The organism is Streptomyces sp. NBC_00250, from assembly GCF_036192275.1.
Classification (GTDB): domain Bacteria; phylum Actinomycetota; class Actinomycetes; order Streptomycetales; family Streptomycetaceae; genus Streptomyces.
This window is the reverse complement of record NZ_CP108088.1, coordinates 2282318-2397127: the sequence shown is the minus strand read 5'-3', so window position 1 is coordinate 2397127 and position 114810 is coordinate 2282318. Positions and strand designations below refer to the sequence as shown.

The window sequence follows — 114810 nt, the reverse complement described above, 5'->3', positions numbered from 1 at the left end:
GAACCCGGCAGCGGCCGCAAGGCCACCGCGCTCGCCCTCCTCGACGAGCTGACCGGCGGCAAGGTCTTCCGCCTCGACCCGCGCCACGGCGTCGACGAGATCACCGAGGAGGTCCTCCAGGAGAGCGGCGGCCACCTCCTCGAACTGCTCACCGAGGACGTACGCGCCGAGAGCGAACCGCGCGCCTCCCGCTCCGGCCGGGGCGACCACACCACCGTCACCCGCCGTTCCGTCACGCGCCTCTCCGAGCTGCACCTGGACCGCTTCGGCGATCTGCTGCGCGGGCGGGACGCGTACGGGGTCGTCCTCGTCGAGAACGGAGAACTCGCCGACCGGCTGCTGCGCGGCCGGTACGGGATGTACTGCCCCCCGCCCCCCGCCGACGAGGTCCTCCACCGCCACCTCTGGAACCAGCTGCGCACCGAGTCCGACGACGCCCTCGGCGATGCGCGGGCGCGCGGCGCACGGCGGGACGTCGTCGACGCCCTCGGCCTGGAGGAGCTGCGGCCGCGCGAGGCGGCCCGGCTCGCCGACCATCTGGCCCGGCACTGGCGCGGCGAGGTGACGGACGAGCAACTCCTCAGCGAATGTGCCTCGTTCGTACGCTCCCAGGCCCGCGAGTGGTTCGCGGGCGCCGACCGTCCGGGCGCGCTCCCCGAGGCGCTCCCGGCCCTGAACGCCGGGGCGTTCCGTATCGCGGTCGCCGTCTTCAACGGCTCCGCGTACAGCCTCGCCGCCGAGGCCGCCGAACTCCTCGCCTGGGAACTCGCGGTCACCCTCGACCCCGAACACGCCCCGGGCCGACGCCTGTTCGGGACGCACGCCGAGCACCGGCCGGTGCAGGCCCGGGCCGTCCTGGAGGACGGCGAGCTGGACCTCGGTCCGGCCAAGGTGCCGGTGCGCGCCGTCCGCTTCCAGGGCGAGGCCCTCGCCGGAGCCGTCCTCGGCGAGATCTGGCACGGCTACCACAACGTCCGCGGCCCGGTGGCCCGTTGGCTGCGCTCCCTGTGTGACGACCCGCGCTCCGAGGTGTGGGTGCGGGCCTCCGTCGCGGCCGGCGTGCTCTGCTCCTGGGACTGGATCCACGGCTTCCGCGAGCTGGTGGTGCCGCTCGCCGCGACGGACGATCCGGTCGCCCGGATGGCCGCCGCCACCGCGCTCGCCGAGTCCGCGCGCGACCCGCGCGTCCGGCCCGCCGTCGCCGACGTGCTCAAGAACTGGGCCGGGTCCGACGACGACATGCTCGTCAGGACCGCCCTGCTCACCCACGGCTACGTGCTGGCCGCCGGGAGCGTCTCCGGTTCCCTCGACGCGCTCGCCCGGGTCGTCAGGACCCGCGAGGCGACCGACATCGGGGTCCTCGTGCCCGCCTCCTTCAGTGTGGCGCGGCTGCTCGCCTCCGGCGAACCCGTGCCCGTGCTCCGGCGGCTCCGGCAGTGGCTGGAGGACGGTCGGCTCAACCTCGCCAACCTGGTCCACCTCGCCGTCATCCGGGCCCTGAGCACCCGCACCACCCATCTGTGGGGGCTGCGGGAGGTCCCCGAACTCGACGGGCACGCGGCCCGCCCGCTGCTGATCGCCCTGCTGGCGACCCGGCCCGAGCTCGCCGCCGAACTGGCGGTGCTGCTGCGGCAGACGCTCGCCACGGCCCGCTCGGGGGAGGCCGCCCTGGAGGCGCTCGGCGGGATGCTCCGGCGGGCCGCGAAGGATCCGGAGTCGCTCGGGCACGTCTGCGCCTTCCTGCCGCGGCTCGCGGTGGACCGCCGTGACCGGGACCGGCTCAGGGGCCTGCTGAACGAACTGGTCCGGGACCGTGACCGGCCCCTGGACAGAGGCGCGGCGCGCCGGATGTGGGACGCCGTGACGGAAGGAGCGAACCGATGACCGGGCCCGAGCAGAACAGGAACGGGCGGCCTGACGAGCGGACGCGCTGGATCGACCGGGACCGCGACGACCGCGGCGGCCAGGGCGGGGGACGGGACGAACGTGCCCGTGACGGGCGGCCGCAGGACGAGCGGGCACGAGCCGGCCGTGACCGGGACGCCCGGGAGCGGCAGCGGTACACGGGCCAGCCGGTCGACGGTCAGCCGGTCGACGGTCAGCCGGGCGGCGGACAGCGGGGCGACGGTCAGCGGGGCGGCGGACAGCGGTACGGCGGGCAGCGGTACGACGGACAGAACGGCGGTGGCCGGCACGCCGGTGGCCGCGACGACGACGAGGACCTGGACATGGACCCGGACGAGGACCTGGACCGAGAGCAGGAACAGGGGCAGGGGAACGCGCGCGCAGGGGGACAGGGCGGGCGGTGGGGCGGGGAGGCGGGCCGCGGTGCCGGGTCGGGGTCCGGCGCGGGCACGCGCCCGCGCGGTCCGCTGATCGCCGAGTACGCGCCCCCGTACCGCCACCGGAGCGGCCGGGTCGCAGCCGTGCTCCTCTACCGCAACGGTGGCCACCGGGTGGTCTGGCCGGACCGTAGGGAGGACGTGAACAAGCCCATGTTCGGCTCCCCTTACACCGTCTTCGAGGTGCAACTCGGGCGCAACAGCACCGAGTTCAGGCTCCAGTTGCCGGCCGCCGGGGACGGCGTCTTCTTCGATGCCGTCGTCACGGTCCACTGGGAGGTGACCGACCCGCACCTCGTCGTGCAGGAACAGGTCGAGGACGTCGCCGCGTTGCTGCACGACGAGCTCCTCGACCGACTGCGCAGGCTCTCCCGGCGGTTCCGGATCACCGAGGCGCAGCGCGCCGACGAGGCCGTCCGGGAGGAGCTGAGCGCCGGACGCCTCAGGTTCGGCGAGGACGTCGGGCTGCGGACCCGGGTCTACGTCTTCATCGACCTCGACGACTCCGTCAAGGCCGAGGTCTCGCGCCGGGACAAGATCGGCGTCACCATGGAGGCCGACGCGCGCGTCGCCGAGGCGGAACGGCGCAGGGACGCCGCCGACCGGGCCCTGGTCGCCGACCGCGCCCGCGAGATGGAGACCCTCTTCCGGCGCGGCGACCTCGCCCAGATCGCCCACCACATGGCGATGAACCCCGACAAGCAGTGGGAGATCCGCACCCAGCTCCAGCGGGAGCGGCGCGAGGGCCAGGAGGACTACCTGGCCGTCTTCAACCGGCTCCTCGACACCGGAGTCCTCGAACGGCACGACATCGGCGAGCAGATGTACCAGGTGCTCATGTACCTGCGGACCCAGACCGGCACCGTCATCGACGGCATCACCGACCGGGTCCTCAACCCCTCGGGCGGCACCCCGCCGGCCCGCCTCGCCCTGGAGAACGGGGTGCCGGAGCCGAGCCGGCCCGAGTGGTACGAGGAAGCGGAACCCCAGGACGCTCCCGACGACCCCCGGGTCTACGAGCCGACCCGCGTCGAGTCCGGCTCCGAGCGGGAACGCGAGCGGGGGAGGGCGCGCGAGCGGGGCCGCGACGGCGACGACCGGAACCGGGGCCGCTCGCGGGGCCGTCACGACGACGGCTTCGACGACGGGCCCGACCGGTACGAGGACGCGGACGGGTACGGGCGGAACGACGCGTACGGCCGGAACGACGCGTACGAGCGGAACGAACGGTACGACCGGTACGACCGCGAGGACCCCTACGACAGTGACGAACGGCCCGACCGGCCCCGGCGGTCCTCCCGCCCCGCCCGCCCGGCCAGGCCCAGCTCCGAATTCGACGACTGGGACGACGCATGACCACCGCCCCGGGGCCCGCGCCGGACTCCGGTCCGCCTTCCGGTCCGGACCGGTCCCGCACCACCGCGCCCGCGCAGGCATCCGCGCCCGCACCCACTCCCGTACCCGCCGAAGAGCTCAGGTTCATGGCCGAGCGGCTGCTCGCCACCGTCCGCGAGGACATCGGCCGGGCCGACACCAAGGCCGCGATCCTGCTCTCCGGCGCCCTCGCCTTCCTCGCAGTCGTCTTCTCCGGGGACCGGGCCCCGTGGCCCGACTCCGGAGCCGGGCTCGTCCTCCTGCTCGTCGCCGGAGCGCTCTGGACGGCCGGCGTCCTGATGCTCGTCTCGGTGGTGCTGCCCCGCACGCGGATAGGAGCCGACCGCACGTTCCTGCGCGAGCTGACGGCCGGGCCGTCGGAGACGGCGCTGCGTGAGCGGCTCGCCGCCCCCGGCGCGGACGCCACCGGCTGGCTCCTCGAACAGGCCAGCGTGCACGGCCTCGTGCTCGCGGCGAAGTACCGGTGGCTGCGCCTGGGCGTCTCCGCGCTCGCGCTCGGCGCCCTCCTGGCCCTCTTCAGCGAACTGTGGTGAGAGAGAACATGCAGTGGACCAACAAGGGGGGCGTCCTGCTCCTCGCCGGGGCGCTCCTCGCGCTCTCCGGCCCGCTCGCGGCGACCGCCGCCGCGGGCGCCCCCGGCGCGCCCGGCGGTCCCGGGGCGAACGCCGTCCCCCGTACCGCCGCCACGCAGGCCGACCCGCCCGAAGGACCCGACCCGATCGACTTCGCCGTCGTCGTCGACCAGTCGGCGAGCCTCGCCGACAAGGACCTGGCACGCGAGACCGAAGCGGCGGCGCTGCTCGTCCAGGGCGAGATATCGGAGCGCTCCCGGGCCGCCGTCATCGGCTTCGGCAGCTCGGAGAAGCGCGGCCAGTCGCCCGTACGCGAGGTCTGCCCGCTCACCGTCGCCGACGCGGCGGGCCGTGAGCGACTCAGCGACTGCGTCCAGGAGCTGGGGCGGCGCGACGAGGCCCGGATGGGTCCCGGCACCGACTTCCCGGCGGCCGTACGCCAGGCCGTCACCCGCCTCACCGGAGCCGGACCCGGACCCGGAAAGGGCACCGGCACCGGCGGGACCAAGGCGCCCGCCGCCCCCAAGGTCGTCTTCCTGCTCACCGACGGCAAGCTCGACGTCGCCGACAGCCCCGAGTACGGCACCGACCGCGAGAACCGCCAGTCCAACGGAGCGCTGCGCCTCACCGAGGAACTCGCCCGCGCCCGCGCGGCCGGCGTACAGATCTGGCCCCTCGGCTTCGGCAGCGAGATCGACCGCGCCGCCCTCACCGCCATGGCCCAGGGCGGCTACCGCGGCGCCTGCTCCGAGATCCCCGACTCCGAGCCGCGCATGCGGGTCGTCGACACCTCCGCCGAGATCGACAAGGCGCTCCAGGAGACCTTCGCCGCCGCCCGCTGCGCCCGGATCGCGCACGGAACCGTCGGCAAGCCGCCCGCCGACCTGACCGTCACCATCCCGCCCATCGCCACCGACGGCTCCCTCACTGTCGCCAAGCACGACCCGAAGGTGCAGGTCACCTACTTCGACCCGGCGGGCCGCAAGGTGCCCCTCCGGGACGAGTTCGACGGCTCCACCTTCGAGGTGAGCGGACAGAACGGCCCGGTCGAGGCGCTGCGGGTGAAGAACCCGCTGCCCGGTGCCTGGCGGGTGCACATCGAGGCGCCGGAGGGCCACCGCGACCGTGAGGTCGCCGTCCGGGCGATCTGGCAGGGCCGGCTGCAGTCCGCCGTCGTCCTCGACCCGGCGTCCCCGCGCGCGGGGGAGCAGGTGAAGGTCGAGGTGCAGATGCAGACCCGGCGCGGGGTCGTCATCACCGACCCGCGTCAGCTCGCCGGTCTCTCGGTCGCGGCCGACCTGAGCGGGGAGGGCTTCCGGCCCGTCAGCTTCAAGCTCGCCGATGACGGGAAGGCCCCCGACGCCAAGGCCGGCGACGTCCGGTTCACCGGCACGCTCACCATCCCCGCGAGCGCCACCGGCGACCTGGAGCTCGTCACCCGGATGGAGGCGCCCGGGATCACCTCCGACCGGCGCCCGCTGCGCACCCGTCTCGCCGAGGACGCGCCGCTGGTGACCGCGGCCGTCACCGTCGACGGGGCCACCGTGCACCCCGGAGCCACCGTCCGCGGCACCCTGGACGTCACCAACAACGACTCCGCGCCGCGCACCCTGCGGCTCGCCCTGGACAACCAGACCCCGGGAGCCGAGCTCGCCGTCTCCCCGGCGACCGTCACGGCCCCGCCGAACAGCAGCACCCAGATCCCCTTCACCGTCACCCTCGGGAAGGGCACACCCTTCGGCGCACTCGCCGGACAGGTCACCGTCGTGGACACCGCGGACAGCGACCGCCCCCTGCGCGGCGCCTTCCTGAACGTCCGGGTGGTGGAGCCGCCGACCTGGTGGGAGCGCTGGTGGAAGGCCGTGGCCGGCGGCGCCGCCCTCGCCCTCGTCATCGGCATCTTCGTCGTCATCCGGGTCCTGGCCAGGCGCCGCCGCCGCGACCTCACCGGCGTCACGATCGAACTCTGCCAGGGCGAACGGTCGCTCGACTCGCTGACCGTCCGCCGGGGGCAGAGCCCGGGCGGCGTCTTCGCCTTCGCCGTCGACGAACCGTACGGCACGCCACCCACCCTCCGCCGGATCCCCGGCGGCGGCTCCTCCACCGCCCATGTGCTGCGCCGCAACGGCTCGGGCGAGATGGCGCTGCGCACCCGGGGCGGCGGGCAGGTCCCCGTGCGGACCGGTGAGCCGGTCGGGATCGGTGACCACGAGCTGGTCGTACGGGGCGGCCGCCCGGCGCCGGCCCGCGGCCGGGGCACACCGTGGCTCCATCGCCCCCGCCGCACCGGCCCCGGTGCCGGAAGCGGAGGCGGAGGCGGCAGTACGGGTGCGGGTTCCGGTTCCCTCTCCGGAGCGGGCACGGACGGCTCGCCCGGAGCGCCCGACTACGACATCAATTTCTGAACGGGTCTCCGAGGAGAACGACATGAAGATCTATCAGCCCATGCTCTTCGTCGGACTCGGCGGCACCGGCGGAAAGATCGGCACCGAGCTCGAACGCAGTCTGCGCCGGGAGCTGTGCGGACCCGACGGCACCGACCTGTTGGACGGCGGGCGCCGCCTGCCCTTCCAGCTGCCCGACTGTCTCCAGTTCGTCTACGCCGACTTCAGCGAGGCCGAGCTGCTGAACTACCCGCAGTTCAAGGCGAAGGGAGCCGAGGGCGCCGCCTTCGCCCGCACCTCCCGGATCGTCCGCGACCTGCTGCCCACCGACTTCGACTCCTCGCCCGAGGTGACGCGCATGCTGCGCGTCACCGTCCCCGACGAGACCCGGCTGTGGCTGCCGCCGCAGGCCCGCCAGCCGCGCGTCGCCCCGCTCAACAGCGGCGCCGGGCAGCTGCCGACCGTCGGACGCTCCGCGCTCTTCGCGACCCTCCGCTCCGGTCTCGAACCCGTCCTGCGCCAGCTCCGCGAGGCGATCGGGGCCATCGGCCAGTCCGCGGGCGACCTGCGGAGGGTCGGTGGCGGCCCGATCCGGGGCTGCGACGTGTTCGTCGCCTTCTCCGTCGCGGGCGGTACCGGGGCCGGCATCTTCTACGACTTCATCCACCTCATCGGGCACGAGTTCCGCAACGCCCGAGTGCCCGGGGTGAAGATCTACCCGCTCGTCGTCATGCCCTCCGCCTTCCCGCCCGAGGCCGGCGGCGGACGCGAGGCCGAACTCAACTCCGCTCGCGCCCTCGTGGACCTCTCGCGGCTCGTCGACGACCAGAACGTGCCCGACGCCCTCGACCAGGTCGGCGACGTCGAGGACCGCGGGCGGCTCAGCGTCACGTACCCCGGCGACGGCGTCGTCGCGCTGCGGCCCGCCACCATGCAGACCGCCTTCCTCTTCTCCAAGCCCTCCGTCATCGGCAGCGAGGACCTGCGGCGCTCCATCGCCGCCATGGTGATGTCGCTGATCGGCACCGACCTCGGCCAGGACACCGGCTCGGCGACCCGCGCCGAGGACGACTACCAGTCCTTCGCCGCCAGCTTCATCAACAAGAGCGTGGAACGCTCCACCCCGGCCCGTACCGGCATCGGCTACCGCGGCATGTCCACCAGCCTCGCCGCCTCCCTCACCGTGCCCGTCGACGACCTCGCCGAGATCGTCGCCGCACGGCTGCTCGCCCAGGCCGTCCGCGGCATGACCGAGCGCGCCAGGCGCCCCGACCGGGAGGGACAGGACCACGTCAGGGAGCTGTTCAACCGCTCCGCCATCGGCCGCCTCTGGACCCGGGACGCCCCGAACGTCCCCCTGCCCGAGCAGATCCCCCGGGGCAAGTCGAGGATCACCCAGGAACTGCGCAACCGGCTGGGGGACATGGAGGAGGCCCTGCGCCGCCTCGACGCCGGTCTCGCCCGGGAGATCCCACGCCTCACCGAGGACTTCAGGCCGAGTACCGGGGTCCGCGAACTCCTCGGCTCCATGGACCCGTTCCAGGTCGAAGTCATCCTGACGGGCCTGCCCGGTCACCCCGACCGGGTGGCGAGGGAAGGCTTCACCGGCATGATCGACAACCGGCGCAACGAACCCGAACGACCGCCGAACGTCCACACCGCCGCCCCCAACATCCCCCCGATCAAGGGCGCGGTCGGCGGGGTCGTACCGGCCCGGTGGAACGACCCCGACGTCCAGGACGCAGTCGCCGCCCAGCAGGCCTGGTACCAGTGGCGGGCCCGGACCCTCTGGCACCGCGGCTGGCAGGCCGGTGAATCCCAGTGGCGGCCCGCCCTGCACAAGGCCGGCTCCGAGGTCGCCGAACTCACCAAGGCGCTCCGCGCCCACGAGCAGGACGAGCCCAAGGCCTTCGCCGACAGCCGCCGCGACCTCTACCGCGACGACCGCGCCGGCATCGCCTACCTCCTGCCCCCGCAGAACACCCTGCGCGCCTTCTACGACGACGTCGTCGACCGGCTCGCCCAGAGCGAGGGCCTGCCCGAGGCGGCCGACGCCGCGACCCTGCTCGGTCGGCTCGTCGGCCCCGAGGACTGGCGGCGGGCCCTCGACGCGGTCCGCCGACAGCCCGGCGCGGCGGTGAAGGAGATCAAGCAGGTCGTCGAACGGCGGGTCAAGCGGCTCTTCGGCGAGGCCAACGAGGACGCCTTCGCCCGCCCCCTGCTGCCCTCCATGGAACTGCTGCTCCGGGCCGCCGCGGGCGACGAGACCGCCGAGGCGAAGATCGACCCGCGCTGGCTCGACCAGTTCCGTTCGCGTCTCGCCGGCCTCATCCCGGTGGGCTTCGTCCCGGACGGCAGCGGCCCCCTCAAGATCCTCATCGTGCACCCGGCGAGCGAGTCCGACGGCCGGGCCCGCGACTACCTGGAGCAGGCGCTCAACCTGCCCGGACGGGTGACCCCGGAGAGCCGGGCCGGCGACACCGACGCCATCACCGTCGTCTTCTTCCGCAGCGGCATGAACCTCACCGACATCTCCGAGGTCCGCAACATCCTCAGCCTCTGGTCCGAGGCCCGCGACTCGGCCGGCGAGGACGACTTCCTGCACTGGCGCCAGCGCCTCGGCTACCAGGACGACTGGCTGGTCTCCACCGAACACGACCGGCAGCGCATCCTGCACCGGCTTCTCTGCGCCATGTGGAACGGGCACATCGACACCGAGGGCCCGATCGGCTCGCCCCACCGCGTCCGCATCCGGCTCCAGGACGGCGAGTCCGCGACCATGACCCTGCGTCTGGAGGACTTCGACGGCTCGCTCACCAGCTGGGCGGGGCTGCTGCGCGCGTACGAGCGGTGGGCGCTGCTCGACGAGGGGCAGATCATCGAGCAGTTCTGCGAACGCCTCATGCAGGCCCTGCCCAAGGGCCTCGCGCAGGTCCCGGTGCCGCCGTCGCCGCTCTTCACCCACTTCGTGGAGCAGGTCGCGCCGCGGCAGCTCGGCCTGATCGCCCGACTCGTCGCCGAGTACGGCGAGTACGGCGAAACCGACACCGAATGGCTCGCCCCGATCCGCCACTTCTGGGAAGTCACCTTCCCCGGCGCCCTCGACATGCGCTTCCCGAGGGCGGCCCGCGCGACCCGGGCGAGCCTGCGTGCCCTGTACGAACGGCACGCGTCGCGCGCCGGGGTGACGCAGGGCCAGGGCCAGAGCCAGAGCCAGGGGCCGGGCCAGGGGAGGCCGCCGGGGCAGCGCCAGGGCCACGGGCAGGGCCAGGCCCAAGGCCACGGGTACGGGCAGGGCCAGGGTCACGGTCGCCGGCCCGCGCAGGACTTCGGCCCGCAGGGAGCGCACAGGCGTGAGGGGTACGAGTACGGCCCCGGCCCCGTGAGCGAGAACGGGGTTCACCCCGAGTGGGAGAACGGCCCCCGTCCGGGGAGCGAGAACGGCGCGCGCCCCGAGTGGGAGAACGGCCCCCGTCCGGGGAGCGAGAACGGAGCCCGGCCCGAGTGGGACAACCGCCCCGGTCCGGGGAGCGAGAACGGTGCGCGCCCCGAGTGGGACAACCGCCCCGGTCCGGGGAGCGAGAACGGCGCCCGGCCCGCGTACGGGAACGGCACCGTGCCCGATCCCCGCACCGCCTACGGGAACGGAGACACCCCCGGCACCGGTCCCCGTGCCTCCGCGGGGTCGCCCCAGCAGGCCGGTTCCTCCGCCTTCGAGGAGGACTGGGAGCAGGAACCCGAGCCCGATTTCGGACCCGAGTACGACGACGGGGCCTCCTACCGCGACCGGGCCGGGGAGGCGGAGTGAGCGCGCGCGTCCTGCCCGAACGGCCCCTGCCCGGCCACGCCGTCTGCCTCGACCTGCGGACGGCGGGGGCGTACGACCTCGACGCCGTCGTCCGTGCGGCCCTGGACGCCCCGCAGCCCGGTGGCGAGCGGCGCTTCCTCGTCCTCGACGAGGCCGACCGGCTCGTCGCCCACCAGCTGCTCTACGAGCGGCTCTCCTCCTACGGGCCCGCCCACATCGTCTGCCTGGCGGTCGGCGTCCGGGGCGAGCGGACGCTGAGCCGCACCCTCACCCTGCGGCCGCCCGCCGCCGGGGTCCTGTGGGTGTTCGACACTGCGGAGGACGGTGTCCCGGGTGAGGCCGTCCTGCGTCCGCTCGTCGACGTCCTGTCCACCCCCGAGGTCTTCGACGCGGTGCTGCGCGCGCTCGGCGAGGTGGTGCACGGCGTCGCCGTGCCCGCCGTGCGCGTCCTGGAGCACGACCTCACCGACGAGGCGCGGGCGCGGGCCTGGCGGCAGTCGGTGGAGGGGCTCACCGGGCCGGACGTCCCGGCCGGTACCGTCTCCGCCGAGCAGGTGCCGGGGCCGCTCGCGCTGCTGCTCGACGAGGGCGTTCCGCGTTCCCTCTCCGACCACCGCTGGCTGCCGGCCCAGGGCAGGGCGGGGCTCCGGCTCGCCGCCTGCGACGAAGCGGTCGGGGACGCCGTCGACGGCTACCAGCGGATCCGGGGCGCGGCGGGGCTCCTCACCGGGGTCGGCCGCACGGTCGATCTGCCGGGTGACATCGAGCGGGTGACGGGGGAGCTGGAGCGGTTCCGCGCCACCGTCGCGGACGCCTTCGCCGCCGCGGGCGGCAGCCGGCTCACGGTCGAGCACCGGGGGGTGCTCCGGGACCGTGGCATCGAACTGCCCGAGATGCCGAGGGAGATCTCGCGCACCGGGATCGTCCCGGCCCTGCGCGACCACACCCACGAACTGATCGGCAAGGGCCTGCCGTTGCGCTCGGTGGCCGCCCGGCTCGCGGCGCTCTCCGCGCGCACCGCGCCCGTCGGCAGTGCCGCCCGGCTCGCCCGGCTCGACGCGATCTGCGGGCCGGAGCGGCTGCGGCGGCTCGGCGGCCGGTACCCGTTCACGGCGGGCGGTTCGCGCCCGGTGGCCTTCGCGGTGACCGGGGCCCTGGCGCTGCTCGCCGGGGTCTGGCCGGTGCTCGGCTGGGTGCTCGGCCCGGCCGCCGGAGTGCTCGCCGCCGTGCTCGCCCATCTGATGCTCAGGCGTCGGCCCAACCGTTCACCGGACGGGCGGATCGACGGCGGCGGTGCCACGGGTGCGGCGCCCCGGCTCATCGGGGGTGTGCTCGGCGGTCTCGTCGGGGCGGGCCTCGGACAGTTCCTCGGCCTTCCGCTGTGGGCGGGGGCCGTCGCGCTCACCGTGTCCCTGATGGCGATCGTCCTCCTCGCGCTGCGCGACTGGAGCCGGGCCGTGGACGATTGGTGGGCGCGGGCGGACCCGGAGGAGGCCTGGCGGATCCTGCGCGAGGTCCAGAACCTGGTGGTCACGACCGCCGTTCACGACTGGCTCTTCGCCGAGGTGCGGCACCACTGCTCGGCCGGCGCGGGCGCGGTGGCCCGGCTGCTCCGCGGCCTCGCGGACACGGCCGAGGCGCACGGGCAGAGGGCTTCGTACCTGCCGCCGGACGGGCCGTCGGAGGAGGGGTTCCGGACGGAGTCCGCCGTACCGCCGGACCCGGACGGCGCCGGGCCGTCCTGGAGCTGGGACGAGTGGGAGGGCGAGGACGACCTCTGGCCCGACATGGACGAGGAACCCGCGCCTCCCGGGCGGCAACCCGCTCCGCCCCCTTCCGGATCCCCGTACGCGTCCGGCCGGTCCGGCCCGTTCGAGCGGGACCCCGCCGTCTCCCTCGGCGGGGTGTCGGCCGTGTCGGGACCCGTTCCCGCGCCCGCGTGGCTGGAGCGGCGGTACGGCGACGGCGGCCCCCTCCTCGTCGACACCCTCGTCGGCGACCTGGTCGCCGGTACCCTCCTGATCCTCGACCGGTGCTGGGCGGGCGTCGAACGCGACCCCGGAGCGATGGCGCCAGGGGTCCACGAGCAGCGGATCGTGGAGCTCCTGGACGACACCCGCCTCCGGCTGGAGCGCGATGTGGCCGCCTCTCCGCCGCCCCGGAACGAGGGTCTCCGCGAGCCGGACGCGCTCTCCGGTCTGGTCGCCCTCACCGACCGTTCCGACCGGCCCGACGCCGCCCGGCTCACCGGGGTCGCCCCCGACGCCGTGGCCCGGCTGCTCCTGGCCGACGACGACCCCGGCCGTACGGTCGCGCTCTGCGGCCCGGAACACCTGCGGCTGCTCTCCCATGACCCGATCGCCGCCCGGCAGGTCCGCTTCGTGCCCGAGGCGATGCGGCGCGGGGCCGCCGGGGACGACGTCTGGCGGGGCACCGCCGAGGACGTCGTGTGGACCGGTGCGGGACGCCACGCCGGAATCCTCCGCCTCGTACCACTGCGCGCGGACGTCGTGCACACCGTCCGCGCCGAGGAGGCGGGAGAACCGTGACCGACCCGAACCATCCGAACGATCAGAGCGACCCGAGCCATCCGAACGACCGGAGCGACCCGAACCGACCGGGCCGTCCGGCCGACCCGAGCCACCCCATCGGGCCGGACCACCCCGACCACCTGGCCGAATCGAGCCCGCCGCCCCATCCGTACTACCAGGAGCTGGAGTTCCTCAACCCCCGGGAGGCGCAGAGCCGCTTCGTCGTGCGGTACGGCGACGACCGCACTCCCGCCGGCCGCCCCGGATTCCTCGCGCGCCGGGCGTTCCTGGGGACGGCGTCCGTGCCGGTCGTGCAGTACAGGCTGGTCTCGTCCGGGCAGGGCGACCCCCGGGCGTACGGACTCCTGGAACGGGAGGTGGCGGCCGCCGTCGCCCTCGAACGGCGGTACGGCTCCGAGAAGTTCGGTGCCGTGCTCACCCGGATCGTCGGCTTCGACCTGACCGCCGCCGAACCTTTCGTGCTCTACCGGCCGCCGATCGGGCACCCGCTCTCCGACTGGTCGGGGCGGCTCGGAGCCGAGGACCAGGAGCGGATCACCGGCCAACTCGCCATGGCCGTACGCCTCCTCGGCGAACTCGATCTCGTCCACCGGGCGATCACGCCCGAGACCGTACGGTGGGACGGCACCCGGATCCGGCTCTGCGAACCGTACGCGGCGCTGCGCACCGGGGAGGCGCGCGAATCCTTCGGTACGGCTCCCTGGTCCTCACCCGAACAGCGCGCGGGGCGCGGCGCCGCCGACCCTCGCGACGACCTGTGGTCCGTCGCCGAACTCGCCTACTACCTGCTCTCCGGCCGCCCCGACCGCGGCGAAGGGCCTCCCGCGGATCTCGCCGACTACCGCCGCCTCGCCGCCCTCCAGCACAGCGGTCTCTTCTCCCCGCGGGCGGCGGAACGCCCCGACGCGACCGAGCTGTTGAGGCTCCTGAACGTGCCGGACCCCGTCGCCGTGGAAGCCGATCGGCTCGACCGGTGGCGGGCCGAGTACGACCTCCAGATCGCCCGGAAGGCCGCACTGTCCGGGGGAGGCCCGGCGGGCGTCGGGCGGGCCGGGGCGGAGGGTGCGGAGCCCCCCTTCCCCGCCCCGCCTCCCTCCCGTCCCACCTGGCGCGAGCGGGTCTTGGGCAACCGCGGGGGGACCGCCCGCCCCGGCCCGTCCGTGCCGCCCGCCGAACCCGTCCCGGCGCCGCCGTCGCGGGGCCGGATGTGCCCGCACTGTCTGCTCCCCGTCGAGTACGACGAACGGCTGCTCGTCACCATCGACGCCAAGGGCAACCGCATCCCGCTGGACCTCGCCACCGAACGCCGGCCCGACTACAAGGCGGACGCCCTGCGCAAGGCGTACCACCTGTGCCCGCACACCGTGGACGGTGAGGAGGGGCACGAACTCCCCGTGCCCTACCTCAAGAACGGGGAGCCGCTCTCCATCGCCCTCGTCGGCAGCTCCTCCGTCGGCAAGACCCACCTGCTCGCCGCGATGCTCGGCGAGGTCGAGCTCGGCGGCCTCGAACCGTACGGACTGAAATGCCTGCCGCTCAACCACGAGGCGCACCGCACCTATCTGCGTGAACGCGTCCAAAGTCTGCAACAGGGGCGGCAGTTGGGACGCACCGGACAGCAGACCTTCGCCCGGTTCGCCGACGGGCTGCTCGTCTCTGCGGGCGGCGCCACACCCCGGCCCGTCGTCTTCTTCGACCTCGCGGGCGAGGACCTCGCCCAGGACAGCGAGGTCGGCCGCTTCCTCATGGGCGTCGACGCCTTCATCTTCGTCCTCGACCCGCTGCGCGCGCTCCGGCTCCCCGCCCTCGACCCGGTGCGGGAGGAGAGCGGACTGCGGCGGCGCGACCTCGGCGACGAGGCCTTCGCCACGGTGCTCAACCGGATCCCCCGGCAGCGCGGCGGACTCGTCGCGGCCCCGGCCGCGCTCGCCGTCAACAAGAGCGACCTGGTGCGCTTCGAACCGGTCGTCGACCGCTGGCTCGGCCGGGCCCTGCCCGCCCGCCACGACCCCGCCGCGCTGCGGGCCGAGAGCCGGGACGCGTACGCCTTCCTCGCCCACTCGGCCAGCCCCGCCTGGCTCAAGCCGTTCGACGACTGCGCCGACTGCTCCCTGCACTTCGTCGCCGCGACCGGCGGACAGGCACGCGGAGACCGATTTCCGCACGGGGCCCGGCCGCGCCGGGTCCTCGCACCACTGCTGTCGCTCTTCGCCATGTGCGGGCTGCTGCCCGGGACGGAACCCGCGGGACCCAGGGAGAGGATCGTCCGATGACACGGTCGGAGAACGAGGTCGACCAGATCGTCTTCCGCTGGGACAGCGAGAACCTCACCGGCAGCACCGGCTTCGGACCGGTGGCCTGGTCCGGGCCCCGCGACGAGGCCGAGAACCTCTTCCGGACCTTCGGGACCGTGCTGCGCGCGAGCGGCGAGGAGACCCGGCCGGCCCTGGTCCGGCTCGAAGGCCGTTCGACGGTGATGCTGGTCCGCCGTAGCCCCTTCACGGACGCCGGCGGCGGGACCTCCGCGCTCTGCCACGCCCTCGTCGGCTCGACCGAACTCCTCCAACCCGCCATCTGTCTCGGGCTCCACGCCTGGAACTGGGAGGGCGCGGACGTGAACGCCGCGCGGGTGCGCGGGCCGCTGCCGGTGATCCAGGAGGAGGTCCTCGTCCCCGCGACCGGCCGGGGGCAGGGGGAACTCGACGGCGCGCTGGAGTACGCGTCCGAGGAACTCACCGGGACGGTCGCGGAGTTTCTGCGCCACCCGGACGAACGATTCACCGTCCTGGACGAACGGGGCGACACCGCGGCCCCCGTGCTCTGGGGGCTGCACAGCATGTTCGGCGGGCTCACCAGCCGCCGGTGGACCTTCGCCACCCACGACACCGTCGAACTCACCACGCTCCGCTTCGTGTTCGTCGGCCGCTGGTCCGGTGCGGCGAGCCGCAACACCGGGCGTCGCCGCATCGACCCGCGCGAACGGATCGGCGACCCGGCGGAACAGGTCGCGGCCCGGCTCGTCCGGCACCACCTGCGGGGGATCGAGGAGGGCGGCGGTGGCGAGTACGCGATCGGCAGAGCCCTCCACGAGGTCTCGTCCGGGTCGGCCGCGCGTCGCACCCCCCTTCTGGAGACGGCCACGCGCGCGCTGGACGCCCTCGACCGCCGCCGCGCCGCCGGCCCGACGGCCGGCCCCACCCCCCGGCCCCGTTCCGAGCCCCCCACCGGGCAACCCCCCACCCCGCAACCCCCGACCCCGCAGCCTCCGCCCACCGACCCGCCCCAGAGCACTGCGGGAAGGTTGTGGGCGTGGGCCTCGGGCGGCCGCGCAGCCGAGGACGACCCACCGCCGGAGACCGGGCCCACGGCCGGTCGTGGCGGGACTCCCAGGGCCGGCGAAGCACCCGCGGCCCCGGCGGGACCCGCCCCGGGAGAGCTCCGGGCCTTCGACCGCCCCGGCCCGTCGGACCGCCCGGACTACTGGTTCCGCGAGGATCCACCGGAGAAGCCCCGAGAGGAGAACCGGCGGCCATCGTCCCCGCAGTCCGACCCGTACGACCACCGGCCGCGTTCACCGGAACTCGCGGACCCGCGGTCCCGCCCTTCCCGGGCCCCACGTCAGGAGCCCCCGGCTCCAGGTCTTCCGGACGACCGGGAGGCCTACGCGGACCACCGCCCCACCTCGGACGCTCCGCACCGTGCCGACCTCTCGAAGCGTCCCTCCGAGGCCGGCGACGGCCGGTCGGCCTCGCCGGGGGACGACGACCCGGGGAGCCGTACCGAGCCGCACCTCCCCGAGGGCCCCGGTCGCCCGGCGGCCCAGGCGCGGTCGCACCACCGCCCGCCCCAGGGACCGGGAGCCGACCCGTACCCGCGCCCCGTCCTTCCCCGGGCCGAGCCCGTGTGGACCGGGCCCGCCGCGGTGCGAGGGCGGCCCTGGGCCAAGGTGCGGGGCCGAGGGCGGGAGCGGGAGGTCGAGACCGGCCTCGTGCACAAGCTGTCCGTCGCCGACACCGTGGAAGAGGCACGCCGGCTGGTCGCGGGGGGCGGCAACCGCGAGCTGCTCGACGCGCTGCGCCGCCCGCAGGCGTACCTCTTCCTCACCCTCCTCCTTCGCGAGACCGCCCGGCGCCTGCCGTCCTGGGAGCACGCGCTGCGCCGGGAACTGTGCGAGGTGGCCATCGGAAGGGAGTTCTGGGCCGTCGCGCCGCCGGGCGCCGAGGCCGACACCTCCGACCCGCCGGAGGAGCAGCGTGCGGCCAACGCCGCCGAGCTGTACCGCTGGGCGGTCCGCCCGCTCCTCGCACGCGGCGACGCCCCGGTCGGCACGCTCGCGGAGCTGCTCGCCCGGCTCCGTACGGGCCCGGCGCCGTCCGCCCGCGAGGCCTTCTGGCTGATCGTCGACGGCGAGCGGCCGGGCCTGCCGGAGGCGGTCTGGCTCACCCTCCTCAAGGAGGCGTACGGGGTGCCCCGCACGGCGCCGCGCCCGGGAGCGCCCACCCCCGGAGCCGCCGCAGGGCACCCGGACGATCCCGGCAACGCCTACACCCGCCGCTTCCTGGGGGGCGCCGGAGCGCTGATCGGATTCCTGGTGGTCGCGATCCTCGTGATCGCCGTACGGGGGTGGTTCACCTGACAGGGGCGACGGGGGGCGGCCGCCCGGCGCGCCCCGCCCCTGCCTGTCCCGAAACGCAGGCCGCGGCCGCCCGGCTCCGTCAGGATGGACGCATGGGATTCCATGTCGATTCCGAGACCGGGCGGCTGCGCCGCGTCATCCTGCACCGGCCCGATCTGGAGCTGAAGCGGCTCACCCCGTCCAACAAGGACGCCCTGCTCTTCGACGACGTGCTCTGGGTGCGCCGGGCCCGGCAGGAGCACGACGGCTTCGCGGACGTGCTGCGCGACCGGGGCGTGGAGGTGCATCTCTTCGGGGACCTGCTGAGCGAGTCCCTGGAAGTGCCGACGGCCCGCGCGCTCGTGCTCGACCGGGTCTTCGACGAGAAGGAGTACGGGCCGCTCGCAGCCGACCATCTCCGGGCCGCGTTCGACTCGCTGGACCCCGGCGCGCTGGCCGAGGCGCTGGTCGGCGGGATGACGAAGCGGGAGTTCCTGGCGGCGCACCGGGAGCCGACCTCGGTCCGTTTCCACGCCATGGACCTGGACGACTTCGTCCTCGGCCCGCTGCCGAACCATCTCTTCACCCGGGACACCTCGGCCTGGATCTACGACGGCGTCTCGATCAACGCGATGCGCTGGCCCGCCCGGCAGCGCGAGACCGTCCACTTCGAGGCGATCTACAAGCACCACCCCCTCTTCACCGGCGCCGAGGCGGGCGCCTTCCATCACTGGTCGGAGGGGCAGACCGACTACCCGTCGACGATCGAGGGCGGGGACGTCCTGGTCATCGGCAACGGCGCCGTGCTCATCGGGATGAGCGAGCGGACGACGCCGCAGGCGGTGGAGATGCTGGCCCGGGGCATGTTCGCGGCGGGTTCGGCGCGCACGATCATCGCGCTCGACATGCCGAAGCGGCGGGCGTTCATGCACCTGGACACGGTGATGACGATGGTCGACCAGGACACGTTCACGCAGTACGCGGGGCTCGGGATGCTCCGTTCCTACACGATCGAGCCGGGGGACGCGGGCCAGTCCCTGCGGGTGACCGACCATCCGCCGGAGCAGATGCACAGCGCGATCGCCGCGGCGCTCGGGCTGCAGGACATCCGGGTCCTCACGGCGACGCAGGACGTGCACGCGGCCGAGCGCGAGCAGTGGGACGACGGGTGCAACGTGCTCGCGGTGGAGCCGGGGGTGGTCGTCGCGTACGAGCGGAACGTCACCACCAACACCCATCTGCGCAAGCAGGGCATCGAGGTGATCGAGATCCCGGGCAGCGAGCTGGGCCGGGGGAGGGGCGGCCCGCGCTGTATGAGCTGCCCGGTGGAGCGGGACGCGGCCTGAGGCGCGCGACGCCGGCCCTGGGCCCGCGACGCGACCCCGAGGGTCGCGTCGCCCGACGGCCGGTCTGCCGGTGTCGGCCGGGACCCCGGAGGGGGCTGTATATAAATGTTGAAGTGCGTATAGACTTCCAGGGTCCCCGATCGCCGATCCCTCGATCGCCGTCCCCTCGACACGTACCCCCAGGAGCGCGTCCCATGGCCACAGACCTCATCGGCCGCCACTTCCTCAAGGAGCTGGACTTCACCGCCGAGGAGTTCCGCGGCCTGATCGAGCTCGCCGCCGAGCTCAAGGCGGCCAAGAAGGCCGGCACCGAGGTTCAGCGGCTGCGTGGCAGGAACATCGCGCTGATCTTCGAGAAGACCTCGACCCGCACCCGCTGCGCCTTCGAGGTCGCCGCCGCCGACCAGGGCGCCTCCACAACCTACCTGGACCCCTCCGGCTCCCAGATGGGCCACAAGGAGTCGGTCAAGGACACCGCCCGCGTCCTCGGTCGGATGTTCGACGGCATCGAGTACCGGGGCGACGGCCAGACCGTGGTCGAGGAACTCGCCGCCTTCGCGGGCGTCCCCGTCTTCAACGGGCTCACCGACGACTGGCACCCCACCCAGATGCTCGCCGACGTCCTCACCATGACCGAGCACACGGACAAGCCGCTCGACGCGATCACCTTCGCCTACCTCGGCGACGCCCGCTTCAACATGGGCAACTCCTACCTGGTCACCGGCGCCCTCCTCGGCATGGACGTACGGATCGTCGCCCCGCGGGCGTACTGGCCGGCCGAGGGCGTCGTCGCCGCCGCCCGTGAGCTCGCCGAGACCAGCGGGGCCACCGTCACCCTCGTCGAGGACGTGGCGGAGGGGGTCCGGGGCGCCGACTTCGTGGCCACCGACGTCTGGGTCTCCATGGGGGAGCCCAAGGAGGTCTGGGACGAGCGGATCGCCGCCCTCGCCCCGTACTCCGTGACCATGGACGTGCTGCGCGCCACCGGGAACCCCGACGTCAAGTTCCTGCACTGCCTGCCGGCCTTCCACGACCTGGGTACGGCCGTCGGGCGGGACATCCACGCCCGGCACGGCCTGACCGAGCTGGAGGTCTCCGACGAGGTCTTCGAGTCGGCGCACTCGGTCGTCTTCGACGAGGCGGAGAACCGGATGCACACGATCAAGGCGGTCCTGGTCGCCACGATGGCCCCGGTGCATTGATCACGAACGGGTCCGCTGCGCCGGTATCCCCGGGAGCGTGAACCAGACCGCCTTGCCCTGCGCGGTGGGGCGGTGCCCGCAGTCGCTGCTGAGCGCCCGGATGAGGAGCAGGCCCCGGCCGTGCTCCTGCCAGGGGTCGACCTCGGCGCCCGGGTCGGGGCAGACGAGCTCACCGGGGCGCGCGGGCTCGGAGTCGTGGACCTCGATCTGGCAGCCGCCGGGCGTGGCGAGCAGTTCGACGACCAGCTCGATGGGCCCGCGGCCCGCGGTGTGCTCGACGGCGTTGGCGACCAGCTCGGCGGTGAGCAGTTCCGCCGTGTCGCGGTCGGGGCGGTCGGCGGCCTCGGGGGCGAGGTCGAGGTCGGTGAGGGCGGTACGGATCAGGGCGCGGGCGATCGGCACCGCGGCGGTCGTGTGAGGCAGCTGGACCCGCCAGGCGGCGGCGGGCGGTCCGTTCGCTGCGGGTCCGGTGGCATCGGGCATGGGGCAGGCTCCCTTCACCGGGTGGGGGTGGGCGAGTGGGGTGGAGGCATCCCGAGACGTCCTGGTTTCAACCTTACGAGGTGCAAATTTTTTCGTCAGAGGCACCCCTCCCTGACGGGTAGGGACCTCGGTCACCGACTGCCGGGACTTTGGGCGGTCCATCCCCACACCTCCTTTATCGCGCACTCGTGACGACGGTCACAACTGAGTGATACCCTCCGAATGGAGGAAGGAGGCCGTTCCGGATGAGCCCCTTTACCGGCTCCACGCCCCGCACGCCACGCTGGCAGCACCTGCGCCTCGACATCGACCGGGGCGTCGCCACCGTCACGCTGGCCCGCCCCGCGAAACTCAACGCCCTCACCTTCGGCGCCTACGCCGATCTGCGCGACCTCCTCGCCGAGCTCTCCCGCGAGCGGTCCGTCCGCGCGCTGGTCCTCGACGGCGAGGGCCGCGGGTTCTGCTCCGGCGGCGACGTCGACGAGATCATCGGCGCCACCCTCTCCCTCGACACCGCCCAGCTCCTCGACTTCAACCGGATGACGGGCCAGGTCGTCCGGGCCCTCCGCGAGTGCCCCTTCCCGGTCGTCGCCGCCCTCCACGGCGTCGCCGCGGGCGCCGGGGCCGTCCTGGCGCTCGCCGCCGACTTCCGGATCGCCGACCCCACCACCCGCTTCGCGTTCCTCTTCACCCGGGTCGGACTCTCCGGCGGCGACATGGGCGCGGCCTATCTGCTGCCCCGGGTCGTCGGCCTCGGCCACGCCACCCGGCTCCTCATGCTGGGCGAGCCCGTCCTTGCCCCCGAGGCCGAGCGCATCGGCCTGCTCTCCGAGCTCACCGAGGAGGGCCGTGCGGGGGAGCGGGCCGCCGAGCTGGCCCGCCGCCTCGCCGACGGCCCGGCCCTCGCCCTCGCCCAGACCAAGGCGCTGCTCACCTCGGAGCTCGACATGCCGCTCGCCGCCTCCATCGAACTGGACGCGGCCACCCAGGCCCTCCTCATGAACGGCGCGGACTACGCCGAGTTCCACGCCGCCTTCACGGAGAAGCGGCCCCCGAAATGGCGGGGGTGCTGACGATGCCGGGCCCCGGCCGGGGTGTCGGCACGGGTCAGGGCGTCGGCCCCGCCCTCTCCCGTATCGCCGTGGTCGGCGGCGGTCCCGGCGGGCTCTACGCCGCCGCCCTCCTCAAGCGCCTCGACCCCGCCCGCGAGGTCACCGTCTACGAGCGGAACGCGCCCTCCGACACCTTCGGCTTCGGCGTCGTCCTCTCCGACGAGACCCTCGGCGGCATCCGGGACGCCGACCCCGTCGTCTACGAGGCACTCGGCCGCGACATGGTCCGCTGGGACGACATCGACGTCGTCCACCGGGGCCACCGCACCACCTCCACCGGCCACGGCTTCGCCGCCCTCGGCCGCCGTCGGCTCCTGGAGATCCTGCACGCCCGCTGCACCGACCTGGGCGTACGGCTCCGCTTCCGCACCGAGGCCCCGCCCGCCGACGTCCTCGCCGCCGGCCACGACCTGGTCGTCGCCGCCGACGGCGTCCACAGCCGCACCCGCGAGGCCCACGCCGGGCACTTTCGCCCCCGGATCACCACCCACCGCTGCCGCTACATCTGGCTCGCCGCGGACTTCGCCTTCGACGCCTTCCGCTTCGAGACCGCCGAGACCGAGTACGGCGTGATGCAGCTGCACGCCTATCCCTACGAGGCCGGCGCCTCCACCGCCATCGTCGAGATGCGCGAGGAGGTCTGGCGGGCGGCCGGGTTCGACGAACTCGACGAGGCCGAGTCCACCGTCCGCTGCGCCAAGCTCTTCACCGAGGCGCTGGGCGGCCGGGAACTGCGCTCCCACCACTCCGCCTGGACCGCGTTCCGCACGGTCGTCAACGAGCGCTGGTCGTACGGCAACACCGTGCTCATCGGCGACGCCGCCCACACCGCGCACTTCTCCATCGGGTCCGGCACCAAACTGGCCGTCGAGGACGCCCTGGCCCTGGCCCACAGCCTCCGCGACCACCCCGCCCCCGACGAGGCCCTCGCCGCCTACGAGGCCGAGCGCCGCCCCGTCGTCGAGTCCACCCAGCGCGCGGCCACCGCCAGCCTCCAGTGGTTCGAGGAGCTCGCGGGCCATGCCGACCGGCCGCCCCGCCGGTTCGCCTTCGACCTGCTCACCCGCAGCCGCCGCGTCACCCACGCCAACCTGCGGCTTCGCGACCCGGCGTTCACCGCCACCGTCGAACGCGACTTCGGCTGCCCGCCCGGCACCCCGCCCATGTTCACCCCCTTCCGGCTCAGGGGACTGACCCTGCGCAACCGGATCGTCGTCTCACCCATGGACATGTACGTCGCCGAGGACGGCGTCCCCGGCGACTTCCACCTCGTCCACCTGGGGTCCAGGGCCCTCGGCGGCCCCGGACTCGTGATGACCGAGATGGTCTGCGTGAGCCCCGAGGGCCGCATCACCCCCGGCTGCACCGGCCTGTGGACCGACGAACAGGCCGCCGCCTGGGCCCGTATCGCCTCCTTCGTCCACGCGCAGGCACCCGGTACCGCGCTCGGCGTCCAGCTCGGCCACTCCGGCCGCAAGGGCTCCACCCGGCGCATGTGGGAGGGCATCGACCAGCCCCTGTCCGAGGGCAACTGGCCCCTCGTCGCCGCCTCACCCCTCCCGTACCGGCCCGGCGTCAACCAGACCCCGCGCGCCCTCGACCGCGCCGGACTCGCCGCCGTGCGCGAGGAGTTCACGGCCGCCGCCCGGCGTGCGGCCCGATCCGGCTTCGACCTCCTCGAACTGCACTGCGCCCACGGCTACCTGCTCTCCGGCTTCCTCTCCCCGCTCACCAACCACCGCACCGACGCGTACGGGGGAGACCTCGACGGCCGGCTGCGCTTCCCGCTCGAAGTCTTCGACGCGGTACGGGAGGTGTGGCCAGGGGACCGTCCCATGACCGTCCGCATCTCGGCCACCGACTGGTCCGGGGGCGGTACGAGCGACGAGGACGCCGTCGCGATCGCCCGGGCCTTCGCGGACCACGGAGCCGACGCGATCGACGTCTCCACCGGCCAGGTCGTCCCCGACGAGGCCCCCGCCTACGGCCGCTCCTACCAGACCCCGTACGCCGACCGGATCCGCAACGAGGCCGGGGTCCCCGTCGTCGCCGTCGGCGCGATCTCCTCGTGGGACGACGTCAACTCCCTGCTCCTGGCGGGCCGCGCGGACCTGTGCGCCCTGGCCCGCCCGCACCTCTACGACCCCCACTGGACCCTGCACGCGGCCGCCGAACAGGGCTACGAGGGCCCCGCCGCACCCTGGCCGGCGCCGTACCGCGCGGGCAACAGGCCACCCCCGACCGGCCGCCGGGGCTGAGGGCGCCCCGGGGTCCGTGGACGCCCGCGTATGCGGGGGCGACGCACAAGCATGGTCCGCGGCACCGCCCCTGCTCTTGAATGGGGACATGACACAGCAGCGGGGTGGGAAGGGTGCCGGGGCGGTCCTCGGCGCGGCGACGGCGGCGACCGGACTGGTCGCGGGGGTGTGGTTCGCGTACGTCTGCTCGGTGATGCCGGCGCTGGCGCGCAGCGACGACCGGGTCTACGTCGAAGTGATGCGGAACATCAACGACGTGATCCAGAACCCGCTGTTCTTCAGCGTGTTCTTCGGGGCGACGATCCTCACGGCGGTGGCGGCCTGGCAGTACCGCGCCACCCGGGCGCGGGTCTGGATGTTCGCCGGGCTGGCCCTCTCGGTGGCCGTCTTCCTGGTCACCTCGGCGGTGAACGTGCCCCTCAACGACGCCCTCGCGGCCGCCGAGGACCCGTCGGCCGCCCGCGCCGCCTTCGAGGGCCCCTGGGTGACGTGGAACATCGTCCGCGCGGTCCTCAGCACGGTGGGCCTCGCCTGCCTCCTCCGGGCCCTGTCGGTGCGGACCCGGTCCGGGGACTAGTCCCCGGACCCGGACAGGAACGGGCGGACGAACTCCGCGCCCCGGTCCCACAGCAGTTCGTGCAGGGCCGCGAAGACCTCCGCCGAGCGCCGGCCCGGCCAGTCGTCGGGCAGGAGCTCGGCCGGGAGCACCGGGTCCGCGTACGGCAGGCGCCGCCAGGAGTCCAGGGCGAGCAGATAGTCCCGGTAGGCGTCCTCGGGGGCCGCCGGGGCCGTCCGCCAGGCCCGGAGCACCGGCTCGTGGGCGGCGAGGAACTCCTCGTGGAGCGCGGCGATGGCCGGCAGGTCCCACCAGCGGGCCACCGCCCCGGCCGTCGCCGCATAGCCCAGGTGGTCGCCCCGGAAGAGGTCCACGTACGGGGAGAGCTCCAGGCGCTCCAGGGCGTTCCGGGTCTCCTCGTACAGCCGTGCGGGTGCGATCCAGACGCCGGGCGCCGCCGTGCCGAAGCCGAGGCGGGCGAGCCGGGAGCGCAGCAGGTGCCGCTTGTGCCGCTCGGCCTCGGGGACCGAGAAGACGGCGAGGACCCAGCCCTCGGCGAGCTTGGGCTCGGTACGGGCGTAGATGCGGCGGTCACCGTCGTCCAGGAGCCTGCGGGCGTCGTCGGAGAGCGCGTACCCGGCCGCCCCGTCGGCCGTCCGGCCCGGCAGCAGCAGTCCGCGCCGCTTGAGCCGCGACACCGAGGAGCGCACCGAGGGCGCGTCCACCCCGAGGACCGCGAGCAGCCGGATGAGCGCGGCCACCGGCATCGGCGCCCCGTCGGGCGCACGGCCGTACGCGCCGTAGAGGGAGACGATCAGGGATCGGGGAGTGTGCTGCTCGGCCACGTGATCACTTTAGAGGGTGGTGCCGCGGTCACGCCCGGTCGTGCCGGATGGTGCCCCGCTCACGCCGGGTCGCGCAGCCGGAAGCGCTGGAGTTTGCCGGTGGGCGTGCGCGGCAGCGCGTCGAGGAAGACGATCTCGCGGGGCGACTTGTACGGGGCGAGGCGGGCGCGGACGAAGGCCCGCAGCGCGGCGGCCGTGCCGGAGTCGCGCGGCACCCCCTCCCGCACGACCGCGTAGGCCACGACGACCTGTCCGCGCAGCTCGTCGGGGCGGCCGATCACCGCCGTCTCCACCACGTCGGGGTGGTCGAGGAGGACCTCCTCGACCTGCGGTCCCGCGATGTTGTACCCGGCCGAGATGATCATGTCGTCGGCCCGTGAGACATAGCGGAAGTAGCCGTCCGGCTCGCGGACGTACGTGTCTCCCGTGACGTTCCAGCCCTCGCGTACGTACTCCGACTGGCGGGGATCGGCCAGATAGCGGCAGCCGACCGGGCCGCGTACCGCGAGCAGCCCCTCCTCGCCGTCCGGGACGCCCTTGCCGTCGTGGTCGACGATCCTGGCCTGCCAGCCGGGGACCGGGCGGCCGGTGGTGCCGGGGCGTATGTCGCCGTCGGCGGCGGAGATGAAGATGTGCAGGAGCTCGGTGGCGCCGATGCCGTTGATCAGGCGCAGCCCGGTGCGGGCGTACCAGGCCTTCCAGGTGGCCTCCGGCAGGTTCTCGCCGGCCGAGACGCAGCGGCGCAGCGAGCCGAGGTCCGGGGCGGTGCCCTGGGTCAGCTCGTCGAGCATGACCCGGTAGGCCGTGGGGGCGGTGAAGACCACCGAGACCCGGTGCCGCTCGATCGCGGCGAGCAGCTGCTTCGGTCCGGCCTGTTCGAGGAGGACCGCGCTCGCCCCGGCCCGCAGGGGGAAGACGACGAGGCCGCCGAGGCCGAAGGTGAAGGCGAGCGGCGGCGAACCGGCGAAGACGTCGTCGGGCAGTGGGCGCAGGACGTGCGCGGAGAAGGTGTCGGCGACGGCCAGGACGTCCCGGTGGAAGTGGACGCAGCCCTTGGGCCGCCCGGTCGTGCCGGAGGTGAAGGCGATGAGGGCCACGTCGTCGGCGGCCGTCTCCACGGCGGTGTACGGGCCGGGGCGGCGGGCGGCGAGGGCGAGGAGGTCGTCGGGTCCCTCCCCGCCGAAGGTGGTGATGCGGAGCCCCGGGATCCGGGCGTTGTGGAGTTCGTCGACGGTGTGGACGTCGCAGAGGGCGTGGCTGCAGCGGGCCGCGTCGGCCATCACGGCCAGCTCGGGGGCGCGCTGCTGGGCCAGGACGGTGACGGCGACCGCGCCCGCCTTCATCACGGCGAGCCAGCAGGCGGCGAGCCAGGGGGTGGTGGGGCCGCGGAGGAGGACCCGGTTGCCGGGCCGGACCCGCAGGTCGGAGGTGAGGACGTGGGCGATGCGGTCGACCCGGTCCTGGAGGTCTCCGTAGGTCCAGACGCCGCCCTCGCCGTCGTGGAAGGCGGGTCGGTCGGCGCCGAATCGTTCCGTCGTACGGTCGAGGAGTTCCGCGCCGCAGTTGAGCCGGTCGGGGTACGCCAGCTCCGGGAGGTCGAAGAGGAGACGCGGCCACCGGTCCGGCGGGGGCAGCCGGTCGCGGGCGAACGTGTCGAGATGGGCCGAGGGTGTCAGCTCCATGAGTCCGTCCCCCTGTCGTGGTGGGGTCGTCCGTCGCCCCACGAGCGTATCGTGTTGGTGACGACAGTCAACGGTTCGCGACAAAGGTGCTTGCTGGCACCCCGCCGGAGGCGCCGGACGGCACGGTGACGCCGGACGGCACAGGGACGAAGACGCCCGAGGGCGTCAGAGAGGGCCCACATGCCCGCATTCTCGCTCGATCCGGAACAGACCACCTGGTGTGCGGAGCTCCGCACCCTCGCCGCCGAACGCCTGAAGCCCCTCGCCGACAAGGGCGAACCAGGCCGGGTCAACCGCCCCCTCGTCGCCGCGCTCGGCGAGCTCGGCCTCCTCGCCCGGCTCTTCGACGCCGGCGCCCTCGAACTCTGCCTCCTGCGCGAATCCCTCGCCCGGACCTGCACCGAGGCCGAGACCGCCCTCGCCCTCCAGGGCCTCGGCACCCACCCCGTCGCCGCCTTCGGCACCCCCGCGCAGCGCGCCCGCTGGCTCCCCGAGGCCACCGCGGGACGGGCGGTCGCCGCCTTCGCGCTCTCCGAGCCCGACGCGGGCTCCGACGCCGCCGCACTCGCCCTTGAGGCCCGTCCCGACGGCGCGGGGGGCTGGCGCCTCCACGGAGAGAAGCGCTGGATCTCCAACGCCCCCGAAGCCGACTTCGCCACCGTCTTCGCCCGCACCACCCCGGGCGCCGGAGCCCGCGGCGTCACCGCCTTCCTCGTCCCCGCCGACCGGCCCGGACTCGGCGGCGAGGCCCTCGACATGCTCGCCCCGCACGCCCTCGGCACCCTCACCTTCGACGGCGTCCCCGTCGGCCCCGAGGACCTGCTCGGCGAACCCGACCGGGGCTTCCGGGTCGCCATGCACACCCTCAACCTCTTCCGGCCCAGCGTCGGGGCCTTCGCCGTCGGGATGGCCCAGGCCGCCCTGGACGCCGCCCTCGCCCACACCGCCGGCCGCCCCGCCTTCGGCGGACACCTCGCCGACCTCCAGGCCGTCGCGCACAGGATCGCCGAGATGGCCACCCGTACCGAGGCCGCCCGCCTCCTCGTGTACGCGGCGGCCACCGCGTACGACGAGGGGGATCCCGACGTGCCCCGGCGCTCCGCCATGGCCAAGCTCCTCGCCACCGAGACAGCCCAGTACGTCGTCGACGCCGCCGTCCAGCTCCACGGCGCCCGAGCCCTGCAGCGCGGCCATCTCCTCGAACACCTCTACCGCGAGGTCCGCGCACCCCGGATCTACGAGGGCGCCACCGAGGTCCAGCGCACGATCATCGCCAAGGAGCTGTACGCGTCCCACCGCCGTACCGTCAACGGGAGCCAGGAGGAGCCGTCGTCATGAGCCTGCACCGGCACAACCCCGCCGAACTCGCCCCGCCCACCGGCTTCTCCCACGCCGTGACCGCCACCGGCACCCGGCTCGTCTTCCTCGCCGGCCAGACCGCGCTCGACAGCGAGGGCGCCGTCGTGGGGGACACCCTCGCCGAGCAGTTCACCACCGCGCTCGGCAATCTGCTCACCGCCCTGCGCCACGCCGGCGGCACCCCGGCCGACCTCGCCCGCGTCACCGTCTACACCACCGACGTCGAGGACTACCGCACCCACGCGTCCGAACTCGGCCGCATCTGGCGCCGGTTGGCAGGCCGTGACTACCCGGCGATGGCCGTGATCGGAGTCGTGCGCCTCTGGGACGAGCAGGCCCTGGTGGAGCTGGACGGCTTCGCGGTCCTGGACGAGCCCGCGCATGCTTGATCAATTGGTCACCCACGCAGGCCGGGCTTAGTGTCGAAAGGTGGACTGACCGGCCCACGGCGCCTCAAGTGAGGGCGTGATGCGCCATGAATAGCCATGAGTAGCACACCCGAGCCGAAGACACCGACGGCGACCGTCCCCCGCAAGAGCGGCGGAGACGGCAAGGGCATCGCCCTGTTCGTGATCGCCTCGTGTCAGCTGATGGTGGTCCTCGACATCACCATCGTGAACATCGCGCTCCCCCACATCCAGACCGCGCTGGACTTCTCCACCACCAGCCTGTCCTGGGTGGTCAACGCCTACACCCTGACCTTCGGCGGTCTGCTCCTCCTGGGCGGACGCGCCGGCGACATCCTGGGCAGGCGCCGCGTGTTCATCTTCGGCGTGCTGCTCTTCGGGCTCGCGTCGCTCTTCTGCGGACTCGCGCAGAGCGAGTGGCAACTCCTCGCGGCGCGCGCCCTCCAGGGCGTCGGCGGCGCGATCGCCTCACCGACCTCGCTCTCCCTCATCACCACGACGTTCGACGAAGGCCCGGAGCGCAACCGGGCCTTCGGCGTCTTCGCGGGAGTCTCGGCCGGCGGCGGCGCGATCGGCCTGGTCGCGGGCGGCATGCTCGTCCAATGGCTCGACTGGCGCTGGATCTTCTTCGTCAACGTGCCGATCGCCCTGATCATCGCCTTCCTCACCCCGCGACACGTCAAGGAGTCCGAGCGCCACCCCGGCCACTTCGACCTGGCCGGCGCGCTCACCTCCACGCTCGGCATGGTGGCTCTGGTGTACGGGTTCATCCGGGCCGCCCAGGAGGGCTGGAGCGATCCGTACACGATCGGCTCGTTCGTCGCGGCGGTCGTCCTCCTGGCCACGTTCATCCTGATCGAGCGGCGCTCCCAGCAACCCATCACACCCCTGCACATGTTCGCCGACCGCAACCGCTCGGGCACCTACGTGATCATGCTCTGCCTGGCGGCGGCCATCTTCGGGATGTTCTTCTTCCTCACCCTGTTCGTCCAGCAGGTGCTGGGCTTCAGCCCCCTGGCGACAGGGCTCGCGTTCCTGCCGGTCAGCGCGATCATCGGGGTCGGCGCCGGCCTCACGTCCAACCTGCTGCCCCGGTACGGCCCCAAGCCCTTCATGGTGACGGGCTCGGTGCTCGCCGCGGCGGGACTGTCCTGGCTGACCCTGACCGACGTCAACTCCACCTATCTCGGCAGCATCCTCGGCCCGATCCTCGTCTTCGGTCTCGGCATGGGCCTGATGTTCGTCTCCCTGACCATCATGGCGCTGTCGAACGTCGAACCCCAGGAGTCGGGCGCCGCGTCCGGCCTGCTCAACGCCATGCAGCAGGTGGGCGGTTCACTGGGCCTGTCGATCCTGGTGACGGTCTTCGGCACGGCCAGCCGCAACGAGGCGGACGAACAGGTCGCCGCCTTCCTCTCCCAGGCCGGCCCGCTGGAGAAGGCCCAGTTCGCCAAGACCGGCCAACTGCCCGCCCCTTGGAGCGACCAGGTGCTGACCTCCGGCGTCTCCGCGGGCTTCGTCACGGCGGCCATCTTCGCCGTGGTCGGCGCACTGGTCGCCCTCTTCGTGATCCAGGTCCGCCCCTCGGACATCGAACGTCTCAAGGGCGGGATTCCGGGCCCGGGCGGCTGAACCGCCTCGGTCGGATCTTCCCGGCCGCACCCCGGACCCCGCCGCGCACGAACGCCCGACCGAAAGGTCGGGCGTTCGTGCGCGGCGGGGTCCGCCTCACGTCGTCGAATAGTCATTTGTCGGCCTTGGGCGAACGGGAATAGACCCATGTGCAGCGATTGTTCCGCAGCACTCCGCATTGCCGTTGCGGCAGGTACATACCTCTTTGCTCGCCGCGAAAAATCCGCCTGACACGTCCCGCTCTGTGATCACGCACCACCGATGAGGTGCAGTGCCACAAGATGTCCAGCTTCGGCATCGCCGCAGGTAACGGGCTGGTCAACACCCCTTAGCCGCACGTCTGTTCGCGTAGTCTGCGGAGGTCCCTCCGATGCCGGAACCGGCACGGGGAATGAATAGCTGAGGAGAAGTGAGTGCAAGGCATACGTAGATGGGGGCCGGTAGCGGCTGCGCTGACGCTACTGGCGGGGGCTTTTCAGGGAATTCAGGCCTCCCCGGCGGCCGCAGCCGGCTGCTGGCGCGCCTCTTGTGAGGGCAAGGACCCCATTCAGATGGGATGTGATGCCGATGCCCAGATTCTGCAGCAGATCACCGAGTCGGACGGCTCGGTCGCGATCCGGCTGATGTGGTCACCGCAATGTCAGGGGGTATGGGCGAAGGTCTCACGCGATCTCGACACGTCGCCCGACTACGTGTACCTGACGCTGTGGGCGACGCGTGATCCCGACGGCGGCATCCAGGTCTACGACACGTCGGGTCTGCTCGGTGACGGTGTGGCAGGTGCCTACACCAAGATGCAGAACTGGAAGGGCACGACGGCGAAGGCGTGTTGGAACGACGTCGACGGCCGGTTCGACCCGGCCCCGATGAAGTACGTCATCAACGACCCCACCGTCACCTATGACAAGCCGGTCGACTTGAGCCTCCCGATCCAGCACGGCCGCTGCACGGACTGGATGTAAGGAAGAAGATGATGCGCAAAACACGTCTCAGAAAATACTTCGCCATGAACCCGCTGCTGGTCATGAGCGTGGTGGCGGCCTCCGCCGCCCTGGTTCCGCTGGCTTCCGCGGGCAGCACGGTGGCGCCCGCCGCCGCGGACACCACGACGCCCCGCCTGTTCTCCACGCCCGGCAAGGACCTGGGGTCGGAGTACGCCTCCTCGTCGGACGCGATCGTGCAGGCCACCGGCGACGCCGAGGGGCTGCACATCCTCTCGGCGAAGGAGAGCGACGGGTTCTCCTTCTACGAGATCGCCCGCCTCAACCGCAAGGAACTGTCCGACGTCGGCCCCTGGACGGGCTACGTCTGCACCACGGGTTCGGGTAACTACGCGGCGGCCGTCTACGCCCCGTCGGCCTGGTCCAACGAGCCCGGCGCGTACTGGAACGGCGCGTTCGCCGCGGTGATCCGTCTCTCCGACGGCAAGGTCACCGAGGTTCCCGACCGGGTGCAGCTGGCGTACTTCTCGCCGGGCTGTGGAACGGGCGACGAGGTGGCGTTCACCTCCAGCTCGGCCACCGACACCTCCGTCGGCTCGACGACGGTGATCTCGGTCGACGCGGCCACGGGATCGGTCTCCTCCCGCCGCACGGTCGAGGGCTTCCTGACGCACGTCACGCCCACGAAGGACAGCACCGTCGGTGTGCTCGCCGGCAACCTCGTCGACCTGAAGGGCAACGGCAAGAAGCTGTCCGCCCGCAAGCTCTCCAAGGTGCCCGGCCCGATGTTCGCGCTGACCGCCTCGAAGAACGGCGCCGTGGACATCGGCACGGTCCAGGGCGAGAACAGCGTCATCTCCCGCTTCAACGGCAAGGGCTTCACCGAACTGGGCCGCGCCCCCAAGGGGAAGGTCAAGCTCCTCCCCGTGGCCGACGGCGCCGCTGTCGTCGGTGACGTGAAGGGGATCGACACCAGCAAGGCCCCGGGGCTCGCCAAGCACGCCGTGGAAGGCCGGGTGGCCGGTATCTCCCGCCACGGTCACCTGGTGACCAACTCGCTGTTCTCCGAGCAGATGAAGGGCATCACCAAGCGCATCGGCTCGCCGTCGACCGAGGGCGCCGGAACCCTGAACGTCGAGGCCACCGCAGTCAAGACCGGTGCGAAGGCCACCAAGCTCGTGGACTCGGACCGCAAGCGGCCGCAGTCGGACTCCTCGCTGCCGATGGACCCGGCCGCGTTCATCACGGCCGATGACGACGATCCGCCCAACTGCGGTGAGGGCGGCCCGGAGACGAAGTGCATGTCCGGGTACGGTGCGCCCGTCTGGGGCAAGGTCGGGACGATGGAGACCCCCTGCATCGTCAAGCGCAACGACCCCAAGCGCCAGGCGCTCCAGGCCAGCGCGAACCAGGTCGAGTGGGCGGTCGACCAGGCCGTTCACGGCCAGCTGAACATCTCGCGCCCCGCGAACTGGCACGACACCGGTCTTCCCGCGTACACCCCGCAGGGCCTGTTCCCCAAGCCGGGACTGACCGGCGGAGGCGACATCCCCGCGCAGGTCATGCTGGGCATCCTGGCCCAGGAGTCCAACTTCAAGCAGGCCTCCTGGCACTCCATGAACGGTGACTCGGGCAACGTCACCCGGTCCGACTGGCTCGGCAACGAGAACGGCACCCACGGGTACCCCAACCGGGGCAAGGCCGACTGCGGCTACGGCATCGCCCAGGTGACGACCGGCATGTCCGAGCTGCACGACACGCAGCTCGATCCCACCCGCGCCGGCGCCGTCACCACGGACTACGCGGCGAACATCGCCGCCGGTCTGGGCATCCTGGCCGAGAAGTGGAACCAGCTCAAGGCCCTGGGCATGAAGGCCAACAACGGCAGCCCGGCCTACATCGAGAACTGGTACATGGCGCTGTGGGGCTACAACTCCGGCGTCTACACCACCGGCAAGGTCGGCGTCGGCTTCTTCAACAACCCGATCAACCCGGAATACCCCGCCGACCGGCAGCCGTTCCTGCGCTACAGCTACAACGACGCCTCCCGCCCCGGCGAGTGGAACTACTCGGAGAAGATCCTCGGCTGGGCGGAAGTCCCGCAGATGACCTGGAACGGCGAAGAGTCGTACTCCGAGCCGAACATGCCGATGGGCGTCATCAAGGTGGCCCCGAAGAACCTGTTCTGCACCCCGGCCATCAACGCGTGCAACCCGTCCGCGGCCGACCCGTGCCCGACCTGGGACGACCAGTGCCGCTGGAGCGGCAGCGCGGACTGGATGGGCCCGCAGAGCACCAGCAACTCCAGCACCGAGAAGCTCAGTTACTCGCTCGGTTCGGGGGAGCCCGCCCTCCAGAGCAAGTACGGTCACGGCCCCTGCTTCGGCCACCCGGGCCCCTACACCGGCGCGATCATCGTCGATGACCTCGGACAGCACGAGGACACCTACGACTGCGGGGACTTCGAGGGAGCCGACGACGGCAAGTTCACCCTCCAGTCCGGTGACAACATCACCACGCTGAGGAGCGACGGCACCTACCGCGCGACCCCCTACATCGCGAACATCGACCTCCACCAGCTGGGCGCCGGGTACGACCACCACGTCTACTTCACGCACAGCTACGACTACACCGAGCCCTTCCACCGGGTCACCGGCCGCTGGCAGGTCAACCAGAAGAAGCTGCCCTCCGGGGACCAGCCCGGCCAGCGCTACAAGGTCTACCTCCACCTGCCCAGTCACGCCGCGGAAGCGGTCGTCCGGTACGACTTCATCCCGGGCGAGAACACGGCGGGCGCCAAGGCGGACTTCTGCAACGTCAACCAGGCGACCCGCAGCGCGGGCAAGGACACCTGGTTCGAGATGGGCACCTTCACCTTCTGGAAGGGTGGCCGGATCGAGATGGACAACATCCAGAAGGGCGCTACCGGGGACGACAACGTCGTGTTCGACGCGATGGCGTTCGTTCCGTACAACTACAAGGAGCCGGGCCCGTGCTCGCTCGTCGACGGTGGCCTGTGATCCGCGCTGCCGTCCGTGTTCCCGTCGTGCTGATGGCTGTCGTCATCGGCACGGCGGGAGCCGTCTCCTGCAGCCGGGACAACAGCCCCGGCACCGCGGCGTCCCGGAGTCCGAAGGCCGCGGCGGCCCGTCCCGAGCCGGCCAAGACCACGGCGCGGACCGCGCCGCGTGCCGCCGATCTGCCGAAGCACGCGGTGGCCAGCGACGAGCGGCCCACCTTCGGCGCGGCGGACACGATGGCCACCGGATACACCGGGAAGGATTTCCTCGCCGGGCTTTCGAAGGACTGGAAGCTGAAGCTCGACAAGCCCGTCGAGCAGGAGATGCCCGACGGAAAGAAGAGGACCTACGTCAACGGGCGCGGTGGAAGCGGGGCGACGGTTTCGGCCGGATACGCCGATCACGAGGACATGTCGTCCCTTGTGTGCAGAACCGGCCCGAAGCAATCCGACGGCCTTGACTTCCTCACCGCCTGCACCGGTTTGGACGTGACGGGAGTCGACCACGCCAAGGCGTCCTCGTGGCTCCGGCAGGCGAAGAAGGAGACCGATTCCCTGTACGGGAAGAAGGTCGCCGAGACCGGTAACAAGAAGGAGTACGTCGTCAGCGCGGTGTTCACCTCGGGGCCCGTGGCAATGGTCCTGCACCGGGCGTACGACAAGTACTCGCTGAGGATCCTCGGCGGCGCGGTGGCGCAGGACAAGTAGCCGGGCTTCCGTACGCGAAGGCCCCTGCCGGCAACGGCAGGGGCCTTCGTCGCGCATCCGCCAAACAGAGGTCAGCAGATGAGTGCGGTCTTCGCCTTGTAGTCCTGCATCTCGCCCGCCTCCCAGCCGGCTTCCTTCAGGCCCTCCATCAGAGCTGCCGTGTCGCCGCACAGGCGGGGACGCTGCTTGTCCAGGTAGGACTTGACGCCTTCGGCGCTCAGCTCCTCCCAGGTCTCTTTCATGTCCTGGTTCTTCTCGTGCGCGTAGGAGAACTCGACCCATTCCTTTTCCTGGTCGTTCAGGCTGGATGTGTCGACAGATCCGCTACTTCCTCCGCACGCGGCGACCATGAGAGTGCATGCCACCACGAGACATATGCGCGCTTTCTTCACGATGCTCTCTTCCGAGTAGATCCAGGAGGCGCAATTGTATGCACCCCGCCGAATCTGCGGGAATGCGGATCGGGCGGGGTGCGGGGGGAGTTGTCCTGCGTATTCTCAGATATCCCGGAAGATCTCGATCTGGGCGCCGATCGAGTTGAGGCGCTCCGCGAGGTCCTCGTAACCGCGGTTGATGACGTACACGTTCCGCAGGACCGAGGTGCCCTCGGCCGCCATCATCGCGAGGAGGACGACCACCGCGGGGCGCAGGGCCGGCGGGCACATCATCTCGGCGGCGCGCCAGCGGGTGGGGCCCTCCACCAGGACGCGGTGGGGGTCGAGGAGTTGGAGGCGGCCGCCGAGGCGGTTGAGGTCCGTGAGGTAGATGGCCCGGTTGTCGTAGACCCAGTCGTGGATCAGGGTCTTGCCCTGGGCGGTGGCCGCGATCGCCGCGAAGAAGGGCACGTTGTCGATGTTCAGGCCGGGGAACGGCATCGGGTGGATCTTGTCGATCGGCGCCTCCAGCTTGGAGGGGCGGACCGTCAGGTCGACCAGGCGCGTCCGGCCGTTGTCGGCCGGGTACTCGGCCGAGCGGTCGTGGTCGAGGCCCATCTCCTCCAGGACCGCGAGCTCGATCTCCATGAACTCGATCGGGACGCGGCGGATCGTCAGCTCCGACTCGGTGACCACGGCGGCGGCGAGCAGGCTCATCGCCTCGACCGGGTCCTCGGAGGGGGAGTAGTCGACGTCCACGTCGATCTGCGGCACGCCGTGCACGGTGAGGGTGGTGGTGCCGATGCCGTCGACCCGTACGCCGAGGGCCTCCAGGAAGAAGCACAGGTCCTGGACCATGTAGTTGGAGGAGGCGTTGCGGATGACGGTCACGCCGTCGTGCCGGGCGGCGGCGAGCAGCGCGTTCTCGGTGACGGTGTCCCCGCGCTCGGTCAGCACGATGGGGCGGTCGGGTGAGACGGAGCGCTCGACCTGGGCGTGGTAGATGCCCTCGGTCGCGGTGATGTCGAGGCCGAAGCGGCGCAGCGCGATCATGTGCGGCTCGATCGTGCGCGTACCGAGGTCGCAGCCGCCGGCGTACGGCAGCTTGAAGCGGTCCATGCGGTGCAGCAGCGGGCCGAAGAACATGATGATCGAGCGGGTGCGGATCGCGGCCTCGGCGTCGATGGACTCCATGTCCAGCTCGGCGGGCGGCGCGATCTCCAGGTCGACGCCGTCGTTGATCCAGCGGGTACGGACCCCGATGGAGTTGAGGACCTCCAGGAGCCGGAAGACCTCCTCGATGCGGGCGACCCGGCGCAGGACCGTGCGGCCCTTGTTGAGGAGGGAGGCGCAGAGGAGCGCGACACAGGCGTTCTTGCTCGTCTTGACGTCGATGGAGCCCGAGAGCCGGCGGCGGCCGACGACCCTGAGGTGCATCGGTCCCGCGTAACCCAGGGACACGATCTCGCTGTCGAGGGCTTCGCCGATCCGGGCGATCATCTCAAGGCTGATGTTCTGGTTGCCGCGCTCGATCCGGTTGACGGCGCTCTGGCTCGTGGCCAGTGCTTCGGCGAGCTGCGTCTGTGTCCAGCCGCGGTGCTGCCGGGCGTCACGGATGAGCTTGCCGATGCGTACGAGGTAGTCGTCTGCCATGGCGTCACGTTATCTCAGATATGAGATGCCACTCGCCGTTGGGGTGGGCCGTCAGGGTGACAGGTCGAGCGCGGTCGGGTGACGCGGTTCGTACAGGGGGAGTTCGGTCCCGCTCGGCAGCCGCACGGCGGCGAGCAGACCCCAGCCCTGATCGGTGATGGCGCGTGAGATCTCCGCGCCCTTGTCCTCCAGCTCCGTCAGGGTCGCGGTGAGGTCGTCGCACATGAGGTAGAGCTCGTGCTTCGGCTCCTCCGTCGTCGGGTGGACGGCGACCTCGGCGGGCGGCAGCTTGAAGATGAGCCAGCCGCGCCCGGCGTCCACGTGCGGGAAGCCGGCGACGTCCTTGAGGAAGGCCCGGTCGGCCTCCGCGTCCCGCGTGTAGAGGATCACATGCGCGCCACTGAACATGCTCCGATCCTCGACCGCCCGTCCGGCCGCGGCAATTCGTCCGCGGCCGTACGGGCGGGCAGGTGTACGGGGACGGGGCTGAGGGTCAGTGTGCCGCGCAGCCGCACGCCCGGTGCCGGCCGCCGTGCACGGCCGCGTACGCCGAGGGCCGGGGCGCGGACACCGCGCGGGCCAGACCCGCGGAGGCCGTACGGCCCGAGGCCGACTCGGCGTCGTGGACCACCCGGCCGCCGACCAGCGTGAGCCGCACCGTGGTGTCGCTGATGTCGGCTACCGGACATTCCATTACATCTCGGTCGAGCAACAGGAGATCGGCGGCCCGTCCCGCCCGGATCGTCCCCGTCTCCCCGTCCATGCGGAGCTGCCGTGCCGTGCCGTAGGTGTGCATCCGCAGCGCCGAGGTGCGGCTCAGGCCCTCCAGCTCCCGGTACAGCGGGCCCTCGCCGTACGCCCCCTGCCGGTCGATCGCCGTCCGGATCTGGTTCCACACCTGGAGCGCGTCCACCGGCCAGTCCGAGCCGGCCGAGAGCAGGGCGCCGTGCCGCTCCAGCGAGCGCGCCGGGTACATCCACCGGTGCCGCTCGGGTCCGATGTACGGCAGGAGCGCCTCCATCGTCCAGGTGTCCCGGGCCGCCCACTGCAGCTGCATGCAGGCCGCCACGCCCAGTTCGGCGAAGCGCCGCAGATCGGCCGGGTCCACCACCTGGAGATGGGCGACGGCGTTGCGGGCGTCGCGCAGGCCGGTGGCGCGGCGGGCGTACGCGTACCCGTCGAGCGCCGTCCGGACGGCCCGGTCGCCCAGGCCGTGGGCGTGCATCTGCCAGCCGGCCCGGTTGAAGGCGGCCGACAGTCGTCCGTAGTCCTGGGCGGAGACGTACAGTTCGCCCCGGTTGGTGGTGGGTCGTCCCTCGCCGTCCAGATACGGCTCGAGGAGCGCCGCCGTCTGCGCCGGGTACTCGATCACCCCGTCCAGGAACACCTTGATCATCCCGAAGCGCAGCCCCCGGACGTCACCGAACTCCCGGCGCAGCCCCCGGGCGTACGCGAGCGCTGCCGCCGGGTCCTTCGCCTGGTCCGAGTCGAGCCGGATCGCCGGGACGATCCGCTGCGGCAGCTTCCCGGCCGCCGAGAGGGCCCGGTACGTGCTCAGCTCACCGCGTCCGACCAGGGCGTCCATCATCGTGGTGACGCCCGAGGCCGCCGCCTGACCGAGCACCCGTGCGCACGCCGCGACCAGCTCGGCCTCGCTCGGCTCCGGGATGTGCCGGGTCACCAGCGGCTGGGCGTCGTCCTTGAGCACCCCCGTCGGCCTGCCGTCCGCCCCCTTCACGATCTTCCCGCCCACCGGGTCCGGAGTGGCGGCCGTGATGCCGGCGATCTCCAGGGCGCGGGCGTTGACCCAGATGTTGTGACCGTCGCCGCCGACCAGGGCGACCGGGCGGCGGGTGGGCAGGGCGTCGAGCAGCGAGTGGTGGGGGAGGGAGCCCTGCGGCAGCAGCCCGACCGGGTTCCAGTCCTCGACCACCAGCCAGCCGTCCGGCTCCTGTCCCGGGCTGTCCTTGAGGAAGCCGGTCAGGATCGCGAGGAGTTCGTCCCGCGTCGTCTCCGCGCCTTCGAGGGAGGGCCGCAGCGAGCGACTGCCCGCGCCCAGCGGGTGGACGTGCCCGTCGTGGATGCCGCTCATCACGGTCGCCCCGCGGGCGTCGACGACCTCGGTGTCCCGGCCGACGAGGCGCCGCAGCTCGTTGCCCCGCCCGGTCGCCAGGATCCGGCCGTCGCGCCCGACGGCCACGGCCTCGACGGGGCGGGCGCCGGACAGGCCGGTGAACACCCGCGCGTTGTGCACGACCAGGGCGGCCGACCGGGGGCGCGAGCCCGCCGCCGCGGGGCTCCCGGCGGCCCCGACGAGACCCGCCGCACCGGCGGCGGCGAGAACGGTGCGCCGGCTCAGGGAAGAAGTCATGACCACTCCAAACATTGGCTGTGGCCGGACGCTCGCTGATTAACGTCGTAACCAGTACCCTCCCCGGACCGCGAAATCCGTACGATGGCGCGCATGCCAGGGCCCACCCTCACCGACATCGCCCGCGCCGCGGAGGTGTCCACCGCCACGGTGTCCCACGCCCTCAACGGCACGGGCCGGCTCGGTGAGTCCACCCGGCGCAGGGTCCGCGAGGTGGCGGCGGCCCTCGGCTACGGCTCGCGCCGGACGCCCCTGACCCGGACCAGGACGCTCGGCCTCGCCGTCACCACCTACGCGGGCACCCCCTGGAACTTCCTCGCGGTCCCCTACTTCTCGCGTCTGCTCACCGCCGCCGCGGTCACGGCGCACGCCCACGGCTACGCGCTCACGGTCCTCCCCGCGGCCCGAGGCGGCGAGACCCTGTGGCACACCCTGACCGTCGACGGAATGCTCCTGCTCGACAGCCCCGAGGACGACCGGGTCCTGCGCGCCCTGCGGGCCCGGGGGATCCCCGTGGTCTTCGACGGCCGCCCCGTGGACCCGCGTCCCGACGACATCTGGGTCGACAACGACCACGCCACGACCACCCGCGAGGTCCTCGACCACCTGGCGGCCGCCGGTGCGCACCGGATCGCGTTGCACGCCGGGTTCGGCCGGGAGTACTACACCGGCGCCGTGACCCGGGCCTATGAACAGTGGTGCCGGGAGCACGGCCAGGTGCCGTCGGTGATCGCCTTCGACCCGGACGACGCGCCCGGCCACGCCTTCGACCGGGCCTTCTCCGACCGTGCCTGCGACGCCGTCCACTCGGTCTACGACCCCGGCGGCCGGCAGGTCCGGGCGGCGGCGGCCCGCCACGGCCTGCGGATACCCGACGACCTGCTGCTCGTCTGCACCAGCGAGGATCCGGCCTACGCCGATACCGACCCGTCCGTGACCACGGTGACATTGCGGCCGGAGACGATCGCGGAGACGGCCGTCACGACCCTGGTCGCCCGGCTCGACCCCGCGCTGCCCAGTCCCGCGCCGGGCGGCCTGATGATTCCGGCCCGACTCCACCCGCGCGCCTCGACCCGCCCCAGGGGCGAGTGAGGGCCGTGTTCGTGGCACGGCGCGGCGGCCCGGCCGGCCGGACGGTCCTCAGGATGACGGCCGTCACAGCCATGCCGGGCATGACCGGGCGGCGGGGATGCACTAGAGTTATCTCGACATCGAGATAACTGCTTACGGCGCACCGTGGCCGCCCACCCGGTAAGGGTTACCTAACTAAGCCTTACCTTAGCGGATCGGCGAGGAGTCGTGGCGGCAGCATGGCGGTAATACGCGCACATTGATGAAGGAGACTGTCGTGTCGGCGAACAGCTTCGACGCCCGCAGCACGCTGCGCGTGGGCGACGAGTCGTACGAGATCTTCAAGCTGGACAAGGTCGAGGGCTCCGCGCGCCTCCCTTACAGCCTGAAGGTCCTCCTGGAGAACCTGCTCCGCACCGAGGACGGCGCGAACATCACCGCCGACCACATCCGGGCCCTCGGTGGCTGGGACTCGCAGGCCCAGCCGAGCCAGGAGATCCAGTTCACGCCGGCCCGCGTGATCATGCAGGACTTCACCGGCGTTCCCTGCGTCGTCGACCTCGCCACCATGCGTGAGGCCGTCGCGGCACTCGGCGGCGACCCGGCGAAGATCAACCCGCTCTCCCCGGCCGAGATGGTCATCGACCACTCCGTCATCGCCGACAAGTTCGGCACGAACTCCGCCTTCGCGGAGAACGTCGAGCTGGAGTACGGCCGCAACAAGGAGCGCTACCAGTTCCTGCGCTGGGGCCAGACCGCCTTCGACGACTTCAAGGTCGTCCCCCCGGGCACCGGCATCGTCCACCAGGTGAACATCGAGCACCTGGCCCGTACCGTCATGGTCCGCAACGGCCAGGCGTACCCCGACACCCTCGTCGGCACCGACTCCCACACCACCATGGTCAACGGCCTCGGTGTGCTGGGCTGGGGCGTCGGCGGCATCGAGGCCGAGGCCGCGATGCTCGGCCAGCCGGTCTCCATGCTGATCCCGCGCGTCGTCGGCTTCAAGCTGACCGGCGAGCTCCCGGCCGGCACCACCGCCACCGACCTGGTCCTCACGATCACCGAGATGCTGCGCAAGCACGGCGTCGTCGGCAAGTTCGTCGAGTTCTACGGTGAGGGCGTCGCCGCCACCTCCCTCGCGAACCGCGCCACCATCGGCAACATGTCGCCGGAGTTCGGCTCCACCGCCGCCGTCTTCCCGATCGACGGCGAGACCCTGAACTACCTCAAGCTGACCGGCCGCTCCGCTCAGCAGGTCGCGCTCGTCGAGGCGTACGCCAAGGAGCAGGGCCTCTGGCTCGACCCGGCCGCCGAGCCCGACTTCTCCGAGAAGCTGGAGCTCGACCTCTCCACGGTCGTCCCCTCGATCGCCGGCCCCAAGCGCCCGCAGGACCGCATCGTCCTCGCGAACGCCGCCGCGCAGTTCGCCCAGGACGTCCGCAACTACGTGGACGAGGTCGACGAGGCGGGCAAGGAGTCCTTCCCGGCCTCCGACGCCCCGGCGAACCACCCCAACGGCGCCCCGTCGAAGCCGGTCACCGTGACCGCCCCCGACGGCTCGACCTACGAGATCGACCACGGCGCCGTCACCGTCGCCGCGATCACCTCCTGCACCAACACGTCGAACCCGTACGTGATGGTCGCCGCCGCGCTCGTCGCGAAGAAGGCCACCGAGAAGGGCCTGACCCGCAAGCCGTGGGTCAAGACCACCCTCGCCCCGGGCTCGAAGGTCGTCACCGACTACTTCGACAAGGCGGGTCTCACCCCGTACCTCGACAAGGTCGGCTTCAACCTCGTCGGCTACGGCTGCACCACCTGCATCGGCAACTCCGGCCCGCTGCCGGAAGAGGTCTCCAAGGCCGTCAACGAGCACGACCTGGCCGTGACCTCGGTGCTCTCGGGCAACCGCAACTTCGAGGGTCGCATCAACCCCGACGTCAAGATGAACTACCTGGCGTCCCCGCCGCTGGTCGTCGCGTACGCCCTCGCGGGTTCCATGAAGGTGGACATCACCAAGGACGCCCTCGGCGTCGACCAGGACGGCAAGCCCGTCTACCTGGCCGACATCTGGCCGACGGAGGCCGAGGTCAACGACGTCGTCGCCAACGCCATCGGCGAGGACATGTTCAACAAGTCCTACCAGGACGTCTTCGCGGGCGACGCCCAGTGGCAGGCGCTGTCGATCCCGACCGGCAACACCTTCGAGTGGGACAACGAGTCCACCTACGTCCGCAAGCCCCCGTACTTCGAGGGCATGACGATGGAGACCACCCCGGTCACCGACATCGTCGGCGCCCGCGTGCTGGCCAAGCTGGGCGACTCGGTCACCACCGACCACATCTCCCCGGCCGGCGCCATCAAGGCCGACACCCCGGCCGGCAAGTACCTCACCGAGCACGGTGTGGAGCGTCGTGACTTCAACTCCTACGGCTCGCGCCGTGGCAACCACGAGGTCATGATCCGCGGCACCTTCGCCAACATCCGCCTGCGCAACCAGATCGCGCCGGGCACCGAGGGCGGCTTCACCCGCGACTTCACCGTCGAGGGCGCGCCCGTGTCGTTCATCTACGACGCCTCGCAGAACTACCAGGCCGCCGGCACCCCGCTGGTCATCCTGGGCGGCAAGGAGTACGGCTCCGGCTCGTCCCGCGACTGGGCCGCCAAGGGCACCGCGCTCCTCGGCGTCAAGGCCGTCATCACCGAGTCGTACGAGCGCATCCACCGCTCGAACCTCATCGGCATGGGCGTCCTGCCGCTCCAGTTCCCGGCCGGCCAGTCGGCCGACTCGCTCGGTCTGACCGGCGAGGAGACCTTCTCCATCGCGGGCGTCACGGAGCTGAACGAGGGCACCACGCCGAGCACGGTCAAGGTCACCACCGACACCGGTGTCGAGTTCGACGCGGTCGTCCGCATCGACACCCCCGGTGAGGCGGACTACTACCGCAACGGCGGCATCATGCAGTACGTGCTCCGCAACCTCATCCGTGGCTGAGCACAGCCGCGGCTGACACCGGCGCGGATCCGGTAACGGGAAGGGCCCCGCTCCTCGGAAGAGGAGCGGGGCCCTTTCGCTGCGCCTGGAGGCTGCGGATCGGCGGATCAGAAGATCTCGCGGAAGCCGTTCCAGCCGGAGGTGCCGATCTTCACGCGACCGGTGTACGGGCTCGACGGGTTGCCCGTGCCCTTGTACAGCCACAGCGCGCCGGCGCTGTCGCGGGCGACCAGGTCGGCCCGGCTGTCGAAGTTCAGGTCACCCGAGGAGGCGATGAGGTTGTAGCCGTTCCAGCCGCTGCCGATGCGGGTGCGGGTGGTGAAGGGCGACTTGTAGTTGCCGGTGCCCTTGTACAGCCACAGCACGCCGGAACGGTCGCGGGCGACGAGGTCGGCCCGGCCGTCACCGGAGACGTCGCCCTTGCCGGCGATCTGGGTGTAGGCGTTCCAGCCGCTGCCGACCCGGTAGCGCTGGGTCAGGCCACCGTTGCCGTAGCCCAGGTAGTGCCAGAGCACACCGGAGCTGTCGCGGGCGAGCAGGTCGTCCGCCACGCCGCCGCCGGTGTTGGAGGCGGAGATGATCTTGTTGTAGGCGCCCCAGCCGCCACCGAGGTCGCGCGGAGCACCGACCTCGGCGTAGTTCAGACGGCCGTTGCGGACGGCGTAGAAGCCGTCGGAGCCGCCGTCGCCGTCCATGTCGGCCTGGCTGAAGTGCTTGTGGCTGTTCCAGCCCGTGCCGGAGTTGTCCGCGAGGCGCTGGATGGTGCCCCCGCCGACCGGCTGGTAGCCCCAGATGGTGCCCGCGCTGTTGACGCCGTAGAGGAAGTTCCGCGGCGTCGCGGCGGCGGTGGAGGCGGCCGAGAAGGCGCTCGCGTTCGAGGCCTTCTGCTCGGCGCCGAAGGAGGCGCTGGGCGCGTCCGCCGCGACCGCGGCGGTGGTGGTGCTCACGAGGGCGGCGGTTATCGCCGCGACCGTCACGCGGGACAGGACGCGCGAGCGGTTCAGGCCAGAAGAGTTGGCCACGTAGTACTCCAGAGTGAGAGGAAACGAAGGTTCCACCGTTCGTCCGTACACGAGGACGGAGACGGCCGGACCCCCATGATCCCGGATCGTCCTTACAGGAACTTCACCAGGAGGGGGGTCTGTGACACAACTGTTTCGATCCCGGCCGAATGCCCTATTTGCACCCCTCGTGTCGGGGTGTCGACGCCCTTACCCGCGCTGTGACCCTCCAGTACGGGTAGTCCTGAGGCACTGTCAAGGGCATTCGCGGACGGATGGTTGGACGAAACGCCGCAGATCGCGCGTGCTTATCCCGGAGGTCTCAACTCGGGAAAGATGGCCGTGAAAACCTGCTTTCGATCTTGCTCAGGCGAAGGGAAGTGGACTATACCTGTCGGCGTCCAGCCAGTCGTATCCATCACACGACGGCCCGACGCCTGCACGACCCGGCTGCAAATGACCGCGGTGGCGGGGCCCTTCGCCTGTGGCGAGAGTACGGGCGACCGGTACACCGCCTGAGTCCTGAATGAAGGCGAGGACTTGAGCATGGGATCCACCTCCGCTCAGACCAATGAGGGCCTTGGCCGTCGCGATCTGATCAAGCGTTCCGCCGCGATCGGCCTGATTTCCGTGCCGACCATGGGCTTCCTCTCCGCCTGTGCGAGCAGCAGCGGCGATGGCAACGAAAAGGTCGAGAAGGGACAGAAGACCGACAAGAACCCGCTCGGGGTGAACGAGTCGGCCCCGCTCGATTTCGTTCTCTTCGACGGCGGATTCGGACAGCAGTACGCCAAGGACGCGATCAAGGTCTACGAGACGAATTACCCCAAGGCCAAGGTCAAGTTCACGCCCACCCAGAAGATCACCACCGAGCTCCAGCCGCGCTTCAACGGTGGCAACCCGCCGGACCTCATCGACAACTCCGGTGCCGAGCAGATGGACATGGGCGTCCTCGTCGGACAGAAGCAGCTGGCCGACCTCACCGCCCTCCTGGACTCGGCCTCCGTCGACGACCCGAGCAAGAAGGTCCGCGACACCCTGCGGCCCGGCATCGTCGAGATGGGCCAGTTCGACGGCGACCCGGTCTGGATCCTCTACTACGCCTACACCGTCTACGGCGTCTGGTACTCGCAGAAGCTGCTCGACTCGCTCGACGCGAAGTACCCCGAGACCTGGGACGAGATGCTGGCCGTCTGCGAGAAGGCCAAGAAGAAGGGCATCGCGGGCTGGACGTACGCGGGCAAGCACCCGTACTACCTCCCCTTCTCGCTCTACCCGATGATCGGCAAGGTCGGCGGCCGCGAGGTCCTGGACGCCATCGACAACCTGGAGCCCAAGGCCTGGGAGCACCCCGCGGTCAAGGCCTGCTTCGAGGCCTACTACGAGCTCGTCCAGAAGGGCTACATCCTCAAGGGCACCCCCGGCCTCGACCACATCCAGTCGCAGACCGCCTGGACCGAGGGCAAGGCGCTGTTCATCCCGAACGGCTCCTGGGTCGAGAACGAGGCGGCCAAGACCATGCCGGCCGACTTCAACCTGGCCGTCTCCGCCCCGAGCGGCCTCGACGCCTCCGACAAGATGCCCTTCGGCACGATGTGGGCGTCCGGCGGCGAGCCGTTCATCGTCCCGGCCAAGGCGGCGAACCCCGAGGGCGGCATGGAGCAGCTGCGCATCATGCTCAGCGAGGCCTCGTCCAAGAACTTCACGCAGTCCGTGAAGTCCCTCTCCGCGTACAACGGCGGCACCGACGGCATCGAGCTGACGCCGGGCCTCAAGTCCGGTGTCGCGGCTCTGGAGAAGGCCGGCCAGAACGTCGTCAACCCGCGCCTCCAGGACTGGTACGTCGCCCTCCAGAAGGAGAAGATCGGCGTCGCGGGCATCGGCGAGATGATGGCCGGCCGTGCGACCCCGGCCGAGACGATCAAGAAGATCCAGAAGTTCGCCGACGAAGCGGCCAAGGACTCCTCGATCAAGCACTACAAGCACCAGTGAGCAGTGCCGGGGCCCCTTCCCGCCGACCGGGAGCGGGCCCCGGCCCCTTGGCGCGCGGCACCCGCGGCGCGCCTCCGCGGGAAGATCGGGGTCGGTAGGAATGCAGCACGGCAAGTACCGTTTCATCGTGGGGTTCCTGGCGGCGCCCCTCGCGCTCTACGCGCTCTTCGTCATCTGGCCGTTCATCCAGTCCATCTACTACTCGCTCACGGACTGGACAGGGCTGAGCCCCGAATTCGGCTTCGTCGGATTCGACAACTACAGCAGAATGCTGGACGACGAGATCTTCTGGAAATCGCTCCAGCACAGTCTGACCCTCGCGGTGGTGCTGCCGCTGGTGACCGTCGGACTCGCGCTGTTCTTCGCGTTCATGCTCAATGTCGGTGGTCGGCGCCGTCGTGGAGCGGCCATCGCCGGCGTGCGCGGATCAGCCTTCTACAAGATTGTGTACTTCTTCCCGCAGGTGCTGTCGATCGCCATCGTCGCGCTGCTCTTCCAGTTCGCCTACAACCCGAATAGCGGAGCCATCAATTCCGCTCTGCAGCTCGTGGGTCTCGGCAGTATTCAGCCGGACTGGCTGGGCGATCCGGACCTCGCCCTCCTCTGTGTGATGGCGGTTCTCGTCTGGTCCACGGTCGGCTTCTTCGTCGTCCTCTTCTCGGCCGGCATGGCGTCCATTCCGAGGGACTTCTACGAGGCCGCCCTGCTCGACGGCGCCAACCGCTTCACGACCTTCTTCAAGATCACCCTGCCGCTGCTCTGGGACACCGTGCAGTCCGGCTGGATCTACATGGGCATCCTGGCGCTCGGCGCGGAGTCCTTCGCCGTCGTCCAGATCATGACCGTCGGCCCCAACGGCGGCGGGCCCGACTACTCCACCGTCGTCCTTCCGCTGTACGTGTACCAGAAGGCGTTCCGGGACGGTCAGGCCGCCTACGCAACGACCATCGGTGTCGCGCTCCTCCTCGTCACGCTGGCCTTCGCGGCCATCGTGATGAAGCTGGGCCGGCGCGAGCGGCTGGAGTTCTGATGAAGACGACCGACACTGCCACCCCCGGCGTCGAGAGCCCCGGCTCCCCGGGCGGCTCGGGTCCCACGGTCATCAAGACGGTGGCGCCCGCGGCCCGCAAGGAGTCCAAGAGCGAGGGCGCGGTCCTCAACGTCTTCTCGCACGGCGTCCTGATCATCTGGGCGATCATGGTCGTCATGCCGCTGCTCTGGGCGGTCATGACCTCGTTCAAGACCGACCGGGCGATCTTCACCTCCCCGTGGTCACTGCCCGACGGACTGCACTTCGAGAACTGGTCGCGCGCCTGGTCCCAGGCACACATGAGCGACTACTTCCTGAACACGATCGTGGTCGTCGGCGGTTCCCTCATCGGCACGCTGCTCTTCGGCTCGATGGCCGCCTACGTGCTGGCCCGCTTCGACTTCCCCGGGAACCGCTTCATCTACTTCCTCTTCATCGGAGGGATGAGCTTCCCGATCATCCTGGCGCTCGTGCCGCTCTTCTACGTGATGCAGAACCTGGCCCTGCTCAACACCCCGCACGGCCTGATCCTCGTCTACATCGCGTACTCGCTGCCCTTCACCGTCTTCTTCCTCACGGCCTTCTTCCGCACACTGCCGACCTCGGTGGCGGAAGCGGCCTTCGTGGACGGCGCCTCGCACACCAGGACCTTCTTCCAGGTGATGCTGCCGATGGCCAAGCCGGGCCTCATCAGCGTCGGCATCTTCAACTTCCTCGGCCAGTGGAACCAGTACCTGCTGCCCACCGTGCTCAACACCGAGCAGGACCAGAAGGTGCTCTCCCAGGGCCTGGTCCAGCTCGCCACGAGCCAGGGCTACAAGGGCGACTGGTCGGGTCTCTTCGCCGGTCTGGTGATGGCGATGCTCCCGGTGCTCGCCGCGTACATCATCTTCCAGCGGCAGGTGGTGGCCGGTCTGACCGCCGGCGCCGTGAAGTAACCCGTTCCCGCAGCCTCCAGGGCCCCCGGCGCACCCGCGCCGGGGGCCCTGCGCGTCGTGTGACACAGACCCTCCGCCACTCAAGGTCTTGACGGGGAGCAAGCCGAAAGCGTCCCCTTAGAGTTCACATGTTGGAGAAAACGGTGGGAGTGAGTGAGTCGATGGAGACTCCGGGGTCGCAGACGTCTCTGCACAGGGCCAATCTCGAACGGGTCGTCCGGGCGGTGCGCATGGCCGGCTCGCTCACCCAGGCGGAGATCGCCCGGGCGACGGGCCTGTCCGCCGCGACGGTCTCCAACATCGTCAGGGAGCTGAAGGACGGCGGTACCGTCGACGTCACGCCGACCTCCGCGGGCGGCCGCCGGGCCCGCAGCGTCTCCCTCTCCGGGGACGCCGGCATCGTGATCGGCGTCGATTTCGGCCACACCCATCTGCGGGTCGCCGTCGGCAACCTCGCCCACCAGGTGCTCGCCGAGGAGGCCGAGCCGCTCGACGTGGACGCCTCCGCCGCCGAGGGCTTCGACCGGGCGGAACAGCTGGTCAACCGGCTGATCGAGGCCACCGGGATCGGCCGGGACAAGGTGATCGGCGTCGGGCTCGGCGTACCCGGCCCGATCGACGTCTCCTCCGGGACCCTCGGCTCGACCTCGATCCTGCCGGGCTGGAGCGGGATCAACCCCGCCGAGGAGCTCTCCGGGCGCCTCGGAGTCCCCGTGCACGTCGACAACGACGCCAACCTCGGCGCGCTCGGCGAACTGGTCTGGGGCAGCGGGCGGGGCGTCAAGGACCTGGCGTACATCAAGGTGGCGAGCGGCGTCGGCGCCGGCCTCGTCATCGACGGGCGGGTCTACCGGGGCCCCGGCGGTACCGCGGGCGAGATCGGGCACATCACCCTCGACGAGTCGGGCCCGGTCTGCCGCTGCGGCAACCGCGGCTGCCTGGAGACCTTCACGGCCGCCCGGTACGTGCTGCCGCTGCTGCAGCCCAGCCACGGCCCCGATCTGACCATGGAGCGGGTCGTCCAGCTGGCCCGGGAGGGCGACCCGGGCTGCCGCCGGGTGATCGCCGACGTCGGGCGGCACATCGGCAGCGGCATCGCCAACCTCTGCAACCTTCTGAACCCGAGCCGGGTGGTGCTCGGCGGCGACCTCGCGGAGGCCGGGGAGCTGGTCCTGGCGCCCATCAGGGACTCCGTCTCGCGGTACGCGATCCCCAGTGCCGCCCGGCAGCTCTCGCTGGCCCAGGGGGCCCTGGGAGGCCGCGCCGAGGTGCTCGGCGCCCTCGCTCTCGTACTGAGTGAAATGGGCGATTCGACCCTGTTGGAGAGTGCGCTGCCCACGGCCGCTCCGGTCTCCCGGCTTGCCTTCACTTAGATAACGAACACCACCGTTGTCATCTCGTTAAGAATTTACTTCTTGACGGCAACGTTGCGGCCGAGTTGACTTCGGGACACCTCGGCCGCAACGTCGCGGCCTCGTCAGGGAGGCAACCCCACATGAACGCAGTGACGCGTCGTGCCGTCATAGCAACGGCCGCGGTTTCGATGGCCCTCTCGCTCGCCGCCTGCGGCCAGGCCGGCGGCGACAAGGAAGACAAGGGCAGCTCGACCAAGATCGGTCTGCTCCTTCCCGAGAACAAGACCTCGCGCTACGAGGCCCTCGACAAGCCCCAGTTCGAGAAGGCCGTCAAGGCCGCGTGCGGCGACTGCGAGGTCGTGTACAACAACGCGGTCTCCGACGTCGTCAAGCAGAAGCAGCAGTTCGACCAGCTGATCGCCGACGGCATCAAGGTCATCGCGCTCGACCCGGTGGACGCGACCAAGGCCGAGGGCTGGGTCGCGGAGGCCAAGGCCAAGGGCGTCAAGGTCGTCGCGTACGACCGTGCCGTCAAGGGCGCCGACGCCTACGTCAGCCACGACAACAACAAGGTCGGCGAGCTCCAGGGCCAGGCCCTGCTGGCCGCCCTCGGCACCAAGGCCGCCGCCGCCCAGGTCGTCATGATCAACGGTGACGAGAAGGACCCGAACGCCGCGCTGTTCAAGAAGGGCGCCCACGCCGCCCTCGACGGCAAGGTCGGCAAGATCGCCTACGAGGCGTCCGGCGAGTGGGACCCGAAGGTCGCCGGCGAGAAGATGTCCGCCGCGATCTCCTCGGTCGGCAAGGACAAGATCGGCGCCGTCTACTCCGCCAACGACGGCATGGCGGGCGGCATCATCACCTCCCTCGAGAACGCCGGCATCAAGAGCATCCCGGTCGGCGGTCAGGACGCCGAGGTCGCGGGCATCCAGCGCATCATCGCCGGTTCGCAGACCTTCACGATCTACAAGTCGCCGCTCCAGCTGGCCCCCGAGGCCGCCAAGTTCGCGGTGAACCTGCTCCAGGGCAAGGAGCTCGGCGCCCAGGGTGCGACCGACGGCGTGCCGTCGACGCTGTTCCCGCCGGTCGTCGTCGACAAGACCAACATCCAGACCACGGTGATCAAGGACGGCATCTACAAGGCCGCCGACCTCTGCACCTCGGACCTGGCCGCCAAGTGCACGGCCCTGGGCGTCAAGTAACCCCCTGAGCCGAGCCCGCCGGGCCCCCCGAGGGCCCGGCACCACGGATCCCGCCAACCGGCCCGTGTACAGAGGGTGAAGACCCCACCGGAGTGTGACCCCCGAGACGGAGGGTCACCCCGACGGAGCGTTCGCCCCCCGTACGACCCCGGCCCACCACCGCCGGATCCGCCCCCCTGCCCGTCCGGCCCCCGGCCGACCCAGACCCCGCTGTCGGTCCGGGGGCCGGACGAGCTCAGCCCCCCCTCGAACTTTGGCGCTGCCCGGCGGCGCGACATGCCGCCGCCCGCGCGCGGCGAAGGAGTTGGTTCACGTGTCCCAGACGCCCGTGCTGGCGTTGCGTGGGATCTTCAAGCGATTCGGAGCGGTTCAGGTCCTCTCCGGTGTCGATCTCGAAGTCCACGCAGGAGAGGTCGTCGCGCTCGTCGGCGACAACGGAGCGGGAAAGTCCACGCTGGTCAAGACGATCGCCGGTGTGCACCCCATCGACGAGGGCGTCATCGAGTGGGAGGGCGAGCAGGTCGAGATCCAGCGCCCGCACGACTCCCAGAACCTCGGTGTCGCGACCGTCTACCAGGACCTCGCGCTCTGCGACAACCTCGACGTCGTCGCCAACCTGTTCCTCGGCCGCGAGATCAAGAAGGGCGGCGTCCTCGACGAGGTCGCCATGGAGAAGCGGGCCAAGGACCTGCTCTCCACCCTCTCCATCCGCATCCCCAGCGTCCGCATCCCCGTCGCCGCCCTCTCCGGCGGCCAGCGACAGGTCGTCGCCATCGCGCGCGCCCTGGTCGGCGACCCCAAGATCGTGATCCTGGACGAGCCGACCGCCGCCCTCGGCGTCGAGCAGACCGCCCAGGTCCTCGACCTGGTCGAGCGGCTGCGCGAGCAGGGCCTCGGCGTCATCCTCATCAGCCACAACATGGCCGATGTGAAGGCCGTCGCCGACACCGTGGCCGTGCTCCGTCTGGGCCGCAACAACGGCACCTTCCCGGTGGCCACCACCACGCACGAAGAGATCATCGCCGCGATCACCGGTGCCACGGACAACGCCGTGACCCGCCGTCAGGCCCGCAACGCGGAGGTAGCGAAGTGAGCAACACCCCTCCCACCGCGAGCGAAGAGGCAGCGGTGCCCGAGCCCCGTACCACCGAGGAGACGACCCCGGTGAGCGAGGCCCCGGCCGCCGCCGCGATCCCCGCCGTCGACCCCCGCCTCCTCGTGCGCGAGCAGGGCTTCAAGGGTTACGTCGAGGAGTTCAAGCGCAAGATCCGCTCCGGTGAGATCGGCTCGCTGCCCGTCGTCGTCGGCCTGATCGTCATCGGCATCGTCTTCCAGGCCCTCACCGGCAACTTCATCACCTCGTACAACCTCGACCAGATCACGCTGTACGCGGTCGGCCCCGGCATCATGGCCGTCGGCATCGTCTTCGTGCTGCTGCTCGGCGAGATCGACCTCGCCGTCGGTTCCGTGGCGGGTCTGGCCGGCTCGGTCTGGGGCGTCCTCGGCACCGACATGCCCGACGGCCTCGCCATCATCCTCGGCATCCTGTCCGGCACCCTGCTCGGCGCCTTCCACGGCCTGGTCTTCGCCAAGATCGGCGTGCCCGCCTTCGTCGTCACCCTGGCCGGCTTCCTCGGCTGGGCCGGCCTCCAGACCTGGGTGATGGGGGACAAGTCCACCATCCCCACCCCGATCGGCAGCTTCGTCGCCGACCTCACGAAGTACTACTTCGCCGACGTCGCCGCCGCCTACGGCCTCGCCGTGGTCGTCGTCGCCGCCTTCTACCTCGCCCAGCTGCGCGACTCCCGCCGCCGCAAGGCCGCCGAGCTGCCGCACCGCCCGCAGAGCGAGATCATCCTGCGCACCGCGGTCCTCGCGGTCCTGGTCCTGGTCGCCGCCTACGGCTTCAACCAGGAGCAGGGCCTGCCGCTCTCGCTGGTGATCTTCCTGGTGATCCTGCTCGTCACCGACTTCGTGCTCCGCCGCACCACGTACGGCCGTCAGGTCTTCGCCGTCGGCGGTGGCATCGAGGCCGCCCGCCGCGCCGGCATCAACGTCTCGTGGATCCGGATCTCGGTCTTCATGATCTCCGGCACGATGGGCGCGATCGGCGGTCTGTTCCTCGCCTCCGCGACCGGCGGCGCCGACCGCTCCCTCGGCGGCGGCAACCAGCTGATGATGTGCATCGCCGCAGCGGTCATCGGCGGTACGTCCCTGTTCGGCGGACGCGGCAAGGTCTGGTCGGCGCTCCTCGGCATCCTGGTCATCCAGTCGATCGTCCAGGGCCTCAACCAGATGAACCTGTCCTCCAACGCGATCCAGTACATGATCACCGGAGCGGTCCTGCTCATCGCCGTGATCATCGACTCGGTCTCCCGCAAGACGCAGAAGACGGCAGGACGCGCCTAGGTCGCGTAACGCTCGCCACACCGCCCGGCGCCGTGAAACCGGCGCCGGGCACTGCTGCGTCCGGAGCAGTGCCCGGCCCGTACAGAGCCGTACAGATCAGCGACATGTAGGCCGTGAGGGTGACGCCTCACCCCCCGGCCCGATGCCCACGATCCAAGACGGAACATTAGACTCGACAAATCGGCAAGCTCGACCAGCTCAAACGCAAGGAGGCACGGGTGGCTCTGCTGACCCGTATCAGGGGACCGCGAGATCTGGACCGGCTCTCCCCGGAACAGCTGGACCAGCTGGCCGACGAGATCAGGACGTTCCTCGTGGACGCCGTCTCCAAGACCGGCGGGCACCTCGGGCCCAACCTCGGCGTGGTCGAGCTGACCATCGCCCTGCACCGCGTGTTCGACTCCCCGAAGGACAAGGTCCTCTGGGACACCGGCCACCAGAGCTACGTCCACAAGCTGCTCACGGGCCGCCAGGACTTCTCCAAGCTCAAGATGAAGGGCGGCCTCTCCGGCTACCCCTCGCAGGCCGAGTCCGAGCACGACGTCATCGAGAACTCGCACGCCTCCACGGTCCTCGGCTGGGCCGACGGCCTCGCCAAGGCCAACGAGGTCCTGCGCAAGGACGACCACGTCGTCGCCGTCATCGGCGACGGGGCCCTCACCGGCGGCATGGCCTGGGAGGCGCTGAACAACATCGCCGCCGCCAAGGACCGCCCGCTCGTCATCGTCGTCAACGACAACGAGCGCTCCTACGCGCCCACCATCGGCGGCCTCGCCAACCACCTGGCCACCCTGCGCACCACCGACGGCTACGAGCGCTTCCTCGCCCGCGGCAAGGACATCCTGGAGCGCACCCCCGTCGTCGGGAAGCCGCTCTACGAGACCCTGCACGGCGCCAAGAAGGGCCTCAAGGACTTCATCGCCCCGCAGGGCATGTTCGAGGACCTCGGCCTCAAGTACGTCGGCCCCATCGACGGCCACGACATCGAGGCCCTGGAGTCGGCCCTGACGCGCGCCAAGCGCTTCGGCGGCCCCGTGATCGTCCACTGCCTCACCGAGAAGGGCCGCGGCTACCAGCCGGCCCTCCAGGACGAGGCCGACCGCTTCCACGCCGTCGGCAAGATCCACCCCGACACCGGCCTGCCCATCGCCTCCTCCGGCGCCGACTGGACCGGCGTCTTCGCCGAGGAGATGGTCGCGCTCGGCAAGGAGCGCGCGGACATCGTCGCCATCACCGCGGCCATGCTCCAGCCCGTCGGCCTCGACAAGTTCGCCAAGGCCTTCCCCGAGCGGGTCTTCGACGTCGGCATCGCCGAGCAGCACGCCGCGGTCTCCGCGGCGGGCCTCGCCACCGGCGGTCTGCATCCCGTCTTCGCGGTCTACGCGACCTTCCTCAACCGTGCCTTCGACCAGGTCCTGATGGACGTGGCCCTGCACAAGTGCGGCGTCACCTTCGTCCTGGACCGGGCCGGCGTCACCGGCACCGACGGGGCCTCCCACAACGGCATGTGGGACATGTCGATCCTCCAGGTCGTACCCGGCCTGCGGCTCGCCGCCCCGCGCGACGCCGACCAGGTCCGCGCCCAGCTGCGCGAGGCCGTCGAGGTCACCGACGCCCCCACCGTGGTCCGCTTCTCCAAGGGCGCCGTCGGCCCCGCCGTACCCGCCCTGCGCCGCGTCGGCGGCATGGACGTGCTCCGCGAGCCCGGCTCGGACCGCCCGGACGTCCTCCTGGTCTCCGTCGGCGCGCTCGCGCCGATGTGCCTGGAGATCGCCGACCTGCTCGACCGGCACGGCATCTCCACCACGGTCGTCGACCCCCGATGGGTCAAGCCCGTCGACGAGGCCCTCGCCCCGCTCGCCGAGCGGCACCGGGTCGTCGTCACCGTCGAGGACAACAGCCGCGTCGGCGGCGTCGGCTCGGCCGTCGCCCAGGCGCTCCGCGACGCCGGCGTGGACGTGCCGCTGCGTGACTTCGGCATCCCGCCGCGCTTCCTGGACCACGCCTCCCGCGGCGAGGTCCTGGCGGAGATCGGTCTGACCGCCCCGGACATCGCCCGTCAGGTCACCGGTCTGGTCTCGCGTCTGGACGGACGTTTCGAGAGCAGCGCGCAGGCCGTGGAGCCCGCCCGCGACTGACCCCCGACCCGGGGCAACGGTCACCAAGCGTCACCTTTGGGCCGGTCGGCTCACCCTCCCGGGTGCCGACCGGCCCTTTCGCGTGCATTCTGACTCTGTGTGGGCAGGCGTAACACAGCCACCCGACCGCGGTGGTCGAGAGCGACCGAGGTTCAAGTACGGCGCGGAGGTACCAGGGTGAGTACGGACCAACAGCCACGGGCCAACTCCGGAATCTTCCGGACCAAGTCGGTCGAGCAGTCGATCCGCGACACGGAGGAACCGGAGCACGCACTCCGGAAATCCCTGTCCGCCTGGGATCTGATGGTGTTCGGCGTCGGCGTCATCATCGGAACCGGCATCTTCGTCCTCACGGGCAAGGTCGCCAAGGAGAACGCGGGCCCGGCCACGGCCCTCGCCTTCGTCGCGGCGGGCATCGTCTGCGCCCTCGCCGCCCTGTGCTACGCCGAGTTCGCCTCGACGGTGCCGGTGGCGGGATCGGCGTACACCTTCGCGTACGCCTCGATCGGCGAGCTGCCCGCCTGGATCATCGGCTGGGACCTCGTCCTGGAGTTCGCCCTCGGTACGGCGGTGGTCGCCGTCGGCTGGTCGGGCTACGTCCGCTCGCTCATGGACAACATCGACTGGCACCTACCCGCGGCGCTCGAAGGCCCGGACGTGCCGGGCGGCTCCTTCGACATCCTGGCCTTCCTCCTCGTCCTGGTGCTGACCGTCGTCCTCGTCCTGGGCATGAAGCTCTCCGCCCGGATCACCGCGCTCGTCGTGGCGATCAAGGTGACCGTGGTCATGATCGTGATCGTCGCCGGTCTGTTCTTCATCGTCGGCGACAACTACAAGCCCTTCATCCCGCCGGCCGTCACCCCCGAGGGCGGCGGCTCCAACTGGGACTCGCCGCTCGTCCAGCTGATCTTCGGGTACGAGCCGACCAACTTCGGCGTCATGGGCATCTTCACCGCCGCCTCCGTCGTGTTCTTCGCCTTCATCGGCTTCGACGTGGTGGCCACCGCCGCCGAGGAGACCAAGCTGCCGCAACGGGACATGCCCCGGGGCATCCTCGGCTCGCTCTTCATCTGCACCGTGCTCTACGTGGCCGTCGCCCTGGTCGTCACCGGCATGCAGCACTACACGGAGCTGTCCGTGAGCGCCCCGCTCGCCGACGCCTTCAAGGCCGCCGGGCATCCCTTCTACGCGGGCGTGATCAGCTTCGGCGCCGCCGTCGGCCTCACCACGGTCTGTCTGATCCTGCTCCTCGGCCAGACCCGCGTGTTCTTCGCGATGAGCCGCGACGGCCTGCTGCCGCGCTTCTTCTCCATCACGCACCCGCGCTTCCGGACCCCCTACCGGCCCACCATCCTGCTCGGTGTGATCATCGCCATCGTCGCCGGCTTCACCAGCATCAACGAGCTCGCGACCCTGGTGAACATCGGCACGCTCTTCGCCTTCGTCGTGGTGGCCGTCGGCGTCATGGTGCTCCGCCGCACCCGCCCCGACCTGCCGCGCGCCTTCCGCACCCCCTGGGTGCCGGTGCTGCCGATCCTCTCCATCGCCGCCTCGTTCTGGCTGATGCTCAACCTGCCCCTGGAGACCTGGTTCCGCTTCGGCGTGTGGATGGTGATCGGCATCGTCGTGTACTTCCTGTACGGGCGCAGTCACAGCCGGCTCGGGCAGGTGGGCCAGGACGCTAAGTACTGAGCGGGCGACAGGGCGGCCGATTCCGCAGGCGCGGAAGGGACCGTTCGGGAGGGCGACTACAGTCGGTTCGTACCCGAACTCCTTCCGACGACCGGAGTGCTGGATCCCCCCATGGCTAATCGATCCCAGGCCCCCACCGCCCCTTCCCACGGCTCCTCCACCGCCCCCCTGCTCCAGGGAGCCTGGCTGACCAGAGGGGCGGAAGGCCGGTTCAGCGCCTACCTGCCCAAGGACGGAGAGGTGGTGCGCTGGACCGAGCAGCCCGACGGGAGCTGGAGCGGGCCCGTCTCGCTCGGCGGCGACGGTCTGACCCCCTTCCTCGCGGTCGGCCAGGGCGCCGACCGCTACGTCCACCTCGTCGGTCTGCGGCCCACGGACAGCGGCGACGACCACGTGGAACTGGTCCACAGCGTCCAGTTCCAGACGGGCCGCCCCGCGGTGGCCTGGCGCTCGATCGGGCACTCCAACGGCAAGGGGCCGTGGACCGGCAACCCCGCCGTCGCGGTGGACGGCCAGGGCCGCGTGTACGCCTTCATGCGCAACGGCGGCGGCGGGCTGAGCGTGCGGGCCCAGAAGGACGCCGGTGGCTGGCACCCCTGGTGGGACCTGATGGGTTCAAAGACCGACCCCTCGCCGGTCGCGGTCACCAACGGCTCCGGCTTCGTCGAGCTGTACAGCTCGCACGCCAAGGGTCTCGTCCGCTACGTGCAGCGCGAGTCCGGGGCCAAGCCGATCCGCGAGGAGCTGCTGCCCGCGTCGGTGACCATGGGCACCCTGGCGGCCACGACCGGCCCCTCCGGGCACGTCACGCTCTTCTACCTCGACCTGGACGGCCAGGTCCGCGCCTGGTCGCCGGAGCGCTCCCTGGAGCCGACGGTGCTCGGCAAGGCCGTCGGCACCGGACGGCTCGCCGCCACCCGCTGCCTCATCGACGGTTTCGACTGCACGGTCCTCGCCCAGCAGTCCGCCGACGGACGGCTCGCCCTCGCCGCCTACCCGAGCGAGCAGGAGGCGGAGGGCATCCACTGGTCGGAGACCGGGGAGCCGCACGGCGAGCTCGCCACCGTCCTGACCCGCGGGCTCGACGGGCGCCTGGTCGCGATGGCCCGGATCGGCGCGGGCGCGCCGATCACCACCCGCCAGAAGGCGGCGTCGGAGGGTCTGCTCCTGGAGGGCTGGCGCTCCATAGGGTGACGCCCCGAAGAGCTCGGGGCTCCCAGGCCCGCCCGAGGAGCCCCCAGGCCCGCCCGAGGACCCTCCCAGCACGGCCGAAGGGCTTCCAGGCGCGACCGAGGTGCTCCAGAAGAGCGTCTGACGGTACGCGAACGGCCCCGGCACCTGAAGAAGGTGCCGGGGCCGTTCTCGTACGCCCTGGGGCGCGAGGCCGGTGTCGTTACGCCGGGACGCTCGCCACGCCCTGCGCCAGGAAACGCTTGCCGTTGACGCGCTCGGAGACACCCTCACGGTCCAGGTACGGCGTGATGCCGCCCAGGTGGAAGGGCCAGCCCGCACCGGTGATCAGGCAGAGGTCGATGTCCTGCGCCTCGGCGACGACACCCTCCTCCAGCATCAGGCCGATCTCCTGCGCCACCGCGTCCAGGACGCGGTCGCGGACCTGCTCCTCGGTCAGGACGGAGTCGCCCTGGACGAGGAGGGCGGCGACCTCCGGGTCGAGCTCCGGCTTGAAGCCGTTCTCCGCGTTGTAGACGTAGAAGCCGCGCTTGCCGGCCTCGACCACACGCTTGAGGTTCGGCGAGACGGTGAAGCGCTCCGGGAAGGAGCGGTTCAGGGTCTCGGAGACGTGCAGACCGATCGCCGGGCCGACGAGCTCCAGGAGCACCAGCGGCGACATCGGCAGACCGAGCGGCTCGATGGCCTTCTCGGCCGTCTCGACCGAGGTGCCCTCGTCGATGACGTTCTGGATCTCGCCCATGAAGCGGGTCAGGATGCGGTTCACGACGAACGCCGGGGCGTCCTTGGTGAGGACCGCGGTCTTCTTCAGCTTCTTCGCGACACCGAACGCGGTGGCGAGGGAGGCGTCGTCCGTCTTCTCGCCGCGCACGATCTCCAGGAGCGGGAGGATCGCGACCGGGTTGAAGAAGTGGAAGCCGACCACGCGCTCCGGGTGCTGGAGCTTGGAGGCCATCTCCGAGACGGACAGCGAGGAGGTGTTGGTGGCGAGGATCGCGTGCGCCGGGGCGACCGCCTCGACCTCCGCGAACACCTTCTGCTTGACGGACATCTCCTCGAACACGGCCTCGATGATGAAGTCCGCGTCCGCGAAGCCCGCGGCCTTGTCCAGGACACCGGAGACCAGGCCCTTGAGACGGTTGGCCTTGTCCTGGTTGATGCGGCCCTTGCCGAGCAGCTTCTCGATCTCGGCGTGGACGTAGCCCACACCCTTGTCGACGCGCTCCTGGTCGATGTCGGTCAGGACGACCGGCACCTCGAGGCGGCGCAGGAAGAGCAGCGCGAGCTGGGAGGCCATCAGACCGGCGCCGACGACACCGACCTTGGTGACCGGGCGGGCCAGCGACTTGTCCGGGGCACCGGCGGGGCGCTTGCCGCGCTTCTGCACCAGGTTGAAGGCGTAGATGCCGGAGCGCAGCTCGCCGCCCATGATCAGGTCCGCGAGGGCCTGGTCCTCGGCGTCGAAGCCCTTCTGCAGGTCGCCGTCCTTGGCGGCCTCGATGATCTCAAGGGCGCGGTAGGCGGCCGGGGCGGCACCGTGCACCTTGGAGTCGGCGATGGCGCGGCCCTTGGCGACGGCCTGGTCCCAGGCCTCGCCGCGGTCGATCGCCGGGCGCTCGACGGTCACGGAGCCGTTGAGGACGGAGGCCGTCCAGATCAGCGACTGCTCCAGGAAGTCCGCGCCCTCGAACAGCGCGTCGGCGATGCCGAGCTCGAAGACCTGCTTGCCCTTGAGCTGACGGTTCTGGTTCAGCGAGTTCTCGATGATGACCGAGACGGCCTTCTCGGCACCGATCAGGTTCGGCAGGATGGCGCAGCCGCCCCAGCCGGGCACCAGACCGAGGAAGACCTCGGGCAGCGAGAAGGCCGGCAGGGCCTTCGACACGGTGCGGTAGGTGCAGTGCAGACCGACCTCGACGCCGCCGCCCATGGCCGCGCCGTTGTAGTAGGCGAAGGTCGGCACGGCGAGCGCGGACAGCCGCTTGAAGACGTCGTGGCCGCCCTTGCCGATGGCGAGCGCCTCGTCGTGCTTCTTGAGCAGCTCGACGCCCTTGAGGTCGGCGCCGACGGCGAAGATGAACGGCTTGCCGGTGATGCCGACGCCGGTGATCTCACCGTTCGCGGCCTCGGCCTCGACCTGGTCGATCGCCGTGTTCAGGTTGGCGAGCGACTGCGGGCCGAAGGTGGTCGGCTTGGTGTGGTCGAAGCCGTTGTCCAGCGTGATCAGGGCGAACCGGCCCGCACCCGCGGGCAGTTCGAAGTGCCGTACGTGGGCGCTGGTGACGACCTCGTCGGGGAAGAGCTCCGCGGCGCCCTTCAGAAGCTCGGCGGTGGTGCTCACTTGCCCTCCCAGTGGGGGTTTTCCCAGATGACCGTGGCGCCCATGCCGAAGCCGACGCACATCGTGTTGAGGCCGTAGCGGACCTGCGGGTTCTCCTCGAACTGGCGAGCCAGCTGCGTCATCAGACGGACGCCGGAGGAGGCGAGCGGGTGACCGTAGGCGATGGCGCCGCCGTACTGGTTGACGCGGGCGTCGTCGTCGGCGATGCCGTAGTGCTCCAGGAAGGCGAGGACCTGGACCGCGAAGGCCTCGTTGACCTCGAAGAGGTCGATGTCCTCGATGGACAGACCGGCCTTCGCGAGGGCCTTCTCGGTCGCCGGGATCGGGCCGTAGCCCATGACCTCGGGCTCGACGCCGGCGAAGGCGTACGAGACGAGGCGCATCTTCACCGGGAGGTCGTGCTCGCGGGCGAAGTCCTCGGAGGCGATGATCGAGGCGGTGGCGCCGTCGTTGAGACCGGCCGCGTTGCCCGCGGTGACGTTGCCGTGGACGCGGAACGGCGTCTTCAGGTTGGCCAGCGACTCCAGGGTGGTGCCCGGGCGCATCGGCTCGTCGGCGGTGACCAGGCCCCAGCCGGTCTCACCGGTGGAGGCGTCGGTGCGGCGGACCGAGATCGGCACCAGGTCCTGCTGGATCTTGCCGTCGGCGTACGCCTTGGCGGCCTTCTCCTGCGAGCGCACGGCGTACTCGTCGGCGCGCTGCTTGGTGATGCTCGGGTAGCGGTCGTGCAGGTTCTCGGCGGTCATGCCCATGAAGAGGGCGGACTCGTCGACGAGCTTCTCCGACACGAAGCGCGGGTTCGGGTCGACGCCCTCGCCCATGGGGTGGCGGCCCATGTGCTCGACGCCACCGGCGATGACGGCGTCGTAGGCGCCGAAGGCGATCGAACCGGCGACGCTCGTGACGGCCGTGAGCGCACCGGCACACATGCGGTCGATGGAGTAGCCCGGCACCGACTGCGGCAGGCCGGCGAGGATGCCCGCCGTACGGCCGAGGGTCAGACCCTGGTCACCGATCTGCGTGGTCGCGGCGATGGCGACCTCGTCGATCTTCGCGGGGTCGAGGCCGGGGTTGCGGCGCAGCAGCTCCCGGATGGCCTTGACGACGAGATCGTCGGCGCGGGTCTCGTGGTAGATGCCCTTCGGGCCCGCCTTGCCGAACGGGGTGCGGACGCCGTCGACGAAGACGACGTCCCTGACGGTACGAGGCACGATGGCTCTCCTCCAGGGTGCGGGATGGCACTGCTGCGGCACGCCTAAGCGTGCGCTTGCTTCCCCCATGCTACTTGTGGGTAACCAAGCTGCCCAGCCCCTGGGGCCCAAGCGGCGAAGGTCACACCCCGAAGCCTGCCGGACATGACGGAGCCCCCGGCGCATTTCGGCACGCCGGGGGCTCTCGGATCGGACGGCGCGCGGGGTCACGCGGTGGCCGTCAGCGCCTTCACCAGGAGCGGGGTCACCAGTTCGACCTGCCAGGGGCGCGCGCCGTGGTCCGCGAGGGCGGCGGCGACGCCGTCCGCGTCCGCCGCGGCCGGCGGCTCCCAGCACACCCGTCGCACCGTGTCCGGCGTGATCAGGTTCTCCTGCGGCAGGTTCAGCTCCTCCGCGAGGGCCGAGACCGACGCGCGCGCCGCCGACAGGCGGGCCGCCGCGACCGGGTCCTTGTCCGCCCAGGCGCGCGGCGGGGGCGGGCCCGCCACCTGCTGGCCGGGCTGGGGAAGCTCGCTCTCCGGCAGGGCGCGGGCGCGGTCGACGGCCGCCTGCCACTGCTCCAGCTGACGGCGACCCATCCGGTGCCCGAAACCGGGCAGCGCCGAGAGTGCGGCCAGGTTCACCGGCACCGCGAGCGAGGCCTCCACGATCGCCGCGTCGCTCAGCACCTTGCCGGGGGAGACGTCCCGCCGCTGGGCGACCTTGTCACGGGCCGTCCACAGCTCCCGTACGACCGCCATCTGGCGACGGCGGCGCACCTTGTGCATGCCGGAGGTCCGCCGCCACGGGTCCTTGCGCGGCGGGGCGGGCGGGGCGGAGGCGATCGCGTCGAACTCCTGGTGCGCCCACTCCAGCTTGCCCTGCCGGTCGAGCTCCTTCTCCAGGGCGTCCCGCAGGTCGACGAGGAGTTCCACGTCGAGTGCCGCGTACCGCAGCCAGGGCTCGGGCAGTGGCCTGGTGGACCAGTCCACGGCGGAGTGGCCCTTCTCCAGGGCGTAGCCGAGGACGGACTCGACCATCGCGCCGAGGCCGACGCGCGGGAAGCCCGCGAGCCGCCCGGCCAGCTCGGTGTCGAACAGCGAGGTCGGCAGCATGCCTATGTCGCGCAGGCACGGAAGATCCTGGGTCGCGGCGTGCAGGATCCACTCGGTCCCGGCGAGCGCGTCGCCGAGTCCCGAGAGGTCGGGGCAGCCCACCGGGTCGATGAGCGCGGTGCCCGCGCCCTCGCGGCGGAGCTGCACGAGGTAGGCGCGCTGGCCGTAGCGGTAGCCGGAGGCGCGCTCGGCGTCCACGGCCACGGGGCCGCGGCCCGCCGCGAAGGCGGCGATCACCTCGGCGAGGGCGTCCTCGGTCTCGACGACGGGCGGAATCCCCTCGCGGGGCTCCAGCAACGGGATCGGAAGCCCATTCGCAGGGACATCGTCGTCCGGGGGGCCGCCCCCGGTGGTGCGCAGTGCTGTGTCTGCTGCGGTCTCTTGGGCGTCGGTCACCTGTCAAGGGTATCGGTGAACGGCAAGCGCCTGTCGACGGAACGTTCCGTCGACAGGCGCCGGCTTCTCGTGGACCGATCCGTCAGTGGATGATCCCCGTCCGCAGGGCCACCGCGACCATGCCGGCGCGGTCGCCGGTGCCCAGCTTGCGGGCGATGCGGGCGAGGTGGCTCTTCACGGTGAGGGCGGAGAGGCCCATGGAGACGCCGATCGCCTTGTTCGACTGGCCCTCCGCGACGAGCCGGAGCACTTCGACCTCACGGCCGGAGAGCTCGCGGTAGCCGCCCGGGTGGCTCGGGGCACCCGGGGGGCGGCGGTGGCCGAGCCGCGCGGCCGCGGCGCCGATGGGGGCGGCGCCGGGTCGGGTCGGGTGGCCGATGTTCGTACGGGTACCGGTGACTACATAGCCCTTCACGCCGCCCGCCAGGGCGTTTCGTACGGCGCCGATGTCATCGGCGGCCGAGAGGGCGAGGCCGTTGGGCCAGCCCGCGGCGCGGGTCTCGGACAGCAGGGTCAGGCCGCTGCCGTCGGGCAGGTGGACGTCGGCAACGCAGATGTCGCGCGGGTTGCCGACGCGGGGACGTGCCTCCGCGATGGAAGAAGCCTCGATCACGTCGCGTACTCCGAGGGCCCACAGGTGGCGGGTCACGGTGGAGCGGACGCGCGGGTCGGCCACGACGACCATGGCCGTCGGCTTGTTCGGGCGGTAGGCGACCAGGCTTGCGGGCTGCTCGAGGAGAACGGACACCAGGCCTCCTGGGGGGGAAGGATGCGGGACGGAGCCGGCTCGGGGAAGAAGCCGGGGGCGAACCCGTGCAGTGAAGGGGTCACTGGTTCCTTCGGCAGCTGGGCCGCCCGCCTTTAGGGAAAGATCACGATTTGGTGAGTAACAATTAGGGCAATTCGGACGCGTGATCGATCATCCTACGAGCGGGCCCCGCCCCGTCACCCCTGAGGGGGAGTGTCGGGGCCGTCGTTCGGACACTCCGAAGAGTGGCTTGATCCAGTCCCTCAGGCCTGCTGCGGCCCCCGCCGCTGGGGCAACGAGACGACCCCCGCGCCCGACACCGTCCCCGTCGCCCCCGTCGCCGGTTCGGCCGGCGCGGGCGGCAGCCCCGCGATCTGGCAGAGCAGATCGCACCAGGCCGCCAGGTGCGCCCCCGTGTCCGGCACCCCGCCCAGACCCTCGTGCGGCGTCCAGGACGCCCGGATCTCGATCTGTGTCGCCGGCCTGCGGTCCGCCAGCCCGCCGAAGTAGTGCGAGCCCGCCATCGTCACGGTCCCGCTCGCCTCCCCGTACGCGAGCCCCCGGGCCTCCATGGCCCCCGTCAGCCAGGACCAGCACACCTCGGGCAGCAGCGGATCCGCCGCCATCTCCGGCTCCAGCTCCGCCCGGACGAGCGTCACAAGCCGGAACGTACCCTTCCAGGCCTCGTGGCCGTCCGGATCGTGCAGCAGCACGAGCCGCCCGTCCGCGAGGTCCTCCTCGCCGTCCACGACGGCCGCCTCCACCGCGTACGCGTAAGGGGCGAGGCGCTGCGGGGGCCTCGTCGGGTCGATCTCGATCTCGGGTCGCAGCCGCGCCGAGCGCAACGCCTCCACCGCCCGCCGGAACACGGGTGGAACCGGGTTCGCCTCCGTACTGTCCGCCGTTTCGTCCGTCCCTCGATCGCCGTCGGAATGATCGGAAAAATGTCCCTGAGCCGCAGCCATGCGGGGAAGAGTAGGCGGAACGGGGCCTCCGTGCAGGGAGGGACACCCTGCCCGGACGAGCGGCTTCCCGCCACATGCGAAGATTCTGGTCGTGAGTGCCAACGACCGCCCGCAGGGCCAGCAGACGAAGCAGCAGTCGCGGACGTACGACTCCGCGTTCCTCAAGGCATGCCGGCGGGAGCCCGTGCCGCACACCCCCGTCTGGTTCATGCGGCAGGCCGGGCGCTCCCTCCCCGAGTACCTCAAGGTGCGCGAGGGCATCCCCATGCTGGAGTCCTGCATGCGGCCCGAGCTGGTCACCGAGATCACGCTCCAGCCGGTCCGCCGCCACAAGGTCGACGCCGCCATCTACTTCAGCGACATCGTCGTCCCCCTCAAGGCCATCGGCCTCGACCTCGACATCAAGCCCGGCGTCGGCCCGGTCGTCGCCGACCCGATCCGCACCCGCGCCGACCTGGCCCGGCTGCGCGACCTGACCCCCGAGGACGTCCACTACGTCACCGAGGCCATCGGGATGCTCACCGGCGAGCTGGGCGACACCCCGCTCATCGGCTTCGCGGGCGCGCCTTTCACCCTCGCGAGCTACCTCGTCGAGGGCGGTCCGTCGCGCAGCCACGAGCGCACCAAGGCGATGATGTACGGCGACCCGCAGCTGTGGGCCGATCTCCTCGACCGTCTCGCCGAGATCACCTCGGCCTTCCTCAAGGTCCAGATCGAGGCGGGCGCCTCCGCCGTCCAGCTCTTCGACTCCTGGGTCGGCGCCCTCGCCCCGGCCGACTACCGCCGCTCGGTGATGCCCGCCTCGGTGAAGGTCTTCGACGCGGTCGCCGGCTACGGCGTCCCGCGCATCCACTTCGGTGTGGGTACGGGCGAGCTGCTCGGCCTCATGGGCGAGGCCGGCGCGGACGTCGTCGGCGTCGACTGGCGCGTCCCGCTCGACGAGGCCGCCCGCCGCGTCGGCCCCGGCAAGGCCCTCCAGGGCAACCTGGACCCGGCCGTGCTCTTCGCCGGGCGCGAGGTCGTCGAGGCCAAGACGGACGAGGTCCTGGCCGCCGCGAAGGACCTGGAGGGACACGTCTTCAACCTGGGCCACGGCGTCATGCCGTCGATGGACCCGGACGCCCTGACCCGTCTCGTGGAGTATGTGCACACGCGGACGGCGGTCTGAGGCACACACGACGCCTGTCCGACGGCCACCGGGGGAGACCCCCGGTGGCCGTCGCGCTTTCGTCAGACGGCCGCGCGGACCGCCGCCGTCGCCTTGCGGGCCGCGATCAGGACCGGGTCCCACACCGGCGAGAACGGCGGCGCATACCCCAGGTCCAGGGCCGTCATCGACTCCACCGTCATCCCCGCCGTCAGCGCCACGGCCGCGATGTCCACCCGCTTCCCCGCGCCCTCCCGGCCCACGATCTGCACCCCGAGCAGCCGGCCCGTGCGCCGCTCGGCCAGCATCTTCACCGTCATCGGCGCGGCCCCCGGGTAGTAGCCCGCCCGGCTCGTCGACTCCACCGTCACCGTCACGTACCGCAGCCCCACCTCCCGGGCGTCCTTCTCCCGCAGGCCGGTCCGGGCGATCTCCAGGTCGCAGACCTTCGACACGGCCGTGCCCACGACCCCCGGGAACGTCGCGTAGTCACCGCCCACGTTCGCCCCGATGACCTGGCCGTGCTTGTTCGCGTGCGTCCCGAGCGGCACGTACCGCTCCCGGCCCGAGACCAGGTCCAGGACCTCGACGCAGTCGCCGCCCGCCCAGATGTTCGCGTGCCCCCTGACCCGCATCGCCAGATCCGTGAGCAGCCCGCCGTACGCCCCGAGCGGCAGCCCCGCCGCCCGGGCCAGCGAGGTCTCCGGCACCACCCCCATGCCGAGGACCACGACGTCCGCCGGGTACTCGGCCTCCTCCGTCGCCACCGCACGGACCCGGCCGTCCTCACCGGTCAGGATCTTCGTCGCCGCCGCCGAGGCGACCGTCGTGATCCCCAATCCGTCCAGCGCCCGGTGCACCAGACGGCCCATGTCCGGATCCAGGGTCGCCATCGGCTGCTCGCCCCGGTGCAGGAGCGTCACCTCGTAGCCCCGGTTCAGGAGCGCCTCGGCCATCTCCACACCGATGTAGCCCGCGCCGACCACGACCGCCCGCCGCCCGGGCGTCCCGTCGAGGGAGTCGAGGAGCGCCTGCCCGTCGTCCAGGGTCTGCACCCCGTGCACCCCGGGCGCGTCGATCCCCGGCAGCGCCGGGCGCTTCGGCCGGGCGCCCGTCGCGACCACCAGCTTGTCGAAGCCCGTCCAGGCCTCCGTGCCCGTCTCCAGGTCCCGTGCGAGGACCCGCTGCCCGGACACGTCGACCGCCGTGACCTCCGTCCGCATCCGCAGGTCGATGGCGCGCGCCCGGTGCTCCTCGGGGGAGCGCGCGATCAGCTCGTCGCGCGTGGCGACGTCGCCGCCGACCCAGTACGGGATGCCGCAGGCCGAGTACGAGGAGAAGTGACCGCGCTCGAACGCGACGATCTCCAACTCCTCCGGCCCCTTGAGCCTGCGCGCCTGCGACGCGGCGGACATCCCCGCCGCGTCGCCACCGATGACCACCAGTCGTTCGCTCACCTCTCCATTTTGGGCTCGGTTCGCCTCCGGGGCGCCGAAGTCGGTGGAACAGCCCCGACCGTGCTCGCCTCCTCCGTCCCTCAGGGGGCTCCGCGCGCCCGGGACCGTTCCACCGGCGCGCCCCTTCGGCTCACTCGCCGGTGCTGGGGGTGTCGGGCGTCTCCGGGGGTACGGGGGCTCCCGCGGCGTTGCGGCGGGCGGCCGGGACGGCGGGCGGGGTCTCCGGCAGGGCCGCTGGGCCGGCGGCCGTGCGCCCGGCGCGGCGGGGGCGGACGACGTGGCGCCACACGAGGTAGACGATCAGGGCCACGGCCAGCCAGGGCGCAAGGGCCGCGAGCACGACGACCGCCCAGGAGACCGCGGCGACCAGGGCGTTCCAGCCGCCGCTCAGGGCGTCACCGAAGCCGGGGCGGCTCTCCTCCTCGGGCTTCTCGGCCGGCGGCTTCTCCTTCTGCGACAGTTCCAGGGTGATCGTCGCGAGCGACGTGCGGTCCTTCAACGAGGACTGCTGGGCCAGCAGCGACTCCAGGTCCGCCTGGCGGCGGCTCAGCTCGCCCTCCAGGGTCACCACGTCCGTCAGCCTCTCGGCCCGCTCCATCAGCGCCCGCACCCGCGCCACGCTCGCGCGCTGGGTGGCGATCCGGCTCTCCACGTCCACCACCTGCTCGGTGACGTCCTTGGCGTCGGCCTTGCGGGCCAGCAGCTTCCCCGTGCCCGTGAGCTCGGTGAGGACGGAGTCGTACCGCTCCTGCGGCACCCGCAGCACGATGCGGGAGGTGACGTACCCGTCGTCGATCCGCTCCGTCGTCTCGTTCTCGACGTGCCCACCCGCGCCTGCCGTCACCTCGCGCGCCGTGGCCAGTGCCTTCGTCACGTCAACGACCTCGACCGACAGGGAGGCGGTACGGATGACGTGCTGCTGCTGGGCGGGAGCCTTCGACGGCGCCGACGGGGCCTTCTCGGCGCCCGAGCCCGCGTAGCCGTCGGCGGCGCCCTTGGCGTCCGCGGGCGCCGCCGCGCTCAGGTCCCGCTTCGAGTCCCCGGCCATGTCGGTGCCGCCGGCTCCGCAGCCGGTCAGCACCAGCGCCGCGGTGAGCAGGACCGCGCCCGCCGCCGCCCGCGTTCTCGCCGTCGTGTGTGAGCTCCGCATCGAGTCCCCCCAAGGGTGGTAGGTGTTGCCGGTTCGACGCACCAGCCCACCGAACGGGTTGCCCTCCGGCGGTAGCGATGCGGTCACGGTCCGGCCTCGGAACGGGAGCGGCGGGAAGAGGCGGCCTCGGAACGGGAGCCCGTGGGCGATTTGAGAGAGTGGTCCCATGAACGCGGACACCACGGGACAGCACGCCGGGCCTCATGTCGTCGTCGCCGGAGGCGGTGTCGCCGGACTCGCGGCCGCCCACCGGCTGGCCGTCGCCGGCCACCGCGTGACCCTCCTCGAAGCGGGGAGCCGCCTCGGCGGCAAGCTGCTCGCCGGGGAGATCGCGGGCGCGCCCGTCGACCTCGGTGCCGAGTCGCTCCTCGCCCGCCGCCCCGAGGCCGTCGCCCTCGCCCGCGCCGTCGGCCTCGGCGACCGGCTCCAGGCCCCCGGCACGACCACCGCGTCCGTCTGGTCCCGGGGCGAGCTCGTCCCCATGCCCAAGGGGCACGTCATGGGCGTCCCGGGCGACGCCCACGCCGTCGAAGGCCTCCTCTCCCGGGAGGGCGTGCGCCGGATCGGCCTCGACGGCGAACGGCCCCCGACCGAGATCGGCGAGGACATCGCCATCGGGGAGTACGTCGCCGCCCGCATGGGCCACGAGGTCGTGGACCGGCTCGTGGAACCCCTCCTCGGCGGGGTGTACGCCGGTGACGCCTACCGCATCTCGATGAGGGCCGCCGTCCCCGCCCTCTTCGAGGCCGCCCGCACCCACCCCACGCTCACCGCCGCCGTCCGCGCCGTCCAGCGGGCCGGGGCGGCCGTCCCCGCCGACGCGGCGGGCGCCGCCACCGGCCTCGGCGGCTCCGTCTTCCTCGGCGTCGAGGGCGGTGTCGGCACCCTGCCCGGCGCCGTCGCCGACGCGATCCGCGCCGCCGGCGGCGAGATCCTCACCGACGCCCCCGTGAGCGGGCTCCGCCGCACCGGGGCCACCGGCTGGCAGGTCGTCAGCGGCGACCGGGTCCTCACCGCCGACGCCGTGGTCCTCGCCACCCCCGCCGGACCCGCCGCCGCGCTCCTCGCCCCGCACGCGCCCACCGCCGCCGCCGAGCTCGACGAGATCGACTACGCCTCCATGGCCCTGGTCACCCTGGCCTTCCGCCGCACCGACCTGCCCGCCCCGGCGGGCACGGGTCTCCCCGCCCTGCCGGGCTCGGGTTTCCTCGTGCCACCCGTCGACGGCCACACGATCAAGGCCTCCACCTTCTCCTCGCAGAAGTGGCGCTGGGTCACCGACGGCGCCCCCGACCTGTTCGTGCTGCGCACCTCCGTGGGCCGCCACGGCGAGGAGGAGCAGGTCCACCGCGAGGACGCCGACCTCGTCGCCGCCTCCCTCAAGGACCTCGCCGCCGCCACCGGGCTCGCCGCCCGCCCCGTCGCCACCACGGTCACCCGCTGGATCGGCGGCCTGCCCCAGTACCCGGTCGGCCATCTCGCCAGGGTCGCCCGGGTCCGCGAGGCCGTCGCCGCCCTCCCCGGACTGCGGCTCGCGGGCGCCGCGTACGACGGTGTCGGCATCCCCGCCTGCATCGCGTCGGCCCATCGAGCGGCAGACGAGATCATCGCCACGTCGAAAAGGACCGACCCCGGTGCGGGGCACTCCCTGTGACGGGCGAGAATAGGCGTATGAGTGCGCCCGAAAAGATCCCGAACGCCGGTAAGAAGGCGAAGGACCTCAACGAGGTCATCCGCTACACCCTGTGGTCTGTCTTCAAGCTGCGCGACGTTCTCCCCGAGGACCGCGGCGGCTACGCCGACGAGGTCCAGGAGCTGTTCGACCAGCTCGCGGCCAAGGACATCACCGTCCGTGGCACGTACGACCTCTCCGGTCTGCGCGCCGACGCCGACGTGATGATCTGGTGGCACGCCGAGACGAGCGACGAGCTCCAGGAGGCGTACAACCTCTTCCGCCGCACCCGCCTGGGCCGCGCCCTGGAGCCGGTCTGGTCGAACATGGCGCTGCACCGCCCCGCCGAGTTCAACAAGTCGCACATCCCGGCCTTCCTGGCCGACGAGAACCCGCGCGACTACGTCTCGGTCTACCCCTTCGTGCGCTCCTACGACTGGTACCTGCTGCCGGACGAGGACCGCCGCCGGATGCTCGCCGACCACGGCAAGATGGCCCGTGGCTACCCGGACGTCCGCGCCAACACGGTCGCCTCCTTCTCGCTCGGCGACTACGAGTGGCTCCTCGCCTTCGAGGCCGACGAGCTGCACCGCATCGTGGACCTGATGCGTCACCTGCGCGCCTCCGAGGCGCGGATGCACGTCCGCGAAGAGGTCCCGTTCTACACCGGTCGCCGCAAGAGCGTCGCCGACCTGGTGGCGGGCCTGGCCTGACGGCCGTACGAAAACCTGGTGGTGGCCCGGCTCCCGGCCGGGCGCGCCACCCCTTGACCCGGAAGATCAGACGACAGGCGGAACATGGCCTGCCGCTCCAGCGACACCGGGTCCGGCTCCGGGTGCGGCGCGCATGACGCGCGCCGCACCGGCGTCATTTCCGGGGGCATTTCCGGCGTCGTTTCCGGGGTCGTTTCCGGGGTCGTTCCGCCTCCGGAATCCTTTCCCTCTCAGCGCCGGCCGCGCAGAGCCGCTCTCAGCTCCGGCTCCAGGACCGCGGGCCCACGCGTCGCGAGGGCCGTCAGGGGATCGGTGACCGACAGCCTCGCGAGCAGCCGCTGACCGGCCGGCGAGGCCCAGCGGGTGTGCGGGTAGACGTCGATCCGCCCGATCAGCAGACAGAGCCCCGACGCGAGCAGCGGCAGGGCGAACCCGGCGAGGACCGGGGCCCGTTCGGCGGCGGGCACGAGCAGCGCCGACGCCGTCCCGAGGGCGAGACTCAGCAGGAAGCCGGCCCGCACCGCCCCCAGCCCGGCGTCGACCTCCCGCCGGCCCGACGCGGACACGGCGAGCCCCCGTTCGACCAGCCGCTCCGCGAGCAGGTGTACGGGGTCGGTGGCGGCGACCACCGGACGTACGGCGGGAATCGGCGCCTGTCCACCGGGCCCGAGCGCGCCGATCACGGCCCGCTCCAGTTCGTCCCCCGCGCAGGCGTCGGCGTTCACGACCGTCGCCCAGCCGGTGCGGGCGAGCAGCAGCCGCCGCGCCCGGTGCATCGACACGAGGGTCAGATCGGTGACCCGCAGCGGCCCGCCGGCGAGGTAGGCCGCCTCGCCGACGGTGAGTTCCGGCGCGGCCCCGGCCGGCGTGTCCCCGGCGGACGTGTCCCCGCGAGCGGGCCGGGCCGCCGCGAGCGCCGCCCGGCAGAGCCGCGCACAGCCGACACCGGCCACGACACACGCCACGAGCAGCAGCGGAACCCAGACCATGTTCGATTTCTACGGGAGGCGGGGCGGGCCCGCCACCGGAAGGGTCGATCAGCTGCTTGAGCTGGAGCACGAACTCCCGCTGGAACTGGAGCTGGAGCACGAACTGGAGCTTGAGCTGGAGCACGAGCTTCCGCCCCCGCCCCCACCGCAGCCGGAGCCGCCCCCGGAACAGGACCCGGACGAGCACGACGACCCGGACCCGCCGCCGGAGCAGGACCCGCCGCCCCCACCACCACCCCCGCCGCCGCAGGCGCTGGTCCCCGCGCACCACACGGCGGCCGCCCCGAAGTCGTCGCCCGCGTCCGTGCTGTCGTACCGGTACGGCGCGGGGCGCCTGCCACCGCCGCCGCGCCGCCGGGGCGGCCCGTAGAACCGGGCGGCGGCCAGGATCTGCTCCCGCAGCACCGGATCGGGGAGGGCCCGGAGCCCGTGCAGGGCCACCAGCAGAGCAGGGTCCGCGAGATGGGCGTGAGCCCGCCCGTACGCGAAGACCGCGCTCCGGCCGGCCGGGGTGACCTGCCGGGCGGCGAGCGACCCGCAGACCAGCGCCGTGAAACCGGCGGCGAGTATCACCGGCACCACCTTGAAGACGAACGGGAACGGGGGCCGGGGGGAGGCGGCGATGTCCACGGCCGTGAGGACGATCGACACCGGGAACAGCGCGAGGGCCGTGAGGCCGAGCACGGCGCACCACCGGAGCGTGGTGCGCCGGGTCGCAGGGTCGACGACGAGCCCGCGCGCCGCGAGCCCGTCGCCGATCTCCTGGACCGCCGGGTGCCGCATCACGGCCATGCGCAGATGGTGCAGCGCCCCGTGCGGGGCGGCGGCGTGCGCCTGGAGCACGGCGCGCTCCACCGGGTCGTACGCGGTGGGGCGGACGACGGCCACGATGCCGGGGCCGCCGATCGCCAGCCTGCCGTCCGCGTGGAGGGCGGCGAGGGCGGTGTCGACGACCCTGGCGGGGCCGCCGTCGAGGAAGGCGGCCTCGTACCGGTCGTGGACGGGTCCGCCGGGCCCCCTTCGGGTCCGGACGACCCGGGTGACGAGCAGCGTGATGCCGGTGACGCCGGCGAGGTAGCAGAGCGCGGTCAGGACGTCCACGGGCACCTCATCTCCTTACCAGTGCGTGGCGGGCGGCCCGTACGAGCCGGGTGGCGCGGCCCGGCGGGCGGCTGCCGGAACGGTCCTGCCACCACTCCGTGAGCCGCCGTCGTGCCGCCGGATCCTCCGGTCGCCCGGCGACCAGCAGATGCTCGGCGAAGTCGAGCGCGTCCCGGCGGTAGCCGCCCGTCATGGGACGGTATCTGGCGTACGCGAGGAAGGCGGGCCGGTAGCCCTTGCCCAGGATCTCGGGCAGCTCCGGTGCGACCTTCGCGACGACCCCGGCCCGCTTGGCCGCGAGCGCCCGGCTCTGCACGCCGAGCCGTCGGCTGTCGAAGCCCTCGGGCACGGGGGTCCCGGCGACCAGCGCCGACAGCAGGGCGGCCTGGGCGACGGCGACGCGCTGCCGGGCCCCGGGCTGCGGGGCGGGCGCGGTCTCCGGTACGGCGAGGGGCGCGTCGGGCACGTCGCGCGCGCCGCCGGGCATGAAACCGCCCGAGACGCGGGCACCGGCCCCTATGAGGAGCGGCGCTTCGGGCGCGGGTCGTGAGAACGGGGCGCCGTGCTGGTGGGCCGTGCCCACCCGTGCCGCCCCGGCGGAACGTATCCCCGCAGCGGCGGCGGCCGTCATCCGGATCGCGCGCAGTTCATCGGCCAACTCCTCCGCCGCCGGAAAGTCGTCGTCCCGCTCAAGCAGCACGCCCGGCGGCGCGACCCGGGACGCGAGGTCCGCCAGTACGTCGAGCACCGCCCGCGGCACGGGATGCGCGTGCGTGTCGTGCCAGACCCCGTCCCGCTCGACACCCCCCGCCACGTGCACATAGGCGATCGCCTCCACCGGCAGCTCCGACAGCGCCCGCGCCGGGTCCTCGCCCCGGTTGACGTGGTTGGTGTGGAGATTGGCGACGTCGATGAGGAGCCGTACCCCCGTACGCTCCACCAGCTCCGCCAGGAACCGCCCCTCGCTCATCTCCTCGCCCGGCCACGAGACGAGCGCCGCGATGTTCTCCAGGGCGAGCGGCACGGGCAGCGCGTCCTGCGCGATCCGTACGTTCTCGCAGAGCACGTCGAGCGCGTCCCACGTCCTGGGCACGGGAAGCAGGTGGCCCGCTTCGAGCTGCGGGGTCGCCGTGAGCGGCCCCCCGGCCCGGACGAACGCGATGTGTTCCGTGACCAGCGGCGCCCCGAGCGCCACCGCCTTCTCGCCGAGCGCGGCGAGCCGCGCCGGGTCGGGCCGGTCGGCGCCCCCCAGCCCCAGCGAGACGCCGTGCGGCACGACCGTGACGCCGCGCTCGCGCAGCCGGGTCAGGGAGTCGGGCAGGTGGTCCGCGCAGATGTTCTCCGCGACGACCTCCACCCAGTCGACGCCGGAAAGACCCTCCACCGCCTCAGCGATCTCGGGGCGCCAGCCGATGCCGATGCCGAGTTCCGTCATGTCCCCCTCCTTCGGTCCTCAGTCACCCACCTGATGGCCCCGGCGGAAACGTTCGAACCCCGAGAGGGCGACCTTCAGAGCTTGATTTGAGGTTCCATTTCGGTCACGCCGAACGGGGGGTGGCCCTCCGCTAGAGCGGGGGGCCGGCACCAGTGCGCCGGGCTGCGTGACGCACGAGGCTGAACGGGTCGTACAGGAAGCCCACTTGGAGGAAATCGTGGTCACGCGCTTGTCGGTGCTGTGCTGCATTCTGCTGCTGGGAGGACCGGCCGTGGCCGCTGCCGCCCCCGCCTCGCCGCAGGCCCGGGTCCAGGTCCAGACGCGGCACGAGGAGCGGGCCCGCGGCACCCTGGTCTCCGCCGTGAAGCTGTACACGCTCGACTCCGCGCAGGCCGTGACCGACGAACTGGGCAGGGCCGGTTTCGACGGCGACGTCGTCGAACACGGAGTGGTCGCCTACCGGCTGGTGTACCGGACGATCGACGCGCAGGGGCGGCCCACCACGGCGAGCGGCCTGCTCGCGCTGCCCCTGAGCGGTGAGCGGCGGCTGCGGGTGGTCTCCTTCGCGCACGGCACCGGCAGCCACAAGGACGACTCCCCGTCGATGCGCCGGGGCGCGTTCGTCTCCGCGCCGGTGATCGCGCACGCGTCGGCGGGAGCGGCCGCCGTCGGACCCGACTACCTGGGGATGGGCGTGGGTCCCGGTCCGCATCCCTGGATGGACATCGAGTCCGAGACCACGGCCTCCCTGGACATGCTGAGGGCGGCCCGCAGCTTCGCGCCCCGCACCGGGCGCGTACTGGAACGCGAGGTGCAGGTCACCGGCTTCTCACAGGGCGCGTCGGCGGCTCTGGGGCTCGGTCGGGCGCTTCAGGCGGGCGAGGACCGCTGGTTCGGGCTGGGCGCGCTGGCCCCGGTCAGCGGCGCCTACGACTTCGGCGGCTCGGAGCTGCCCGCGCTCCTCGCGGGCCGGCTCGAAGCCAAGTCCGGCGTGCTGTACGCGGCCTACACCCTGGTGGCCTTCAACCGGCTCCACCCCGTCTACGACCGGCCCGACGAGGTCTTCAAGGCCCCGCACGCCGACACGGTCGAGGCCCTCTTCGACGGAGCGCACACGGGCGAGCAGCTGATGCGCGGCACCCCCGGCACGCTCGACGCCCTCCTGACCGCCCACGGCCGCGAGCTGCTCGCGCGTCCGACGGGAGGCCTGGCGGCGGCGCTCCGCGACACCGACGCCGTGTGCCGGGACTGGGCTCCGCGCACACCGACCAGGCTCTACGCGGCGACCGGCGACGAGCAGGCCGTCACGGCCAACACCACGGTGTGCCGCACGGAGTTCCTGAAGCGCGGCGTGGACGTCCCCGTCGTCGACCTCGGCCCCGTCGACTACCACGGCTCCCGTCACCTGGGGTCGAACGTCGCGGCCACGACGGAGATCGTCCGCTGGTTCGAGCAGCTGCGCGAGCGCTGACGGAGAGGCGGGGAAGGGCAGGGCCCGGCCGACCCGGCTCAGCCGGCCGGGCGGGGGAACGCGGACACCACCGTGCACGAGCCCGGGGCGATCTCCGTGAACCCCGCGTCCCGTACCACCGGAAGGCCGCTCGTCGTCAGCGCGGGCCAGTCCCCGGCCGCCGCGGTCCGGACCGCGAGCGGGAAGCCCGCCTCGTGCCAGGTCTTCCGGTCGGCGTCCGTCATCGCCCACCACAGCAGCTGCGCGCCGTGTCCGGCCTGCGCCATCGCCTTGCCCGCCGACATGTCCAGCTCGGGGTTGAGCCACAGCACGGCCGCCCCCTCCGGTACGGGACCGGGCGCGGCCGGGTCGTCGAGATCGGTGCCCGAGACCTGGAGCTTGGCCAGCTCCTTGGGCCAGCCGTCGAGCGGGACCGGCGGGAAGACCCGTACCTCCGCCTCGGTACCGGTGACGGTGATCCCCGGGAGCGCGCCCGCGCGCCGCCACTCCGCGCCGCGCGCCCGGCGCACCACCTTGCGGATCCGGGCGTCCTGCCAGTCGGTCATCACCTGGGCCCACTCGCCCTCGCCGAGGGAGCGGTCGTCGGTGAGGATCTCCAGGACGGCGCGCGCGGCGGTCTCCAGGGCGTCGGTACGGGACGGCGGCGCGTCCCGTTCGATCCGTACGACCAACGGCAGGACGAACTGGGGCTTCTCATCGCGGAGATCGGTCTCGTTGCTGCTCACCGGGCAAGTCTGCCACTGCCGTCACGAGTGATTCTTGTAGGAATGGGCAGTTCCGGGCCAGGATGCCCCCCATGAAGAGTGATCTTTTCACCGGCGAACACCTCGCCGAGACCGCGGACTTTCCGGGGATGACCCTCCAGAACGCCAAATCCGTCAAATACACCGTCAACGGCGAGATGCACGCTCGCCAGGGATCGATGATCGCCTTTCGCGGCGACCTCCAGTTCGAGCGCAAGGGCCAGGGCATCGGCGGCCTGCTCAAGCGCGCCGTCACCGGCGAGGGCCTGGCGCTGATGGCCGTACGCGGCCAGGGCGAGGCGTGGTTCGCCCACGAGGCGCAGAACTGCTTCATCGTCGAGATCGAGCAGGGCGACGCCTTCTCGGTCAACGGCCGCAACGTGCTCTGCTTCGACTCCACCCTCCACTACGAGATCAAGACGGTGAAGGGCGCCGGCATGACCGGCGGCGGCCTCTTCAACTCCGTCTTCACCGGCTACGGCAACGTCGCCCTGATCTGCGAGGGCAACCCGATCGTCATCCCCGTCACCCCGCAGGCCCCGGTCTTCGTCGACACCGACGCCGTCGTCGGCTGGAGCGAGCAGCTGCGCACCTCGCTGCACCGCTCGCAGTCCGTCGGTTCGATGATCCGCGGCGGCTCGGGCGAGGCGGTGCAGCTGAAGCTGGAGGGCCAGGGCTTCGTGGTCGTCCGTCCCAGCGAACTGACCCCGCAGAAGACCTCGAATTGAGGCTGGAGCGGGTCGGGCGCCGACACGGCCTCCGGGGGCCGTGGGTCCTCCGTGAGGTCGGTCTCGACCTGCCCGGCGGGACCCTCATCCGGGTCGTGGGCGCCAACGGCACCGGCAAGTCGACCCTGCTCCGGCTCGTCGCCGGCGTCGACGCGCCCACCGAGGGCCGTGTCACCGGCCGCCCGCCCCGCACGGCGTACGTCCCCGAGCGCTTCCCGGTCGCGCTGCCCTTCACGGCCACCGACTATCTGGTCCACCTTGGGCGGATCCAGGGCCTCGGCGGGGCCGCGGCGCGGGCGCGGGCGGGGGAGTGGCTGGAGCGTTTCGGGGCGGGCGGGCACGCCCGTACGGCCATGGCGGAGCTCTCCAAGGGCACCAGCCAGAAGGTCGCCGTGGCCCAGGCCCTTCTCGCCGACCCGTCCCTCCTCGTCCTCGACGAGGCCTGGACCGGCCTCGACACGGGCGCGCGTGCGGAACTGGACGCGGCGGTCCGCGAACGCCGGGCGGCCGGCGCGACGGTCGTCTTCGTCGACCACGACCCACGACGGCTGGCAGGGGAGCCGGACGCGGTCCACGAGGTGAGGGAGGGGCGGGTGCGGGAGGCCGCGGACCCGGCCCGCCCGGACTCCGGGCTGCCCGCGCCCCGCGTCCGGATCACCGTCTCCGGGGGCCGCCGCCCGCTCCCGGACCACCTCCCGGGCAACCCCGTCACCGAACCCGGTCCCGAGGACGCCACCACCGGCCTCACCGTCCTCACCGTCGACGCGGCGCACTCCGACGCGCTTCTGGGCGCGCTCCTCGCCGCCTCCTGGCACATCCACCACCTCGGCACCGAAGGCGTACGGGTATGACGGCGCTCCTGAGCTACCAGACCGGGCTGCTGCTCCGCTCCCAGCGCTGGCTCGCACCGCTGCTCCTGTACGCGGCGTTCCTCGGCGTCGGCGTCAACGTCGGCGAACCCGTCCTCGGCGCGCTCGGCTTCACCGCCGCCGCGCTCCTTCCGGTGACCGCCTGGACCGTACGGATCTGCCTCACGCAGGAGCCGCCCGCCGCCCGGAACGTGGTCGCGGCGGCGGCCGGCCGGGGCCGCGCGCATCTCGCGGCGCTCGTCACGGGCACCGTACTGCCGGTGCTCGTCGGCGCGGTCGCCGTGCTCGTGGTGACGGCGACCGGCGACCGGCGCGGCGTCACCACGCTCGCCGCCACGACCACCGGGCTCCTGGCGGCCCTCGCCTGCGCCCTCACGGGCGCCGCCGTCGGCGCGCTGGGCTCCCGCCCGTTCGTCCGGGCCCCCGGCTGGTCCGTCGCGGCCCTGGTCCTGGGCTCGCTGCTCGCCCTGGTGACCACCGGCTCCCCGGCCAAGCACGCGATGACGGCCCTGATCACCGGGGCGCGCACGGCGACCGCGGACCCGCCGTGGCTCGCCTGCGCGGGTGCCGCGCTCCTCGCGGCGGCGTGCGCGGCCCTCGCCTGCCGGGCCACGGCACGCCTGGAGTGAGTACGCTCGAAGACATGAGCGAGTCCATGTCGTACTGCGCCCCGGAGCCCGCCCCGAAGCCCGAACCGGCGACCGAGGGCCCGTTCGCCGCGTGCGTGCTGTGCCAGGAGCCGACCGAGTACCCGGAGTCGACGAAGGGCATCACGCTGTGTCCGGTCTGCGAATGGCAGGAGGCCCAGCGGACGGCCTGCTCCGGCTGACCCGCCCCTTACCCGCCCATCAGCTCCGAGACCTTCACGAAGCGGTAGCCGCGGGCGCGGAGTTCCGGGACGATGCGGCGGATCGCCTGCTCCGTGACCGGGGCCGCGCTGCGCGTGCAGTGCATGACGACCAGGGAGCCGGGCTTCACGCCGTCGAGGACCTGTTCGGCCACCGCGTCCCCGTCCTTCGCGAAGGCGTCGCCGCTGACCACGTCCCACTGGACGGCCGTCACTCCCGCCGGGGCCAGCGCGCGGAGGGCCGCGTCGTCGTAGCAGCCGCCGGGGAAGCGGAAGTAGGGGACGACGTTCATGGCCCCGGCGTCGCGGAACGCGTCGAAGGCCCGCTGCACGTCCGATGCCATGTCCGGTCCGGCGACGGTCGGAAGGCCGTAGCAGGGGGAGGCGAAGGCGTAGTGGCTGTAGGAGTGGTTCGCGATCTCGAAGCGCGGGTCGCCGCCGATGGACCTGGCCTGGTCCGGGTACTCCTCCGCCCAGCGGCCCGTCATGAACACCGTCGCGTCCACCTTGAGCCGGCGCAGGGTCGCGATGAGCCGGGGGTTGTCGAAGTGCTCGCCCCGCGCGGCCCGGGGCCCCTGGTCGGCCGTCATGTCGGCGTCGAAGGTGAGTGCGACGACCTTCTCCGCGCCCTTCGTCCGGCGCGTGTACACGGGGGTGAGACCGCCGGGCCCCGGCGCCATGGTGGGGGGCGCCGCGCGTTCGGCCGCGGGCTTGGGTCCGGGCGCCGCGCTCGCCCGGGGCGAGGGGCTGTGGGTGACGGCGGGGCGTGGTGCCGCCGGTTCCTTCGCCGGGGAGGTCTCGGCGGCGTCCCGGCCACAGCCGACGAGGACGGCGCCCAGAAGACCGAGCGCCGCCAAGTTTCGTACAGAAATGTTCACGATCGGAAGTTAACTGATCAAAGTGTCTAACGCTCGCGACTCGACAGCAGCAGCACCCGAGTCCACGCGCTGAGCTGACGCACCATCGCGTCGGCATGCGCGGCCCGCTCACGGCGGAAGGGGAGCACGAGCAGCGCGGGTACGAAGGCGAGCGTCACGAGCAGCAGGGGCAGGGTCGCGACGAGGACGATGAGGGCACGCTGGGCCCAGCGGAGAGTACGCATGCGGGTTCCTTCGGTTCCTTCGGGTCGGGGAGGGGCGAGCCCCCACCGTCGGACCCGTCCGGTACGTTGCGAAAGCCGCAACCGTTGCCGTCGCGGCGTCAACACCGCGGGGGGAGAGGCACCATGACCGAAGTCGCCCGTAGGCAGGGCAGTTCGTCGGAGATCGAGCGCGGAGGGGTCGCCGAAGTTGCCGCCCTCGGCAACGTGTTGACCGGACTGTTCAACCGTCTCGGCATCAACCGGACCCAGTACGCCCACCGCGTCCACCTCGACAAGTCGGCCGTCTCCCGCTACCTGAGCGGCCGCCGGCTCGCACCCCAGGAGTTCGTCGACCGGCTGGTGAGAGAGGTGGAGGAGCACGTCGGCGCGCCCCTCCAGCCGGAGGCGAAGGAGGCCCTCCGGAACCAGCGGCTCGACGCCCTGCGCGTCTGCAACCCGGACGAGTTCCAGCTGGAGAGCCTGCGGGGAGAACTGGCCCGCTCGCGCCGGGACACCCAGCGCGCCGAGCGCAACATCGAGGCGCTGCACACCCTCCTGGAGAGGAAGGAGGACGAGGTCCGCCGCCTCGCCGACGACCTCACCCGGCTGCGCCTGGACCGGGGTGCCGAGCGCGCCGACCCCGCCCGCACCTACGACCTGCTGCGCGAGATCGCGCAGCTCCGCGAGGACCTCGGCGACGCCGAACGCCTCCGCTCCGACGCGGAGCGCCACCGCGAGGACCTACGGGACCGGGTGCTGCGCCTGGAGGAGGAGCTGTCGCGGCAGCGCCCCTCGACCGGGGACGTGCCCCTGGAGGCGCTCAAGGCCCAGCTGGTGGAGCTGTGGGAGGAGGAGAACTTCCCCGAGGCGAGCCGTGACCTGACGGAGGCGGCGTGGTCGCGTCCGCCGGACGAGCTGGGTGGGTTCCTGGACTGGGTGAAGGAGACGGCGGGGCTCACCCCGGCGGTGACGTTCGTCGCCGATGTCGCACGGCTCAGGCCGTTGGAGGACGTGCTGGCCTTCGCCCCGGAGGTGGCATGGCAGGGGCGGTCCCGGATCCAGGAGTCGTGGACCTCCGCGGTGGCCGCTCGGGTCACCTCGCGCAACGCGGCCGTCGTCTTCCAGGGACTGCGGAAGACCGAGACCCGCTCCGACTCCGAGAGCGACCGGGTGCTCGCCGAGGCGGTGTCCCGGGTGCGGAGCGACGCGCAGGCCGTCGCTCTCGTCACGGCCGCGCTGTCCGGCACCGCGGCGCCGGGGCCGCTGAAGCGGGTGGCGGCGACGCTGGCCTGGAGGCGCCGGGCGGATCGGTTCGGACTGCGGGTCGCGGTCGGGCTCGCGGAAGCCGGCAGGTACGACGTGGCGGCCCTCGTGCTCGACGCCGCCTGTCTGGGCGAGACCGCCGTGCACAACGACGACCTGACGCTTGAGGAGTCCCTCCCGAACGAAGCCTTCCTGGGGCTCAGCACGGCCGTCCGGGACCTGGGCGACACCCGGATCGGCGTCTTGTTCGATCTGGTGACGTGGCTGGACGACACGTACGTCATGACCGCCTTCGCCGTGTGGCTGGCCCACGACGACGAGCCGCACCTCTTCGACCGGCTGCTCGCCACGATGGCGGATCAGGGCCGGCTGGGCGTTCTCGACCTCCGGATGTCCGGGACGCTGAGGGCGGGCGTCAGGGACTGGCGGCGCCGCTCACGTGGCCAGTAGCCTCCGTCGGCACTCGGCCACGTCGAAGTCCCCCGGCGGGTACGTCGGGTCCAGCGCCTCCAGGTGTTCGAGCAGCAGCTTGCTGATCGCCCAGTTGCGGTACCACTTGCGGTCCGCCGGGACCAGGTACCAGGGGGCCTTGTCCGTCGAGCAGCGTTCCAGGGCGATCTCGTACGCCTCCCGGTACGCCGGCCACAGCGCGCGGTCCTCGATGTCGCCCACGTTGAACTTCCAGTGCTTCTCCGGGTTGTCCAGGCGCTCCAGGAGGCGGCCGCGCTGTTCCTCGTACGAGATGTGGAGGAAGACCTTGACGACCGTCACGCCGTCGTCGGCGAGGGACTGCTCGAAGCGGTCGATCTGGCCGTAGCGGCGGCCGAGCTGGGCGCGCGGGACCAGCTCGCGTACGCGGGCGATGAGCACGTCCTCGTAGTGCGAGCGGTCGAAGATGCCGATCTCGCCCGGACGGGGGAGCGCCTTCATGATCCGCCAGAGGAAGGGGTGGTTCTGCTCCTCCGGGGTCGGCGCCTTGAAGGCGTGGATACGGCAGCCGGACGGGTTGAAGAGGCCGATGACGTGCTTGACCGTGCCGCCCTTGCCGCTGGTGTCCATCCCCTGGAGGACCAGGAGCACGCGTCGGCGGTCACCGGCCGTGCTCGCCGCGTACAGGCGTTCCTGGAGGTCGGCGAGGCGCGGCGCGAGGGCGGCGGTGGCGGCCGCACCGGCCGCCTTGTCGGCGGGGCCGGCCGGGGTCGCGGAGGCGTCGTACGAGGTGAGGTCGATGCGCTCGCCCTCGGGGACGCGGAGCAGCTCCCGCAGGGACGCTTCCCGATGCTTCCGCTTCTTCTTGCCGTCCGGCTTCCCGTCCTTCTTGCCGTCCTTCTTCGCCACCTCGTGCCCCTTCCGCCGCGCCGTTCGTCCGTCCTCCCCCGATCGTGCGACGGAACCCGGCCGCCCGCGAGTGCGGGCGGCCGGAGGCCGGCCCCTCAGCTCAGCACCACGGGCCCGTCACCGCGAACGTCGTCCCCGGCGTGTAGCAGTTGACGTACATGGTTCCCCGGTCGGGCGAGAAGGTGACGCCCGCGAACTCGCCCCACTCCGGCGCCTCGGGCGTGCCGATGTTCTGCGCGCCCCGGGCGATCGCGTACACCTCGCCCTTCTCGCTCACCCCGAAGACGTGCTGCGCGCCGTCGCCGTCCTCGCTGACCATCAGGCCCCCGCTCGGCGCCAGACAGATGTTGTCCGGCGACTCGCCGGGGAGCTGGATGTCGGTGTCCGGGCCGAAGACGACGACGAGGGTGAGCCGGCGCCGGTGCGGCTCGTACTTCCAGACCTGGCCGAAGTGGGTCGCGCCGGAGCCGTCCTTGGCGCGCGCGAAGGAGGACACGAAGTACACGGCTCGGCCGCCCCAGTAGCAGCCCTCCAGCTTCTGCGCGTGCGTGATGCCCTGGGGGCCGAAGTCCTGGAGCCTGATGGGGGTTTCCGCCGCCTGCGGATCCGGTACGGGGACCCATTCGACGCCTTCGAAGCGGGAGCCGGTCTCCTGGATCACCGAGAGGTCGGGCACGCCCGGCACCCGCATGGCCTCCAGGGCGCCGCCCGCGCGCAGCGAACCGGTGCCGCCGAGCGGCTTGTGGGGGAGGAAGCGGTAGAAGAGGCCGAAGGGACGCTCGAAGGCGTCTTCCGTCTCGTACACGATCCCGCTCGTCGGGTCGATCGCGATCGCCTCGTGCTGGAAGCGGCCCATCGCGGTGAGCGGGACGGCGCCGGTGCGGTGCGGGTCTGCGCCGTCGACCTCGAAGATGAAGCCGTGGTCCTTGGTGTAGCCGTTGGTACCGGCCCTGTCCTCGGTCTCCTCGCAGGTCAGCCAGGTGCGCCAGGGGGTGGGCCCGCCCGCGCAGTTGACGGCGGTACCGGCGATGGCGACCCGCTCGCCGAGGACGTTGTTGCGGCCGTCGAGTTCCAGGGCCGTACAGCCGCCCTTGGCGGCCGGGTCGTACGTCAGACCGGGGACGGTCGGGACGGCGATCTTGCCGGTGACCCGGTTCTCGTGGTTGCGGACGAGGTGCACGCGGCCGCGACGGCCGGCGAAGGCGCCCATGCCGTCGTGGTTGCTGGGGACGGGGCCCTCGCCGGAGCGGAGCGGATCGCCCTGCCGGGAGAGGACCTTGTAGCGGAAGCCGGCCGGGAGGTCGAGCAGGCCGGCGGGGTCGGGGACGAGGGGTCCGTAGCCGGCCCGTCCCGTGTGGCCGCCGGTCGCGGCGCTCGCGCTGCCGGCGAAGAGTTCGGAGAGGGCGCCGGTGAAGGCGATCCCGGCGGCGGTGGCGCCGGTGCGGGACAGGATCTGACGTCGAGTCGCGGAGGACATGAGGCAACAACTCCCTGCTGGCGGACAGGTGTGTGACGCGTGACCCGCATGTGTGTACCACGCACTGTGGTGACGGGTGAACCATGCGGGCCACAACTGCCTCATGTGGCGCGTGTTCTGACCGGAGGTCAGATGGCTCCGGGGGTCAGACGAGCTTGGCCGTGAGGGTGATCGTCGTGCCCGTGAGCGCCTGGCTGACCGGGCAGTTCTTCTTCGCGTCCTCCGCGAGCTCCTGGAACTTCTCCGCGTCCAGACCCGGGACCTCGCCCTGCACGGTCAGGTGGATGCCGGTGATGCCCTCACCCGGCTGGAAGGTGACGTCGGCCTTGGTCTCCAGGCGGGCCGGCGGAGCGTCGGCCTTGGCCAGGATGTTGGAGAAGGCCATCGAGAAGCAGGAGGAGTGCGCGGCGGCGATGAGCTCCTCGGGGCTGGTCTTCCCGTTGGGCTCCTCGGTGCGGGCCGGCCAGGAGACGTCGTACGAGCCGAGACCGGAGGAGTCGAGCGAGACGACACCGGAACCCTTGAGGAGGTCGCCCTGCCAGATGGTGTGGGCGTGACGCACGGTGGCCATGGTGGATCCCTTTCGATCGGGTATGGCCTCCAACCTACTGCGCCACAAGCCCCTTGGCGTCGCGGGCGAGCGCGGTGAGCCGGGAGATCGCCCGGAAGTACTTCTTGCGGTATCCGCCGTTCAGCATCTCGTCGCTGAACAGCCGGTCGAAGGGCAGTCCGGAGGCGAGGACGGGTATCTCGCGGTCGTAGAGCCGGTCGGCCAGGACGACGAGCCGCAGGGCCGTCGACTGGTCGGGGACGGGCTGGACGTCGGTGAGGCAGACGGCGGTGAGGTCGTCGGTGAGCGCGCCGTACCGGCTGGGGTGAACCCTGGCCAGGTGTTCGAGCAGGTGCGGGAAGTCGTCGAGGGAGGCGCCCGGCGTCGCGTACGCGGTCTCCGTGACGACCTGGTCGGAGTAGGGGGCCGGGGCCTCGGGCAGACCGCGGTGGCGGTAGTCCTCGCCGTCGATCCGCAGCGGCATGAAGTGGGAGGAGAGGCCCTGGATCTCGCGGAGGAAGTCGGCGGCGGCGAAGCGGCCCTCGCCGAGCTTGCCCGGGAGCGTGTTGGAGGTGGCGGCGAGCGCCACACCGGATTCGACCAGCTTGCCGAGCAGGCTGGAGACGAGGACGGTGTCGCCCGGGTCGTCGAGCTCGAACTCGTCGATGCAGAGGAGACGGTGCTCGCCGAGGGTCTTCACCGTCTGCTGGAAGCCGAGCGCGCCGACCAGGTTGGTCAGCTCGACGAAGGTGCCGAACGCCTTCAGCGCGGGATCGGCGGGGGTCGCGTGCCAGAGCGAGGCGAGCAGGTGGGTCTTGCCGACGCCGTACCCGCCGTCCAGGTAGACCCCGCGCGGCCCGGTGGGGGCGGCCGGCTTCCGGGCGAACCAGCGGCGCTTCCCGGCACCGGAGGCATGTGCTCCGCCCAGGCCCTCGGCGAAGGAGCTCAGCGCCTTGACGGCGTCCGTCTGGCTGGGCTGGTTCGGGTCGGGGAGGTACGTGTCGAACCGTACGGAGTCGAAGCGCGGCGGCGGGACCATCTCCGCGACGAGCCGGTCGGCGGGGACATGGGGCTCTCGGGAGCAGAGCGAGAGCGGGGCCGCCGGGGTGGCAGCGGCTTCGGTGAGGGCACGGGTCGACACAGTTCCCCACTGTAAGCGCCATGTCAGACTCGAAGGATGCGACGACTGCTCCCTGTGACGGACATGACAGCATCCGGGACCGAAGCCGGTTCCGAAGCCGGTTCCGCGGCCGGTTCCGCGGCCGGGCAGGTGGGCCCCTCCGGGCGGGACTGGTCCCTGGACGAGCTCGCCGACGCCTATGCGTATCCGGAGGGGGACGGTGTGTGGCTGCGCGCCAACATGGTCTCCTCGCTCGACGGGGCCGGGCAGCACGACGGGCGCTCCCAGCCGCTCTCCTCCGAGGCGGACATGCGGATCTTCGGCACCCTGCGGGGCCTCGCCGACGTGGTCGTCGTCGGTGCGGAAACGGTACGCCTGGAGGGTTACCGCCCGGCACGCGCGCGTGAGGCCTTCGCGGCCCGCCGTGCCGCCGCCGGACAGGGCCCGGCCCCCGTGATCGCCGTGGTCAGCGCCTCCCTCAACCTGGACTTCTCGCTTCCGCTCTTCACCGAGCCGCTGGTGCCGACCCTGATCCTCACGGGGGCCGCCGCGCCCGCCGAGCGGGTCCGGGCCGCCCGTGAGGCGGGCGCCGAGGTGCTGACGGCCGGAGACGGGGCCGGGGTCGACCCGGCCCGCGCGAAGGCGGCGCTCGCGGAGCGCGGGCTCCGGCGGCAGCTGACCGAGGGCGGGCCCCGGCTGCTGGGCCAGTTCGTGGCGGCGGGGGTGCTCGACGAGCTGTGTCTGACGGTCTCGCCGACGATGACGGCGGGTGACGCCCAGCGGATCGCCGGAGGCCCTTCGGTGGCCGTCCCGACACGCTTCGCCGTGGCTTCCGTGCTGGAGCAGGACGGCTTCCTCTTCACCCGCTACCGTCGGATCTGACAATCGGCGGAATTTGTCGTTCCGCTTACCGTCCGCTGGGCACACTTACTGTCGCAGACCCCGTGCGGGCACGGGGAAGGATGGTTTCCGCAGAAGGGCTCCTGAGGTGTTCACAAGCGTTCTGATGATCGAGAAGCCCCTGACGTCCGTCGACGTGGAATTCGTCACCACCCTGCACGGCGACGAGGGCGTTTCCTTCATCGTCCTGATGCAGCCGCGTGGTGACCAGGCCGATGTACTGCTGCGTGCCATCGACGACGTGGCCATGGGCGAACTGAAGGAAGCCGCCCGTGAGGGCGACGAACCGGAGGGCAAGGAGGCCAGGGTCCCCGCCGAGCAGGCCCTGGAGTACTCGCTCCGGGCCCTGAGAAACGCCGGTTGCGAAGCGGTCGGCCAGGTCGTCGAGGACCACCCGCTCAACAAGATGAAGGCGGTGGTCGACGAGTCGGAGGCGGACGAGGTGATCGTGCTCACCGCCCCGCACTACGTGGAGGAGTTCTTCCACCGGGACTGGGCCTCCCGGGCCCGCCACAAGGTGGGGGTCCCCGTGCTCAAGCTCTTCGCCCACAGCGAGGAAGCGGCGCAGTGACCGCCCGGTGACCGCAGGCCCGGGCCCGCGCCCCGTGCAGGGGGCGCGGACCCGGGGACCCGTACGGCCCCCGGGCCCGGCTGCCGGACACGGGTCCGGCGCCCGCCGGGCCCACCCGGCGCGAGCCACTAGGCTGGGGGCTTCCACGCACGACGCACCCAGGGGAGAGATCCGCATGGCACCCGCCATCCCTGCCGCCATGGAACGGCCGCACTTCATCGGCATCGGCGGTGCCGGAATGTCGGGCATCGCGAAGATCCTCGCCCAGCGCGGCGCCAAGGTCGCCGGCAGCGACGCCAAGGAGTCGGCGACCGCCGAGTCCCTGCGCGCCCTGGGCGCCACCGTGCACATCGGCCACGCCGCCGAGCACCTCGCCGACGACGCCTCCGCCGTCGTCGTCTCCAGCGCCATCCGCGCCGACAACCCCGAGCTGGCCCGCGCCGCCGAGCTGGGCATCCCCGTCGTCCACCGCTCCGACGCGCTCGCCTCCCTGATGGACGGCCTGCGCGCGATCGCGGTCGCCGGCACGCACGGCAAGACGACGACCACCTCCATGCTGGCCGTCGCCCTCACCGAGCTCGGTCTCGACCCCTCGTACGCCATCGGCGGCGACCTGGCGGGCCCCGGCACCAACGCCCTGCACGGCGCCGGCGAGGTCTTCGTCGCCGAGGCCGACGAGAGCGACCGGAGCTTCCAGAAGTACGACCCCGAGGTCGCGATCGTCCTCAACGTCGAGCTGGACCACCACGCGAACTACGCCTCCATGGACGAGATCTACGAGTCCTTCGAGGCCTTCACCGCCAAGATCCGCCCCGGCGGCACCCTGGTCGTCGGCGAGCACGCGGGCGCGCGCGAGCTGGCCCGCCGGGTCGCGGACCGCGAGGGTCTGAACATCGTCACGGTCGGTGAGACCGAGGACTCCGACGCCCGCATCCTGAAGATCGTCCCCAACGGGATGAAGAGCGAGGTGACGGTCGCCCTCGACGGCGCCGAGCACACCTTCACCGTCTCCGTCCCCGGTCGCCACTACGCCCACAACGCCGCCGCGGCCCTCGCCGCCGGCGCCCGCGTCGGCATCGACCCGGCCGAGCTCGCCCAGGCCCTCACCGCCTACACCGGCGTCGGCCGCCGCCTCCAGCTCAAGGGCGAGGCCAAGGGCGTCCAGGTCATCGACTCGTACGCGCACCACCCCACCGAGATGACCGCCGACCTGGAGGCCATGCGCGGCGCCGCCGGAGCCTCCCGCCTCCTGGTCGTCTTCCAGCCCCACCTCTTCTCCCGCACCCAGGAACTGGGCAAGGAGATGGGCGACGCGCTGGCCCTCGCCGACGCGTCCGTCGTCCTCGACATCTACCCGGCCCGCGAGGACCCGATCCCGGGCATCACCAGCGAGCTGATCATCGCCGCCGCGCGGCAGGCGGGCGCCGACGTGACGCCCGTCCATGACAAGGCCACGGTGCCCGAGGTCGTGGCGGGAATGGCCGGACCCGGCGATCTCGTTCTCACCATGGGCGCGGGCGACGTCACGGACCTCGGCCCGCTGATCCTGGACCACCTGTCGAAGTAGCAGAGGGAGCGAGCTCATGGCGTACGACGTCGAGAAGCCGGACGAGCAGTGGCGTGCGGAGCTGACCCCGGCGGAGTACCAGGTGCTGCGCCAGGCGGGCACCGAGCCCGCCTTCCGGGGTGAGTACACCGACACCACCACCCAGGGCGTGTACTCCTGCCGGGCCTGTGGCGCGGAGCTGTTCACGTCGAACGAGAAGTTCGAGTCGCACTGCGGCTGGCCGTCCTTCTTCGACCCGAAGGACAGCTCCGCCGTCGAGCTGATCGACGACCGCTCCCACGGCATGGTCCGCACCGAGGTCCGCTGCTCCCGCTGCGGCTCCCACCTTGGCCATGTCTTCGAGGGCGAGGGCTACCCCACCCCGACGGACCAGCGGTACTGCATCAACTCGATCTCGCTGCGGCTGGAGCCCGGCGAGAGCTGACCGGTCGAGCAAAGCGACGGCGGCAAGGGATTCTTCCCTTGCCGCCGTCGTGCTGTTCCACCAGGGAACCTCGGACCCACCGTCAGGCGTCCCCTGTGGTAGGACTGTTCCGCATTGCAAAGAGAAGCATCAACGGGGGTGGGGGATCGTGGCTGTCACGGTGCCGGGCTGGGCGGACACGCTGCTCGATCTGATCGGAGTGGCCTGGCCGAACGTCGACGAGGACGCGTACCGCGAGATGGCGGACGCCTTGCGGGAGTTCGCGGAGGACCTGGAGGACGACGGCCAGCTCGCGAACAACCACTTCGAGCGGCTGCTGTCCTCGGGGCAGGGCGAGTCGATGGACGCGCTCAACGAGCACTGGTCGAAGGTCAAGACCAAGCACATCAAGGACATCGCCGGTGCGGCGCGCACCATCGCGGGCGGTCTGGACACGGCGGCCGGTGCGATCGAGGGCATGAAGCTCGCGGCACTCGTCCAGCTCGGCTACCTGGCCGCCGAGGCGGGCATCGCGCTCTCCCTCATCCCGGTGACCGGTGGTCTGTCCGCCCTGATCGGCGCGGGCGCGATGCGCGCCACGCAGGAGGTCGTCAAGCGGCTGATCAAGGAGTGCGTGGAGGAGGCCGTCGGATACGTCGTCGCCGCGATGACCGAGCCGGCCGTGGCGGCCCTGGAGGGCATGGCGGCCGACCTCGTCGTCCAGCTCGGCGCGATGGCGATCGGCCTTCAGGACGGCGTCGACCTCGACCAGACGAAGAACGCGGGCAAGGACGGCTTCAACGAGGGCGTCCAGTCCGGCAAGGAGGCCATGAACCTGGCCTCCGCCGGCGGTGGCGGCGGCGGCTCGAAGGGCAGCGGGTTGAAGAACCTGCACATCGAGCACTCCGAGCACACCCACGCCTCCACCCAGCTGAACGGCGTGAGCGCCGGCATCCACGGCAAGACGGCCGGCAAGCTCACGAGGGCGAAGACCGCGCACGGCCGGGCCCGGGGCCGCGACTCGATCGCCGACGCGATCGATCCGGTCGCCGACAAGGCCCTGGAGGCCCTCACCAAGGCCGCCAAGAGCATGGGCGACCACGTCGGCCAGACGCTGCCCAAGGTCGTCAAGCAGATCTCCGTCGACCACAAGAACACCGACGACGACCTCCGCGACCGCTTCGCCCGCCAGCGCAAGGGCGACGACGACGGCGGCGGCAAGGGCGGCGGTGGAGGCGGTGGCGGTGGCGGTGGTGGTGGCGGTGGCGGCGGGAACGGCGGCTCCGGCTACAACCCCGGCGGCAACCGCATGACCCCGCCCCCGCCGTGGCACGGCAGCTCCGCCGGTAACATGAGGCACCACCGGACGGACCCGCTCGACGTCAGCCACCTCACCCCCGAGCAGCAGCGCGAGGCGCTCGTCCAGGAGGCCCGAGACCTGGCGAACAAGGCGCGCAAGGCCGACCCCGAGAACCCGAACGACCCCAAACACAAGATCGACTTGGCCAAGACCCACTTCCCGCCCGGTACGAACCTCCTCGACGGATCGTGCTCCGGCAGCCTCCTGCACGACGGAGTCGTCACCAGCCACTCCAGTGCCACCAAGGGGGCGGGCCAGAAGACCCCGGACCTCCACCCCGCCATGAAGTCGATCTACGACGACGTCGAACGGCAGATCAAGGCCGACGGAGGTTTCCCCGGCGCGGGTCACGGCAAATGCGCCGAGGCGAACCTCGTCTCGGACCGGCTCCGGCAGCTGGACCCCGACGGCACCGGGATCTCCTCGGTCGACCACGTCCGCGACGCCATGCGCGGATCGCAGGTCTACAGCGTGCAGATCGGCGAACAGATCAAACCTCACCCCCTCGGCCACGGCGAGTACAAGCCGCCGTGCCGGTCCTGCGCGATCGCCATGGACATGGCCGGCGTCACGGCGTACGCCGGATAAGGAGCACACATGCCGCACTTGAACACCCCGGAGGACGTCGACGCCTGGTTCCGGGACCACGGATGGTTCCCGGGACGGGACGTGGCCGGCACCGTGCCGGCGATGGTCGACGAGATCACCGGGCAGTACCGGGAGGCCGGGTTCCCCGTGGAGCCCTTCGAGGCCGCGACCGCCTTCCTCGCCGAGCACGGCGGACTGCGTCTCACCATCGACGCCGCGCGAGAGGACTACCTCTACTTCACCCCCTACCTCGGCTTCCGGTCCGCCCCGGCGGAGGTCGCCGAACTGAGCCGCGAACTCGGCGTCCGGCTCTTCCCGGTCGGCCTCGACGGCTCGGAGGGCTCGCCCGTGCTCATCGACGAACGGGGCCGGTTCTTCTTCGTGCACCACACCGGCGCCTACTACATGGGCGCTGACAAGCACGAGGCGATGATCGGTCTCGCCCACGCCCCCATGCAGGACGCGGAGGACTTCTATGTCTGACCTGATTCCCGGAACGGCGGCCTCGCTGCTCATCCACGGCACCATCACCAGCCACACCAACCTCACCGGCGACGGCGAGCCCCACCTCCACCCCGCCGTGCGGGAGTTCTTCGACGGGCTCCCGCCCGCCCTGCGCGTGCCCTTCATCGGCTACTGCGCCGAGTCCGCCCTCGTCTCCGACGAGCTCTTCGGCCTCGACCGGCAGCGGGGCGACGACCGGACGGTCACCCTGGACGAGGCGGCATCGCACTTCGCGGGCGCCGCGCTCGTCGCCCGCAAGATCCGCCCGCACGGCGACCCCGAGCACGGCACCGAGGCCGACGTCTGCCGCTCGTGCTCCGCGCTCCTCGACCGGCTGGGGATCTCGATCCTCCACGATCAGACATGACGGGCGTCCTGACGGAGGCGGGCTGGCGGCCCGGCCGTGACGCGGGGGACGCCGCCATGCTGGCCGTCCTCATCACGGTGACGGTCGGCGCGGAACTGTTCCCGGCCGCCGAGCGGGCCCTGCGCGAGTTCCACGGCCTGCACGTCCACCCCGCCGCCGACGGCGGCCGGGAGGTCGCCGCGATCGGCAGCGTCGTCGACCCCCGCGAGGCCCGCCTCGACGTCCCGTCCCTGAACCGGCTCGCCGACTCCCTCGGCGTACGGCTCTTCCCCTTCGGCCGTACGGACACGGACGCGCCGCTCGCGGTCGACGCACACGGCCGGCTCCTCATGCTCGGCCCCGGCGGGCCCTGGCTCCTCGGCGAGACGGTCCACGACGGTCTGTCGGCGCTCGCCACCGGGATCGCGCCGGTACGGCTCCGGGCCCCCCGGTGGCGCTTCCCGCTGCCCGGCCGTCCGGCCGATCTCGACGCGGCCGTACGGGCCGTGCTCGTCGCCGTGTTCGTCCTGCACAGCACGGGTGTGTTCAGCGCCCGCCGGGTACGCCTGCGGGCGACGACCCTGCGGGGGGTCGGCGTCGTCGCGGTGGACGAGGAGTTCAAGCTGGGCCGGGGGTCGTTGGAGAGCAACGCGGAACCGCTGACGGAGGCGATGACCGCCCGGCTCGACGCCGCCGGCGTGCGCGCGGGCGGCTGCGAGCTGGTCCTGACTCTCCCGGTCCCCTCCGGTACGGAGGGGCCGTCGGCCACGGTGGAGTGCGCCGTGACGGTGGGCAGTTCGGCCGACGGCCCCGCCCTGACCCTGTCCGCCGGCCCGTCCGCGTCCTTCGACCCCACGGCGAAGACCCTTGGCGCCTGCGCCCAGGCCCTCGCCGACTGGTCCGGAACCCTGACCGACGCCGCCGCTCGCTGACACGTAACGGCAGGGCGCGCCCCGCGCACCCTCAGTGGACGGAGAAGCCGCCGTCCACGAAGAGGGACTGGCCCGTCACGTACGCGGACGACGGGCTCGCCAGGAAGACGGCCGCGCCCGCGAAGTCCTCGGCGAGGCCGTTGCGGCCCACCATCGTGCGGGCGGCGAGCGCGGCCACCTTCTCCGGGTCGGAGGAGAGCCGCTGGTTGAGCGGGGTCATCACGAAGCCGGGGACCAGGGTGTTGGCCGTGACGCCGTACGGGGACCAGGCCTCCGCCTGCGAACGGGCCAGCGACTCCAGGGCGCCCTTGGACACCCCGTACGCACCGCTCTGCACGAACGCGCGGTGCGCCTGCTGGGACGTGATGTGGATGATCCGGCCGAAGCCGCGCTCGGCCATGCCGGGGCCGAAGCGCCGGCCCAGGAGGAACGGAGCCTCCAGGTTCACCGTCATCGTGGTGTCCCAGACCTCGTCGCTCAGGTCGCCGAACGGGGGCCGGAGGTTGATGCCCGCGGAGTTGACCAGGATGTCCGGCTCCCCGAACACGGCCGCCGCCTCTTCCGCCCCCGCCTTGATCCCCTCACGGGTGCTCAGGTCGGCGCTCACCCAGGCCGCCCGGCAGCCGTCGACGGTCAACTCGTCGACGGTCGAGATGAGTTCGGCCTCCTTGCGGGCCATCACGACCACGCTCGCCCCGGCACGGGCCAGCGCTCCCGCGATGGCCCGGCCGATGCCGGAGCTGCCACCCGTGACGAGGGCGGTACGCCCTTCCAGGGAGAAGAGGCCGGAGAGGTAACCGCCGGGGGTGGTGCTCATGGATGTCGCTCCTCGCGTCGCACGGCACCGGCCGCTCCACGTGCGGGTGGAGGGCCGGTACACGCATCCTGGCACAGGGCCCACGGGGCCCATGAACCCCGTGCTAACGGACCGGACCGGTCTCGTCGACAAGGAAGGTCGGCTCCGAAAGGAAGACCTCGCGGTCGACGGGACCGTAGGCGATGTTGAAGGTGTCGAGCCAGTACGACCAGTCCTGCCGCCCGGTGAAGCTGCTGAACCGGTAGTTCAGCTGCCAGCGGACCCACTGGCCCGGTTCCAGCCGCACCGCCGGCGGTCTGCGGCGCCGGGGCGGCAGCCCGCAGTAGGGATCCACGCGAGGGAGGACCCGGAGCCGGCCACCCTCCTCCTTCAGGCTGACGTCGATCTGGCGACGGGCCTTCTCGCTCTCGCGAGGAAGGAACCCGTCCTCCTCCCGCATCGAGACGAAGTGACCGAACTCGACGTCCGTCGGGGGCAGGGCGAAGCCGACCGGCGCCGCGTTCCTGAGGGCGGCGGCCTCGCCGCCCCGGGACTCCTTCGTCCAGGACGTCTTCACCCACTGCACGGTGATCTCCATGGCCCTGCCCCCTCCGTACCGACTCAGCCGAGCCGCGCGAGCAATTCGCTCCAGGCGGCGGGGGACAGGGCGAGCTGGGGGCCGGTGGGGTTCTTGGAGTCGCGGACGTGGACGGTGGAGGGGCAGGCGGCTACCTCGACGCAGTTGTCGCCGTCGCCGCCGCTGTAGGTGGACTTGTGCCAGGAGAGGGCGACTTCTACGCAGTTGCCGCCGTCACCGGTGCTGTAGCTGCTCTTGAACCAGGCCAGTTCAGTCGTGCTCATAGTGCTCCTCGGATCTCCCGCAACAGGCTCACGGTCGCCTCTACGGACAGAGCCTGTGTCCGCATCCTGGCATACCGCTGCTGGAGGATGCTGACCACTTTGGGGTCGGAAATGAGCTGGCCGGTGCCTTGGCCCTCGCTGTACGCGTACCAGGTGTTCTCCTCGGTCTCCAGGAGGCACAAGGGGCCGTCGAGCCCCGCGTGGTGTCCGCGCGATTGCGGCATGATCTGGATGTCGACGTTGCGCCGTTCGCAGAGGTCGAGGATGTGGTCGATCTGCTCGCGCATGATCTCCGGGGTGGCCACTTGGCGGCGCAGCGCGTGCTCCTCGATGACGAAGCTGAAGATCGTCTCCGGGTGCACCGTGAGGATGTGCGTGCGCTCCATGCGGGCGGCCAGGTTCGACTCGATCTTGTCATCGCTCATCGCCGGGAGCTGCTTCTCGAAGAGAGTCCGGGCGTATGCGGTTGTCTGGAGCAGCCCTGGCGCGAGTCGAGGCTCGTAGGTATACAGCGTCACCGCCATAGGCTCCAACTCCGCCCACTTCTCGAACCACTTCGCCAAACCCGCCTTGCGCGTCAGGTGCTTGGCCGCCGCCCGGAGGGCGCCGAACGCGTCCAGCACCTCCTCCGCGCGGTCCACGAACTCCTTCGACGGCAGGCGCCTCCCCTGTTCGATCGAGGCGACCATCGGGACCGAGTAGCCCACCTGCGGGGCGAACTGTTCCTGTGTCAGGCCCGCCCGCTTCCGGAAGACCTTGACCACCTCGCCGAAAGCCTTCAGGCTCTCCGACGTCTCCGGTTCGCTTCCCTTCGGAACCTCGTCCGTCACCCCGCCACCTCCCGTACCCGTGTGCTCGCGCCGAACGCAACAAGGCTCACTGATAGTCACCGGTACAGTCCAGAGGGTGAACCCGTACGCTGTGCAGCGTACGAGTTTCTGAGCTGGCAACTCCCCCCGGGGATCGCCACATTGGCCCCATGACCTCCCCCGTGACCCGCGAAGCCCCCGTCACCGTACGTGTGTTCACCCAGCGCTTCAGCTCGACCCCGCGCGGCGCCCGCCTCGCCCGTCGGCTCGCTCTCCACCAGTTCGACCGCTGGAACATCCCGTACGGCTCCGAGGTCTCCGACGCCGCCGCGCTCCTCGTCGCCGAACTCGCCGCCAACGCCGTCACCCACGGCCGCGTCCCCGGGCGGGACTTCGAGCTGGTGCTCACCTGCACGACCGGACTGCGGCTGCGGATCGACGTCACCGACACCCGGGGTGAGCGCCGCCCCGCCGCCGCGACCCCGCAGCCCCTCGACGAGGGCGGGCGCGGCCTGCTCCTCGTCGGCGCGCTGGCCTCTCGGTGGTCGGTGCTCGACCGCGTACCGGTGGGGAAGACCGTACGGGCCGAGCTCGACCTCGACTCCTGACCTCGTCGTCCCGGACCGCACTCCGAGCGGGCGTCCGGTCCGTGGGGTCACCACGGACCGGACACCCCTCACCCTGCACCCCTCACTCAGTCGGCCTGACCCCGGGGTGCGGGGGCGTACCCCGCAGGGCGGGTCGTGAACGTGCCCCGGCCCTGGGTGCGGCCGCGCAGGCGGGACGCGTAGCCGAAGAGTTCGGCCAGCGGCACCGTCGCCTCCACCACCGCCGTACCGGAGCGGGTCGTCTGGTCCGTGACCCGGCCGCGGCGGGCCGCGAGGTCACCGAGGACCGAGCCGACGGACTCCGCGGGGACGGTGACCGTCACGTCGGTCACCGGCTCCAGGAGGGTCATCACGCTCGCGCGGAGCGCCTCGCGCAGCGCGAACCTGCCCGCCGTGCGGAACGCCATCTCCGAGGAGTCCTTCGCATGCGTCGCGCCGTCCGTGAGCGTGACCCGGACACCGGTCACCGGGTGACCGCCGAGGGGACCCTCGACGAGCGCGTCCCGGCAGCCGGCCTCGACCGCGCGGACGTACTCCTGCGGGACCCGGCCGCCCGTGACGGTCGACGTGAACGCGAACTCCTCTCCCTCGCCGAGTGGTTCGACGTCGATGACGACATGGGCGAACTGGCCCGCGCCGCCGTCCTGTTTGACATGACGGTGGAGCAGCCCGGTGACGCCCTTCGTCACCGTCTCCCGGTACGCGACCTGCGGACGGCCGACCGTGACCTCAAGGCCCCGGTCGCGCCGCAGCTTCTCCACCGCGACCTCCAGGTGCAGTTCGCCGAGACCCGACAGGACGGTCTGGCCCGTCTCCGGGTCGGACCGCACGACGAGCGACGGGTCCTCCTCGGAGAGCCGGGCGAGAGCCGTCGCCAGGCGGCCGGTGTCCGTGCTCCGGCGGGCCTCGACCGCGACCGAGACCACCGGGTCGGCGGTCGTCGGCGGTTCGAGGACGATCGGTGCGCCGGGGGCGCACAGGGTCGACCCGGCGCGGGCGCCCTTCGGGCCCACGACGGCGACGATGTCCCCGGCGCGCGCCACGTCGACCTCGGTCGCCCGGTCGGCCTGGATCCGCAGGATGCGGGCGATCCGCTCGGTGCGGCCGCCGACGGCGTCGAGCACGGTGTCCCCCTTCCCGATCGTGCCCGCGTACACGCGGACGTAGGTCATCCGGCCGGTGGCCGTCGCGCTCACCTTGAACGCGAGCGCGGTGAACGGCGCCTCCGGGTCCGCCGGCACCTCCCCGCGTACCGGAGGCATGTCCGAGGGCGCCGGGAGGTACGCGACGACGGCGTCGAGCAGCGGCTCGATGCCACGGTTGCGGTACGCCGAGCCGCACAGCACGACCACGGCCTCGCCGGTGAGGGTGAGGTCGCGGAGCGCGCCCGTGAGGGTCTCCGCCGAGAGAGCGCCCTCGCCGCAGAACTCCTCCAGGGCGCCCGGATGCAGCTCCGCCACGGTCTCCTCAAGGCGTCGCCTGCGGTGCCGCGCCTCGTCCCCGAGGTCGTGGGGGACCGGCTCGTCCGTGTACGTGTCGGCGCCGTCGGCCCACACGTACGCCCGCATCCTGACCAGGTCCACGACGCCGGTGAAGCCGTCCTCGCGCCCGATGGGCAGCTGTACGGGCAGCGGGACGGTGCCCAGGCGCGTACGGATCGACTCCACGGCACCGTCGAGCTCCGCGCCCGCGCGGTCCAGCTTGTTGACGAACGCGATGCGCGGAACGCCGTGGCGGTCGGCCTGGCGCCACACCGTCTCGCTCTGCGGCTCGACGCCCGCGACGGCGTCGAAGACGGCGACGGCGCCGTCGAGGACGCGCAGCGAACGCTCGACCTCGTCGGAGAAGTCGACGTGCCCCGGAGTGTCGATCAGGTTGATCCGGTGCCCGGCCCAGTCGCAGCTGACGGCCGCGGCGAAGATCGTGATGCCCCGGTCCCGCTCCTGCGGATCGAAGTCGGTGACGGTGGTGCCGTCGTGGACCTCGCCGCGCTTGTGGGTGGCACCGGTGAGGTAGAGGAACCGCTCGGTGACGGTGGTCTTGCCGGCGTCGACGTGGGCGAGGATGCCGAGGTTGCGGACGCGGTCGACGAGGTGGGTACGCACGGTGTCGTGCCTTTCGCTGCTGCTGGGTGAAGACAGGGCAGCGCGATTCCCGGACGACGGGCCGTCAGACGGACGGGTGGGACGTCACGGGTCGGCGATGGCGGGCGCGCAGCCGCCACCGGCCGGAGGGAGAGGCGAGGATCACGTCGTACCGGGCACGGGCGGACGACACGGCGGCGGCGTTACGGCAACGCATGGTCGTCTCCCCTCGGTCGGACGTCTGACGGCGCATCGGTCGATGCGCCGCGAGACGTGAGTGTAGGGAGGGGAGCGGGCGGCGCGACAGTGGTTTTCCACCGGGCTCGCCCGGCGCCGACGGTACGCGGGGACGTCGGGAAGGGGCCCGGACGGGGGTCGCGGGAAGGCCGAGGAGAAGGCCGTGGGGAAGGCCCGTGGAAAGGTCTGACGGAGGGGCGCGTGAAAGGCCAACTCCCGGCCAGAATGGCGGATTGGCTGTTTCTCGTCTGCCTGATGGCCCCCCTCGGGCGCTTAATGGTGCTCCCGCGATGGGCGGGTGGGAGCGACGAGAACACGGGGGATCACATGTCCGTCACAGGAAACGTCGGTCCGCCGCCCGGTCCCCCGTCAGTGCCCCCGTCAGGGCCTCCGTCGGGTCCGCCGGCCGGGTCGCCGCCCCCGCCGCCCCCGGATCCGCCGGACCTCCGCAGGGGAGGCACGCTGCACCTCCGGGTCAGCCGCCGGATGCTGTGGGTGGGCTCCGCGGCCTTCCCGCTGCACAACATCACCCGCGTCGAGGCCTTCAAGCTCAAGCCCGACCGGGGCGCGGCCTTCCTGCGCTTCCTGAAGTGGCTCTTCGTCGCCGGGCTGGTCTACGCCGCGATCAACTACGCCAGTGAGGGCGAGGCGAGCGGCGGGGGCGTGTTCCTCGTCGTCCTGATCGCCCTGGTCGTCTTCGTCCTCAAGGAGCTGTTCGAGCCGGCGAGGCCGGTGCTGCTGGTCGAGATGGCGAGCGGCTCCGCCGTGGTCGTGACGCTGCCGAACGTGGACGAGCTGCGGGACATCGCCGGACTGATCGCCCGCGCGATCGACAACCCGGCCGCCGAGTTCAGCACGGTCGTACGGCAGTTCAACAGCAACACGAACAACTACGGCCCTGTTGTCCACATGAACGGCGGCCAGAACAACAGGGGGATCAGCCTGTGAGCGACACGACGAACAACTACGGAAACGTGGTCAACATGAACGGCGGCCACGACAACGTGGGCATCAACTACGGCACCGTCGGCGGCGCCCAGGACGGCGAGCTCCGCGCCGCCGTCGAAGCGCTGACCGACCTCCTCCGGGAGCTGCGGCCCCACCTCACCCCGGAGCAGGACCGGACCGTCGAAGACGCCCTGCCCGAACTCGTTCCCGACCGCGGCGCCCTGCGACAGCGCGGCCTCGTGCTGGCGTCCGTCGCGCAGGTCGCCGCCGCGGCCGGGCCGGTGGGCCAGTCGGTCGTGGACGCGGTGGGACAGCTGGTCGACCTGCTGCGCTAGGCCCCCCGCGCCGCCGGCTGGAGGAGGTCCCAGCGGTTGCCGTACAGGTCCTCGAAGACGGCGACCGAGCCGTAGGGCTCGTGGCGCGGCTCCTCCAGGAACTTGACGCCCGCCGCCGTCATGCGCGCGTGGTCGCGGGCGAAGTCCTCGGTGTGCAGGAAGAAGCCGACCCGGCCTCCCGTCTGGTTGCCGACGGAGGCCTCCTCGGCGTCGTTCTTGGCGCGGGCCAGGAGCAGGCCCGCGTTCCCGAGGCCGCCGACCCCGGCCGCACCGGGCGGGCGGACGACGACCCAGCGGCTGCCGTCACCCCGGTCGGTGTCCTCCACGAGGTCGAATCCGAGGGCGTCGGTGTAGAAGGCGATGGCCTCGTCGTAGTCACGGACGACAAGGGTCACAAGTGCGATGGACGGCATTACCCCAACGTAATACGCGGAAGCGGTAGCAATCTACCCGCGTCAACCCGTGTCGACGTCGGCGCGACCCTCGCCGATTGCAGGGTGCGAACGAGGGTCCTTGGAGGGGTGGGCGAGGGTCGGGGTCGGGGCCGCGGGCGCGGAGGGCCGCGCGCCCGCACGCGGTGCGAGAATGCCCCGCATGGACGCGCAGCAGTTCGACCGCCTCGCCGCCCGGGCGCGGGCCCTCGCCGAGCGCCCCGGGGACGGCCGCCCGCCGCGCCGCGTCCTCGGGCTGGCCGGCGCGCCCGGTGCCGGGAAGTCGACCCTCGCCGCGCGGCTCGTCGCGCGCCTCGACGGGCTCGCCGTCCTCGTCCCCATGGACGGCTTCCATCTGGCCCAGGCCGAACTGGAACGCCTCGGGCGGGCCGGCAGGAAGGGCGCGCCCGACACCTTCGACGCCGCCGGATACACCGCGCTCCTCTCCCGGCTGCGCACCCCGGTCCCCGGCACCACCGTCTACGCACCCGCCTTCGACCGCTCCCTGGAGGAGCCGATCGCCGGGGCGATACCCGTCGGACCCGAGGTCCCGCTGGTGATCACCGAGGGCAACTACCTGCTGCACGACGAGGGCGCCTGGGCCGGTGTCCTGCCCCTCCTCGACGAGGCCTGGTACCTCGACCTGGACGCCCGGCGCCGCGTCCCCCGGCTCGTCGACCGCCATGTCCGCTTCGGCAAGGACCGCGCCCACGCCGAACGCTGGGTCCACGACTCGGACGAGGCGAACGCCCGCCTGGTGACCCGCGGCCGCGACCGCGCCGACCTCGTCGTGCCGATGGCCTAGAACGGGCCGGAACCTCCCGGCGTCACCAGGCCCGATTCGTAGGCCAGGACGACGAGCTGAGCCCGGTCGCGGGCGTCGAGCTTGGTCATGGCACGGTTGACGTGGGTCTTCGCGGTCAGCGGGCTGATCACCATCTGGTCGGCGATCTCGTCGTTGGACAGGCCGCTCGCGACCAGGGCGACGGCCTCGCGTTCACGGTTGGTCAGCTGCGTCAATCGGTTCCGGACACTCGCGGGCGGGGGCTGGGTGACGTACCGGTCGATCAGCTTGCGGGTGATCGACGGCGCGAGCAGGGCGTCGCCGCGCGCGGCGACCCGTACTGCGTGCAGGAAGTCCTCCGGGAGGATGTCCTTGACGAGGAATCCGGCCGCGCCCGCGCGCAGCGCGTCGAAGACGTACTCGTCCATTCCGTAGTTGGTCAGGACGACGACGTGCACCCCGGCCAGATCGGGGTCCGCGGCGATGCGCCGGGTCGTCTCGATGCCGTCGACGACCGGCATCTGGACGTCGACGAGCGCGATGTCGGGCAGGTGCTCCCTCGCCAGGGCCAGGCCCTCCCTCCCGTCGCCGGCCTCGGCCACCACCTCGATGTCGTCCTCGATGTCGAGGAGCGCGCGGAATCCACTGCGGATGAGTGGCTGGTCGTCGATCAGCAGGACACGGATCACGAGGTGTGCTCCAAGGGCAGTCGCGTGTGCTGTGCGGGAAGTGGCGCGCGCTCCAGGGGAAGCTCGGCCTGGACGGTGAACCCGCCCTCACCGCGTGGCTCCGCCCGCAACCGGCCGCCGAGGGCGGTGACCCGTTCGCGCATCCCGAGCAGTCCGACGCCGGGCACCGGCGCTGAATCCGGCCTCGCCCCGCCGTCGTCGTCGACCCGGACGACCAGGACGTCGGGACGGTGGTCGATCAGGACCGACGCGGTGTTCGCGGCGGCGTGACGGGCGACATTGGTCAGCGACTCCTGGACGATCCGATAGGCCGTCCGGTCCACGGCGGCGGGCACGTCGCTCCGGTGCCCCCCGACCGTCAGCCGGGCGTCCAGGCCGGTGGACCGGGCCCGGCGTACCAGTTCCGGTACGTCGGCGAGCCCGCGCGGCGGGTTCTTGTCGTCGTCGCGCAGCGCCTCCAGGGTCGCCCGCAGTTCCCGAGCCGCCTCACGGCCGGCCTCACGGATCACGAGGAGGGCCTCCGGCACCTGCTCGCCCCGCTTGCCGGCCAGGTGGACGGCGACCTCCGCCTGCACCTTGATCACGGAGATCTGGTGGGTGAGCGAGTCGTGCAGCTCCCGTGCGATGTGCAGCCGTTCCTCGTCGGCGCGGCGCCGCGCGGTCTCCTCCCGGGTGCGTTCGGCCTCGTCCGCCCGGCGCTCGGCCTGCCGCAGCGCTTCACCGGCCGCCCCGGCGGCGATCAGCCAGGCCAGCTGGAGGACGTCCCGGGTCCGCGCGAACGCCTCGCCCACGGCCAGGTCATGGGGGGAGGCCAGGAGCGCGAGCGTCACGGCGACCGGCATGGCCACGGAACCGGCCACCGCGACGACGCGGTGCCCCGCCCGTACGGTGGCGTACACCGCGAACAGAAAGGCGACGGCGGGCACGTCGAAACCGAGCAGCTGGTGGCCCAGCGCGCACCCCCCCGGTCACGGCCAGCACGGTGACCGGAGCCCGGCGGCCCCAGGCCAGTGCCAGACCACCGGCGGCCAGCAACGCGTAGCCCAGCGGTTCGAGTGCTGTGGGCCCTTGCTGCCTCAGTCCGGCGAACAGCAGGACCCCCGCCACGCCGAGGGCGATCGCCCAGTCCGTGACACCGATCCGTTGCCTGCCCATGCGTGGACCCTAGCCGGGCGCCGACGCGGGTGAGTCCGGCGGGAGGAGGACCGGTCGACTACCGCAGCCGCGGTAGTCCCACGACTCCTGCGGCTTTCGCGGTAGTCGGCTACGGCGGCTGCGGCAGGGCGCACTGTCCGCGTGCGGGGGACGACCGGCGGCGGGTCCGACGGACACGATCGACCGGCAACCCGCCGTAGTGAAGGAGCACTCCATGCCCACAGAGCCCGCCACCATCGCCGCCGACGTCCTCGCCCTGAGCTCCGGACGCATCGGAGCCATCGCGGCCACGTTGCTGGGACTCGCCGGCGTCCTCATCGGCGGGCGGGCCGTGGCCCGTGCCGCCGGACGTACCGGCATGGGCATCGGTTCCGGATCCGCGCGGGCCGGGGCCTTCGCGGCGCTCGCGGCGGGGCTGATCGCCATGGCCCTGGGAGGGATCGTCATGGCCACCTCCGACGGGTCCATCGGTACCGGCAACGGGTTGGGCGGCGCCTTCGTGGCCCTGATCGTGGGGCTGATCGCCACTGTCCTCGGCGGCCTGGCGCTGACCCGCTCCTCCCGCCCCCGTGGGCCGAGGTCCTAACCCGCGTGCTCCGTCGCCGCCACCGCCAGTGCCCGGATCAGCGGGTGCGGGCGGGTGCCGTCGCCCGACAGTTCCGGCTGGAACAGGGTCGCCAGGAAGAAGGGGTGCGAGGGGAGTTCCGCGATGCGGATGCCGCCCTCCTCGTCCGCGCCCGTGAACCGCATGCCGTGCGCCCGCAGGGTGTCCAGACGGCGGCTGTCGGGGCCGTAGTCGCAGTGGTAGCGCTCCGTCGTCCGCTCCGCGCCCAGGGCCTGCTCGGCGAGCGAGCCGGGGGTGACCCGTACGACTCCCTCGTGGCCCACCAGCGAGCAGGCGAGGGGGGCGATCAGCAGGTCGTCGGCGTCGGCCGACGGGTCGTTCTCGGCGTGCGCCGCGCCCGTCAGACCGCACACGTCCCGGGCGTACTCCAGGAGCGCGTGCTGGAAGCCGCCGCAGGTGCCGAGGAAGGGGATGCCGTCCTCGCGGGCCGTGCGGATCGCGGCCAGCGCGCCCGCCTCGCTCGCGTACGGGCTCCCCGGGAGCACCCACACCGCGTCGAAGCCCTTCACCGCGCCCGGCGTCTCCGCGTCCCCGGTCGGGATCCAGTACGCGTCGAGGGCGAGGCCGTCGCGCTCGGCGAGGGCGTCGAGGAGGACGGGGATCCGGACGTGGGAACGGACGTGCCCGGAGCGGTCGCCGACCAGGGCGATCCGGGGGGTGTGAGGGAGGGTGCTCGTGCTGTTCATGGGGACCATCCTTGGCGCCGCCGCCCGTTCACGTCCAACGATGATCTCTGCACTCTCCATCACGAATGCTTATACGGGGGTGGATAGGGTGACCCCCATGACGAACAATCAGGAACCGGCCGACTGGGAGCGCCGCGTCGCCGCGCTCTGGGAGCGGCTCGACGCCCATGAGCCCGCCGACTTCCGCGCCCGCGTCGCCGCACTCGCCGCCGAGCGCCCCGCCGACGACGCCGCCGCCCTCTTCGAGCAGGGCGCCGCCCACGACTCCACCGGAGAACCGGAGGAGGCCGTGCGCTTCTACCGGCGCGCCCTCGACCAGCGCCTCACCGGGCTGCGCCGCCGCCGGGCCGTCATCCAGCTCGCCAGTAGCCTGCGCAACCTCGGCCGGCCCGACCGCAGCGTCGAACTCCTCACCGCCGAGCGGGACATCCCCGCCGACCGGCTCGACGCCGACGAGCTCGCGCTCTCCGGCGCCGTCGACGCCTTCCTCGCCCTCGCCCTCGCCGACACCGGGCGCGACCGCGAGGCCGCCTCCCTCGCCCTCGGCGCCCTCGCCCCCCTCCTGCCCCGCTACAACCGCTCCCTCGCCCACTACGCGCAGGCGCTCCTCACCGCCCCCGACGGGTCCTGACGGGCCCCGGCGCACCCCATGGACCCGCACCTCCTCCGTACGTACGTCACCGTCGCCCGGCTCGCCTCCTTCTCCGAGGCCGCCCGCGAGCTGGGCTACACCCAGTCCGCCGTCTCCCAGCACATCGCCGCCCTGGAGACCGACCTCGCGCTGCCGCTGCTCACCCGGCGCCCCGTCGCCCCGACCCCGGCCGGGGAGCGGCTCCTCGAACACGCCGGGGCGCTGCTGCTCCGCCTCGACGCGGCCCGCGCCGACCTCGACCGGTTCGCGGCCGCGCCCCGCGCCACCCTGAGCGTCGCCGCCTCCCCGCTCGCCCTGCACCCCCGTACCCTCGCCGCACTCCCCGCCACCGGCGTCACCCTGCGCGCCCTGTCCCGCGAGCGGGTGCCCGTCGCCGTCGCCACCGGCGAGGCCGACGCCGGGCTCGTCGACGGCATCGCCGCCCCCAGCGACCCGCTGCGACTGCCCGACGTCGCCCCGCTCACCGCGACCGGCGTCGCCGAGGAGCCGCTCGCCGTGGTCCTGCCCGCCACACATCCGCTCGCCGGACGCTCCGGGCTCCGCCTCGACGACCTCGTCGACGCCCGCTGGCTGGACGCGCCCGCCGCCGGCCTCCCCCTCGACCAGCTGCGGGGCGCCCACGGCGGGCCCGCCGGGCGGGGATTCCGTACCGCCCTGCGCTACGAGGGCACCGACACCCGCACCCTGGCCGCCCTGGCCGCCGCCGGTCACGGTCTGGCGCTGCTGCCCGCGCCGGTGGCGGCGGACGTCTCCGGCGCCACCGCCGTCCCGCTGGTCGCGCCCCGCCTCGTCCACCGCACCGAGCTGCTCGTCCTGGCCGGCGCACGGGCCGAACCCAGTGGCCCGGTGGCCGAGTTCACCCGACGGCTCAAGAGCTGACACCCGCAGTCGCTACCCTGTGCGCAACGGCGACGGAAGGCGGGCGGGCGTGGGGTGGTTGCGACGAGGACCGAGGCGGGACGGCGACGACGCACCGAGGGACCCCGGGTTCGCGTACTTCTCACAGCGCGAGGCCGCGCTCTTCCGCGGCCGCGTCCGGGAGACCTTCGCCGAGCTCGGCCTTGAGGTCAGCGTCTACGCCGACCACGTCGTCGACGACAAGGGCCGCCGTTTCGGTCTCGGCAACCTCGCCGCCGTCTGCCACCAGGACCGGCGCGGCCCCCGCGTCTGGCCCGGCATGATCAACCGGCACATCGGGCTGGTCGTCCGCGCCATGGACGGCCCCTCCGCGCTCGACACCCTGCCGCCCGAGCAGATCCGCTCCCAGCTCTACCCCCGGGTCGTCAGCGGCGACGGCATCGACGCCGCCGCCTTCGGGTACGCGAGGACCGTCGGCCCCGGCCTGTACGAGATCCTCGCGCTCGACCTGCCGGAGAGCGTCATGATGCTCACCGACGAGGCGCTCGAACGGCTCGGCGACCACGCGCAGCTGCGCGACCGGGCCCTGCGCAATCTGCGCGGGCTGCCCGTCGAGGAGCACGAGACCGTCCGCGACGCCGACGGCATGTGCTTCGAGATCATCCTCGGCGACTCCTTCTACACCGCCAGCCGCGTCCTCGACCTGGACGGAGTCGTCCGCCGGGTCACCGGCCTGCCGATAGGCGAACACGGCGCCCTGGTCGCCATGCCGTTCCGGCACCAGCTCGCCTTCCACCCCATCCGCGACACCTCGATCATCCCGGCCCTCGGCGCGATGGCCTCCTTCGCCGCCTCCGGGTACGAGGACACGCCGGGCGCCATCAGCCCGTACGTCTTCTGGTGGCGCGGCGGCACGCTCACCCAGCTCAGCGAGCACGACGAGGAGCGGGGGGACCTGCGCATCGTCGTCGGCGACGACTTCCAGGAGCTCCTGGAACGGCTCATCGCGCAGGGCCCGGACCGCCGCTGACCGGTCGCGGGCGGGGGTCCGTCACGGCAGGATGCTGTACGTCCAGGACGCAGCGGAGCCGAGAAGGAGACCCCATGTCGAGCACCCCCGCCCCCGAAGCGGCCGAGGAGCGGGGCGAGACCCCCGTCCCGTTCACCGCGGACGACTACCGCGCCCGGATGACCCGCGCCGCCGAGTCCGCCGCCGAGGCCGGACTCGCGGGCGTGATCGTCGCCCCCGGCCCCGACCTCGTCTACCTCACCGGCTACCAGCCCACCGCCATCACCGAACGGCTCACCGCCCTCGTGATCGCCCCCGGACAGGACCCGGTCCTCGTCGTCCCGACCCTGGAGGCCCCCGACGCCGAGAAGGCCGTCGGGGCCGCCGCGCTCACCCTGCGGGACTGGACGGACGGCAAGGACCCGTACGCCGTCACCGCACCCCTCCTCGACGTCGACGGGCGCTTCGGCGTCAGCGACAACGCCTGGGCCATGCACCTCATCGGCCTCCAGAAGGCCCTCCCGGGGACCTCGTACGTCTCCCTCACCGAGGCCCTGCCGATGCTCCGAGGCGTCAAGGACGCCCACGAGCTGGCCCGGATCGCGGCCGCCGGAGCCGCCGCCGACCGGGCGTACGGCGAGATCCTCACGGTCCGTTTCGCCGGCCGCAAGGAGACCGACGTCGCCGCCGACCTCGCCGCGCTGCTCCTGCGCTTCGGGCATTCGCAGGTCGACTTCACCGTCGTCGGCTCCGGCCCCAACGGCGCCAACCCGCACCACGAGGCCGGCGACCGGGTCATCGAGCACGGCGACATGGTCGTCCTCGACTTCGGCGGGCTCAAGCACGGCTACGGCTCCGACACCACCCGAACCGTCCACGTCGGCGAACCCACCGACGAGGAGCGGCGCGTCCACGACCTCGTACGCGAGGCCCAGCAGGCCGGCTTCGAGGCGGTACGGCCCGGCGTGGCCTGCCAGGACGTCGACCGGGCGGCCCGCAAGGTCATCGCGGACGCCGGATACGGCGAGTACTTCATCCACCGCACCGGCCACGGCATCGGCGTCACCACGCACGAACCGCCGTACATGATCGAGGGCGAGGAGCTGCCGATCGTGCCCGGCATGTGCTTCTCCATCGAGCCGGGCGTCTACCTCCCGGGCCGCTTCGGCGTCCGCATCGAGGACATCGTGACGGCGACGGAGGACGGCGCGGGGCGCCGCTTCAACAACACCCCGCACGAAATGGCGATCGTCGAGTAATCGTCGAGCAGGCGCGTACGGGCGCGTACGGGCGCGGCGGGCCCGGCCGTCACGTGGATGCGGTGGGCTCAGCCGTCCGTCAGGACGACCGCCGACTCGCCGGGGAGCCGCAGGACCCCGTCCACCGCCGGGGTATCGACCGGCTCCCACGCCGCCAGTACCTTGTCGCGGCCGTTGGAGCCGAGCGGGATCACCGCCGGCTCCTTGCCCAGGTTGACGGCCACCCGCAGGATCCCGCGCCGGAAGACCAGCCAGCGGGCCTCCTCGTCGAAGGCCACCTTCACGCCCGCCAGGTCCGGGTCCGTCAGGTCGGGCAGGGTGCGGCGCAGCGCGATGAGCTGGCGGTACCAGGCGAGCAGCCGCCTGTGCGGGCCCCGCTCGCGCTCGGCCCGGTCGAGGACCGAACGGTCGCGGGTGGCCGGCTCCTGAGGGTCGGGCACCTCGTTCTCGTCCCAGCCGTGCTCCGCGAACTCCCGCCGTCTGCCCCGCCGTACCGCCTCCGCGAGCTCCGGATCGGTGTGGTCGGTGAAGTACTGCCAGGGCGTGGTCGCCCCCCACTCCTCGCCCATGAAGAGCATCGGCACCGAGGGGCCGGTGAGGACGAGGGTCGCCGCGCAGGCGAGCAGACCGGGGGAGAGGGAGGCCGAAAGGCGGTCCCCCAGGGCCCGGTTGCCGATCTGGTCGTGGGTCTGGGCGTAGCCGAGGAAGCGGTGGGCGGGGGTGCGCTCCCGGTCCACGGGACGGCCGTGACGGCGGCCCCGGAAGGCCGAGTACGTGCCGTCGTGGAAGAAGACATGGGTGAGCGTCTTCGCGAGCGCGGCCATCGGGGCACGGGCGAAGTCCGCGTAGTAGCCCTGGGCCTCGCCGGTCAGGGCGGTGTGCAGGGAGTGGTGGAAGTCGTCGTTCCACTGGGCGTGGACCCCGAGTCCGCCGAGCGCGCGCGGGGTGGTCGTCCGCGGGTCGGCGAGATCGGACTCGGCGATCAGGAAGTGCGGGCGGCCCTGCTCCTTCGCCAGCTCGTCGACGGCCGCCGAGAGCTCCTCCAGGAAGGTCAGCGCCCGGGTGTCGGCGAGCGCGTGCACGGCGTCGAGCCGCAACCCGTCGATCCGGTAGTCCCGCAGCCAGGCGAGCGCGCTGCCCCGGAAGTACGCCCGGACCTCGTCCGAGCCGGGCGCGTCCAGGTTCACCGCGGCGCCCCACGGGGTGTGGTGGGTCTCCGTGAAGTACGGGCCGAAGAACGGCAGATGGTTGCCGGAGGGCCCCAGGTGGTTGTGCACCACGTCCAGGACCACGCCCATGCCGAGCCCGTGTGCCGCGTCCACGAACCGCTTCAGCGCCTCGGGGCCGCCGTACGGCTCGTGCACCGCCCACGGCGCGACCCCGTCGTAGCCCCAGCCCCGCACCCCGGGGAACGGGCACAGCGGCATCAGCTCCACATGGGTGATGCCGAGGCCCGCGAGCTCCCCGAGGCGCGCGGCCGCCGCGTCGAGGGTCCCCTCCGGGGTGAAGGTGCCGAGGTGCAGCTCGTACAGGACGGCGCTGCGCAGCCGCAGCTTCGGGGACTCGTTCCGCCAGGTGTAAGCGGAGTGGTCGACGACCGCGCTCAGGCCGTCCGGCCCGTCGGGCAGCCGACGGGAGCGCGGGTCGGGCAGCAGATGCCCGCCGTCCAGCGAGAAGCCGTACCGGTCGCCGTCCTCGGCGGGCACGACACCCGTCCACCAGCCGTCCCGCTCGGCGTCCCGCTCCAGGGGATGCCCGGAGCCGTTCAGCTCCAGCGTCACCCGGTCACGGGCGTTCGGCGCCCACACCTCGAAGAGCACGGAAATCCCCTCGTCGACGGACCAACCACGCACGGATCCCAGCATCGGATCCACGCACGGATCCACGCACGGATCAGCTCGGCGGATCAGCGAACGACCGCCGCGTCCATCCTGGCAGTCAGGAACCCGCCGCGCCCGGCGCGTCCCACACGTAGTTGATCGCACGCTCGAAGTTGATGTAGCCCGCACGGGCGAAGGCGTCCGCCATCGGCACGTTGCCCAGGTCGGTCGCGGCCCGGATCCGGGGCACGTCGGCGGCGGCCAGGACGCGGGTCCCCTCCACCAGGATGTCGTCGATGTAGCCGTTGCCGCGGTGGGCCGGCAGCACGCCGATGTACGCGATCGTGTGGTGGTAGTTGTTGCGCGCGGGGACGACGAAGCCGACCGGCTCGCCGCTCTCCGGCAGCTGGGCCACCTGCCACCACTCCTGGGGCGAGGAGTAGTGCGCGAACTCCTCGTCGTAGTGCAGCTCCGCGGCCTCCCGCGTCGACAGGCCGGAGGCCAGATCCGCCTGCCCGTGCGCGTCGAGCGTGCCCTCCATGACCGGGGTCATCAGGGTGACCAGGTCCTCACGGTCCCGCACCGGACGGAACTCCAGCCGGCCCTTCGGCTCCGGTACGGGGGTGCCGGGCCGCCACTCCAGGCGGAGGCGCTCGACGAGGGGGCGGGCCCCGGTGGCCTCCAGAACGCCGAAGACGGACTCCAGGAGGGACCGGGTCTCCGGCACGTCGCGCCAGTCCGCCGGCATGAAGCGGCCGAACTCCGGGCGCTTCCCGTCCGCCGGGATCACGGCGGCCGTGGCGGTCTCCAGGAGCCGCAGGCCGATCTCGGCGCGCTCCTCCGAGGAGAGCTCCGGGGCGAGGTCGAAGAAGTCGAGCGCCTGCGGCTCGGCGCCGGCCGCGTTCGCCCACCAGGAGAGCCGGCCGAGGAGGCGGTCGCCGTCGAGGGCGACCCACATCCACTCGGGCAGACGGCGGCCGGTGGCGAGGTCGTCGGCGAGCTCGTGGTCGAGCGTGTAGGTGAGGCGGAGGAACAGGTCGAGTTCCTCGGGTCCGGCGAGCGGACGTATGACGAGGTCGTGCGGGTGGAGTCCGGCCGAAGAAGACGCGGTCACGTGGTGTTTCCCCCTGGGGACGGTTGATTCGGAGTCCGCAGACGGTAGCAGCGATCATGGACGGCGGGGTACGAGGTTTCCCGGCCCGGGACCCTTCTGGACACTACGGGCCCGACGGACCGACAATCACAGATGTGACGACCCCTTTCGAGCTTCCGGCGAACACCCCTCGGCTGACCGACGCCGAGCGGGACCGCGCGCTGGTGCTGCTCCGTGAGGGCGCCGCTCAGGGACGTCTCTCGCACGACACGTTCATCTACCGGATGGAGCGCGCGCTCCAGGCCAGGCGCCCCGACGAACTCGCCCTGCTCACCGCCGACCTGAGGACCGAGGGCACCTGGACGCGCCGGGTGGTGGGCGCGGTCGAGCGGATGTCCGCGTTCACGGCCAGGCTGGGGCGCGCCTGGAGCGCCGAGCGGCTGCCGAAGCTGCTGCTGCCCCTGCCGGGCCCGCACCCGCTGCGGATCGGCCGCGACCCGGTCAACGGCCTCCGGCTCAGCCACGAGACGGCCTCCCGGCTGCACGCCGAGCTGTCGATGCAGAGCGGGATGTGGGTGCTGCGCGACCTCGGCTCGACGAACGGCACGACCGTGAACGGCCGGCGGGTCACGGGCGCGGTCGTCGTGCGGGCGGGGGACGTCGTCGGCTTCGGGCAGATGTCGTTCCGGCTCTCGCACGGGTAGGCACCGCCCGGAAAGCCCGAGCTCGCGACCGTCCAGCCTCTCGGCATGGAGCGGAACGACATCACCCGGAACGACATCACCCGGAACGACATCACCCGGGACGACATCACCCGGGACGACATCACCCGGGACGACATCACCCGGGACGACGGCACATGGGTGCGGCCCGTCGCTCGGTGCCTCGCGCGGCACGTCGACCGCCTGCTCGACCGCCACGGCGGCGTTCACTCGTTCGGCGGTATGCGGCGGGCGCTGTGGCGCGTGCGGTGATGGGCTGTGGGGACGCGCGCCACGTTCTCCGGCCGCGGCACCCACCGCCGATCGACAGGGGGCGCGATGAGCGACGAGCCGAACCGCGAGCCGGGCCGGGGCATAGGGAACGACCGGGCGGACGTGCCGCCCGGGGACCCCTGGACGCGGCTGCCGTCCATGGCGCCGGCGACGCCCATGGCCGACGGAGAGGCCGACGCCCTCCTGCGGGCCGGCCTCGCGGCGCCCGTACGGGGCCGGGGGCGGACCGCGCCCGCTCCGACCGCCGGCGGACCCGCGGGCCCTGCCGGATCCGTCGGACCCGTCGGGTCGGTCGCGCCCGGTACGTCCGGGGCGAGGACCGTCGCCCCGAGCCCCCTCGACCCCGGCGCCTCGCGGGACCCGCACGGCATCCACCGCACCCTGCGCGAGGAGTTCCCGCTCACCTACGACCCGCTGCTGCGGGCCTGGGTGCTCAGCCGGTACGCGGACGTCGCCACCGCCCTCACCGACAGCCGTTTCACGCACGGCCACCGACCCGGCGACCCGCCGTGCGCGCGGGCCCATGTCGACGTCGACGTGGAGGCCCTGCGCTCGGTCACCGAGCGCACGGCGTACGTGCTGGCCCGCCGGATCTCCGAACGGCCGCAGGCCGACCTGGTCGCCGACTTCTGCCACTGGCTGCCCGCCGGAACCGTCGCCGCCGCCGTCGGCGTCCCCTACCGCGACATGATGCGACTCGTACGGGGCAGGGCGGCCGGGGCGCTCGCCGGGGAGTGCGGCGGGCAGATCGCCGTACGGGAGAAGGCCTTGGCGTCCTTCCTCGGCAACGTCCTCTCGGACCCGGACCAGACGGCTGCCCTCCGGGACGCCCCCGCCGGGCTCGTGGGGCGGGCCTGGGCGGAGTCGCTGCGCAGGGACCCGCCCGTGCAGATCGCGGTGCGCCGTACCGGCGCGGAGGTCCCGGTCAGCGGCGGCGTCGTCCCGGCGGGCGCGTCGGTCGCCCTCCTCGTCGGCTCGGCCGGGCGCGATCCGGAGCGCTTCCGCGAGCCGGACCGTTTCGACCCGCTCCGCGACGACCCGGGCCAGCTCACCTACGGCAGCGGCTTCTGCCCGGCCGTGATCCTGGCAGGTCTGGAGGCCGAGTACGCCCTCCGGGCGCTGTTCACGGCCATGCCCCGGCTCCGCCTCGCCGACGGCTTCCGCCCGGTGTGGACCGGCCTCATCACCTGGGCCCCGCGGAGCCTGATCGTCCGTCCGGGTGGCTGATTCCGGGGTGGGGAAGGTGTGCGTCCGCCCGCTGCTAGGGTGACGTGTGCTCGTCAAAGAGCGCCTTTTTCTTTACCACTTCCAACGGGGATTCAAACGTGAAGATGCGTCATGTCCGCGCGATCGCTGTCTTCGGCATCGCGGTCGTCGCCCTGACCGGTGCCCGCGGCTCGCACGGCGGCAGCTGCGGCGGCTCCAGCAGCTCCGGCAGTTCGAGCAGCAGCAACCACAACAGCGACAACGACAGCACCTCCGGGGGCACCTCCGGCGGCTCCCTGCCCGGCGGCTCCAGCAGCGCCGACAAGGCGATCCGCGACGTGACCATCGACGAGTGCAAGTACGACCCGGCGACCAAGAACCTCGTCGCCCGGGTCACCGTGAAGAACGACGGTGCGCTCGACTACGACTACAGCATCACCATGAAGTTCAAGGGCGACGCGGGCGGCAGCGCGGTCCCGGCGACCGCCACCAAGACCGCCGTCGCGGTCGCGGCGGGCGCCTCCGTGAACGCCGAACTCACCACCCCTTACCCCGGATCCGGCGACGGCTCCGAGTACACCAAGTGCGAGGTCTCGCGGGCCTCCCGCTCCTGACGGTCGGTCGGAGCACGCACGGGACGCCCCCTCCAGGGGGCGTCCCGTTCTGTCGTGGTCGGGCGTCGCTGCCGCGTCACTCCGTCCGCGCCAGCAGCGCCACCGGCCGCTCCGCGAACAGCTCCGCCACCTTGAGCTCCGTCGCCGGGCCGCCGGTGAACTCCCGTACGCCGTCCAGGACGTCGGCCCAGCGGCCCTCCGGCAGGACCAGCTCCGTGTCCTGCCAGCCGCCCGCCTCCCAGAGGCGGAGGGGCAGCCGGGTGACGGCGGTGATCACCTCGTCGGAGCGGCTGAAGGCCAGGCAGTGGGCGGCCGTCGGGCCCTCGGCCGTCAGCGGGGCGTAGGTGCCCCGGGCGCCGAAGGCCGCAGGGCGTTCGCGGCGCAGACGCAGGGCCGCGCGGACCAGGGCCGTGTGATCGTCGTCCGCGCCCATCGTGAACGGCGCCCGGTTGTCCGGGTCGACCAGGGCCCGGTACTCCCGCTCCGTGTTCTGGTACAGCTCCGGCACCCCCGGCATCGTCAACTGGGTGAGGAGCGCGCCCAGCGCGT

Annotated in this window: 98 protein-coding genes and 2 pseudogenes (2 of these 100 only partly in view); 62 read left to right on the top strand and 38 right to left on the bottom strand. The window is 72.2% G+C overall.

Features of this window, described 5'->3' with window-relative positions:
- The 10 genes from OG259_RS10750 to argF form a co-directional block, all read left to right on the top strand.
- Positions 1–1884 carry the 3' portion of a hypothetical protein gene (locus OG259_RS10750; protein ID WP_328942075.1) on the top strand. The gene continues 558 nt to the left of window position 1, outside the view, so only the last 1884 of its 2442 coding nucleotides appear in the window; its start codon lies beyond the left edge, outside the window; it ends in the stop codon at positions 1882–1884.
- Positions 1881–3698, top strand: a complete 1818-nt coding sequence (locus OG259_RS10745) for a hypothetical protein (protein WP_328942074.1) — start codon at positions 1881–1883, stop codon at positions 3696–3698. Before OG259_RS10750 ends, OG259_RS10745 begins: the two co-directional genes overlap by 4 nt.
- Positions 3695–4270 (top strand): Pycsar system effector family protein, encoded by a 576-nt coding sequence (locus OG259_RS10740; protein WP_328942073.1) that lies wholly within the window; start codon positions 3695–3697, stop codon positions 4268–4270. Before OG259_RS10745 ends, OG259_RS10740 begins: the two co-directional genes overlap by 4 nt.
- Before the next feature lie 8 nt (positions 4271–4278).
- Positions 4279–6714 (top strand): VWA domain-containing protein, encoded by a 2436-nt coding sequence (locus tag OG259_RS10735; RefSeq protein WP_328942072.1) that lies wholly within the window; start codon positions 4279–4281, stop codon positions 6712–6714.
- A 22-nt stretch (positions 6715–6736) separates the two neighbouring features.
- Complete coding sequence (locus tag OG259_RS10730; protein ID WP_328942071.1) at positions 6737–10501, top strand: tubulin-like doman-containing protein; 3765 nt, start codon at positions 6737–6739, stop codon at positions 10499–10501.
- Positions 10498–13050: a hypothetical protein gene (locus tag OG259_RS10725; RefSeq protein ID WP_328942070.1), complete on the top strand. Its 2553-nt coding sequence runs from the start codon at positions 10498–10500 to the stop codon at positions 13048–13050. Before OG259_RS10730 ends, OG259_RS10725 begins: the two co-directional genes overlap by 4 nt.
- Positions 13047–15326, top strand: coding sequence for a hypothetical protein (locus OG259_RS10720; RefSeq protein ID WP_328942069.1), 2280 nt, complete (start codon positions 13047–13049; stop codon positions 15324–15326). The genes OG259_RS10725 and OG259_RS10720 overlap by 4 nt, the downstream gene beginning before the upstream one ends.
- The gene (locus OG259_RS10715; protein ID WP_328942068.1) at positions 15323–17689 is read left to right on the top strand and encodes a hypothetical protein; all 2367 of its coding nucleotides are present in this window, start codon (positions 15323–15325) and stop codon (positions 17687–17689) included. The genes OG259_RS10720 and OG259_RS10715 overlap by 4 nt, the downstream gene beginning before the upstream one ends.
- A gap of 92 nt (positions 17690–17781) precedes the next feature.
- Positions 17782–19014 (top strand): arginine deiminase, encoded by a 1233-nt coding sequence (locus tag OG259_RS10710; RefSeq protein ID WP_328942067.1) that lies wholly within the window; start codon positions 17782–17784, stop codon positions 19012–19014.
- A 194-nt stretch (positions 19015–19208) separates the two neighbouring features.
- Positions 19209–20216 (top strand): ornithine carbamoyltransferase, encoded by a 1008-nt coding sequence (gene argF, locus OG259_RS10705; RefSeq protein ID WP_328942066.1) that lies wholly within the window; start codon positions 19209–19211, stop codon positions 20214–20216.
- Here argF and OG259_RS10700 read toward each other — a convergent pair whose 3' ends face one another.
- On the bottom strand, positions 20217–20699 hold the full coding sequence (locus OG259_RS10700; protein ID WP_328942065.1) for an ATP-binding protein: 483 nt from the start codon (positions 20697–20699) through the stop codon (positions 20217–20219).
- 245 nt (positions 20700–20944) lie between these two features.
- Between OG259_RS10700 and OG259_RS10695 the strand changes: the two genes are divergently transcribed.
- From OG259_RS10695 to OG259_RS10685, 3 genes are all read left to right on the top strand, one after another.
- Positions 20945–21772, top strand: a complete 828-nt coding sequence (locus OG259_RS10695) for an enoyl-CoA hydratase family protein (RefSeq protein ID WP_266897844.1) — start codon at positions 20945–20947, stop codon at positions 21770–21772.
- Positions 21757–24069 carry a bifunctional salicylyl-CoA 5-hydroxylase/oxidoreductase gene (locus tag OG259_RS10690; protein ID WP_443051945.1) on the top strand — a complete coding sequence of 771 codons (2313 nt, stop codon included), beginning with the start codon at positions 21757–21759 and terminating at the stop codon, positions 24067–24069. Before OG259_RS10695 ends, OG259_RS10690 begins: the two co-directional genes overlap by 16 nt.
- Positions 24070–24157: 88 nt before the next feature.
- Positions 24158–24646 carry an anthrone oxygenase family protein gene (locus OG259_RS10685; RefSeq protein WP_328942064.1) on the top strand — a complete coding sequence of 163 codons (489 nt, stop codon included), beginning with the start codon at positions 24158–24160 and terminating at the stop codon, positions 24644–24646.
- Here OG259_RS10685 and OG259_RS10680 read toward each other — a convergent pair.
- The gene (locus OG259_RS10680) at positions 24643–25470 is read right to left on the bottom strand and encodes a PaaX family transcriptional regulator (protein ID WP_328942063.1); all 828 of its coding nucleotides are present in this window, start codon (positions 25468–25470) and stop codon (positions 24643–24645) included. The two genes, OG259_RS10685 and OG259_RS10680, sit on opposite strands and share 4 nt — an antisense overlap.
- Before the next feature lie 59 nt (positions 25471–25529).
- Positions 25530–27152, bottom strand: a complete 1623-nt coding sequence (locus OG259_RS10675; protein WP_328942062.1) for an AMP-binding protein — start codon at positions 27150–27152, stop codon at positions 25530–25532.
- Positions 27153–27332: 180 nt separating this feature from the next.
- Between OG259_RS10675 and OG259_RS10670 the strand changes: the two genes are divergently transcribed.
- From OG259_RS10670 to OG259_RS10645, 6 genes are all read left to right on the top strand, one after another.
- Entirely contained in the window at positions 27333–28490 is a 1158-nt protein-coding gene (locus OG259_RS10670; protein ID WP_328942061.1) for an acyl-CoA dehydrogenase family protein, read from the top strand.
- Positions 28487–28900 carry a RidA family protein gene (locus OG259_RS10665; RefSeq protein ID WP_328942060.1) on the top strand — a complete coding sequence of 138 codons (414 nt, stop codon included), beginning with the start codon at positions 28487–28489 and terminating at the stop codon, positions 28898–28900. Before OG259_RS10670 ends, OG259_RS10665 begins: the two co-directional genes overlap by 4 nt.
- 96 nt (positions 28901–28996) lie before the next feature.
- Positions 28997–30550 carry an MFS transporter gene (locus OG259_RS10660; protein WP_328942059.1) on the top strand — a complete coding sequence of 518 codons (1554 nt, stop codon included), beginning with the start codon at positions 28997–28999 and terminating at the stop codon, positions 30548–30550.
- Positions 30551–30963: 413 nt separating this feature from the next.
- Positions 30964–31512 (top strand): DUF2690 domain-containing protein, encoded by a 549-nt coding sequence (locus tag OG259_RS10655; protein WP_328942058.1) that lies wholly within the window; start codon positions 30964–30966, stop codon positions 31510–31512.
- Between the two features lie 44 nt (positions 31513–31556).
- A complete protein-coding gene (locus tag OG259_RS10650; protein WP_328942057.1) occupies positions 31557–34511 on the top strand; it encodes a hypothetical protein in 2955 nt (984 codons plus the stop codon).
- A gap of 32 nt (positions 34512–34543) precedes the next feature.
- The gene (locus OG259_RS10645; RefSeq protein ID WP_328942056.1) at positions 34544–35218 is read left to right on the top strand and encodes a hypothetical protein; all 675 of its coding nucleotides are present in this window, start codon (positions 34544–34546) and stop codon (positions 35216–35218) included.
- 71 nt (positions 35219–35289) lie between these two features.
- Here OG259_RS10645 and OG259_RS10640 read toward each other — a convergent pair whose 3' ends face one another.
- The 4 genes from OG259_RS10640 to OG259_RS10625 all read right to left on the bottom strand — a co-directional run bounded on the left by OG259_RS10640 (position 35290) and on the right by OG259_RS10625 (position 39616).
- On the bottom strand, positions 35290–35610 hold the full coding sequence (locus tag OG259_RS10640) for a hypothetical protein (RefSeq protein ID WP_328942055.1): 321 nt from the start codon (positions 35608–35610) through the stop codon (positions 35290–35292).
- A 105-nt stretch (positions 35611–35715) separates the two neighbouring features.
- Positions 35716–37245, bottom strand: coding sequence for a helix-turn-helix domain-containing protein (locus OG259_RS10635; RefSeq protein WP_328942054.1), 1530 nt, complete (start codon positions 37243–37245; stop codon positions 35716–35718).
- 51 nt (positions 37246–37296) lie between these two features.
- Positions 37297–37653 carry a VOC family protein gene (locus OG259_RS10630; RefSeq protein ID WP_328942053.1) on the bottom strand — a complete coding sequence of 119 codons (357 nt, stop codon included), beginning with the start codon at positions 37651–37653 and terminating at the stop codon, positions 37297–37299.
- Between the two features lie 85 nt (positions 37654–37738).
- The gene (locus tag OG259_RS10625; RefSeq protein ID WP_328942052.1) at positions 37739–39616 is read right to left on the bottom strand and encodes an amidohydrolase; all 1878 of its coding nucleotides are present in this window, start codon (positions 39614–39616) and stop codon (positions 37739–37741) included.
- 93 nt (positions 39617–39709) lie between these two features.
- Here OG259_RS10625 and OG259_RS10620 point away from each other — a divergent pair, with 93 nt between their 5' ends.
- Both OG259_RS10620 and acnA read left to right on the top strand, forming a co-directional pair.
- Positions 39710–40708 (top strand): LacI family DNA-binding transcriptional regulator, encoded by a 999-nt coding sequence (locus OG259_RS10620; protein ID WP_328942051.1) that lies wholly within the window; start codon positions 39710–39712, stop codon positions 40706–40708.
- Between the two features lie 256 nt (positions 40709–40964).
- A complete protein-coding gene (gene acnA, locus OG259_RS10615; RefSeq protein ID WP_328942050.1) occupies positions 40965–43682 on the top strand; it encodes an aconitate hydratase AcnA in 2718 nt (905 codons plus the stop codon).
- Positions 43683–43789: 107 nt separating this feature from the next.
- On the opposite strand, the gene OG259_RS10610 is transcribed toward acnA, so the two are convergent.
- Entirely contained in the window at positions 43790–44704 is a 915-nt protein-coding gene (locus OG259_RS10610; RefSeq protein ID WP_328942049.1) for an FG-GAP repeat domain-containing protein, read from the bottom strand.
- A 525-nt stretch (positions 44705–45229) separates the two neighbouring features.
- On the opposite strand from OG259_RS10610, the gene ngcE reads away from it, so the two are divergent.
- The 10 genes from ngcE (at position 45230) to OG259_RS10560 (ending at position 58633) form a co-directional block, all read left to right on the top strand.
- Positions 45230–46675 (top strand): N-acetylglucosamine/diacetylchitobiose ABC transporter substrate-binding protein, encoded by a 1446-nt coding sequence (gene ngcE / locus OG259_RS10605; RefSeq protein ID WP_328942048.1) that lies wholly within the window; start codon positions 45230–45232, stop codon positions 46673–46675.
- 100 nt (positions 46676–46775) lie between these two features.
- Complete coding sequence (locus tag OG259_RS10600; protein ID WP_328942047.1) at positions 46776–47705, top strand: carbohydrate ABC transporter permease; 930 nt, start codon at positions 46776–46778, stop codon at positions 47703–47705.
- Positions 47705–48643, top strand: a complete 939-nt coding sequence (locus OG259_RS10595; RefSeq protein WP_328942046.1) for a carbohydrate ABC transporter permease — start codon at positions 47705–47707, stop codon at positions 48641–48643. Before OG259_RS10600 ends, OG259_RS10595 begins: the two co-directional genes overlap by 1 nt.
- A gap of 161 nt (positions 48644–48804) precedes the next feature.
- On the top strand, positions 48805–50016 hold the full coding sequence (locus OG259_RS10590; RefSeq protein ID WP_328942045.1) for an ROK family transcriptional regulator: 1212 nt from the start codon (positions 48805–48807) through the stop codon (positions 50014–50016).
- A 122-nt stretch (positions 50017–50138) separates the two neighbouring features.
- Entirely contained in the window at positions 50139–51200 is a 1062-nt protein-coding gene (locus tag OG259_RS10585) for a sugar ABC transporter substrate-binding protein (protein WP_328942044.1), read from the top strand.
- 304 nt (positions 51201–51504) lie between these two features.
- Positions 51505–52293, top strand: coding sequence for an ATP-binding cassette domain-containing protein (locus OG259_RS10580; RefSeq protein WP_167348157.1), 789 nt, complete (start codon positions 51505–51507; stop codon positions 52291–52293).
- A complete protein-coding gene (locus tag OG259_RS10575) occupies positions 52290–53609 on the top strand; it encodes a sugar ABC transporter permease (RefSeq protein WP_328942043.1) in 1320 nt (439 codons plus the stop codon). The genes OG259_RS10580 and OG259_RS10575 overlap by 4 nt, the downstream gene beginning before the upstream one ends.
- A gap of 218 nt (positions 53610–53827) precedes the next feature.
- Complete coding sequence (gene dxs, locus OG259_RS10570) at positions 53828–55747, top strand: 1-deoxy-D-xylulose-5-phosphate synthase (RefSeq protein WP_328942042.1); 1920 nt, start codon at positions 53828–53830, stop codon at positions 55745–55747.
- 213 nt (positions 55748–55960) lie between these two features.
- Positions 55961–57439 (top strand): amino acid permease, encoded by a 1479-nt coding sequence (locus OG259_RS10565; protein ID WP_328947047.1) that lies wholly within the window; start codon positions 55961–55963, stop codon positions 57437–57439.
- A 111-nt stretch (positions 57440–57550) separates the two neighbouring features.
- Positions 57551–58633, top strand: a complete 1083-nt coding sequence (locus tag OG259_RS10560; protein WP_328942041.1) for a hypothetical protein — start codon at positions 57551–57553, stop codon at positions 58631–58633.
- Between the two features lie 199 nt (positions 58634–58832).
- Here OG259_RS10560 and OG259_RS10555 read toward each other — a convergent pair whose 3' ends face one another.
- The 5 genes from OG259_RS10555 to OG259_RS10535 all read right to left on the bottom strand — a co-directional run bounded on the left by OG259_RS10555 (position 58833) and on the right by OG259_RS10535 (position 65385).
- Positions 58833–60971, bottom strand: coding sequence for a 3-hydroxyacyl-CoA dehydrogenase NAD-binding domain-containing protein (locus OG259_RS10555; RefSeq protein ID WP_328942040.1), 2139 nt, complete (start codon positions 60969–60971; stop codon positions 58833–58835).
- The gene (locus OG259_RS10550; protein ID WP_189835818.1) at positions 60968–62182 is read right to left on the bottom strand and encodes a thiolase family protein; all 1215 of its coding nucleotides are present in this window, start codon (positions 62180–62182) and stop codon (positions 60968–60970) included. Before OG259_RS10550 ends, OG259_RS10555 begins: the two co-directional genes overlap by 4 nt.
- A 206-nt stretch (positions 62183–62388) precedes the next feature.
- Positions 62389–63672 (bottom strand): ribonuclease D, encoded by a 1284-nt coding sequence (locus OG259_RS10545; RefSeq protein ID WP_328942039.1) that lies wholly within the window; start codon positions 63670–63672, stop codon positions 62389–62391.
- Between the two features lie 82 nt (positions 63673–63754).
- The gene (locus OG259_RS10540; RefSeq protein WP_015037008.1) at positions 63755–64420 is read right to left on the bottom strand and encodes a response regulator transcription factor; all 666 of its coding nucleotides are present in this window, start codon (positions 64418–64420) and stop codon (positions 63755–63757) included.
- Between the two features lie 263 nt (positions 64421–64683).
- Entirely contained in the window at positions 64684–65385 is a 702-nt protein-coding gene (locus tag OG259_RS10535; protein ID WP_328942038.1) for a DUF3000 domain-containing protein, read from the bottom strand.
- A gap of 91 nt (positions 65386–65476) precedes the next feature.
- Here OG259_RS10535 and hemE point away from each other — a divergent pair, with 91 nt between their 5' ends.
- A complete protein-coding gene (hemE, locus tag OG259_RS10530; RefSeq protein ID WP_328942037.1) occupies positions 65477–66553 on the top strand; it encodes a uroporphyrinogen decarboxylase in 1077 nt (358 codons plus the stop codon).
- 62 nt (positions 66554–66615) lie between these two features.
- Here the strand turns inward: hemE and OG259_RS10525 are convergent, their stop codons facing one another.
- Together OG259_RS10525 and OG259_RS10520 are read right to left on the bottom strand one after the other, a co-directional pair.
- A complete protein-coding gene (locus tag OG259_RS10525; RefSeq protein ID WP_328942036.1) occupies positions 66616–67989 on the bottom strand; it encodes an FAD-dependent oxidoreductase in 1374 nt (457 codons plus the stop codon).
- A 130-nt stretch (positions 67990–68119) separates the two neighbouring features.
- A complete protein-coding gene (locus OG259_RS10520) occupies positions 68120–69139 on the bottom strand; it encodes a DUF4349 domain-containing protein (RefSeq protein WP_328942035.1) in 1020 nt (339 codons plus the stop codon).
- 166 nt (positions 69140–69305) lie between these two features.
- Between OG259_RS10520 and hemG the strand changes: the two genes are divergently transcribed.
- Entirely contained in the window at positions 69306–70793 is a 1488-nt protein-coding gene (gene hemG / locus OG259_RS10515; protein WP_328942034.1) for a protoporphyrinogen oxidase, read from the top strand.
- A gap of 17 nt (positions 70794–70810) precedes the next feature.
- Positions 70811–71524, top strand: a complete 714-nt coding sequence (gene hemQ, locus OG259_RS10510; protein ID WP_229313113.1) for a hydrogen peroxide-dependent heme synthase — start codon at positions 70811–70813, stop codon at positions 71522–71524.
- A 230-nt stretch (positions 71525–71754) separates the two neighbouring features.
- Here hemQ and OG259_RS10505 read toward each other — a convergent pair whose 3' ends face one another.
- The 3 genes from OG259_RS10505 to OG259_RS10495 are packed head-to-tail and all read right to left on the bottom strand — an operon-like array spanning position 71755 to position 75049.
- On the bottom strand, positions 71755–72513 hold the full coding sequence (locus OG259_RS10505; protein ID WP_328942033.1) for a TIGR04222 domain-containing membrane protein: 759 nt from the start codon (positions 72511–72513) through the stop codon (positions 71755–71757).
- A 48-nt stretch (positions 72514–72561) separates the two neighbouring features.
- Positions 72562–73614 (bottom strand): TIGR04222 domain-containing membrane protein, encoded by a 1053-nt coding sequence (locus OG259_RS10500; protein ID WP_443052120.1) that lies wholly within the window; start codon positions 73612–73614, stop codon positions 72562–72564.
- Positions 73615–73621: 7 nt separating this feature from the next.
- Positions 73622–75049: a DUF692 domain-containing protein gene (locus OG259_RS10495; RefSeq protein ID WP_328942031.1), complete on the bottom strand. Its 1428-nt coding sequence runs from the start codon at positions 75047–75049 to the stop codon at positions 73622–73624.
- Between the two features lie 271 nt (positions 75050–75320).
- Between OG259_RS10495 and OG259_RS10490 the strand changes: the two genes are divergently transcribed.
- Complete coding sequence (locus OG259_RS10490; RefSeq protein ID WP_328942030.1) at positions 75321–76520, top strand: lipase; 1200 nt, start codon at positions 75321–75323, stop codon at positions 76518–76520.
- Between the two features lie 38 nt (positions 76521–76558).
- Here OG259_RS10490 and OG259_RS10485 read toward each other — a convergent pair whose 3' ends face one another.
- Positions 76559–77245, bottom strand: a complete 687-nt coding sequence (locus OG259_RS10485) for a peptidyl-tRNA hydrolase (RefSeq protein ID WP_328942029.1) — start codon at positions 77243–77245, stop codon at positions 76559–76561.
- Between the two features lie 71 nt (positions 77246–77316).
- On the opposite strand from OG259_RS10485, the gene OG259_RS10480 reads away from it, so the two are divergent.
- Genes OG259_RS10480 through OG259_RS10465 form a run of 4 tightly spaced genes read left to right on the top strand, consistent with a single transcriptional unit; the run spans position 77317 to position 79689 of the window.
- Positions 77317–77991, top strand: a complete 675-nt coding sequence (locus tag OG259_RS10480; protein WP_328942028.1) for an AIM24 family protein — start codon at positions 77317–77319, stop codon at positions 77989–77991.
- Entirely contained in the window at positions 77988–78842 is an 855-nt protein-coding gene (locus OG259_RS10475; RefSeq protein ID WP_328942027.1) for an ABC transporter ATP-binding protein, read from the top strand. Before OG259_RS10480 ends, OG259_RS10475 begins: the two co-directional genes overlap by 4 nt.
- Positions 78839–79489 (top strand): ABC transporter, encoded by a 651-nt coding sequence (locus OG259_RS10470; RefSeq protein WP_328942026.1) that lies wholly within the window; start codon positions 78839–78841, stop codon positions 79487–79489. Before OG259_RS10475 ends, OG259_RS10470 begins: the two co-directional genes overlap by 4 nt.
- A 14-nt stretch (positions 79490–79503) precedes the next feature.
- Positions 79504–79689 carry a hypothetical protein gene (locus OG259_RS10465; protein WP_266901035.1) on the top strand — a complete coding sequence of 62 codons (186 nt, stop codon included), beginning with the start codon at positions 79504–79506 and terminating at the stop codon, positions 79687–79689.
- 8 nt (positions 79690–79697) lie between these two features.
- Here OG259_RS10465 and OG259_RS10460 read toward each other — a convergent pair whose 3' ends face one another.
- Both OG259_RS10460 and OG259_RS10455 read right to left on the bottom strand, forming a co-directional pair.
- Positions 79698–80564: a polysaccharide deacetylase family protein gene (locus tag OG259_RS10460; protein WP_443052119.1), complete on the bottom strand. Its 867-nt coding sequence runs from the start codon at positions 80562–80564 to the stop codon at positions 79698–79700.
- 47 nt (positions 80565–80611) lie between these two features.
- Positions 80612–80809: a hypothetical protein gene (locus tag OG259_RS10455; RefSeq protein WP_055601762.1), complete on the bottom strand. Its 198-nt coding sequence runs from the start codon at positions 80807–80809 to the stop codon at positions 80612–80614.
- 123 nt (positions 80810–80932) lie between these two features.
- Here OG259_RS10455 and OG259_RS10450 point away from each other — a divergent pair, with 123 nt between their 5' ends.
- Positions 80933–82501 (top strand): hypothetical protein, encoded by a 1569-nt coding sequence (locus OG259_RS10450; RefSeq protein ID WP_328942024.1) that lies wholly within the window; start codon positions 80933–80935, stop codon positions 82499–82501.
- Here the strand turns inward: OG259_RS10450 and OG259_RS10445 are convergent.
- The 4 genes from OG259_RS10445 to zapE all read right to left on the bottom strand — a co-directional run bounded on the left by OG259_RS10445 (position 82487) and on the right by zapE (position 86557).
- Complete coding sequence (locus OG259_RS10445; protein WP_443051944.1) at positions 82487–83389, bottom strand: PPK2 family polyphosphate kinase; 903 nt, start codon at positions 83387–83389, stop codon at positions 82487–82489. The two genes, OG259_RS10450 and OG259_RS10445, sit on opposite strands and share 15 nt — an antisense overlap.
- A 100-nt stretch (positions 83390–83489) precedes the next feature.
- The gene (locus tag OG259_RS10440; protein ID WP_328942023.1) at positions 83490–84866 is read right to left on the bottom strand and encodes an alkaline phosphatase PhoX; all 1377 of its coding nucleotides are present in this window, start codon (positions 84864–84866) and stop codon (positions 83490–83492) included.
- A gap of 145 nt (positions 84867–85011) precedes the next feature.
- Positions 85012–85437 carry an OsmC family protein gene (locus tag OG259_RS10435; protein ID WP_328942022.1) on the bottom strand — a complete coding sequence of 142 codons (426 nt, stop codon included), beginning with the start codon at positions 85435–85437 and terminating at the stop codon, positions 85012–85014.
- 34 nt (positions 85438–85471) lie between these two features.
- Positions 85472–86557, bottom strand: a complete 1086-nt coding sequence (gene zapE / locus OG259_RS10430) for a cell division protein ZapE (RefSeq protein WP_328942021.1) — start codon at positions 86555–86557, stop codon at positions 85472–85474.
- Positions 86558–86593: 36 nt separating this feature from the next.
- Between zapE and OG259_RS10425 the strand changes: the two genes are divergently transcribed.
- From OG259_RS10425 to OG259_RS10390, 9 genes and pseudogenes are all read left to right on the top strand, one after another.
- Complete coding sequence (locus OG259_RS10425) at positions 86594–87418, top strand: pyrimidine reductase family protein (RefSeq protein ID WP_328942020.1); 825 nt, start codon at positions 86594–86596, stop codon at positions 87416–87418.
- 106 nt (positions 87419–87524) lie between these two features.
- Positions 87525–88007: an indole-3-glycerol phosphate synthase gene (locus OG259_RS10420; protein ID WP_328942019.1), complete on the top strand. Its 483-nt coding sequence runs from the start codon at positions 87525–87527 to the stop codon at positions 88005–88007.
- A 175-nt stretch (positions 88008–88182) separates the two neighbouring features.
- Positions 88183–89574 carry a UDP-N-acetylmuramate--L-alanine ligase gene (gene murC, locus OG259_RS10415; protein ID WP_328942018.1) on the top strand — a complete coding sequence of 464 codons (1392 nt, stop codon included), beginning with the start codon at positions 88183–88185 and terminating at the stop codon, positions 89572–89574.
- 16 nt (positions 89575–89590) lie between these two features.
- Entirely contained in the window at positions 89591–89998 is a 408-nt protein-coding gene (gene msrB / locus OG259_RS10410) for a peptide-methionine (R)-S-oxide reductase MsrB (RefSeq protein WP_328942017.1), read from the top strand.
- A gap of 148 nt (positions 89999–90146) precedes the next feature.
- A pseudogene (locus OG259_RS41770) lies at positions 90147–91223 on the top strand (WXG100-like domain-containing protein); the annotation flags it as partial.
- A gap of 63 nt (positions 91224–91286) precedes the next feature.
- On the top strand, positions 91287–91925 hold the full coding sequence (locus OG259_RS41765; protein ID WP_443052118.1) for a YwqJ-related putative deaminase: 639 nt from the start codon (positions 91287–91289) through the stop codon (positions 91923–91925).
- Positions 91926–91934: 9 nt separating this feature from the next.
- Positions 91935–92408 (top strand): SUKH-3 domain-containing protein, encoded by a 474-nt coding sequence (locus OG259_RS10400; protein WP_328942016.1) that lies wholly within the window; start codon positions 91935–91937, stop codon positions 92406–92408.
- Complete coding sequence (locus OG259_RS10395) at positions 92401–92796, top strand: YwqJ-related putative deaminase (protein WP_328942015.1); 396 nt, start codon at positions 92401–92403, stop codon at positions 92794–92796. Before OG259_RS10400 ends, OG259_RS10395 begins: the two co-directional genes overlap by 8 nt.
- Entirely contained in the window at positions 92793–93707 is a 915-nt protein-coding gene (locus OG259_RS10390) for an SUKH-3 domain-containing protein (protein ID WP_328942014.1), read from the top strand. The genes OG259_RS10395 and OG259_RS10390 overlap by 4 nt, the downstream gene beginning before the upstream one ends.
- Positions 93708–93738: 31 nt before the next feature.
- On the opposite strand, the gene OG259_RS10385 is transcribed toward OG259_RS10390, so the two are convergent.
- The 4 genes from OG259_RS10385 to OG259_RS10370 form a co-directional block, all read right to left on the bottom strand.
- Positions 93739–94524 (bottom strand): SDR family NAD(P)-dependent oxidoreductase, encoded by a 786-nt coding sequence (locus OG259_RS10385; RefSeq protein WP_328942013.1) that lies wholly within the window; start codon positions 94522–94524, stop codon positions 93739–93741.
- Between the two features lie 103 nt (positions 94525–94627).
- A complete protein-coding gene (locus tag OG259_RS10380; protein WP_328942012.1) occupies positions 94628–95101 on the bottom strand; it encodes a hypothetical protein in 474 nt (157 codons plus the stop codon).
- A gap of 23 nt (positions 95102–95124) precedes the next feature.
- On the bottom strand, positions 95125–95364 hold the full coding sequence (locus OG259_RS10375) for a DUF397 domain-containing protein (protein WP_328942011.1): 240 nt from the start codon (positions 95362–95364) through the stop codon (positions 95125–95127).
- The gene (locus tag OG259_RS10370) at positions 95361–96194 is read right to left on the bottom strand and encodes a helix-turn-helix domain-containing protein (RefSeq protein ID WP_328942010.1); all 834 of its coding nucleotides are present in this window, start codon (positions 96192–96194) and stop codon (positions 95361–95363) included. The genes OG259_RS10375 and OG259_RS10370 overlap by 4 nt, the downstream gene beginning before the upstream one ends.
- Before the next feature lie 149 nt (positions 96195–96343).
- On the opposite strand from OG259_RS10370, the gene OG259_RS10365 reads away from it, so the two are divergent.
- Positions 96344–96781, top strand: a complete 438-nt coding sequence (locus OG259_RS10365) for an ATP-binding protein (protein WP_328942009.1) — start codon at positions 96344–96346, stop codon at positions 96779–96781.
- Between the two features lie 86 nt (positions 96782–96867).
- Here OG259_RS10365 and fusA read toward each other — a convergent pair whose 3' ends face one another.
- Together fusA and OG259_RS10355 are read right to left on the bottom strand one after the other, a co-directional pair.
- A complete protein-coding gene (gene fusA, locus OG259_RS10360; protein ID WP_328942008.1) occupies positions 96868–98886 on the bottom strand; it encodes an elongation factor G in 2019 nt (672 codons plus the stop codon).
- Between the two features lie 64 nt (positions 98887–98950).
- Positions 98951–99082 (bottom strand): hypothetical protein, encoded by a 132-nt coding sequence (locus OG259_RS10355; RefSeq protein WP_266898010.1) that lies wholly within the window; start codon positions 99080–99082, stop codon positions 98951–98953.
- A 506-nt stretch (positions 99083–99588) separates the two neighbouring features.
- Here OG259_RS10355 and OG259_RS10350 point away from each other — a divergent pair.
- A complete protein-coding gene (locus OG259_RS10350) occupies positions 99589–100050 on the top strand; it encodes a DUF6232 family protein (protein WP_443051943.1) in 462 nt (153 codons plus the stop codon).
- On the top strand, positions 100047–100385 hold the full coding sequence (locus tag OG259_RS10345; protein WP_328942007.1) for a hypothetical protein: 339 nt from the start codon (positions 100047–100049) through the stop codon (positions 100383–100385). Before OG259_RS10350 ends, OG259_RS10345 begins: the two co-directional genes overlap by 4 nt.
- On the opposite strand, the gene OG259_RS10340 is transcribed toward OG259_RS10345, so the two are convergent.
- Complete coding sequence (locus OG259_RS10340; protein WP_328942006.1) at positions 100382–100798, bottom strand: VOC family protein; 417 nt, start codon at positions 100796–100798, stop codon at positions 100382–100384. The genes OG259_RS10345 and OG259_RS10340 overlap by 4 nt on opposite strands.
- A 172-nt stretch (positions 100799–100970) precedes the next feature.
- Here OG259_RS10340 and OG259_RS10335 point away from each other — a divergent pair, with 172 nt between their 5' ends.
- Entirely contained in the window at positions 100971–101621 is a 651-nt protein-coding gene (locus tag OG259_RS10335; protein WP_328942005.1) for a nucleoside/nucleotide kinase family protein, read from the top strand.
- Here the strand turns inward: OG259_RS10335 and OG259_RS10330 are convergent.
- The gene (locus tag OG259_RS10330) at positions 101618–102289 is read right to left on the bottom strand and encodes a response regulator transcription factor (protein WP_328942004.1); all 672 of its coding nucleotides are present in this window, start codon (positions 102287–102289) and stop codon (positions 101618–101620) included. The genes OG259_RS10335 and OG259_RS10330 overlap by 4 nt on opposite strands.
- Positions 102286–103444: pseudogene (locus OG259_RS10325) on the bottom strand (sensor histidine kinase). The gene OG259_RS10330 and the pseudogene OG259_RS10325 overlap by 4 nt, the downstream one beginning before the upstream one ends.
- A gap of 214 nt (positions 103445–103658) precedes the next feature.
- On the opposite strand from OG259_RS10325, the gene OG259_RS10320 reads away from it, so the two are divergent.
- The gene (locus OG259_RS10320; RefSeq protein ID WP_328942003.1) at positions 103659–104030 is read left to right on the top strand and encodes a DUF6223 family protein; all 372 of its coding nucleotides are present in this window, start codon (positions 103659–103661) and stop codon (positions 104028–104030) included.
- Here the strand turns inward: OG259_RS10320 and OG259_RS10315 are convergent.
- Positions 104027–104755 (bottom strand): CTP synthase C-terminal region-related (seleno)protein, encoded by a 729-nt coding sequence (locus OG259_RS10315; protein WP_328942002.1) that lies wholly within the window; start codon positions 104753–104755, stop codon positions 104027–104029. The two genes, OG259_RS10320 and OG259_RS10315, sit on opposite strands and share 4 nt — an antisense overlap.
- 97 nt (positions 104756–104852) lie before the next feature.
- Here OG259_RS10315 and OG259_RS10310 point away from each other — a divergent pair, with 97 nt between their 5' ends.
- From OG259_RS10310 to OG259_RS10295, 4 genes are all read left to right on the top strand, one after another.
- Positions 104853–105386, top strand: coding sequence for a tetratricopeptide repeat protein (locus tag OG259_RS10310; protein ID WP_328942001.1), 534 nt, complete (start codon positions 104853–104855; stop codon positions 105384–105386).
- 18 nt (positions 105387–105404) lie between these two features.
- Positions 105405–106286: a LysR family transcriptional regulator gene (locus OG259_RS10305; protein WP_328942000.1), complete on the top strand. Its 882-nt coding sequence runs from the start codon at positions 105405–105407 to the stop codon at positions 106284–106286.
- A 49-nt stretch (positions 106287–106335) separates the two neighbouring features.
- A complete protein-coding gene (locus OG259_RS10300) occupies positions 106336–107295 on the top strand; it encodes a hypothetical protein (protein WP_328941999.1) in 960 nt (319 codons plus the stop codon).
- A 74-nt stretch (positions 107296–107369) separates the two neighbouring features.
- Complete coding sequence (locus tag OG259_RS10295; protein WP_328941998.1) at positions 107370–108533, top strand: aminopeptidase P family protein; 1164 nt, start codon at positions 107370–107372, stop codon at positions 108531–108533.
- 68 nt (positions 108534–108601) lie between these two features.
- Here OG259_RS10295 and treZ read toward each other — a convergent pair whose 3' ends face one another.
- Both treZ and OG259_RS10285 read right to left on the bottom strand, forming a co-directional pair.
- A complete protein-coding gene (treZ, locus tag OG259_RS10290) occupies positions 108602–110353 on the bottom strand; it encodes a malto-oligosyltrehalose trehalohydrolase (RefSeq protein WP_328947044.1) in 1752 nt (583 codons plus the stop codon).
- A 118-nt stretch (positions 110354–110471) separates the two neighbouring features.
- Entirely contained in the window at positions 110472–111467 is a 996-nt protein-coding gene (locus tag OG259_RS10285; protein WP_328941997.1) for a GNAT family N-acetyltransferase, read from the bottom strand.
- 134 nt (positions 111468–111601) lie between these two features.
- On the opposite strand from OG259_RS10285, the gene OG259_RS10280 reads away from it, so the two are divergent.
- From OG259_RS10280 to OG259_RS10265, 4 genes are all read left to right on the top strand, one after another.
- Complete coding sequence (locus OG259_RS10280) at positions 111602–112150, top strand: DUF1707 and FHA domain-containing protein (protein WP_328941996.1); 549 nt, start codon at positions 111602–111604, stop codon at positions 112148–112150.
- A 45-nt stretch (positions 112151–112195) separates the two neighbouring features.
- Entirely contained in the window at positions 112196–112420 is a 225-nt protein-coding gene (locus OG259_RS10275; RefSeq protein WP_328941995.1) for a hypothetical protein, read from the top strand.
- 66 nt (positions 112421–112486) lie between these two features.
- The gene (locus OG259_RS10270) at positions 112487–113668 is read left to right on the top strand and encodes a cytochrome P450 (protein WP_328941994.1); all 1182 of its coding nucleotides are present in this window, start codon (positions 112487–112489) and stop codon (positions 113666–113668) included.
- Between the two features lie 104 nt (positions 113669–113772).
- Complete coding sequence (locus OG259_RS10265) at positions 113773–114261, top strand: hypothetical protein (protein ID WP_328947043.1); 489 nt, start codon at positions 113773–113775, stop codon at positions 114259–114261.
- 76 nt (positions 114262–114337) lie between these two features.
- Here OG259_RS10265 and treY read toward each other — a convergent pair whose 3' ends face one another.
- A protein-coding gene (treY, locus tag OG259_RS10260) for a malto-oligosyltrehalose synthase (RefSeq protein ID WP_328941993.1) crosses the window boundary here: on the bottom strand, positions 114338–114810 show its 3' portion. It continues 1954 nt past the right edge of the window; only the last 473 of its 2427 coding nucleotides appear in the window; its start codon lies beyond the right edge, outside the window; it ends in the stop codon at positions 114338–114340.

What these genes read in the sequence shown, in the direction of transcription:
- OG259_RS10745 (WP_328942074.1), top strand. Translation starts at nt 1,881, where the DNA reads ATGACCGGGCCCGAGCAGAACAGGAACGGGCGGCCTGACGAGCGGACG.
- OG259_RS10740 (WP_328942073.1), top strand. Translation starts at nt 3,695, where the DNA reads ATGACCACCGCCCCGGGGCCCGCGCCGGACTCCGGTCCGCCTTCCGGT.
- OG259_RS10735 (WP_328942072.1), top strand. Translation starts at nt 4,279, where the DNA reads ATGCAGTGGACCAACAAGGGGGGCGTCCTGCTCCTCGCCGGGGCGCTC.
- OG259_RS10730 (WP_328942071.1), top strand. Translation starts at nt 6,737, where the DNA reads ATGAAGATCTATCAGCCCATGCTCTTCGTCGGACTCGGCGGCACCGGC.
- OG259_RS10715 (WP_328942068.1), top strand. Translation starts at nt 15,323, where the DNA reads ATGACACGGTCGGAGAACGAGGTCGACCAGATCGTCTTCCGCTGGGAC.
- OG259_RS10710 (WP_328942067.1), top strand. Translation starts at nt 17,782, where the DNA reads ATGGGATTCCATGTCGATTCCGAGACCGGGCGGCTGCGCCGCGTCATC.
- argF (WP_328942066.1), top strand. Translation starts at nt 19,209, where the DNA reads ATGGCCACAGACCTCATCGGCCGCCACTTCCTCAAGGAGCTGGACTTC.
- OG259_RS10700 (WP_328942065.1), bottom strand. Translation starts at nt 20,699, where the DNA reads ATGCCCGATGCCACCGGACCCGCAGCGAACGGACCGCCCGCCGCCGCC.
- OG259_RS10695 (WP_266897844.1), top strand. Translation starts at nt 20,945, where the DNA reads ATGAGCCCCTTTACCGGCTCCACGCCCCGCACGCCACGCTGGCAGCAC.
- OG259_RS10690 (WP_443051945.1), top strand. Translation starts at nt 21,757, where the DNA reads ATGGCGGGGGTGCTGACGATGCCGGGCCCCGGCCGGGGTGTCGGCACG.
- OG259_RS10685 (WP_328942064.1), top strand. Translation starts at nt 24,158, where the DNA reads ATGACACAGCAGCGGGGTGGGAAGGGTGCCGGGGCGGTCCTCGGCGCG.
- OG259_RS10675 (WP_328942062.1), bottom strand. Translation starts at nt 27,152, where the DNA reads ATGGAGCTGACACCCTCGGCCCATCTCGACACGTTCGCCCGCGACCGG.
- OG259_RS10670 (WP_328942061.1), top strand. Translation starts at nt 27,333, where the DNA reads ATGCCCGCATTCTCGCTCGATCCGGAACAGACCACCTGGTGTGCGGAG.
- OG259_RS10665 (WP_328942060.1), top strand. Translation starts at nt 28,487, where the DNA reads ATGAGCCTGCACCGGCACAACCCCGCCGAACTCGCCCCGCCCACCGGC.
- OG259_RS10660 (WP_328942059.1), top strand. Translation starts at nt 28,997, where the DNA reads ATGAGTAGCACACCCGAGCCGAAGACACCGACGGCGACCGTCCCCCGC.
- OG259_RS10650 (WP_328942057.1), top strand. Translation starts at nt 31,557, where the DNA reads ATGAACCCGCTGCTGGTCATGAGCGTGGTGGCGGCCTCCGCCGCCCTG.
- OG259_RS10645 (WP_328942056.1), top strand. Translation starts at nt 34,544, where the DNA reads ATGGCTGTCGTCATCGGCACGGCGGGAGCCGTCTCCTGCAGCCGGGAC.
- OG259_RS10635 (WP_328942054.1), bottom strand. Translation starts at nt 37,245, where the DNA reads ATGGCAGACGACTACCTCGTACGCATCGGCAAGCTCATCCGTGACGCC.
- OG259_RS10630 (WP_328942053.1), bottom strand. Translation starts at nt 37,653, where the DNA reads ATGTTCAGTGGCGCGCATGTGATCCTCTACACGCGGGACGCGGAGGCC.
- OG259_RS10625 (WP_328942052.1), bottom strand. Translation starts at nt 39,616, where the DNA reads ATGACTTCTTCCCTGAGCCGGCGCACCGTTCTCGCCGCCGCCGGTGCG.
- OG259_RS10620 (WP_328942051.1), top strand. Translation starts at nt 39,710, where the DNA reads ATGCCAGGGCCCACCCTCACCGACATCGCCCGCGCCGCGGAGGTGTCC.
- ngcE (WP_328942048.1), top strand. Translation starts at nt 45,230, where the DNA reads ATGGGATCCACCTCCGCTCAGACCAATGAGGGCCTTGGCCGTCGCGAT.
- OG259_RS10600 (WP_328942047.1), top strand. Translation starts at nt 46,776, where the DNA reads ATGCAGCACGGCAAGTACCGTTTCATCGTGGGGTTCCTGGCGGCGCCC.
- OG259_RS10595 (WP_328942046.1), top strand. Translation starts at nt 47,705, where the DNA reads ATGAAGACGACCGACACTGCCACCCCCGGCGTCGAGAGCCCCGGCTCC.
- OG259_RS10590 (WP_328942045.1), top strand. Translation starts at nt 48,805, where the DNA reads ATGGAGACTCCGGGGTCGCAGACGTCTCTGCACAGGGCCAATCTCGAA.
- OG259_RS10585 (WP_328942044.1), top strand. Translation starts at nt 50,139, where the DNA reads ATGAACGCAGTGACGCGTCGTGCCGTCATAGCAACGGCCGCGGTTTCG.
- OG259_RS10560 (WP_328942041.1), top strand. Translation starts at nt 57,551, where the DNA reads ATGGCTAATCGATCCCAGGCCCCCACCGCCCCTTCCCACGGCTCCTCC.
- OG259_RS10535 (WP_328942038.1), bottom strand. Translation starts at nt 65,385, where the DNA reads ATGGCTGCGGCTCAGGGACATTTTTCCGATCATTCCGACGGCGATCGA.
- OG259_RS10520 (WP_328942035.1), bottom strand. Translation starts at nt 69,139, where the DNA reads ATGCGGAGCTCACACACGACGGCGAGAACGCGGGCGGCGGCGGGCGCG.
- hemG (WP_328942034.1), top strand. Translation starts at nt 69,306, where the DNA reads ATGAACGCGGACACCACGGGACAGCACGCCGGGCCTCATGTCGTCGTC.
- hemQ (WP_229313113.1), top strand. Translation starts at nt 70,811, where the DNA reads ATGAGTGCGCCCGAAAAGATCCCGAACGCCGGTAAGAAGGCGAAGGAC.
- OG259_RS10505 (WP_328942033.1), bottom strand. Translation starts at nt 72,513, where the DNA reads ATGGTCTGGGTTCCGCTGCTGCTCGTGGCGTGTGTCGTGGCCGGTGTC.
- OG259_RS10495 (WP_328942031.1), bottom strand. Translation starts at nt 75,049, where the DNA reads ATGACGGAACTCGGCATCGGCATCGGCTGGCGCCCCGAGATCGCTGAG.
- OG259_RS10480 (WP_328942028.1), top strand. Translation starts at nt 77,317, where the DNA reads ATGAAGAGTGATCTTTTCACCGGCGAACACCTCGCCGAGACCGCGGAC.
- OG259_RS10470 (WP_328942026.1), top strand. Translation starts at nt 78,839, where the DNA reads ATGACGGCGCTCCTGAGCTACCAGACCGGGCTGCTGCTCCGCTCCCAG.
- OG259_RS10465 (WP_266901035.1), top strand. Translation starts at nt 79,504, where the DNA reads ATGAGCGAGTCCATGTCGTACTGCGCCCCGGAGCCCGCCCCGAAGCCC.
- OG259_RS10455 (WP_055601762.1), bottom strand. Translation starts at nt 80,809, where the DNA reads ATGCGTACTCTCCGCTGGGCCCAGCGTGCCCTCATCGTCCTCGTCGCG.
- OG259_RS10450 (WP_328942024.1), top strand. Translation starts at nt 80,933, where the DNA reads ATGACCGAAGTCGCCCGTAGGCAGGGCAGTTCGTCGGAGATCGAGCGC.
- OG259_RS10440 (WP_328942023.1), bottom strand. Translation starts at nt 84,866, where the DNA reads ATGTCCTCCGCGACTCGACGTCAGATCCTGTCCCGCACCGGCGCCACC.
- OG259_RS10435 (WP_328942022.1), bottom strand. Translation starts at nt 85,437, where the DNA reads ATGGCCACCGTGCGTCACGCCCACACCATCTGGCAGGGCGACCTCCTC.
- OG259_RS10425 (WP_328942020.1), top strand. Translation starts at nt 86,594, where the DNA reads ATGCGACGACTGCTCCCTGTGACGGACATGACAGCATCCGGGACCGAA.
- murC (WP_328942018.1), top strand. Translation starts at nt 88,183, where the DNA reads ATGGCACCCGCCATCCCTGCCGCCATGGAACGGCCGCACTTCATCGGC.
- msrB (WP_328942017.1), top strand. Translation starts at nt 89,591, where the DNA reads ATGGCGTACGACGTCGAGAAGCCGGACGAGCAGTGGCGTGCGGAGCTG.
- OG259_RS41765 (WP_443052118.1), top strand. Translation starts at nt 91,287, where the DNA reads ATGACCCCGCCCCCGCCGTGGCACGGCAGCTCCGCCGGTAACATGAGG.
- OG259_RS10400 (WP_328942016.1), top strand. Translation starts at nt 91,935, where the DNA reads ATGCCGCACTTGAACACCCCGGAGGACGTCGACGCCTGGTTCCGGGAC.
- OG259_RS10395 (WP_328942015.1), top strand. Translation starts at nt 92,401, where the DNA reads ATGTCTGACCTGATTCCCGGAACGGCGGCCTCGCTGCTCATCCACGGC.
- OG259_RS10390 (WP_328942014.1), top strand. Translation starts at nt 92,793, where the DNA reads ATGACGGGCGTCCTGACGGAGGCGGGCTGGCGGCCCGGCCGTGACGCG.
- OG259_RS10385 (WP_328942013.1), bottom strand. Translation starts at nt 94,524, where the DNA reads ATGAGCACCACCCCCGGCGGTTACCTCTCCGGCCTCTTCTCCCTGGAA.
- OG259_RS10380 (WP_328942012.1), bottom strand. Translation starts at nt 95,101, where the DNA reads ATGGAGATCACCGTGCAGTGGGTGAAGACGTCCTGGACGAAGGAGTCC.
- OG259_RS10375 (WP_328942011.1), bottom strand. Translation starts at nt 95,364, where the DNA reads ATGAGCACGACTGAACTGGCCTGGTTCAAGAGCAGCTACAGCACCGGT.
- OG259_RS10365 (WP_328942009.1), top strand. Translation starts at nt 96,344, where the DNA reads ATGACCTCCCCCGTGACCCGCGAAGCCCCCGTCACCGTACGTGTGTTC.
- OG259_RS10355 (WP_266898010.1), bottom strand. Translation starts at nt 99,082, where the DNA reads ATGCGTTGCCGTAACGCCGCCGCCGTGTCGTCCGCCCGTGCCCGGTAC.
- OG259_RS10350 (WP_443051943.1), top strand. Translation starts at nt 99,589, where the DNA reads ATGCTGTGGGTGGGCTCCGCGGCCTTCCCGCTGCACAACATCACCCGC.
- OG259_RS10340 (WP_328942006.1), bottom strand. Translation starts at nt 100,798, where the DNA reads ATGCCGTCCATCGCACTTGTGACCCTTGTCGTCCGTGACTACGACGAG.
- OG259_RS10335 (WP_328942005.1), top strand. Translation starts at nt 100,971, where the DNA reads ATGCCCCGCATGGACGCGCAGCAGTTCGACCGCCTCGCCGCCCGGGCG.
- OG259_RS10320 (WP_328942003.1), top strand. Translation starts at nt 103,659, where the DNA reads ATGCCCACAGAGCCCGCCACCATCGCCGCCGACGTCCTCGCCCTGAGC.
- OG259_RS10315 (WP_328942002.1), bottom strand. Translation starts at nt 104,755, where the DNA reads ATGAACAGCACGAGCACCCTCCCTCACACCCCCCGGATCGCCCTGGTC.
- OG259_RS10310 (WP_328942001.1), top strand. Translation starts at nt 104,853, where the DNA reads ATGACGAACAATCAGGAACCGGCCGACTGGGAGCGCCGCGTCGCCGCG.
- OG259_RS10305 (WP_328942000.1), top strand. Translation starts at nt 105,405, where the DNA reads ATGGACCCGCACCTCCTCCGTACGTACGTCACCGTCGCCCGGCTCGCC.
- OG259_RS10295 (WP_328941998.1), top strand. Translation starts at nt 107,370, where the DNA reads ATGTCGAGCACCCCCGCCCCCGAAGCGGCCGAGGAGCGGGGCGAGACC.
- OG259_RS10275 (WP_328941995.1), top strand. Translation starts at nt 112,196, where the DNA reads ATGGAGCGGAACGACATCACCCGGAACGACATCACCCGGAACGACATC.
- OG259_RS10270 (WP_328941994.1), top strand. Translation starts at nt 112,487, where the DNA reads ATGAGCGACGAGCCGAACCGCGAGCCGGGCCGGGGCATAGGGAACGAC.
- OG259_RS10265 (WP_328947043.1), top strand. Translation starts at nt 113,773, where the DNA reads ATGCGTCATGTCCGCGCGATCGCTGTCTTCGGCATCGCGGTCGTCGCC.